Raw genomic sequence first — 115,343 nt, 5'->3', positions numbered from 1 at the left:
CACCGACTCCAGGACCGCGTCGCTCAGGCGGGCGAAGGGCGCCGCCCGGCGCACCAGCGCCGCCAGCCCGGACACCGTCCATTCGTCCATCGCCACCATCGCCACGACCTGCTGTGACAGCACGTCCAGGGGATCGCTCGGCATCTCCAGCCGTTCGATCCCGCCCGCGCGCATGCGCTCGGTCACCACGGTGGTCGCCAGCAGGTCGCCCCGGTACTGCGGCAGGAACACCCCGCGCGAGGTCTCACCCACCTGGTGCCCCGCGCGGCCGACCCGCTGGAGGCCGCTGGCCACCGACGGGGGAGCGGCCACCTGGACCACCAGGTCCACCGCGCCCATGTCCACCCCGAGTTCGAGGCTGGAGGTGGCCACCACGCACCGCAGCCGCCCCGCCTTGAGGTCGTCCTCGATGAGCTCCCGCTCGGCCTTGGACACGGACCCGTGGTGGGCGCGCGCGATCACCGGAGCGCCGCCCCGGCTCTGCTCGGACTGGCCGGTGACCTGGGCGGCGACCTCCTCGCCGGGCAGGCCGCCGTCGACGCGTTCGGCGTGGAGGTCGTTGAGCCGGGCGCACAACTTCTCGGCGGTGCGGCGGCCGTTGGTGAACACGATGGTGGAGCGGTTGGCCTCGACCAGGTCCAGGACCCGGCGCTCCATGTGCGGCCACACCGAGCCGCGGCTCATGGTGTTGCCCGCGCGCGGGTCCGGGGGAAGCCCCTCGGCGGTGGCGGGCGGGCTCCCGGGTTCGTCGAGGTCGGGGACGGACGCCTCCACCCGGAGGTCCATGCGCGGGGTGTCCGGCGGGGCCACGATCACGGCGCCCGCCTCGGCGGCACCCCCGCCGGTGCCGGTCAGGTAGGCGGCGACGGTCTCACGCGGGCGCACGGTGGCGGACAGGCCGATCCGCTGCGCCGGGCGGTCCAACAGGGCGGACAGGCGTTCCAGGCTCAGTGCCAGGTGGGCGCCGCGCTTGGTCCCGGCCAGGGCGTGCACCTCGTCCACGATGACGGTCTCCACCCCCGCCAGACCCTCGCGGGCCCGGGAGGTCAGGACCAGGAAGAGGGACTCGGGCGTGGTGATGAGGACGTCCGGCGGGTGGGTGGCCATCCGACGCCGCTCCTGGGCGGGGGTGTCGCCGGTGCGCACCCCCACGGTGACCGGGGACAGGGCCTCCCCGCCGCGCTCGGCGGCGGCCGCGATTCCGGCCAGCGGCTGGCGGAGGTTGCGCTCCACGTCCACGGCCAGCGCCTTGAGGGGCGACACGTACAGGACCCGGCAGCGCTTCGACCGGTCCGTCGGCACCGGGGCGTGGGTGAGCCGGTCCAGGGACCACAGGAAGGCCGACAGCGTCTTGCCCGACCCGGTCGGCGCCACCACCAGCGTGTCCCGGCCGGAGGCGATCGTCCGCCAGGCCTCGGTCTGGGCGGCCGTGGGACCGTTCGGGAAGGCCCCTTCGAACCAGGCCCGGGTCGCCGCTCCGAAGGGTGCCAGGGGGTCGGTCGCTCCGCTCATCGCACCAGTCTGCCCAAGGGGTCCGACAGATCGTCGGAGGACACCCGGGCGCGCGGACCGGGTGGAATCCGTCCTGTGGACGAGTCCCCGCGGCTCCCTCCGGTCACTCATACTGGGGCCGATGAGACTCACTGTTTTCTGGCACAACATGCACGCCCAGTTCGGCGAGGCCTACGCGGACAGCCTGGCCAAGGACTACGTCATCGAGAAGCTCGGTTCCCGCACGGTCAACCAGGCGCTGGCCGACGGGATCTCGGCCAAGGAGGTGTGGCGGGCCGTGTGTGACGCGTTCGACCTTCCCGCCTCCGTCCGCTGACCCGGCCTTCGCCAAGCCCGCGTAAAAACCCGGACGCCAGGGGTTCGTACCGGATTTCGAACATGAGTTCGGGTAGTCTGGGTTCTCGACGGGCGGACGCCGAGCGTCGCGATTGTCGTACCGACCGCGTAGCGTCATGCGCATCATGAAGAAAAAGGCATCAACCCAACAGGGGAATCCCGTGGCATCTGGAGACCGAGACAAGGCTCTCGAAACAGCGCTCGCGCAGATCGAGCGGCAGTTCGGCAAGGGCTCCGTCATGCGCTTGGGGGACGACGACCGTCCGCCGATCGAGGCGATCCCCACCGGCGCCATCGCGCTGGACGTCGCCCTGGGTATCGGCGGCCTGCCCAAGGGCCGGGTCGTCGAGGTCTACGGCCCCGAGTCCAGCGGTAAGACCACCGTCGCCCTGCACGCGGTGGCCAGCGCCCAGAAGATGGGCGGCATCGCCGCCTTCGTCGACGCCGAGCACGCGCTCGACCCCGAGTACGCCAAGAAGATCGGCGTCGACACCGACAACCTCCTCCTCTCCCAGCCGGACACCGGTGAGCAGGCGCTGGAGATCGTCGACATGCTCATCCGCTCCGGCGCCGTCTCGATCATCGTGATCGACTCCGTGGCGGCCCTGGTGCCCCGCGCCGAGATCGAGGGCGAGATGGGCGACAGCCACGTCGGCCTCCAGGCCCGGCTCATGTCCCAGGCGCTGCGCAAGATCGCCGGTGCCCTGCACTCCACCGGCACCACCGCGATCTTCATCAACCAGCTCCGCGAGAAGGTCGGCGTCATGTTCGGCTCGCCGGAGACCACCACCGGTGGCAAGGCGCTGAAGTTCTACGCCTCGGTCCGCCTGGACGTGCGCCGCATCGAGACGCTCAAGGACGGCACCGACGCGGTCGGCAACCGCACCCGCGTCAAGGTCGTCAAGAACAAGGTCGCGCCGCCCTTCAAGCAGGCCGAGTTCGACATCCTCTACGGTGTCGGCGTCTCCCGCGAGGGCAGCCTCATCGACCTGGGCGTGGAGCACGCCATCGTGCGCAAGTCCGGCGCCTGGTACACCTACGACGGCACCCAGCTCGGGCAGGGCAAGGAGAACGCCCGCAACTTCCTGCGCGAGAACGTGGACGTGGCCAAGGAGATCGAGAAGAAGATCAAGGAGAAGCTGGGCATCCCCGGTCAGGGTGACGACAGCGCCTCCGGCCCCGCCGAGCCCAAGGCCGCCGACCCAGTCAAGGCCGAGGAGCCCAAGGCCCCCGCCAAGCGGGCCGCCGCCAAGACCACCAAGGCCGCCGCCCCGGATGCGTGAGGGGCGCCGGTCACCTGACCGCACCGGACCGGCCGAAGCCGATCCGGTGAGCGCCGACGAGGAGGCCGCTCCGGGTGGGCAGCCCGGAGCGGACCTCGAGAACAAGGCCAGGAACCTGGTCCTGAGGATGCTCACCCACTCCCCGCGCACCCGCGCCCAGCTGGAACGCTCCCTGCACCGCAGGGAGTACCCGGACGAGGTGGTGGAGCAGGTCCTCAACGGCCTCGACGAGGCCGGGCTGATCGACGACGCCGCCTTCGCCCAGGCCTGGGTCTCCTCCCGGCAGCACGGCAGACACCTGTCCCGCCGCGCCCTGACCCAGGAGCTGCGCACCCGGGGCGTGGAGGAGGAGACCGTCCGCGAGGCGGTCTCCGAGGTCAGCGACGAGGACGAGCAGGAGGCGGCCCGCGCCCTGGCCCGCAAGAGCCTGCGCGGAAGCCGCAGCAAGGACAAGGAGGCCCGGATCCGCCGCGCCCTGGGCGTCCTGGGCCGCAAGGGATACCCGGGAGGCCTGTCCTACCGCATCGTCCGCGAGGAGATGGAGCAGGAAGGCCTGGAGGCCGACCTGGACCACCCCGACTTCTAGCCTCCCGCCGCCCGGTTCGGGACGGTCGGCCCGAGTGGCGGGGCGAGCAGAGCGCCGGGAGCCTCGTGTTCCCCGCGCGCCTCGACCAACGGTGAACACGGTGCCGGAGCACGCGTGACGGTCATGTCGCCCCTGCGCGGATGGGTGACTCCGGGCGTGATTCGACCAGGTCGTTGGCTCCGCGTGTGTTCTGGACGGGCTGTTCGGGGCGAGGAGCCGGGCTGCCTTGAGTCATGCCTTCGGAGCCGATCCGATCACCCGTGGACACCACGGAGCCGGGGAGCGCCGGTCCGGGACCACCTCGACGATGCGCGTGTACGTGCGACCGGGTGAGATCCGGCCGGACGGGTGATCACGCGGTGCCGGGTCCGCTCTCGGGTCGCGCTGGTCCGCGCGGTGCGAGTGGAGGGACACCGGAGGACCGGGGCCTGGTCCGGAGCGGATTTCGGCTGCCGTGAGCCTTCGCGGGCGTTGGCCGGTTCGACCGCCCAGGCGACGCGGGGATCCGTGCGGATGCTAGCTTCCCTTCCCATGACGGAGCACCAGGACCAGACCAGGGCGGCCTATGACGGGGTCGTCGAGTTGTACGCGTCGATGTTCGCCGGTCGGCTGGAGACACAACCGTTCTCGCGGAACATGATCGGCACCTTCGCCGAGCTGGTGCGCGGGACGGGGAACCCACGCGCGGCCGACGTCGGCTGCGGCCCCGGACATCTGACGGCCATGCTGCACGACCTGGGGCTGGACGCCTTCGGCCTGGACCTCTCCCCGGCCATGGTCGAGCACGCACGGCGGGCGCACCCGTCCCTGCGGTTCGACGAGGCGCGGATGGAGGTCCTGCCGGTCGAGGACGGCGCGCTCGGCGGCGTGCTGGCCCACTACTCGATGATCCACACCCCGCCCGAGGAGCTGCCCGCGCTGCTGGCCGAGCAGGCGCGCGTACTGGCGCCCGGGGGTCTGCTGCTGGTCTCGTTCTTCGGCACGGACGGCCCGGAGACGATCCGCTTCGACCACAAGGTGGCGCCCGCCCACAGCTGGCCCGCGGATCGATTCGCCGAACTGCTGGCCGACGCCGGGTTCACCGTGTTCGCGCGGCTGCTCCACGATCCGGCCTCCGAACGGGGCTTCCTCGACGCCCACCTCCTCGCCCGCCTCGGTTAGACGGACCGTGCCCGGTTCCGGAGGGCGGGGTGCAGGAAGGTCCGTTCCCGCTCATCGAACAGGGCCCGGTCGGCGCCCGCACTCGGCCCTGGAAGGCGGGGCGAGTTCGATTCCGGTGCAGCGCGTCGAGCAGGACTCCAGCGCCGGGTCCGCCTCGGCGAGACGCCCGCACTCGCTCCTGGAGGGCGGAGCTGGGGAAGTCCCTGTTCCCGCTCATCGAACAGGGCCCGGTCGGCGCACAGGCGCTCTCCCCACAGGCGTCGGCTGCGGCGACTCCGTGCACCCCTTCGGCGGAGGGGTGACCTTTCCGGCGCCCTCTCCGTGCGGGCCCGAACTCCGACAGGGTGACGACCCGGCTCCGCGCGCGAGGGTCAGGTCGGTTCCGTGCCTTCCCGGACCACGGGCTCGCCGGTCACGGCGGTCACACCAGCCTCCGGGGTCACCTCCGGAAGCTGCTCCACCACCGGGAGGTCGTCCTCCGGTTCCTCGCGCGGCGCGGGGGGATCGGTGGTGAGTTCCAGCGGGGCCACGTCCGGCGTGAAACCGAACACCCCCGCGTAGAAGGCCAGCTCCGCCTCCAGGGTGCGGACACGCGCGGCCTCGGACCGGAAGCCGTGCGCCTCGCCCTCGAACTCCAGTAGCGCGTGCGGCACCTGGCGCCTGCTGAGCCCCGTGGCCATGCGGGTCGCCTGGTCGGGGGTGACCACCCTGTCCTCCAGTCCCTGGAAGAGCAGCACCGGGGCCTTGATCTCACCGATCCGGTTGATCGGTGACCGCTCCCGGTAGGTCTCCACGAAGCCCGGCAGGGTCCCGACCAGCGTGTCCGTGAAGCGTGACTCGAAGTCGTGGGTGGACTTGACCAGCCCCAGCAGGTCCGTGACGCCGAAGTACGACACCCCACAGGCGAAGGTGTCACCGGTCAGGGCGAGCAGCGCGGTGAGCCCGCCCGCGCTCGGCCCCCGGATCGCCAGGCGCTCGGGGTCGGCCAGCCCCTGCTCCACCAGGGCGCGGGCGGCGGCGGTGCAGTCCTCGACGTCCACCGCGCCCCACTCCTTGTGCAGGCGCTTGCGGTAGGAGCGCCCGTAGCCCGTGGAACCGCCGTAGTCCACGTCCACGACGCCGATCCCACGGCTGGTGAAGTAGGCCTTGACCAGGTCCAGCGAGCGCGAGGCCTGCCCGACCGGGCCGCCGTGCGCCCACACCACGTAGGGGGCCGGGCCGTCCGAGGAGACCCCGGGATTGGTGGGCGGGTACACGTTGGCGTGCACCGTCGCCCCGTAGCGGCCGGGCAGCGTCTCCTTGCGGGGGACGGGCAGGTACGCGGGGTCCACCGCCGTGTCGGTGCCCACGAGGACCTCCACGGTGCGGCGGTCCGGGTCCAGCCGCACCAGGCACCCGGCGGTGTCCGCCGAGGCGGCGATGGCCACCACGCTGGTCCCGTCGGAGTCCAGGTGCGACCACGCGGTCAGGTCGGTGCTGACCGGCTCCAGCTCCAGGGTGTCGGGGTCGTACACGCTCGGCCGCATCGCGGTGTCGCCGTGCAGGGTCACGATCCGTCCGTCGTCCAGCAGGCGGAAGCAGCGTTCGCCCAGGCGCCACGGCGGGGAGTGGAACTCCTCCTCCGCCGGGTACAGGGCGATGGCCTGGCCCTTCAGACCCGCCTGGTAGAGGTTCCAGAAGCCCGGCCAGTCCGAGGCCACGTACAGCGTGGAGTCGTCCGCCCAGACGGGGGCGAGCACGGACTCGTCCACCCCGCCCTTGAGCGTGTACTCCCCGAGCAGCCCGTTCTCGGTGAGCTCGCCCACCCGCAGCTCGGTCCCGTCCCAGGGCATCCTCGGGTGGTTCCACCGAACGTAGGCCAGGTGGGTGCCGTCCGGGGAGAGCGTGGGGGAGGCGTAGAAGTGCGCGCCGGAGACCAGCTCGCGGATCGCGGACGGGTCGTGACCGCCCCGCCCCGAGAGCGGGACCGCCACGATGGAACGGCGCACGCCGCCGTCGACGTGCTGTTCCCGCACGCACAGCAGCTGCTTGCCGTCGGAGCCCAGCGCCGGGTCGGCGTAGCGCAGGGCCCCGGGCGACCCGGGCTCGGGGGTCAGCGGGACCGGATCCTTGGCCCCGCGTTCGAGCAGGTAGAGGCGCTGGTCCTCGGAGTTGGCGAAGACCACGCCCACCCGGGCGATGGCCTTGTCGTCGCGGCGGGGGACCGGCAGGTGGGAGCGGCCGCCGTACTCGTGCACCCTCGTGCCCACGCTCCACGGGGCGGGGAGCAGGTCGCGCACGGTGCCGTCCGCGTCCCGGCGCACGAGCGTGGTGCGCCCCTCCTCGTCTGGTCGGTACTCCTCCCACCAGACCTCCTCGCCCAGGACGGACGGGTACGCCATCTGGCGCACTCCTCGGGCGACGTCACCGGCACTGATGGGTGATGGCCAGGAGCCGTGGGGGCTCGACAGTTCAGACATGTCCCGCTCAGGATGGGTCGTGGGTGTGATCAGATGACATGTCGACCTTAGTGCTCCGTGGGCTTCGTGTGCAGTCCCGGTGGGGCCGCCTGTGGACAGACGGGGTCGGCCGGAGGTCGGTGACGGCGGTGTGGACCCCCGGTGACGCCGCCGAACGGAGCCGGACACCGGTGCCACCCACGACGAAGGCCCCGTGGAACGCACTCGGGGTGAGTCCACGGGGCCTTCGCGGGTGTGGCCGGGGAGCTCGGTTACGAGCTCGAACCCCCGTCGCCACCGGAGTCGGAGTCCCCGCTGGAACCGGAGTCCCCGTCAGGGTCGGAACCTCCGTCGTCCGAGGCGGGTTCGTTCCGCTCGGGACCCTCGTCGGTCTCGGTGGCGACCGAACCGGACGCCGCCGCCGCGCCACCGGACACCGGCGCGCCGCCGGGGGCGCCGGTCACGGCGGTGGGCGCGCCGCCCGCCGCCGTCGCCTTGGCGGAGGGCCTGCCCCGTCGGGCGTTGCGGCGCTCCAGCCAGATCGCGAACCGGCTGAGCGACAGGTTGATGATGATGTAGATGATCGCGCAGATGATCGCCGCGGGGATCACGTTGCTCTCCCGGGTGGCGACCAGCGTGAAACTGCGCAGGAGCTCCGGGAAGGCGATGATGTAACCCAGCGCGGAGTCCTTGAGCAGGACCACCAGCTGGGCCACGATCGCGGGCATCATCGAGGTGATGGCCTGCGGGATCAGGATGGTCCACATCGTCTGGGTCCGGCTCATACCGATGGACTGCGCGGCCTCGGCCTGACCCTTCGGCACGGCGAGGATGCCCGCGCGGAACACCTCGGCCAGCACCGAACCGTTGTACAGCGTCAGGCCCGTGACCACCGCGACCAGCGCGGTCACCTGGAAGGTGCCGGTCGGGATGTCGAAGAGCTGCCAGGCCACGATGGGCAGCGCCATCGTGAAGAAGATCAGCATCAGCAGCGGGATGCCGCGGAAGAACTCCACGACGGCCCCGGACGGGATGCGGATCCACCACCGCTCGGACAGTCGGCCGATACCGAAGACCAGGCCGAACAGCACCGCCAGCACCGACGCGGTCAGCGCTGCCGTCAGCGTGTTCTGGAGACCGGGGAGGACGTAGCCCGTCCACGTCTCCGGCCGCAGGAACGGTTCCCACTTCTCCGCGGCCCACTGACCCGACGGGTTGACCGCCCAGGTCTGCGCCGAGAACAGGGGTGACTCGCGCTCGCTCAGGGTCCGGTTGAACCCCAGGTACAGCACGGCCAGCCCGACCAGCCCGAGGGCCACGGTGAAGATCGTGTAGAGGACGTTGCGCGCCTTGGCCTTGGGCCCCGGAGCGTCGAACAGAACGGCCTGCGCGCTCATCGGACCACCGCCACTCGCTTGGCGAGCCAGCCAAAGAAGTAACCCATCGGCAGGGTCAGGATCAGGAACCCGATCGCGAATCCGACGAAGGTCGGCAGGACCGGGGCGATGCCCTGGTCGAACATGAGCTTCATCTCCCGGGACGCCTCCTGGACGCCCAGCCCCGCGACGGAGGCGACGGTGGTGTTCTTGGTCAGCGCGATCAGCACGCTGCCCAGCGGACCGACGACGGTCCGCAGCGCCTGCGGGATGACGATCAGACGCAGGTTCTGGGTGAAGGTCAGGCCCAGGGAACGGGCCGCCTCGACCTGGCCCAGCGGGATGGTGTTGATACCGGCGCGCAGCGATTCGGACACGAAGCACGCGGTGTAGGCGGACAGTCCGATGACCGCCCACCAGAACACGTCCCAGGCCACGGTGTCGGCCAGGCTCAGCCCGAGGGCGCTGTTCAGGCCCAGTCCGCAGAAGAGCAGGACCAGGGTGAGGGGTGAGTTCCGGATGCCCTCGACGTAGGCGGTGGACAGACCGCGCAGCAGCGGGACGGGGGAGACCCGCATCGCGGTGAGCAGGATGCCGAGGATGAACGAGAAGACGGCACTGAACAGGGTGAGCCGGACGGTCCATGAGAAACCGTCGACGACCCTGTCGATGTTGCTGAGAAAGGCTTCCATAGGTCCCAGCCGGTCAAGGCTCGGAAGGTGGGGCCGGGCGGTCCCGGCCCCACCTTCCGAACAAGGTCAGATGACGTTTTTAGGCGCAGGCCTCGAGCTCGGGGACGGACTCCTCGTAGGCGAAGTCGGTCGCGCCGAAGGCGTCCTCCAGGTACTCGACGGCCGAGCCGTCCTCCCACATCTTGGTGATGGCCGCGTTGATCTCCTCGCAGCGGTCCGTGGAGCCGGCGGGCAGGCCGACGCCGTACTTCTCCTCACCGAACGGGTTGTTCACCATCCGGAAGTCGTCCGGGTTCTGGGCGGCGAAGCCCGCGAGGATGGTGTTGTCGGTGGTGACGGCGTCGACGGTGCCGTTGCTGAGCAGCTCCAGGCACTCGGAGTAGTTGCCCGCCTCGCGCAGCTCGGCGTCGATCTCCATCTCCTCGGTGATGTTGTGCGCCGAGCGGGAGCCGGAGGCCGAGCACAGGATCTTGCCGCTGAGGTCCTCGGGGCTGTTGATGTCCGAGTTGTCGGCCTGGGTCAGGATGTCCTGCTTGGCGACGTAGTACGGGCCACCGAAGTCGACCACCTGGCGGCGCTCGTCGGTGATCGAGTAGGTCGCGAGGATCATGTCGACCGTGCCCTGCTGGAGGAAGGACTCACGGTTGGCGGAGGCCGCCTCGGTCCACTCGATCTGCTCCGGGGAGTAGCCGAGCTCACCCGCGATGTAGGTGGCGACGTCGACGTCGAAACCGGCGGGGGTGCCGCCCTCGCTCAGGCCCAGGCCCGGCTGGTCGTACTTGACACCGATGGTGATGGTGTCGCCGCCGCCGTCGCCGGAGCCGCCGTCACCCTCACCGCCGACCTCGGCGGTGCCACAGGCGGACAGGGCCAGGGCGAGGACGGCGGCGCCGCCCAGGATGGTGTTGAAACGACGTGCTCGCATGTGGGGTACCTCTTCCTTGAGCGTGCGAAGAACGCGAAGATCTGGGGGAGCCCGGGGCTCGGGGAACCTAGTGGGTCAGGATCTTCGACAGGAAGTCCTGGGCCCGCTCCGACTGGGGGTTGGTGAAGAACTCGTCGGGCGTGTTCTCCTCGACGATCTGGCCGTCGGCCATGAACACGACCCGGTTCGCGGCGCGTCGGGCGAAGCCCATCTCGTGCGTGACCACGACCATGGTCATGCCCTCGCTGGCGAGGTCGGTCATGACGTCGAGGACCTCCTGGACCATCTCGGGGTCCAGGGCGGAGGTCGGCTCGTCGAAGAGGATCACCTTCGGGTTCATCGCCAGGGCGCGGGCGATGGCCACGCGCTGCTGCTGCCCGCCGGAGAGCTGCGCGGGGTACTTGTGCGCCTGGTTGCCGATCCGCACCCGGTCGAGGAGCTCCATGCCGCGGGCATCGGCGTCGGCCTTGGACTGGCGGAGCACCTTCATCGGGCCGAGCGTCACGTTCTGGAGCACGGTCTTGTGCGCGAACAGGTTGAACGACTGGAACACCATGCCGACGTCGCTGCGCAGCTTGGCCAGGCCTCGGCCCTCGGCGGGCAGGGGCTGGCCGTCCAGGGAGATGACACCGGAGTCGATCGTCTCGAGCCGGTTCATGGTGCGGCAGAGCGTCGACTTGCCGGACCCGGACGGGCCGATGACGACTACCACCTCGCCGGAGTTAACCGTCAGATCGATGTCGCGGAGCACGTGCAGGTCGCCGAAGTGCTTGTTGACGTTCTCCAGCACGACGAGAGGAGTTGAAGTCATGCATCGGAACCTAATGGGTCCAAGTTGCCGTGTCATCACGAAAACGCTGCTTGACCCAGGAGTAGCTGAGTTGTTACGGCGTGATTGGTAAAACCGTTATCGGTTTCGCTGTGTAAGAAGGCTTTTGTCGCGCGGAGTATCGGAGTCGCTCTCCAGAGTTTCCGTCGGTCGCTCTCAGTGACGGAGTCGGAACTCCGGGCCTGCTCGCTGTTGGTGTCGTCCCTCCAGGTCACGCGGGAGGTTCTGGCCCGGGGGTCGGGGCGGAGATTACTGGTGTGTTACGGAGCGTCCCTTTTCTCGGAAACAGACTTTCCGCCTTAAGGAGCTCTTCAGGAAGAGGGGCGGCGGCCCAGAGCTCGCCCCGGAAACCGTGCCCCCGGTAACCGGTCACCCGACCTGTCCATAACGGTCCCCGGCGGCCGAATCCGCTCCGGTTCCGGTGGCCGTCACCGGTGGGCCGGGCGGCTCCGCCCGGCGCCCCCGGGCCGGGCGCCGCGCGAGCGTCCTGGACGCCGCCGCGAAGCGGATAGCCTGGAACGGTGAGCCAGAGTCGTACCTACCAAGTGCGGACCTACGGCTGCCAGATGAACGTCCACGACTCCGAGCGCCTCTCCGGTCTGCTGGAGGACGCTGGGTACGATCGCGCAGCTGAGGACACCACCGCAGACATCGTCGTCTTCAACACCTGTGCGGTCCGTGAGAACGCGGACAACCGCCTCTACGGCAACCTCGGTCACCTGCGCCCGGTCAAGGACGCCAACCCCGGGATGCAGATCGCCGTGGGCGGCTGCCTCGCCCAGAAGGACCGCGGAGAGATCGTGCGCCGCGCCCCCTGGGTGGACGTGGTGTTCGGGACCCACAACATCGGCTCCCTGCCCACGCTGCTGGAGCGCGCCCGCGTCCAGCGCGAGGCGCAGGTCGAGATCGCGGAGGCGTTGGAGCACTTCCCGTCCACGCTGCCGAGCCGTCGCGAGTCCGCCTACGCGGCCTGGGTCTCGATCTCGGTCGGCTGCAACAACACCTGCACCTTCTGCATCGTGCCCGCGCTGCGCGGCAAGGAGAAGGACCGGCGCCCCGGTGACGTGCTCGCCGAGGTCCGAGCCCTGGTCGACGAGGGCGTCACCGAGGTGACGCTGCTCGGCCAGAACGTCAACGCCTACGGCAGCGAGTTCGGAGACCGGCAGGCCTTCTCCAAGCTGCTGCGCGCCTGCGGCGAGATCGAGGGGTTGGAGCGGGTCCGCTTCACCTCCCCGCACCCGCGCGACTTCACCGACGACGTCATCGAGGCCATGGCCGAGACGCCCAACGTGATGCCGCAGCTGCACATGCCGCTGCAGTCCGGATCCAGCAAGGTCCTCAAGGACATGCGCCGCTCCTACCGCCAGGAGCGTTTCCTCGGCATCGTGGAGAAGGTGCGCGCGGCGATGCCCCGCGCCGCCATCACCACGGACATCATCGTGGGCTTCCCCGGTGAGACCGAGGAGGACTTCGAGCAGACCCTGCACGTGGTCCGCGAGTCCCGGTTCGCGATGGCGTTCACCTTCCAGTACTCCAAGCGCCCCGGCACCCCGGCCGCCACCATGGACGGCCAGATCCCGCCGGAGGTCGTCAAGGAGCGCTACCAGCGGCTCGTCGAGCTCCAGGACCAGATCTCCTGGGAGGAGAACCAGAAGCTGGTCGGCCGCGAGGTCGAACTGATGGTCTCCGAGGGCGAGGGCAAGAAGGACGGCGAGCACCGCCGCCTCTCCGGCCGCGCCCCCGACAACCGCCTCGTGCACTTCGCCGTGGGCGACTCCGAGGAGCCCCGCCCGGGCGACATGGTCACCGTCGAGGTCACCTACGCCGCCCCGCACCACCTGGTCGCCGACTCCGGCATCGGGAACCTGCGCCGCACCCGCGCCGGTGACGCCTGGGACGCCCGCCAGGGCAGGCCGGTCCAGGTCACCAAGCCGGACGTCCTGCTGGGTATGCCGAAGATCGGTGTTCCGGACGAGCAGCCCGCCCCCGCCGGCGGCTGCTGCGACGCCTGATCCGCACGCCACCGAGGCCCCCGGCGCACACGCGCCGGGGGCCTCGTGCCGTTCGTACGCGGCTCACGCCCCCGCGGGCCGGAGCCGGATCGGCAGTTCCCTCAGTCGCAGCATCCCGGGGACGGCGTCGGGCACCGGCGGGCGGCCGGGCACCAGGGACAGCTCCGGGTAGGTGGTGAGCAGGGCGCCGAACGCGACCTCGCCCTCCTGGCGGGCCAGGGCCGCGCCCAGGCAGTAGTGCGCGCCGTGCCCGAAGGCCACGTGCGCCTCGCCGGGCCTGCCCTGGTGCCGGGTGACGTCGAACCGGTGCGGCTCGGGGTGGGTGGCCGGGTCGTGGTTGGCTCCGGCGACCAGCGCCACCGCCCGTTCTCCGGCGGCCACCGTCCCACGGGTGAGCCGGACCTCCTCCGTCGCGTACCGGGCCTTGACCGCGACCGCGGTCCCGCCGACGCGGAGCATCTCGTGAACGGCGGACGGCAGCAGCCCGGGGTCGGAGCCGAGCCGGGCGAGCTGGTCCGGGTGTTCCAGGAGCGCGCGGGTACCGTTGCCCAGCAGGTGCGCGGTGGTCTCGTGGCCCGCGATGACCAGGGTGAAGACCAGCGTCACCAGTTCGCTCTGGGAGAGTCGGCCGCCGCCCTCGTCCCGGGCCCGCACCAGTGCGTCGAGCAGGTCCTCGCGCGGGTGCTCCCGGCGTTCGCTGATCATCGCCTGGATGTGGTCGATCATCGCGCCGAGGGTCTCGTTCATCACCTCGGGCCGGGACGGGTCGAACTGGGTGAGCTGGTGGCTCCAGACGTGCCACTGGGCGCGGTCGGCCACCGGGACCCCCACCAGGTCGCAGATGACCGTGATGGGCAGCGGGTAGGCGAAGTGCTCGATCAGGTCGACCACACCGTCCTCGTCCGCGTGCCCGGGGAGCTCCGCGAGCAGGTCGGCGGCGATCCGTTCGACCCTCGGGCGCATCTCGTTGACGCGGCGCACGGTGAACGTGCGGGAGACGAGTTTGCGCAGGCGGGCGTGGTCGGAGCCGTCCTTGTCCAGCATCGACTCGGTCAGGTAGGTGACGAGGTCGCGGCGCAGGCCCTGGGCGACCAGGGCGTCCGAACGCCGCGTCTTCTCCAACCCCTCGGGCACGTTCTCGGGATCGACGACGAACCGCCGGTCGCTGAGGATGGTGCGCACGTCGTCGTCGTCGACGAAGGCCCGTCCCGGCTGGCCGTCGAGGAAGAGGACCGGCGCGGAACCGCCCGCGGCCCGGATCCGCTCGATCACCTCCAGCGGCCGTGCGGCGAACTCCTCGTCGCGCATGTTGACGGGTTCGGGGTCGCGGGAGTGGTCGGTGACGGGTGCGGCGGTAGGCATGTGCCCCTCCTGGGGTCTACGTGCTGCGTTTGACGCGCTTCTGTTCCTCGATCTCGCCGGTCAGGATCTGGTCGAGTCCGGAGAAGAGGGTGATGGTCCCCGCCTGCACCGCCCTCATGGCGGCCTCGGTCACGTCCTGTTCCAGGAGCAGGCGGATGCTGCGTGCGGCCAGGTCGGCCCGGGCGGTGCGGTCGGGGACGGGGTAGCCCTGCCGGGCGAGCAGGGGCTCGGAGAGCATGTGTCCGATGACCGTGGAGCTGTAGGCGTACAACTGCTGTTCGGTGGGGATCAGCGGGCTCAGGACCCCGTGCGCCTCCAGCAGGTCCCAGTACTCGCTCAGGGCCTTCTGGCGGGCCTCGGAGAGGTCCCTGACCAGCTTGGGGAAGGCACGGGAGAAGGAGTTGAGGTCCTCGTTGCCGTTGTTGTAGAGCGCGTGGATGACGGGGGAGTCGAACTGGAGGAGGTAGATGTGGCGCGCGATCTCGCTGGGTCGGGCGGCCTCCGGGTCCTCGCGCATACGGTCCAGCAGGCGGCCGACGATGTCGTGCTGGGCGCGCATCACGACGGTGAGGAAGAGCCGTTCCTTGGTGGGGAAGTGCAGGTAGACGGTCCCCTTGCCGACCCCCGCCCGGCGGGCGACGTCGTCGATGGTGGTCTTGCGGTGACCCCAGGACACCATCAGCTCCTCCGTGGCGTCGAGGATGCGGTCGGCCCGTAGCTCGCGTCCGGAGGCGGGTCGGTCCTGGGTGTTGTGGTCGGCGGACGGGGACACGTACGGCTCCTTCGGTGCGGGGGCCGCCGGTGAGGGCACTCACCAGCCTTGACGCGAAGACCATATCCAGACCTCCGTTCCCGGTCCGCATCCTTCTGACTCTGTGACTGGATTTCAAATCCGGTCACACAGTCAAATCTAAGCCAGATCGCGTCCCGGGACAAGCCCCCGGGAGGGAAACCGGTGGCGCGCGCCGGAGGGGACGGGAAACCGGAGCGGACGGGAACGATAGCCTCGCCCTTGTGTTGATCGCCGCCGCCGTGTGCCCGCATCCGCCCGTGCTGTTCCCCGAGGTCGCCCGGGGGGCGGCGCCGGACCTCGACGCCCTGCGCGCGGCCTGCGACCGCGCCGTCGCCGGGCTGGTCCGCGCCGGGGCCGACCGCCTGCTCGTGGTGGGTCGGGGCCCGCGCGAGCACCTGTTCGGGCCCGAGGCGGGGGGAGACCTCGCCAGCTTCGGAGTCGCCCTGCGGGTGGGACCGGAACCCGCCGTCCTGGACCTGGCTGCCACGACCGGGCGCTGGCTGTCCGAACGCGGCGGCCTGACACCGGACGGCTACCTGGAGGTTTCCTCCGGGACCACGCCGGAGCGCGCGGCGGAGCTCGGCGCGGAACTCGCCGGTTCGGCGGACCGGGTCGCGCTGCTGGTCATGGGGGACGGAAGCGCCCGCAGGACCGAGCACTCACCGGGGTACGTGGACGAACGGGCCGTCCCCCACGACGACGCCGTCGCCGAGGCCCTGGGCAAGGCGGACACCGCCCACCTGGCCGGGCTCGACCCCGAGCTGGCCCTCGAACTCATGGTGGCCGGACGCCCCGCCTGGCAGGTCCTGGCCGGGGCGGCCCCGGAGGGCGCCCTCAGCGGGGACCTCCTCGCCTACGAGGCGCCCTACGGCGTGGGGTACTTCGTGGCCGCCTGGGTGTGAGCCCGGACGGCGCTCAGCGCTGGGAGTTCGGCAGCAGCGTGGCGATGTCCACCAGGGCCTCGCCCGGCTCCTCGGTGCGCCCCGACAGCGCCGATTCCACCTGGGTCATCGCCCGCTCCAGCAGGTTCGGGGCGTCGTAGGGGAGCCAGTGCACCCGGGGGTCACGGCGGAACCACGACTCCTGGCGGCGGGCGAACCGGCGCGTGGCCTGGGCGGTCTGCTCCTTGGCCTCGGTCTCGGTGATCTCCCCGTCCAGCTGGGCGATCGCCTGCGCGTAGCCGAGCGCCTTGGACGCGGTGCGCCCCTCGCGCAGACCCTGCTTGTCGAGGCGGCGGACCTCCTCCAGCAGGCCCTGGTCCCACATGCGCTCGACCCGCAGGTCGATGCGCTCGTCGAGTTCGGGGCGCGGGGCGGTCAGCCCGAGCTGCACACACGGGTAGAAGGAGGTGTGGTCGGGCAGGTTCGCGGTGAACGGGCGCCCGGTCAGCTCGATGACTTCCAGCGCACGCACGATCCGCCGTCCGTTGCCGGGCAGGATGGTGCGGGCGGCCTCGGGGTCGGCCTCGGCCAGGCGGGCGTGCATCAGTCCGGGGCCGACGTCGGCCAGCTCGTTCTCCAGCCGGGCCCGCACGCGGGGATTGGTGCCCGGGAACTCCATGTGGTCCAGGACGGCGCGCACGTACAGCCCGGAACCGCCCACCAGGACGGGGATGACGTCGTGGTCGGCGCAGTCGTCCACCCGCTCGCGGGCGAGCGTCTGGTAGGTGGCGACGTCGGCGGGTTCGTGCACGTCCCAGATGTCCAGCAGATGGTGCGGCACGCCCCGGCGCTCGTCCACGGGGAGCTTGGCGGTACCGATGTCCATGCCCCGGTAGAGCTGCATGGAGTCGGCGTTGATCACCTCGCCCCGACGCCCGGTGCGTTCCTCCAACCACTCCGCCAGATCGACGGCCAGGTCCGACTTTCCCACAGCGGTCGGGCCCACGACCGCGATCACCTTGATCATCCCCCCAGCGTAGCCACGTCCGGCCCGCTCCGGGGCCAGAGCGGGTGAGAGAACGGTGGGAGTTCGGTGGGACGGCGGTCCGTTCGATGACCTGGGCGCGCGCGTCTAGGATGGCCAGCATGCGATTCGCCAAGGGCCACGGAACCGAGAACGACTTCGTGATCCTCCCCGACCCGGACGGGGAGCTCCAGCTCACGGAGGAGACCGTACGTTCGCTGTGCGACCGACGGGCCGGAATCGGGGGTGACGGCGTCCTCCGGGTGGTGCGCACGAGCGCGCTGGGCGAGGCGCTCGCCCCGGCCGCCCGCACCGCCGAGCGGACCGAGTGGTTCATGGACTACCGCAACTCCGACGGCAGCGTCGCGGAGATGTGCGGCAACGGTGTGCGGGTCTTCGCCCACTACCTGCGGCACGCGGGTCTCGTCACGGACGACCGGTTCGAGGTCGGCAGCCGCGACGGTGCCAAGGGTGTCGTGATCGAGTCCGACGGTGCCGTCACCGTGGACATGGGCCGGGTGGAGCGGCTGGGCACCTCCTCGGCCAAGCTCGCCCGACAGGTCGTGCACGGCGCCCGCATCTCCGTGGGCAACCCGCACCTGGCCTGCGAGGTCGACGCCCCGGTGGCCGGGATCGACCTGACCGAGCTTCCGGTGCTCGACACCGAGGCCTTCCCCGAGGGGGCCAACGTCGAGGTGTACTCCCAGGCGGGCCCCGGCGTGCTGGAGATGCGCGTGTACGAGCGCGGTTCCGGCGAGACCCGCTCGTGCGGCACCGGCATCGTGGCGGCGGCCGCCGCCGCCACCCCCGAGGGCGAGGACGCCACGTGGCGGGTCCGCGTTCCCGGCGGTGAGTGCACGGTCCACGTGGACGCCTCGGGCGCCCGCCTGACCGGCCCCGCCGTGATCGTCGCCGAGGGCGAGACCATCCTGCTCTGACGGGACCCGGCGGTTCAGCGCGGGGAGAGCGCGTTCCGCGCCGCGACGTCGAAGGCGTCGTCGCAGGCGTCGCGGACGGTGTCGTCGTGCGGGAATCCCCCGTCTCGTCTCCGGGACATCGAAGGTTCCCCTCGGAGGAAAGGGACAGGCGGCGAGCGGTGTTCTCCCCGCCGCCGCCCGGTCCCCGCACGGTTCACCCGCCTCCGTGTGCCCCCGTGAACCGGCCCGCGTCCAGGCCGCGCAGGGACGCGTCCAGGATCTGGGCGGTGTGGGTCACCGCCACCGACGAACCCGCGCGCTCCATGGCGGAGGCGATCTGGAGGGAGCAGCCGGGGTTGCCCGACACCAGCACCCGGGCCCCGGTGGAGGCCACGTCCGCGCCCTTGCGGTCGCCCAGCTCGCTCGCGGCCTCCGGCTTGAACAGGTTGTACACGCCCGCCGAACCGCAGCAGACCTCCTTGTTGGGCAGGTCCACCACCTCCAGCCCGGGGATCTGCCGAAGCAGCTCACGCGGCTGGCCAGTGACGCCCTGACCGTGGGACAGGTGACAGGCGTCGTGGTAGGCCACGCGGAGCGGGATCGGGTGGCGTTCGGCGCGCGGGCCCAGGGCCACCAGGTACTCGGTCAGGTCCACCACCTTCGACGAGACCGCCCGCGCCCGCCCCACCCACGCCGGTCCCGCCCCCGCCTCGTCCAGGGTCCGGTCGAAGTGCTTCATGCTGGACCCGCACCCGGCGGAGTTCACCACGATCCGCTCCACCTGGCGGGCCTCGAAGACCTCGATCAGGCCCTTCGCGAACTCCGCCGCCTCGCTGAGTCGCCCCGAGTGCCCCGACAGCGCCCCGCAGCACCCCTGGGCACGCGGGATCACCACCTCACAGCCCTCCAGGGCCAGCACCCGGGCCGTGGCCGTGTTGACCTCGGGGAAGAACGCGCCCTGCACGCAGCCCACGAGCATGCCCACCCGGGCGCGCCGCTCACCGACCGCCGGAACGAGTTCGGGCAGCGGGGGAGGGGGAGCCGACAGGGGCGGGGCGATCCGCTCCATGGTGGCCAGGGTCGGTGAGATCCGGTCCAGGAACCCGGACCTGCGGACCAACGCGGAGACCCCGCTCGCCTGGTAGGCGCGCAGGGGCCCGCGCAGCGCCCTGAGCCGCCCGCGGTGGGGGAAGAGCGAGAACACGGCCCCGCGCAGCGCCCGCTCGCCCGGGGTGCGCCGGTGCTCCTCCTCCACCCGGTACCGGGTGTGCTCGATGAGGGCGTCGTAGGCCACCCCGGAGGGGCACGAGGACACGCACGCCAGACAGCCCAGGCAGTTGTCGAAGTGCCCGACCGCCGTTCCGGTGAGCACGTCCTCCTCGTGCATCTGGCCCATGAGGTGGATGCGCCCGCGCGGGGAGTCCATCTCCTGGCCCCACAGGACGTTGGTGGGGCAGGTGGGCAGACAGAACCCGCAGTGCACGCAGTCGTTCAGCAGGTCACCGAAGAGCCGTTCTCGCTCGCCGGGACCACCACTGGCCGGTTCGGTCGGTAGGTCGGTCACGCGGGCTCCCTGGGATCGAGGCGAACGGGTGGGGTCGGGTGGCTCAGATCCCCCCGGCGAACCGGCCGGGGGAGAGGCGGTGCCCGGGGTCGAGGGAGTCCTTCACCGCGCGCATCAGGCCCAGGCCCGGGACCTCGCCCCACGGGCTGATCCCGGCGGCGCGCACGTCCGGTTCGGAGCGCAGCAGGACCAGCGGGTGCTCGGTGGCCGAGCGCACGCCGTCGACCACCAGCCCGATCCTCTCCGGGTCGGTACCCGGGGGGAAGGAGACGACCAGGGACCCGGTGGACGCCGACCCGTGCGTGTGGGCGCCCGCGTCGACCGCGCCGGACACCTCCGACACCCACGCGGCGGCCGCGACGCTCTCCGCCGGCGGGGTCGTGACCAGGGCGAGGGTGCCCTCGGCGGGAAGCAGGCCCCAGCCGTCGGGCAGCTCCTCGGAGACGGTGGGCGGGCCGTCGGCACCGTACTCGGCCAGGGCCCGCACCGTCCGCTCCGCACGTGCCTCCAGCCCGGCCGGGGTGCCCTCCAACACCACGTCCAACCGCCCCGGCCCCTCGGCGGGCCAGTCCAGCTCCACGGCTGAGGGCACCACGGAGGTCGACCTCAGCGCGGCCAGGGCCTCCTCGGCCCGCGACCGGGAGGACACGCGCGCGCTCACGACCCGGAGGGACTCCGGGAGGGGGTGCAGGCGGAAGGCGACCGACGCGATCACGCCGAGCGTGCCGTACCCGCCGGTGTGCAGCTTGGCGAGGTCGTACCCGGCCACGTTCTTGACCACCCGGCCGCCGCTGCTGGCCACCACCCCGTCCGCGCGCACCACCGTCATCCCGATCACGAGGTCGCGCAGGGCACCGGAGAGCAGACGGCGCGGCCCGCTCACCCCCGTGGCCACCGCCCCGCCCACCGTGCCGCCGAGCCGGACCGGGTCGTAGGACAGCCGCTGTCCGGCGGAGGCGAGCGCGGCGTACAGCTCGGCCACCGGGGTGCCCGCGCCGACCTCCACCACCAGGTCACCGGCGATGTGGTCGATCCAGGAGAGCGCGGAGACGTCCACCACCAGGTCCAGGGAGCGGGGCGGCCCACCCCAGTCCAGGGCGGTGCCGCCACCACGCACGGTCACCGAGAGCGCGCTCCGGTGCGCCGCCGCCATCACCCCCGCGAGGGCGTCGGTGTCGGACGGCGCCGCCACGTACCGGGGCACGACCCCGCACACGGCGTCCTCAACGGTCGCCTCCCGCAGGTCACAGCCATCGACATCCAGGTTCACCCTCGGCCTCCCGGCCCTCGTCGTCTCCGCCGCGGCCCGGCGGCTCAGAACTGCTCGGCCTCTCCGGACTCCACCAGCGGGTGCACCCCGGTGCGCACCCCCGGCCTCTCACCGCACAGGCGCGGCGTGGGCAACAGCTTCTCCGGGTTGGCGATCCCGTCCGGGTCGAAGGCCCGCCGGAACAGGTCGAAGGTCTCCAGCGAGGCGTCGTCGAACATGCGGGGCATCTTGCACGCCTTGTCCACGCCCACCCCGTGCTCCCCGGTGATGGAGCCGCCGTGCTCGATGCACAGGTCCAGGATCGCGCCCGACACCCGCTCGGCGCGTTCGCCCGCGCCGGGCTCGGAGTCGTCGAACAGCACGAGCGGGTGCAGGTTGCCGTCGCCGGCGTGGAACACGTTGGCCACCCGGATCCCGGACTCCTCCGACAGCGCGGCGATCCGGCCCAGGACCTCGCCCAGGGCGGTGCGCGGCACCACCCCGTCCTGGACGATGTAGGCCGGGCTGATCCGGCCCACGGCGGCGAAGGCCGACTTGCGTCCCTTCCAGATGAGGGCGCGCTCCTCGGCGCCGCTGGCCGCCCGGGTCTCGAAGGAACCGGCGTCCGCGCACAGGGCGGTGACCCGCTCCAGCTGGGCGTCGACCTCCTCGGCGGGGCCGTCCAGCTCCACCACCAGCACGGCGGCCGCGCCCTCGGGGTAGTCGCAGGCCACGGCACGTTCGGCGGCCTCGATGGCCAGGGCGTCCATCATCTCGATGGCGGACGGCAGCACCCCGGCGGAGATGATCGCGCTCACCGCCTCGCCGCCCGCGTCCAGCGAGGTGAACGCCGACAGCAGGGTGACGGTCTTCTCGGGGGAGCGGGTCAGGGACACGGTGACGCGGGTGGCCACGCCCAGGGTGCCCTCCGAGCCGACGAACGCCCCGATGAGGTCGTAGCCGTGCGCGCCCGGTGCCTTGCCGCCGAGCTCGACGATCTCGCCCGCCGGGGTGACGATCTGGAGTCCGCGCACGTGGTTGACGGTGAACCCGTACTTGAGGCAGTGGGCGCCGCCGGAGTTCTCCGCGACGTTGCCGCCCACCGTGCACACCTGCTGGCTGGAGGGGTCGGGCGCGTAGTAGTAGCCGTGGGGGCTCGCGGCCCGGGTGATGTCGAGGTTGGCCACGCCCGGCTCGACCACCGCGCACTCGTTCTCGACGTCGATCTCGACGATGCGGCGCATCCGCGAGGTGACGAGGAGGACGCCCTCGGTGTGGGGGAGCGCGCCCGCCGACAGGCCGGTGCCCGCCCCGCGCGGGACGTAGGGGACGCGGTGCTCGGCGCAGAGGCGGATCACGGCGGCGACCTGCTCGGCGGTGGTCGGCATGACCACGACTCCGGGGGTGGCGCGGTGGTAGGTGAGGCCGTCGCTCTCGTAGACGCGCCGTTGGGAGGGGTCGGTGAGGACCCCGTCGTCACCGCAGATCTCGCGCAGCCGGGGGACCAGGGCGGTCAGCACCGTGGGCGTGTCGGGTGCGGACGTGGTCATGGGCGCCTCCCGGTTCCGTACGGAGAACACGGCTGGGGGTGGCGCTCTCCGTCTGCGGCTCGCAAGGGGACCGTACGACCGTGCCCCCTGCGGAAGCAAGGGGCACGGTGGAAACGGCATTTCGTTGTGTGAAACCGGCGCCGGGCAGGTCCGTGAGGCGAACTCCGCGGACCGGCCCGATCCGTCCAGGTTGGCCGCGCTGGACGGGGGTCCGGTCCGCTACGGCATGCGCTCGTAGGCGGGCAGGGTCAGGAAGTCGACGTAGTCGTCGTCCAGCGCGACCTCGGTGAAGAGCTCGCTGGCCTGCTTGTACAGGTCCTCGTTGAAGCCGGCGCCGAGCGCCTCGCGGATGGCGGCCAGCTCCTCACCGATGATCTGCCTGACCAGCTCGGCGGTGACCTTCTCGCCGCCGTCCAGGGTGACGTCGTTGTGCAGCCACTGCCAGATCTGGGACCGGGAGATCTCGGCGGTGGCGGCGTCCTCCATGAGGTTGTGGATCGCCACCGCGCCGTTGCCGCCCATCCACGCCGCCAGGTACTGGAGGGCGACGTTGACGTTGCCGCGCAGCCCGGCGAGCGTCACGCCGCCCGGGGTCTGGTCCACGGCGAGCAGGTCGGCGGCGGACACCTCGACCTCGGGGCGCTGCTTGTCGATCTGGTTGGGACGGTCGCCCAGGACGCCGTCGAAGATCTCGCGGGCGATCGGGACCAGGTCGGGGTGGGCGACCCAGGAGCCGTCGAAGCCGTCGCCGGACTCACGGGACTTGTCGTCGCGGACCTTCGCGAACGCGTTCCGGTTGACCTCCTCGTCCCTGCGGGACGGGATGAAGGCGGCCATGCCGCCGATCGCGTGGGCGCCGCGCTTGTGGCAGGTGCGGACCAGCAGCTCGGTGTAGGCGCGCATCATCGGGGCGGTCATGGTGACGGCGTTGCGCTCGGGCAGCAGGAACTTGCGGCCACGGGTGCGGTGGGTCTTGATGATGCTGAAGAGGTAGTCCCAGCGGCCCGCGTTGAGACCGGCGGAGTGCTCGCGCAGCTCGTAGAGGATCTCCTCCATCTCGAACGCGGCCGGGATGGTCTCGATCAGGCAGGTGGCGCGGATGGTGCCGCGGGGGATCTCCAGGCGCTCCTGGGCCAGCACGAAGATGTCGTTCCAGAGGCGGGCCTCCAGGTGGCTCTGCATCTTCGGCAGGTAGAAGTAGGGACCCTTGCCCTTGGCGATCTGGCGCCTGGCGCTGTGGAAGAAGTACAGCGCGAAGTCGACGATGCCGCCGCTGGTGCGCTGGCCGTCGACGAGGATGTGCTTCTCGTCCAGGTGCCAGCCGCGCGGGCGGACCACGATCGTGGCCAGCTCGGAGTCGTCCTTGAGGGCGTAGGTCTTGCCCTGCGGGGAGGTGAAGTCGATCTCGCGGTCCAGGGAGTCACGCAGGTTGAGCTGCCCCTGGATCATGTTCTCCCACAGCGGGGTGTTGGCGTCCTCGAAGTCGGCCAGCCACACCTTCGCGCCGGAGTTGAGCGCGTTGATGGTCATCTTGCGGTCCGTGGGCCCGGTGATCTCGACACGGCGGTCGGTGATGCCGGGGGCGGGCGGAGCGACCTTCCAGCTGTCGTCCTCGCGGATGTGCCTGGTCTCGGGGAGGAAGTCGAGGTCCTCTCCGGCGGCGATCCGCTCCTCGCGGGTCCGGCGCGCGGCCAGCAGCTCCTGGCGGCGCGACTCGAAGGTGCGGTGCAGCTCGGCGACGAGGGCGAGGGCGTCCTCGGTGAGGATCTCGTCGAACCGATCGTTGAGGGGGCCGGTGATCTCGACCCCGTGCGTGGCGCCCATGGAAAACCTTCCGCAATACGAAACAAGCTTCTGGGATGTGGAAATGAAGCTACTATCTTGATGTCGAGCGGTCAACGTCACTCACGCGCTTGATCAGTGGAGTTCTTCCTGAAGGCGGAAGGATCTCGAAAGTTCCGACGAAAGATCCGCGCTTCTTGAGTATCCGATCTACTCCAAGAGTCTCACGCGCCCGCGCGGAGGAATGGCCTGTGTCACGTTCCCTGCGATAATTCGGATGCCCTGCCCGGGCGGAAGTGCGAGCATCGTGACCACGGGCCGTCGTACCCGCTCCGGGAAGAACCATGGCGGCACATGCGTTGACCCACCTGGAGGGATATGAATACAGCTGACACCCACGGAAGCGACCACGCGGGGCACGAGGCCCACGTCGGGGACGACTTCCGTGAGGAGAGCACCGTCGGCGGCCGAGCCGCTGGCGGTGACCACTACGAGGACCAGGGCCCCGCGCCCGACCAGGGTGAGATGGAGCTGGCCGAACGGCACGCGCTCCGCCGCGTCCAGGGGCTCTCCACCGAGCTCACCGACGTCACCGAGGTCGAGTACCGGAAGCTGCGCCTGGAACGGGTCGTGCTCATCGGCGTCTGGACCAGGGGGACCCAGACCGACGCCGACAACTCACTGACCGAGCTGGCCGCGCTCGCCGAGACGGCGGGCGCCCTCGTCCTCGAAGGACTCACCCAGCGCCGCTCCAAGCCCGACCCCGCGACCTACGTCGGCAAGGGCAAGGCCGCGGAACTGCGCGACATCGTCGAGGCCACCGGCGCCGACACCGTCATCTGCGACGGCGAGCTCACCCCGGGCCAGCTGCGCCAGCTGGAGGACGTCGTCAAGGTCAAGGTGGTCGACCGGACCGCCCTGATCCTCGACATCTTCGCCCAGCACGCCAGCAGCAGCGAGGGCAAGGCCCAGGTCGAACTCGCCCAGCTCAACTACCTGCTCCCGCGACTGCGCGGCTGGGGCGACTCCCTGTCCCGACAGGCGGGCGGCTCCGGCGGTGGCGGCGCGGGCGGCGGCGTCGGCCTGCGCGGTCCCGGTGAGACCAAGATCGAGACCGACCGGCGGCGCATCAACGACAAGATGGCGAAGCTGCGCCGTCAACTCGCCCACATGCGCACCGCGCGCGAGGTCAAGAAGGACGTCCGCCGCACCCGCGAGGTGCCCTCGGTGGCGATCGCCGGGTACACCAACGCGGGCAAGTCGAGCCTGCTCAACCGGCTCACCGGCGCGGGCGTGCTGGTGGAGAACGCGCTGTTCGCCACCCTGGACCCGACCGTCCGTCAGGCCCGCACGCCCGACGGTCGCGGCTTCACCCTGAGCGACACCGTCGGCTTCGTCCGGCACCTGCCGCACCAGCTGGTCGAGGCGTTCCGCTCCACCCTGGAGGAGGTGGCCGACTCCGACCTGATCCTGCACGTGGTCGACGGCTCCCACCCCGACCCGGAGCAGCAGATCAGCGCGGTCCGCGAGGTGTTCGCGGAGATCGAGGCCGTGGACGTGCCCGAGCTCATCGTGGTGAACAAGGTCGACGCCGCCGACCCGGACACGCTCAGGACGCTGCGCACCCGCTACCCCGACCTCGTCGAGGTGTCGGCGCGCACCGGAGAAGGGGTGTCCGATCTGGTCACCGCGCTGGCCGAGGCGCTGCCGGAGCTGGCCAAGGAGGTGCGCGCCCTGGTCCCGTACTCACGGGGCGACCTCATCGCCAGGGTGCACGAGGAAGGCCGCATCATCAGCGAGGAGCACACCGGAGACGGGACGGCGCTGCACGCCTTCGTCCCCGAGCTGCTCGCGGCCAAGCTCGACGAGTACACGCCCAGCAACGCCTGAGACCGGGCGTCGGGAACCGCACGGCCGGAACGTCCACGGGACGTTCCGGCCGCGTCGTGTCGAAACCACCGTGTTCCGGGAGCCGAGTCCGGGGCCCTCACGTTTCCCCTGAACCGCGCCGAGTCATCGAACCCGAGCGGGGAATACCAGTTCAGCGAGGGTCCGGGTGGTCTTCATCACTCTGCGGGCTTGCGAGTTTCGCTCGATAACGCTCGCATTCGTCCTCTCGGGGAGGTGTACACGGGCTCCGAGGATGGACTACGGTTTTGGAGCACTGGCCGGCAGTGATCGCTGTCCCCCCGGGCCGATGCGAACCCCCACTGTCACGGCACCGCGAGGCGACTCCGGGTCGCCCACGGCCTGTCGGAATCGCATCCAGATACGAGGTCGCCATGCCCGCCCGTGCACGCCACGTCCCTGCTCCGCGCGTCCCGCGGCGGATCTGACCGGCGAGGGCGGACCACCCCATGACGGTAGTACTCCTCACCAACATCGGTCGGCTGTGGACCGGGATCGAGCTGCTCACCAAGGCCGCCATCCTGATGGACAACGACCGGATCGCCTGGGTCGGACACGCGGCGGAGCTCCCCCAGCGCATCCCCGGAGTGATGGAGGACCTCACCGAGGTCGACGAGGTCGTCAACATCGGCGGCGGACTCGTCACCCCCGGCCTGGTCGACGCGCACTGCCACCCCGTCTACGCGGGCGACCGCTACGCCGAGGTCAACATGTGGGCCAAGGGCGCCACCCGCGCGGACATCTTCGCCGCGGGCGGCGGGGTGTCCACCACCGTCACCATCACGCGGGGGACCGACCCCTGGACGCTGTGCAACGCGGTCCGGGAACGGCTCCGGCACTGGGTGCTCTCCGGCAGCACCACCGTGGAGGCCAAGACCGGCTACCACCTCACCCGGGACGGCGAGCTCGCCGACGTGCGCCTGCTGCGCTCCCTGGAGGAGGAACCCGGGATGCCCCGCCTGCACGTCACGTTCTTCCCCGCGCACGGGGTCCCGCCCGAGTTCTTCGGCCGCCCCAAGGAGTACGTGGCCACCGCCGCCTCCTGGCTCAGCGACGCCGCCATGGCCGGGGCCGACGGCGTGGACGTCTACTGCGACAACCAGCAGTTCACCACGGAGGACGCCCACATGCTCCTGGGCGTGGGTCAGTCCGTGGGCCTGCGCACCACCCTGCACGCCTGCTCGCGGCCCCGGCACGGCGCGGTCCGGATGGCCGCCGAACTGGGCTGCTCCTCGGTCGACCTCGTCCACGAGGCCGACGACGAGGACCTGCTCGCCCTGGCGTCCACACGTACGCCCGTGGTGGCCTGCCCGACCACCGCCCTGCACGAGCGCCGCACCCCGCCGGTGCGCGCCCTGCTCGACCACGGCGTCCCCGTGGGTCTGGGCACCGACCACAACCCGGGGCAGTCCGGCACCACGTCCATGCCGCTGGTCATCTCCCTGGCGGTGTCCATGTTCGAGATGACCGTCCAGGAGGCGCTCAACGCCGCCACGGCGGGCAGCGCGCACGCCCTGGGCCTCAACGACCGGGGCATGATCGCCCCGGGCATGCTGGCCGACCTGGTGCAGTGGGACGCCGACCACGAGGGTGCCTTCGCGTGGTCGATGGGCCTGCACACGCTGCGCGTGTGGCAGGGCGGCCGCACCATCCACTGAGAGCCACCCGGGTCCCCAGGGTTCGTGTTCGGGAGGTCTCCGGACACACCCAGGAAGCGGCGACCGGCGGTCTCCGAAGGCCACGGGGCCGGTTCGATCGTTCCTGGAGTGCGTGCTCGCGCCGTCTGCGGGGCCAGGAAGGGCGCAGCTTCCCGGGCCCTGCGAACCCGAGCTCGGGGCCTCGAGTTCCACCCGGGGTTGCGTGATGACCGGCGCCCCGAGATCCACTCGGTGGCTGCCCCGGGCGCGGGCGATCTCCATGGTGCCCGGAAGGTCAAGCTCTCTGGGACTCCCGGGGCTCCGCAGGGGGGAGTCTTCGTCGAACCCAGATCGGCTCGCCACGCCAGCCCGCCGCGCTCAGGGCCCGGCGGGCACCGGTTCCGCTCAGCGGGTGCCCCGGGCGCGGGCGATCTCGATCACCGCGCGCTCCAGCGCGTACTCGGGATCGCGTCCGGCACCCTTGATCAGCGCGTCGGTCTCCGCGATCACCGCCATCGCGCGGGTCACCCCGGCGGCGCTCCACCCGCGTGCCTGCTGGCGCAGGGTGCGCAGCTTCCACGGCGGAACCTTGGCCCGCTTGGCCAGCTCCGCCTCGTTCACGCCGCGCGGAGGCTGGGCGGCCACCGCGATCCCGCGCACGGCACCCGCCAGGGCGCTGTTGATGAGCACCGGGGCGGTGCCCACGGCCAGGGACCAGCGCAGCTGCTCCAGGGCCTCGGGCAGACGCCCCTCCACGGCGCGGTCCGCGACGGTGAAACCGGAGGCCTCCGCCCTGCCGGAGTGGTACTTGGCCACCGCCGCCGCGTCCACCCTGCCCTCGGTGTCCGCGATCAGCTGGGTGCAGGCCGCGGCGATCTCGCGCAGCTCGGTGCCGACCGCGTCCACCAGCGCCTGGGCGGCGTCCCCGGTGATCTGCCGTCCGGCCGAGGAGAACTCGCTCTTGACGAAGGCCACCCGCTCGGGCCCCTTGGTGGGTCCCTTGCAGTCCACCCGCTGGGCCCCGGCCTTCACCGCCGCCTGGAGCAACGCCTTGCCCTTGGCGCCGCCCGCGTGGGTGAGCACCATGAACACGTCGTCGGCGGGGGCCCTGAGGTAGTCGGTGACGGTCGCCGCCAGGTCCTTGACCAGGTCCTGGGAGGAACGGAGTACCACCACCCGGCGGTCACCGAAGAGCGAGGGGGACGTGACCTCCACGAGGGTGGTCAGGCCGACCTGGGAGGGAACGAGGTCGTGGACGTCCACCTCGGGGTCCTCCTCGCGGGCCGAGGCGACGACGGAGGCCACGGCACGGTCGACGAGGAGCTCCTCGTCGCCGACGATGAGCGTGATGAGGGCGGGTGCAGGCATACAACGAGGATGCCACGCCCCACCGACCAACCGGTGCCCGATCACCGGTCCGCGCCACGGATCACCCTGGGCCTACGGATCGGGTCCCGGGCCACGGCTGGCCACCCGCACCGGCCCGCCCAGGACGGCCACGTCCCCGTCGAGGTCGGTACGGGCGTGCACCCGGGCCATCCCCTCCAGCACACCCACCGTGAACGGGGTCGGGTGGCCGTAGGAGTTCTCCCGTCCGGCGGAGGTGACCGCCACCGTCGCCTCCGTGGCGGCGAGGAAGGCCGGGACCTGGGTGTTCGCGCCGTGGTGCGGGGTGGTCAGCACCGTCACCGACAGCAGCTCCCGCTCCGGCTCGCGCAGCAGCGCGCTCTGGGCCTCCATCTCGATGTCCCCGGTGAGCAGCACCGACATGTGCGGCCCGTCGGCGCGCACGACCACGGAGGCGTCGTTCACCGATCCCACGAACCCGGCCTTCGGCCAGAGCACCCGCAGCAGCCACGGGCCCACCCGGAACCGCTGCCCCCGCTCGGCCTCGTTCAGCTCCACCCCCTCGTCGGCCAGCAGTCGGCCCGCCGCGCCCGCACCGAAACCCGGCGGGGCCAGCGCCGCCGGTACCCTCCGGTGCCGCAGTACACCGGGCGTGCCGTCGACGTGGTCGGCGTGGTCGTGGCTGAGGACCAGCAGCGGCACCGCGCGCACCCCGAGCCGGTCCAGGCAGCCGTCCACCAGGTCCGGGTCGTCCCCGGTGTCGAAGACCACCGCCTCCCCCCGTCCCACGGACAGCACGAACGCGTCCCCCTGGCCCACGTCGCAGGCGACCACGGCCCAGCCCGGGGGCGGCCACCCTCCCGGCACACAGCGCGCGGCCAGCCCCAGGACCAGTACGGCGACCGCCACGGCGGCGAGTACGCGCCGGGTCAGACCTCGGGTCAGGAGGAACACCACCAGCACCACGGCCAACAACAGGCCGCCCACCACGTCCGACCGCCAGGGCAGCGCGCCATAGGGGACCCGTGTGCCGGTCTCGGCCACGAAGGCGATCCAGGACACCCCCAGACCGGGCAGGGGCACCAGGAACGCGGCGGCCCCGGGCCACACCGAGGCCAGGGCGGTCAGCACCGAACCCGCCACGGTCACCACCGCCACCACGGGCGCGGCCAGCACGTTGGCCGGGACCGCCACCCAGGACACCTCTCCGGAGAGCAGCACCAACACCGGCGCGACCGCCACCTGGGCGGCCACCGCGACGGCGAAGGCCTCCGCCACCGGGCGCGGCCAGCGCTCGGACCAGGCCCGTGACCATCCGGGCACGAGCACCAGGATCCCCGCCGTGGCCAGAACCGACAGCGCGAACCCGTAGGACGAGGCCAGGCCGGGGGCCACGAACAGCACCCCCACCACCGTGACGCACAGGGCTCTCATCCCCGCGTGCGCCCGCCCGGTGGCCAAGGCCAGCAGACCCAGCGAACCCATGAACGCCGCCCGCACCACACTCGGCTCCGGTCGGCACACCAGGACGAACACCCAGATCATCAGGGCGCCACCCAACACCGAGCACCAGGTGGGAGCACGGACCCACCGCGCCACCCCCAGGACGAACCCCGTGAGGATCGCGAGGTTGGCACCGCTGACGGTCAGCAGATGGGTCATCCCGGTGGCCCGGAAGTCCTCGGCCGTGCGTTCCGGCAGCGCCGACACGTCACCGACGATCAGCGCCGGGAGCAGCCCCCTCTCGGGCTGGGACAACCCCGCCGAGGCCTCGCGCAGACCGGCCCGGACCCCGTCGGCGAACTCCTGGAGCCGACCGGGCGCGCCGACCTCCTCCGGGGGACCCCGCACGAGCACCAGGGCGGCGGTCAGCTGGTCGTCGTCCGAGCCCAGGAAGGTGCCGCGCGCCTCGAAGGACTGCCCGGGGAGCAGGTCCTCCCACTCGGGCCCGGAGGCCAGTACCACCACCGGCGCGCGCGACACGCGCTCCACACCGTCCACCCGGACCCACGCGGTGCGCGCCCGCACCACCCACTCGGCCCGGCCGGGACGCGGCAGCCCCGCCCGGGAACGGGGATCGGTGGAGACCACCGCGCGGAAGGCCGTCTCACCACCGTGTTCCACGGCGGCCGAAGCGGCGCTGACGGCCGTCCGGTGCACGTGGACACCGGCCACCGCCGCCACCGTCGCGCCACAGGCCAACGTGGCGACCAGCGCCAACGCCGACGACTCCCACGCGGGATGGGTCACCAGGAGCGCCACCAGCGCGGCGCAACCCAGTACTCCAGCGAACGACCACGCCAACCACGGCGGGGCGGCCAGAGCGCCGAGGGCGGCCAACCAGGCGGAGACGGCGGGGAGGAGCAGCCTGAGGTCCGGTGGCCGGTCCAGACCGTGGGCGTCGGTCCCCAGCCAGCTGACCACGCCGCCTCACCCCACCGTCACGTGGGGTTCGAGAGTCCGGAACGTCTTCTCCGCGATGCCGTCGACACCCAGCAGGTCCTCGGTGGAGCCGAACCTGCCGCCGAGCGACTCCCGGTGCGCCAGGATCTGTTGGGCCTTCTTCTGTCCGATCCCGGGAAGCGTCTCCAACTCCGACTGCCCGGCGAGGTTGATGTCGACGAGGGGCCCGCCGCCCTCGGGTCCCTCACCCGATCCGCCGTCCGGTTGGGGGACCCCCACCAGGACACGCTCTCCGTCCGTCAACGGCCGGGCGAGGTTGACCAGGTCGAGGTCGGCCTCGGGCAGCGGACCGCCCGCCTCCTCCACCGCGTCGGCCACGCGTGATCCGCCAGGCATGGTGTACAGACCGGGCTCGACGACCTCACCGCCCACGTGCACCACCACGTCCCCGCCCGGTTCCCCGGCTGCCCCGTCACCTCCGGGCGCGGGTTCCTCGGACGCGTCCTGTCCGGCGGGGGAGGCCTGGCCCGCCAGCTCGGGCACGACCACCTCTTCGGGACGATCGCGCACGACCAGGAGGGCCCCGGCCACGGCGAGCAGTCCGAGCACCAGCAGGGCCACCACCGCACGCCGGGACAGCGACGAGCGGGAGCCCCAACTCTCGGCCACCCGCTCCAGGACCGAGTCGGGTGTCTCCGGGGTCAGCTCCGTGTACCCGGACGGCGGTCGGACCGCCGCGCCCCGTCGCTGTCGTCCGCCCGGGTCCTCGTCGCGGATGGATTCCGGCGTCCCCGCTGCCGCGACAGTCGTGTGTCCCCCGAGGCTCCTGTCGCGTTTGTCGGGATCGTTGATGCGAGGGGCGGGGCTGGGCCCGGTGACCGGGCCGTGGACGGAAGGTGTGACCCCACCGTGCTGCTGTCCTGCCGCGTTGTTCCGGGTCTTCGGTGGATCCCCGGGACCCCGGCTCGTGTGGTCGTCCGCCGGGTCACCTTGGGGGCCTTCGTCGTGCCGCTCGGAGGTGCTGTTCCAGAGGGCTGAGGAGAACGCGCCGTTCGCGCCGGTGAGCTCACGGGCCCAGGGGGACGGGCCTCCCTCCGCATCCGTCGGGGGCGGGGCCTCCCGGGCAGACAGCGGGGGAGGGGGTTCGGCCACGGGGTTCGGCGTGATCCGGACGGTGGGCGCCGTCTCCGGGTCCAGAGGGTCCCCCGGCGGCCGCTCCGTCTCGCTCGGGGGCCCGGCGGTTCCGTTCCAGAGCGGGCCGGGTGGAGACAGGGAAGTCCAGTGCCCGCTGCGTCCCGAGGGCCGCTCCTCGGGGATGTAGGGGCTCTCGGCCCCGTCCACCGCGTAGGGAGGCCGGGGGAGCACCACCGCAGGGGCGGGATCGGAGAGGCTGCCTGAGGCGTGGTCGCGTGGGGGTTGGACGGCGGGGGAGGAGTCCAGCCCGAGGCCGCGGAGACGTTCCTCGGGGGCTGACAGGGGAGGTGTGCGCCGTGACCGGCGCGAAGCGGTCATGCATCCAACGCTAGGGACGCCGGATGGCCCTGTCATCGGCCGGTTTCCACCTGTGGATAACTCCCCGGCGCGGAGTCGGAGTTGTTTCCGGGCAGGCCTGTGCGGGCGGAGAAGGAGGCTCCCCCGATATCGAGCCAACCAGGATCCGCGCCCCCAGCTCCAAGGGCACTGACGCAACCTGTGGACAACTCCCTCGCGGTTGGGTCTCACAAGGCCCCGAACCCGTGGGGCTCAGGGATGGGTACGGATCGGAGCGGTGGCTGTCGGGTGGGTTCCCGGTGCCTCAGGTGGCGCTCGCCTGACAGGGGCGGGTCTCTCGTGACCGGGTACCAGTGCCTCAGGGACGGTCGGCCGCCGGTCCGGGACACCCGGGCACGACGAAGGGCCCGGTCCTGGTGGACCGGGCCCTCGCGAAGCCTTGTGCCTTGAGCCCCTTAGGCGGACTGAAGGTCGTGCAGGCGCTTGGCGATCGCGCTCTTGCGGTTCGCGGCCTGGTTCTTGTGGATAACGCCCTTGCTGCTGGCCTTGTCCAGGGCGCGAGCGGCCTCGCGCTGCGCGACGACGGCCTGCTCGACGTTCCCGCCCTCGGCAGCTTCGCGGAACTTCCGAACGGCCGTCTTCAGGGAAGAGCGCACCGCCTGGTTGCGGACACGAGCCTTCTCGTTCTGCCGAATGCGCTTCTTCTGCGACTTGATGTTCGCCATGCGAAAACGTGCTCCAGTTACTGTGATCTTCGCGTCGGTCGAACAGGCGGCTCATCCCATGGGCAGCCGTTCCATGAGAGGCCTGCGTGGGCGCCGACGCAGGGTGTGTGTGAGTCCACAGGGCTCAAATTCGAACGTGGAAGTCCGAGACACGGACTTCTCAGTATGCCGTACCGGGCGGACCACTCGGAACCGTCACGGCTCGCCCACCGGGGACAGCCAGGCGGTCCGGTAGGCGGTCAGGTCGTCCTCGTCCGCCTCGTCCACCAGGTACAGGGACACACCCAGGGCCATGCTCTCCGGGACCTCCTCCACACGGGACATCCCCAGCCGGACGGCGGCCAGGGCCGTCAGCGCGGTCTCGTTCTCGGTGACCGGCCCCCACTGGTCGCTCTCGTAGGCGGGCACACCGAACCTCACGGTGACGTCCTCGCGGGTGCGCAGCGCCGTCACCGCCTCGGTCACCTGCCGCACCATGAATCCGCCGTACAGCCCCGCCGTGGGCATGTCCGCCCCCACCCCGGGCAGCACCACCTGGTCCGCGTGCTCCGTCACCCGGTCCAGGTACCCCTTCGACCAGTACTTCTCCTCGCCGCCCGCGACGAAGGACGGCACCCTGCCGCCCGGAGCCAGCTCCACGTGGTGGGCCTGCACCGACAGCAGCGCGTCCTCGTCCAGCTCCTCGCGCACCATCTCCATGAGGGTGGGCAGGGACGGGTCGTTCACCGTCACCGGGCGGATCTCCAGGTGCACCCCGTCGAACCCGTCCGCGCCGACCTCCGCGACGGCCGGGGCCAGGGCCTCCCGGGCCGGGGCGTCGAACCGGTCCCGGATGAGCGAGGAGCCCGACTCCACGTGCCGCAGCCAGGCCAGCGCCTCCACCTCGGGGTGGTGCGCGTCCAGCCACGACAGCAGCGCCCCGGTGTCCGGCACCCGCTCCACGGCGCCCTCCGCGTCCACCTCACCGGCGTACACGTACAGCGTGCTCACCGCGCCGGTGCCCAGCAGCGTCTCCAGCGCCCCGGTGTCCTCCCACGAGCCCACCCACGCCGCGTCAGCATTCTGCGAGGCGGCCCACTCCTCGGGCGACCCCGAGTACTGGTAGGCCAGCAGCGCACCGGCGCCCACCACCACGACCAGGACCGCCGCCACACCCGCCAGCAACCGCTTCAGAAGCCACTTCACCCGTACGCCACCCGCTCTCGTCCGGCGCCCTCGTCCCCTGGGCACCCGCATCGCCCGTTTCCGGTCCCAGGTCGCATAATCTGGACCCAGGTCCCGCGCTCGCGCCCATACTGCCGTATCCTCACCGGCCGCTTCCGGTGAGGACGGTCTCGGCGCCGTGGGATGATGGACGATGCCGTGGCCGGATGGACATTCCACCGACGAGCCCGGCGGGGCGGCGCCACCCCAGGCGCACGACGACCCACACCCAACCCTGTGAACGGAGCACGGTGGCACAGCCGAACTGGACCGATCCCGCGCTGATCCGCAACTTCTGCATCATCGCGCACATCGACCATGGCAAGTCGACGCTGGCCGACCGGATGCTCCAGATCACCGGCGTCGTCGAGGACCGTCAGATGCGCGCCCAGTACCTGGACCGCATGGACATCGAGCGCGAGCGCGGCATCACGATCAAGTCGCAGGCCGTGCGCATCCCGTTCACCGCGCTGGACGACCGGACGTACACGCTCGACCTCATCGACACCCCCGGCCACGTGGACTTCACCTACGAGGTGTCGCGCTCCCTGGCCGCCTGTGAGGGCGCGGTCCTGCTGGTCGACGCCGCGCAGGGCATCGAGGCCCAGACCCTCGCCAACCTCTACATGGCGCTGGACAACGACCTCACCATCATCCCGGTCCTGAACAAGATCGACCTCCCCGCGGCGCAGCCCGAGAAGTACGCCGAGGAACTCGCCGGAATCATCGGCTGCGAGGCCTCCGACGTGCTCAAGGTCAGCGCGAAGACCGGTGAGGGCGTCGAGGACCTGCTCAACGAGATCGTCAACCAGATCCCGCCGCCCGTCGGCCAGGCCGACGCCCCGGCCCGCGCGATGATCTTCGACTCGGTCTACGACACCTACCGCGGCGTGGTCACCTACGTGCGGGTCGTGGACGGCCACCTCAGCCCGCGCGAGCGCATCCAGATGATGTCCACCAAGGCCTCCCACGAGATCCTGGAGATCGGTGTCAGCTCGCCCGAGCCCACCAAGAGCCAGGGCCTGGGCGTGGGCGAGGTCGGCTACATCATCACCGGCGTGAAGGACGTGCGCCAGTCCAAGGTGGGTGACACCATCACCTCCCTGTCCAAGCCCGCCTCCGAGATGCTCGGCGGCTACCAGGAACCCAAGCCGATGGTGTTCTCGGGGCTGTACCCGATCGAGGGCACCGACTACCCGGTGCTGCGGGACGCCCTGGACAAGCTCCAGCTCAACGACGCGGCCCTGGCCTTCGAGCCGGAGACCTCCGCCGCCCTGGGCTTCGGCTTCCGCTGCGGCTTCCTGGGCCTGCTCCACCTGGAGATCACCCGGGCCCGGCTGGAGCGCGAGTTCAACCTCGACCTCATCTCCACCGCGCCCAACGTGATCTACCGCGTGGACATGGAGGACGGCGCCGAGCACGTGGTGACCAACCCCAGCGAGTTCCCCACGGGCAAGATCGACGGGATCTACGAGCCGATGGTCAAGGCCACGGTCCTGAGCCCCTCGGACTACATCGGTCAGATCATGGAGCTGTGCCAGGACCGCCGCGGCGAGCTCCAGGGCATGGACTACCTGTCCGAGGACCGCGTCGAGATGCGGTACACGCTGCCCATGGCGGAGATCGTCTTCGACTTCTTCGACGCCCTCAAGTCCCGCACCAAGGGGTACGCCTCCCTGGACTACGAGCCCATCGGAGAGCAGAAGGCCGACCTGGTCAAGGTCGACATCCTCCTCCAGGGCGAGCCGGTCGACGCGTTCTCCGCGATCGTCCACAAGGAGAAGTCGTACGCCTACGGCGTGGAGATGACCAAGAAGCTGCGCGAGCTCATCCCGCGGCAGCAGTTCGAGGTCCCGGTCCAGGCCGCCATCGGCGCCCGGGTCATCGCCCGTGAGAACATCCGCGCCATCCGCAAGGACGTGCTCTCCAAGTGCTACGGCGGCGACATCAGCCGTAAGCGCAAGCTGCTGGAGAAGCAGAAGGAGGGCAAGAAGCGGATGAAGATGGTCGGCCGGGTCGAGGTGCCCCAGGAGGCCTTCATCTCCGCGCTGTCCACCGACACCAGCGGCGCCGAGGACAAGAAGAAGAAGTAGTGGCCGGGCCCGCCGACCGGGCCGGTGCACAGTGAGAGGGGCGCTCCCACGCGGGGGCGCCCCTCTCGTCGTGTGCCGGGCGTTCGCTACCCCTTGACCGCCCCGGCGGTCAGGCCGTCGCTGATGTAGCGCTGGAGGAACCAGAACACGATCAGCGTGGGCAGGGACAGCATCACCGCGCCCACCGCGAACATCCCGAAGTTGGCGTTGCGCTGCGAGGCGACCAGTTGGTACAGCCCCAGGCCCAGCGTCTTGGCGTCGGTGTCCCGCAGGAACACGCTGGCCATCAGGAACTCGTTGATGGTGGAGACGAACACCAGCAGGGCGACGATCGCCAGCACCGGGGTCACCAGCGGCAGCATGATCCGGAAGAACACCTGCGCGTGGGTCGCGCCGTCGATCTGCGCCGACTCGTCCAGCTCCTTCGGCACCGTGTCGAAGAAGCCCTTCATCAGCCACGTGTTGATGCTCAGCGCACCGCCCAGGTACACCAGCAGCAGGCCCCACCGGGTGTCGAAGCCGATCGCCGGGTAGAGCTCACCGATGTTGGAGAACATCAGGTAGATGGCCACGATCGCCAGGAACTGCGGGAACATCTGGATGACGAGCAGGCCGACCAGGCCCACCCTTCGCCCCCTGAACCGCATCCGGCTGAAGGTGTACGCCGCCAGCGCCGAGAACAGCACCGTCACCGCCGCGTTGGCGGTCGCGAAGAACAGCGAGTTCGCGTACCAGGTGGTGAACGGCGTGTTCCGGAACAGGTCCCGGGCGTTGTCCAGGCTCGCCCCGGTCGGCCACAGCTGGGCGCTGCTCAGTGTGCCGAGGGGGTTGAGCGCGGCCGAGACCACGAACAGCACGGGGAAGACCGCGAAGGCCACGACCACCACCATGACCGCGTGCCGCCACCCCAGCCGCCGGGCCCACAGCGCGAACCGGGTGGCGCCGCTCCGGGTGTGGGGCGCGCGCACCGCTTCGGGAACGCCGACCGTCATCGGTCCACCTCCTTGAGGGCCTTGCTCCGGCTCAGGCTGACCACGGAGATCACGGAGACGATGAGGAAGATCATCACCGACAGCGCCGCCGCGTACCCGTACTGGGCCGTGGCCTCGTTGAACGCCAGCCGGTAGGTGTAGGTGATGAGCAGGTCCGTGCCGCCCGCCGTCGGGTTGTCCGGCGAGAACGGACCGCCCCTGGTGATCAGCCACACCGCGTTGAAGTTGTTGAAGTTGAACGCGAACGTGGCGATGAGGATCGGGGTCATGGCGACCATCAGCAGCGGCAGGGTCACGTGCCGGAAGGCCTGCCAGGGGCCCGCGCCGTCGATCTGCGCCGCCTGCCCCAGCTCGCGCGGGATGGCCTGCAGCGCCCCGGTGGCCACGAGGAACATGTACGGGTAGCCCAGCCACACGTTGGCGAGGATGACGGCGGCCCTGGCGGTCCACACGTCGCCCAGCCAGTCGACCTGGAGCCCCAGCATCCGGTTGAACAGACCGAAGTCGGTGTTGAACATGTCCCGCCACAGCAGGAACATGGCCAGCGAACTCATCGCGTAGGGCAGGATCACCAGCACTCGGTAGAGCACCTTGCCGCGCATCCTGGGCACGTGCAGGGTCAGGGCGATCGCCAGCCCCGCCACGAACACCAGGCCGGTGACGGACGCCGCGAACACCAGGTTCCACAGCAGGATCCCGAAGAACGAGCTGGCGAAGGTCGGGTTGAGCAGGAAGCGAGCGAAGTTGTCGAGGCCCACGTTCACCTGCCAGCCCTGGGCCAGCCGCTGTCCGTCCTCGTTGTAGAAGGCGCCGCTTTCGTCGTCGGCCGTGTGGACCTCGCCGGTCTCGGTGTCGGTCACGCAGTCGCAGCCCTGGTCGTAGACCCGGACGGCGCTGCCCTCGAACGCGCTGGACAGCCCGCTGGAGCGGATGCCCGAACCGTCGCCGGTGGGGACCGCGAACTCCTGGAGCTCGTCGCTGCGCGCGTTCACCTCGGCGGGGGTGAGGATCGTGTACCCGAACGCGTCGGTGACCTTTCCCGCCGGGTCGACGTCGGCGCCGCCGAGGTCGGCCAGACCGTCCGCGGTGCCCACGTACGCGTGGCCCTCGCCGTCGGTGAGCAGGAAGGCCAGCTCACCGGTGCCGGGGTCGCCGGTGGTGGCGACCGTGAGCACGTACTCGGGGGAGTCGGGGTCCCGGGTGACCGAGAACGCCTCGATGGCGGCGATGGCCTGGGCCTTGTCACCCCGGTGGCCGTCGCTGAGGTTGGTCACCGAGGTGCTCATCGTGTAGAGCACCGGCAGGATCTGGAAGGCCAGGAGGAACACCACACCCGGGACCAGGTACTTCGCCGGGACGGTGCGCTTGGACAGGTAGACGTGGTAGACCAGGCCGACCGCCGCGGCGACCAGGCCCATGCCCCACCAGTTGCCCGCCACGTACAGGGGCAGGACCGCCCACACGCCGAACGCGGTGAAGACGCTGAGCAGGGCGATCTTGACGAGTTGGCCGACGAGCGACCCGTTGGCGGCGAACCGACCCCCGGGCAGCGGGGGACGCGCGGGCGCCCCTGGGGAGGGGGCGCCCGCTCCGTCGCGGTTGGAAGCGGCCACCTCTACTGACCGATCTGCTCAGCGATGGTGTCGTGGGCGGCCTCCATGGCCTCACGGACGTCCCCGCCCGCGATGGCCTGGGCCTGCGCCTGACCCAGCGGGTCCCACGTCTCACCCATCTCGGGGATGGACGGCATCGGCATGCCGTCGGCGCCGGCCTCCGCGATCGCGGCGATGGCGGCGTCGTCGGCGGAGACGGACTCCAGGGCCTCGTTCTGCACGGGGGTGCGCGGGTCGGCCTCGTAGAGGCTGAGGATGAACTCGGTGGAGGTGACGTAGTTGGTCACGAACTCCTGGGCCAGGGCGCTGTTGGCGCTGCCCTCGGTGACGAAGAAGGCGTGGTATCCGATGTAGGGGCTGGCCGGGTCCCCGCCCTCGAAGCCGGGGATGGCGCTGATCTCGAAGTCGATGCCCGCGTCGTTGGCGTCACCGACGTTCCACGGCCCGGCGATGAAGAAGGGGGCCTCCTCCTCGTAGAAGAGGTTGGCGTCGTTCTCGACGTCGATGGAGCGGCGCAGCACGCCCTCGCCGTCCTCGCCGTACTCCGCGATCCTCTCCATGGCCGCGACGGACTCGTCCGATCCCACCCCCAGGTCCGCGGGGTCCCAGGTGCCGGTGTCGTCCTGCCCGAACAGGTACCCGCCCGCCGAGGTGAACAGGGCGTTCATCCGGAAGGGCTCGCCCTCCTGGCCGACGGCCATGGCCAGGACCTCGCTGGTGTCGCCCGCGTCCTTGAGCTCGGTGCCGACCTCGACGAGCTCCTCGAAGGTCTCGGGGGCGTCGGGGGCCAGCGCCGTGTTGCGCATCAGGAAGATGTTCTCCTGCGAGTACGGGACGCCGAAGAGCTGCCCGTCGAAGGAGAGCGCCTCGACAGCGGTCTCGTCCACACCCCCGGCCTGGTCGCCGGTGAGCTCGATCGGGGAGACCGCGCCGTTGCGGACGAGGTTGCCGGTCCAGTCGTGCGCGCCGATGAAGACGTCGGGGGCGTTGCCCGCCTGGTGGGCGTTGAGGAGGTCGCCCTGGATGTCGTCGAAGGCCAGCCCCTGGACGTCCACCTCGATGCCGTTGGCCTCCGCGAACTCGGCGGCCGCGCTCTGGATGGCGTCGGCCCGCTCGGGGTCGGACCAGATGACGAGGGTGCCCTCGGCGGCTCCGCCGTCGTCCCCTTCGGAACCGTCGCCGCTGCACGCGGTCGCCGTCAGGGCGATCGCGGCGATACCGGCGACCGCTGAAGCGCTGCGGGATCTCATGGTGTCTTCCTTCCGGGAGGACTGGAGGAGGTGGGGTGCACGCGGTTCACCGGCCGACCGGGTCCGTCGCGGGCGTGCGTGGTGATGTGACGTTAGCAATAACTTGCAGTCTTTGAAAGGCTTTGCAGACGCCCTGGATAAAGATGTGGAAACACCCCGGAAACGGAAGGGGCGCCGCGTGCGGAGAGTCGCTTCGCGCTCGCCCTGGGTGGGGGAGTCGTCCCTCGGTCGACCGGGTCAGCCGTGCGACCTCGGCCATCGTCTCCGCTCGTCCCGGCCCGCCGGCCCGCGGGGGCGGGGTCGGCCACGAGGGCGGGAGCGGTCGGGGGTGCGGTACGCGGGTGGAAGGAAGGAAGAACCCGCGTGGGGGCGGGTGCCGGACGGTGCGCGCACCGTCCGGCACCCCGGGCTCACGGCCCGATCAGACGCGCAGCCACGCCGAGGTCTCGGCGGCCAGGGTCAGGGTGCCCTCGGTCAGCAGGGCGCCGGGGCCGCTGGCCACCAGGAGCTCACCGGAGGCGGCCAGTTCGACCGCGTCACCGGTCAGGTTCACCGCCACCCGGACTCCGGGCTCACGCTCGAAGTACAGGACACCCTCGGGCGCCTCCAGCCAGCTCATCGAGCCGTCGCCCAGGGCCTCCAACTCACGCCGCAGACGGAGGGCGGCGGTGTACAGCTCCAGGGTCGAACCCCGCACGCCGCGCTGACCGGCGCGGGTCAGGCCCGCCCACGCCTCGGGGACCGGCAGCCACGGGGTGCTGCCCTCGGGGCCGAACCCGAACGGGGCGGTGTCGCCCTCCCAGGGCAGGGGCACGCGACAACCGTCGCGACCGCGCTCGGTGCGGCCCGAACGCTCCCAGGTGGGGTCCTGGAGGGACTCCTCCGGCAGGTCGGTGACCTCGGGAAGGCCCAGTTCCTCGCCCTGGTAGAGGTAGACCGAACCGGGCAGGCCCAGCATCAGCAGGGTGGCCGCGCGCGCACGCCGCAGGCCCTGCTCGCCACCGCCGAAGCGGGTCACGTGCCGGGTGACGTCGTGGTTGGACAGCACCCACGTGGTCGTCGCGCCCACGGCGCCGTTGGCGGCCAGGGAACCGTCGATCACCTCACGCAGGCGCGCGGCGTCCCACGGTGCGGTGAGGTACTCGAAGTTGAACGCCTGGTGCAGCTCGTCCGGGCGCAGGTAACGGGCCACCCGCTGGGCGTCCTCCACCCAGGCCTCCGCCACCAGCGTCCGGTCGCCCGGGTACCCCGCGGCGATGCGCGACCAGCGGCGGTAGATGTCGTGGACACCGTCCTGGTCGAAGTAGGGCAGAGAGGTGCTGCCGTCGAGCAGGTCGGCCTTGGCGTCCGGGTCGATGTCGGGCAGTGCCGGGTCCTTGACCATGCCGTGCGCGACGTCGATCCGGAACCCGTCCACCCCGCGGTCCAGCCAGAAGCGCAGGACGTCGTCGAACTCGTCGTGCACCTCCTGGTTGCTCCAGTCGAAGTCGGGCTGCTCGGAGTCGAACAGGTGCAGGTACCACTGCTCGGGGGTGCCGTCGGCGGTCTTGAGGCGGGTCCAGGCCGGGCCGCCGAAGATCGACTTCCAGTTGTTGGGCGGCTCCTCGCCGTCGGCGCCACGGCCCTCGCGGAAGACGTACCGGGAACGCGCGGCGCTGCCGGGTTCGGCGGCCACGGCCTCGCGGAACCAGCGGTGTGCTGAGGAGGAGTGGTTGGGGACCACGTCGATGATCATGCGGATGCCCAGCTCGTGGGCGGCCGACAGGAGGGCGTCGAAGTCCTCCAGGGTGCCGAACCGGGGGTCGACGTCGCGGTAGTCGGCGACGTCGTAGCCGCCGTCGGCCAGGGGTGAGACGTAGAAGGGGGTCAGCCAGATCGCGTCCACACCGAGCTCGGCCAGGTGGGGGAGTCGCTCGCGGATGCCGGTGAGGTCGCCTTCGCCGTCGCCGTTGGAGTCAGCGAAGCTGCGCACGTAGATCTGGTAGATGGCCGCCTCGCGCCACCAGTGCGACTGGTCCTTCATCTGTGGGGGTCCTTCCGGATCATGGCTGCAAGTTCTTGCGCAAGATTACCGTTTACTTTCGTCCTTGTGACGGCAATCTCGACTAGAGTTGCCCACATGGGTCCACGACTTGCCGACATCGCACGGCACGCAGGCGTCAGCGAGGCCACCGTCTCGCGGGTGCTCAACGACAAGCCCGGCGTCGGAAGTGACACACGCAAGGCCGTCCTCACCGCGCTCGACGTGCTCGGATACGAACGCCCCGCCCGGCTGCGCCAGCGCTCCGCCGGACTGGTCGGCATGGTCATCCCCGAGCTGGAGAACCCGGTCTTCCCGATGTTCGCCCAGGCGGCCGAGGGCGCCCTCGCCCAGCGCGGGTACACCCCGGTCCTGTGCACCCAGACCCCCGGCGGGATATCAGAGGACGAGTACGTGGAACTCCTCCTGGAGCGCAACGTCTCCGGCATCCTCTTCGTCTCCGGCAAGCACGCCGACACCACCGCCTCACACGAGCGCTACCAGGCCCTCGTCTCCCGGCGGCTGCCGATCGTGCTGGTCAACGGCTACACCGAGTCCATCCCGGCGGCCTTCATCTCCGCCGACGACCGCGAGGCCGGGCGCCTGGCCGTCAACCACCTGGTCGCCCTCGGCCACACCCGGATCGGCTTCACCAGCGGGCCCGAGCGCTACGTCCCGGTCCGCCGCAAGCTGGAGGGCTACCACCAGGCCCTGGCCGAGCACGGCCTGGACGGCGACGACCTCGTCCAGCTCTCACTCTTCGGCGTGGAGGGCGGCCACGCGGCCGCCGGACGCCTCATCGAACGCGGCGTCACCGCCATGGTCTGCGGCTCCGACATCATGGCCCTGGGCGCCATCCGCGCCGCCCGCCAGCACGGCCTGCGCGTCCCCCAGGACTTCTCCGTGGTCGGCTACGACGACTCCCAGCTCATCGCCTTCACCGACCCGCCGCTGACCACCGTGCGCCAGCCCGTCAACGCGATGGCCATGGCCGCGGTGCGGGCCCTGTGTGACGAGATCGCCGGCCACTCCGTCTCCCACGCCGAGTACGTCTTCGACCCCGAACTGGTCGTACGCGGCTCCACCGCGGCCGCCCCCGCCACGGTGCCCGGCCCGCCCGCGCCGCCGAGCCACCTGGACGTCCCCTCCACACTGAGCCGCGACCCCCAGGACGCCGCCCACGGGGTCTGACCCCGGGGTGTCAGGGCACGTCGTCCGGTCGGTGACACTGGAGTCATGCCATCCGTAGCCCTCGACGGCGAACCCGTGCCCCGGACCGGGGAGCTCCCCGAAGCCTCACTCAGCGAGCTCGGCGGACGCCCGCTCGGGTTCTACGTCCACGTGCCCTTCTGCGTCACCCGCTGCGGCTACTGCGACTTCAACACCTACACCGCCGACGAACTCGTCTCCCGGGACGGCACCGCCACGGCCTCCCGCGAGACCTACGCCGGGCAGGCGGCGGCCGAGGTCGCCCTCGCCGACCGGGTGCTGACCGGCGCACGGCCCCCGGTCAGCACCGTGTTCGTGGGCGGCGGCACACCCACCCTGCTCTCTCCCGAGGACCTCGGCCTCGTCCTCGGTGAGATCCGCGACCGTTTCGGGCTCACCCCCGACGCGGAGATCACCACCGAGGCCAACCCGGAGACGGTCGACCCCGACTACCTCGCCCGCCTCAGGGCGGCCGGGTTCACCCGTGTCTCCTTCGGTATGCAGAGCGCCCGCCCCCACGTGCTGCGCGTCCTGGAGCGCGGCCACACCCCCGGCCGCCCCGAACAGTGCGTGACCTGGGCGCGCGAGGCCGGGTTCGAGCACGTCAACCTCGACCTCATCTACGGCACACCGGGGGAGAGCGACGACGACTGGGCCGCCTCCCTGGAGGCCGCCATCGGCGCCGGGCCCGACCACGTCTCCGCCTACTCCCTGATCGTGGAGGACGGCACCCGGCTGGCCGCCCGCGTCCGCAGGGGTGAGCTCACCGAGCCCGACGACGACGCCATGGCAGACCGCTACCTCATGGCCGACGAGGCCCTGGCCAAGGCCGGGTACAGCCCCTACGAGGTGTCGAACTGGGCCCGCACCGTCGAGGGGCGCAGCGCGCACAACATGCTCTACTGGACCGGCGGTCACTGGTGGGGGGTCGGCCCCGGGGCACACAGCCACGTGGGCGGTACCCGCTGGTGGAACGTCAAGCACCCGGCCGCCTACGCCGCCCGCCTGGCCGCCGGGGACAGCCCGGCCCAGGCCCGCGAGGTGCTCACCGAGGCCGAGCGCAGGTTCGAGCGCGTCCTGCTGGAACTGCGCGTGGACGGCGGCTGCTCGCTGGAACTGCTGGACAGGGCGGGTCTGGCCGCAGCGGAACGCCTGGTCGGTGAAGGGCTCCTGGACCCGCGAGCGCACTCCGAGGGGCGGGCCGCGCTGACCCGGCGGGGCCGCCTGCTCGCGGACGCCGTGGTCCGCGACCTCACCTGAGGCAGACACGAAGGAGGGGCCCGGCAGGAAAGCCGGGCCCCTCCTTCACGTGTGGAACGTCGGGCTACTTCACCCAGGTGACGTCCATCGGGTAGCGGGCCCACTCGCCCCGGTCCACCGCCGACGCCGCGCGGAAACCGGAGACGATCGAGAAGATCAGCAGGCCGATCCAGGTCAGGAAGCCGATGAGCAGCCAGGCCAGGATGCCGGAGATGACGTAGCCGATCAGCATCACCAGCTGGAAGCTGAGCGCGCGGGCGGCCTGGTCGCGGACGTAGGGCGACTCGTCCTTCTTCGTGATGTACACGATGAGCGGGATCAGCCAGCAGAGGAAGCCGCCGCCGATGTGGGCGAGCTTCGCCGAGCTGCGCTCCTCCGGGGTCGGCACGTAGGCGCCATAGCCCTGGGCGCCCGGCTGCTGGTAGCCGCCGTACTGACCGCCGTGGGGAGGCGGGTAACCACCGGGCTGGTGGTAGCCGCCCTGGGGGTAGCCGCCGGGATGCTGGTAGCCGCCCTGGGGCGGCGGCGGGTAGCCACCGCTCTGCGGACCGTTGTACGGGACGGGAGGACCACCGGGGACGCCACCCTGCTGCGGGTAACCGGGAGGGGGCGGGTAGCCCCCGGACTCACCCTGACCGTAGGGGTCGTGGGGGTTCGGGTTGTTCGGATAGGACATGGTGGTTCCTTGGTGTGTGGGCGCGGGTGACTACTTCAGGAGCCGGATGCTCACGGGGTAGCGGGACCAGGCTCCCCTGTTGGCTCCGGAGGCTCCCAGAACGCCGAAGACGATGGAGATGATCCACACGAGGGCGATGAGAAGGTAGCCGATCCAGGACAGGCTGGGGAAAAAGATACCCAAGCCGAAGAATGCCACGCCAGCGATGACGTACGGGATCAGCATAGTGATCTGGAAGTTCGCCGCTTCCGACGCGTGGTGGCGGACGAACGGTGACTGCTTGCGCTTGGCGAAGTAGATCGCCAACGGCGGGATCCAGCCGAGGAAGGCGATGACGAACCCGGACAGGTGCGCGAGCATCGAGACCAGGACGTCGTTGTCGCCACCGGCGGGCTGCTGAGCCGGGGGCTGGCCGTAGGCCTGCTGCGGCTGCTGGAACTGCTGCCCGTAGCTGGCCTGCGGCTGAAACTGCGGCTGCTGGGGCTGACCGTAGGCCGGGGGCTGCTGGACGTAGCCGGGCTGACCGTGCACCTGCTCCTGGGGCTGTCCCCAGGCGGGCTGGGCGCCGCTGGTCTGCTGAGCCTCGGGGGGCTGGATCTGCGGTTGGCCGCCGGTGTGCTGTGCCCACCCCGGCTGCGCCTGTTCGGGGGCCTGACCCCATCCGGGCTGCTGGGGCGCGCCAGGTGCCTGCTCCTGGGGTTGTCCCCAGGCGGGCTGGGCCCCGCTGGCCTGCTGTACCTGGGGCTGACCGCCGGTCGACTGTTCCCAGCCGGGCTGGAACTGCGGCTGCTGCGGCGGGGCGGGCTGAGGCTGGGGCTGTCCCCAGGCGGGCTGGGCGCCGCTGGTCTGCTGAGCCTCGGGGGGCTGGATCTGCGGTTGGCCGCCGGTGTGCTGTGCCCATCCCGGCTGCGCCTGCCCCTGGCCGTGGGGGTGACCCCATCCGGGCTGCTGCGGTGGGGCGGGCTGTGCCTGCTGCTGTGGTTGTCCCCAGGCGGACTGATCGCCGTACATCGGGACCTGGGCCTGGGGCTGGCCGTACGCCGGGGGCTGCTGAGGTTGGGCGGCCTGGGCCCCGGGCTGCCCCCATCCGGGCTGCTGAGGCGCCTGCGCGGGGGCCTGCTCCCACCCGGTCTGGGCGCCGCCGGTGTGCTGTGCTCCGTGGGGCTGCGCCTGCGGTTGGCCGCCGGTGTGCTGTGCCCATCCCGGCTGCGCCTGTTCGTGGGAGTGCCCCCATCCGGGCTGCTGCGGGGCCTGGGGCTGGCCACCAGGGGCCTGACCCCAGCCGGGCTGGAACTGGGGCTGCTGGGGCGCGGCCGGTGTCTGCTCCTGGGGTTGTCCCCAGGCGGGCTGGGCGCCACTGGCCTGCTGCGCGTGGGGCTGACCGTGCGCCTCGGGCTGTCCCCATCCGGGCTGTGCCCCGCTGACCCGCACTGTCTCGGTGTCAGGACGCACCTGCGGCTGGCCGCCGGTCGTCCGCTCCCACCCGGGCTGGGCGCCGCTCTGCGGGTCGGGCTCCTGCGGCTGCTGCTGTCCCTGCGCGTCGTCCGGCGACGGACGGCTGGACGGGGTCTCGCTCATGCTCTTCCCTGACTCCGCTGTTGGGGGCGCTTGCTGTGCCCGAACGAGTCGGGCCGTACCGACGACCGCGGAGGGCCGGAGGCCGTGATGCCTGAAGGAAACGGAAAACGGGGTTCCGGGGGTCCCATCAGACCATGTGATCGGGACAATCCTAGTGTTACGGAGCGTGCGGGCCCGTGACGAAGTCGATGAGTTCCTCCACCCGCCCCAGCAGGGAGGGTTCGAGGTCACCGTAGCCACGGACCGAACCCAGGATGCGGCGCCAGGCCTCACCCGTCTCCATCCGCCAGCCCAGGGCGTCCACGACGCCCTCCTTCCAGGGCAGGCCCCGGGGGACCTCGGGCCAGGAGCCGATGCCCACCGCACCCGGACGCACGGCCTGCCACACGTCCACATAGGGATGACCGACCACGAGGACGTCCGCGCCCCGGACGCGCTCCGCGATCCGGCTCTCCTTGGACCCCGGCACCAGGTGGTCCACCAGGACCCCCAGCCGACGTCCCGGCCCCGGCGCGAACTCCGCCACCACCGAGGGAAGGTCGTCGACGCCCTCCAGGAACTCGACGGCCACCCCCTCCACGCGCAGGTCGTGGCCCCACACCTTCTCGACCAGCTCGGCGTCGTGGGCGCCCTCCACGTAGATCCGGCTCTCCCGGGCCGTGCGCGCCCGCGCGTCGGTCACCGCGATCGAACCCGAGGCGCTGCGCAGGGGAGCCCTGGGTGCCGCCGCCGGACGCACCAGCGTCACCGGCTCACCGTCCACCAGGAACGCGGCCGGTCCCAGCTCGAACACCCTGCGTCGCCCGTCCCGGTCCTCCAGGGTCACGGCGGCCTTGTCCCAGGACACCACCGCCCCGCAGAAGGTCTCGTCGGCGTCCTCCACGACCAGGTCATGGCTGAGGGGTATCTCGCGTACCGCGCCCTTCCGGGGTCGTCGCCAGTCTCCCGCCAGAACGTCGCGGCCGTAACGGCCGGTTCCCTTGGTAACCACGGTGGTGCAGTCTACTGGTGACGGACCCGGGAAACCCGTTGGCGGGTGGCGCACGTCGCCGCTCGGGTAGGGAAGAAGCACCCCCCGTCCCCGTGTTACCGCCTGCGGGTAGCCGTGTGGGTTTGCGGCCGGGCATAGAATTAGCACTGAGGACCTTGGAGTGCCAGGAGGTGGCGAGTTGCTGGATGAGCGCAAGCTCGCAGTCCTGCGTGCGGTCGTCGAGGACTTCGTCAACACCAACGAACCCGTGGGTTCGCGGGCGTTGGCGGACCGTCACCCCCTTGGTGTCTCCCCGGCGACCATTCGCAACGACATGGTCGCCCTGGAGGAGGACGGCTACATCGCCCAACCCCACACCAGTGCGGGACGGGTGCCCACCGACAAGGGGTACCGGCTCTTCGTCGACCGGCTCTCCTCCGTCAAGCCGCTCTCGGCGGCCGAACGGCGTGCCATCGAGTCGTTCCTCGGCGGTGCCGTGGACCTCGACGAGATCGTCGCCCGCACGGTGCGGCTGCTCGCGCAGCTCACCCGGCAGGTCGCGATTGTTCAGTACCCGTCGCTGACCCGCTCGTCGGTGCAGCACGTGGAACTGGTGCCGCTCGGCGGCCAGCGCATCATGATGGTCGTCATCACCGACACCGGACGGGTCGAACAGCGCGTCATCGACGGGCTGGGATCGGTCAGTGAGACCGTGGTGGACGACCTGCGCAGCATGCTCAACCGCGCCATCGCAGGCAGACACCTCGGCGACGTGCCGGACGCGGTGGAGGACCTGCCCGCCCAGGTCGCACCGGAGGACCGTCCCGTCGCGGTCGCGATCCTCTCCGTCCTGCTGGAGAGCCTCGTGGAACGTCACGAGGAGAAGATCGTGCTGGCTGGCACCGCCAACCTCGCCGCGGTCGACTTCGCGGCCAGCCTGCGCGACGTGCTTGAGGCACTGGAAGAGAACATGGTCCTCATACGACTCCTCGGTGAGGCCAAGGACCCCTCCATGCTGACGGTGCGCATCGGCGCGGAGAACTTCCACGAGGGCCTTCGATCCACTTCCATCGTGTCGGCTGACTACGGCGTGGGAAACCAGTCGCTGGCCAAGATCGGAGTGGTGGGCCCCACCCGTATGGACTACCCAGGGACGATGGGCGCCGTCCGTGCGGTGGCCCGGTATGTCGGACAGATTTTGGCAGGACAGTAACTCAGTGGCCAGAGACTATTACCAGGTTCTCGGGGTGCGTCGCGACGCGTCCAAGGACGAGATCAAGAAGGCGTACCGGCGGCTCGCGCGCGAGCTCCACCCGGACATCAACCCGGACCCCGCCACCCAGGAGCGCTTCAAGGAAGTGACCCAGGCCTACGAGGTCCTCTCCGACGAGAACAAGCGTCGGATGTTCGACATGGGTCAGGACCCCTTCGCCCCAGGTGGCGGCGGCGGTGCCGGAGGCTTCGGCAACGCGGGCGGGTTCGCCTTCGACGACATCATGAACGCCTTCTTCGGCGGTGGACAGCCCGGCGGCCGCGGCCCCCGGGAGCGGGTCCGGCGCGGGCGCAGCATCAAGATCCGTATCGAGCTCGACCTCGTCGAGACAGCGTTCGGGGTCAGCCGGGAGATCACCTTCCCGACCGCGATCCTGTGCGAGACGTGCCAGGGAGAGGGCACCGCGGCCGGTTCGCACCGGACCACCTGCGACATGTGCCACGGCCAGGGCGAGGTATCCCAGGTCACGCGCTCCTTCCTCGGTCAGGTCATGACCTCGCGTCCCTGCCCGCAGTGCTCCGGCCAGGGTTCGGTCATCACCAACCCCTGCGGCGACTGCGCGGGCGAGGGCCGGGTCCGGGAGAAGGTCACCCGTACCGTCAAGATCCCCGCCGGTGTCGACGACGGCACCCGCATCCAGCTCGCCGGCGAGGGCGAGGTCGGCCCCAACGGCGGGCCGCGCGGCGACATCATCCTGGAGATCGTCCAGAAGCCGCACCCGACCTTCGAGCGTCGCGGCGACGACCTGCACTGCACCATCACCGTCCCCATGACGGCGGCGGCGCTGGGCGCCTCGTGCGCGTTCGACACCCTCGACGGCACCGAGAACATCGACCTGCGTCCGGGCACCAACTCGGGCCACGTCATCACCCTGCCGGGCAAGGGCGTCACCCACCTCGACGGCGGCGGCCGGGGAGACCTGCGCATCCGCGTCGACGTGGAGACCCCGAGCAAGCTCGACGAGGAGCAGGAGGCCCTGCTGCGCAAGTTCGCGGAGCTGCGCGGGGAGGACCAGAACCCGGGCCGCTTCAGCCCCGGCCACGGCGGGTTCTTCTCCAAGATCCGTGACGCCTTCGGAGCCAAGTGACCCCGCCGGTCTTCCTGGTCGAAACCGCGGCGCTGGCGGGTGACCGGATCCGTCTCGAGGGTCCGGAGGGCCGCCACGCCGTGGCGGTGCGACGCGTCCGCGAGGGCGAGACCGTCGACCTGTCCGACGGTCTCGGCCTGCGTGCGCGCTGCGAGGTCGACGAGGTCGTCGGCAAGGACACTCTGGTCTGCCGTGTGGTGGAACGCCGGAGTGAACCCGAGCCGCGGCCCCGGATCACCGTGGTGCAGGCCCTGCCCAAACGGGACCGGGGCGAGCTCGCGGTCGAGATGATGACCGAGGCCGGGGTGGACGCCGTCGTGCCCTGGTCGGCCGAGCGCTGCGTCACGCAGTGGAAGGGCGACCGGGGGGCCAAGGCCCTCGCCAAGTGGCGGGTGAGCGCCCGGGAGGCGGCCAAGCAGGCCCGCCGCGCCCGGACGCCCGAGGTCACCGAGCCGATGGACCGCAAGGGGGTGTCCGCCCTGCTGGCCGGGGCGGACCTCGCCGCGGTCCTGCACGAGGAGGGGGCGGGTCGGCTGTCCGAACTGCCCCTGCCGGAGGAGCCCCACGGTGCGGGGATCGTGCTGGTGGTCGGCCCGGAGGGCGGGATCTCCGAGGCGGAACTGGCCGCCTTCGACGAGGCCGGGGCGGTCCGGGCCCTACTGGGGCCCTCGGTCCTGCGCACCTCCACCGCCGGGGTGGCCGCGCTGTCGGTCCTCCAGGCGCGTACGGGACGCTGGTGAGCGGACACGGGCCGGTGCCGCGGCGCCGCTCCTGAAGAGCACGACGAAGGGCCCGTGGGAGATCCCACGGGCCCTTCGTCACGTCCGTCCGAGTGAGGACGGGGTCAACTCACGCTGGCCCCGTCCTCCTCACCGTTGTTCCCGGTGCCGTTGCCGGGCTCCTCGGTGCCCTCACCCGGTTCGGGGTCGCCACCGCTGCCGGGGCTGGTGGGCTCGTCGGTGGGCTCTTCCCTGGGTTCGTCGGTGGGGGCGCAGGTCTCCCTGACCTCCCGCTCGTCGTCCTTGCTCTTCTTGTCCTCTTCACGGGGGCCGTCGGTCGGGACCGGCGTGAGCTCCTCACCGGGCGGGCACGAGGCGGTGGCCTCGAACCCGTCGTCCTCGGAGGAGGAGGGCGAGCTGTCCGGGCTGGGGGAGCCCTCGGGGTCCTCGTCCGTCTCCTCCGCCGGTTTGCTGGTGCCGGTGGTGGAGTCCGTCGAGGGGCCGGGGGCCGCGACGCCGCCGCTCCCGTTGCTCTCGGCCTCGGGCGGGGTGCCCTCGCGGTCGGCCCCCGCCGGGACGATCTCCAGGACCTGTTCACGGACCTGGGGGCTCGACATGATCACCGAGGCGACGATGAGCACGGCCGCCGCCACCGCTGTCGCGGGACGCAGCCACGGCAGCCCGAACCACGCCGAGCCGCGCTGACGCTCGGTGCGCTCACGGATGAGGTTGAGTCCTTCGGCCGACGGGGTCACGTCGTCGGCCTCGGCGCGGAGTATCTGACGGAGCTGGTCCTCGAACTCCGTTTCGTTCCGATCGTTGGGGCTACTCATGACGTCTGCTCCAGTACAGAGCGAAGGGAGGAGATGCCACGCGAGGTGTGGCTCTTGACCGCGCCTCGGCTGATGCCCATGGCGTCCGCGATCTGTGCCTCAGACAGATCGCCGTAGTACCGGAGCACGATGGCCTCTCGCTGACGGGTGGGTAGCTTGCGCAGCGCGGTGATGACCGCCTCGCGTTCCAGCAGGTTCATGGCCCCGTGCTCGGCACTGGGTGCGTCGGGCAGGGCCTTCGGGGCGTGCTTCTCGACGACGGCCCTGTGGCGCAGCACCGACCTGGCCTTGTTCACCACCGCCTGGCGGAGGTAGGAGAGGGCCTTGTTCGGGTCCCTGAGGCGGCGCCAGGCGCCGTGCATGGCGACGAAGGCGTCCTGGACGACCTCCTCGGCGGTCGCGTGGTCCCTCACGAGCAGGGCGGCGAGCCGAACGAGCGGACGGTAGTGCTCCCGGTAGAGCTCCGTCACCGCGTGGTCAGCGTCCCACTCGACCGAGAGTGGCGCCGTGGCGGCTTTGGCCACCAAGGTTTCTGTCGTCACATCAGTTCGACGCACACCCTTGTCGCGGGGTTTACGAAAGGGCATACCTCTTCATTTCCAGTAGACGTGCGTTCCGATCCGAACACGTCGGACGTGGCCGAACGGCGGGCGTGCCCACAGCCTGACGCGCACGGGGACAAAGACTATCGCGCCCCGCTCGGTCGCCGGAGGGGATCGTGGATCGGAACGGTTGCGGAAAGGTTGAGGGTTCATCTCCTCGCGGTTCGTGTACCTGCGGTGTTCCACGCACCTGCGGCATCATGGGCACCGGACAATTCCGATGACCCGAGAAGCGGTGCCGCCACGAAGTGCGGGCCGCGTGACGGAAGGCGAGCGATGGTCGACCCCGACTGCCTCTTCTGCAAGATCGTGAAGGGCGAGGTCCCCGCGGACATCGTCCGCGAGGGGGAGCGCACGGTGGCGTTCCGCGACATCAACCCCCAGGCGCCCACCCACATCCTGGTCGTCCCCCGCGAACACCACGCCGACGCCGCCTCCGCGGCCGCCACCGACACCGGGCTGATGGACGCCCTGGTCCGGGAGGCCCACGAGGTGGCCAAGGCCGAGGACGTGGTGGAGTCCGGCTACCGGATGGTCTTCAACACCGGGGCCGGTGCCGGGCAGACCGTCTTCCACCTGCACGCCCACGTGCTCGGCGGACGCGGCCTGAACTGGCCCCCCGGATAGCGGACGAAATAACCCATCGAGCCCGCCGGGCCCCCGTTGGTAGACTCGGGGACGGGCCCCACCGGCCACTTCGGTTGTCCCACACACCCGTGGTGACCGTGCTCGACACCGTCGGACCCGGTGTGCGGCCCGTCCGCGAGGAGCCCCGGGCGACCGAAGCCCCGGGGCCGTGACCGAAGGGTAGGACAGCGGCCGCAAGGCCACACCATGGCCGAGTCAACTCACACGCACCAGGACCCGGAGACCCAGGTCAAGGTCGTGGTGCCGGACGAACACACGATGATCAGCCTGCTGGGCTCGGGGGACGAGCTCCTCCGCGCGCTGGAGCGGTCCTTCAAGAGCGACATCCACGTCCGCGGCAACGAGTTCACGATCAGCGGGACCCCCGAGGAGACGGCCGTGGTGGTCCGCCTCGTGGAGGAACTGATCGAGCTCGCCAAGAGCGGCACCCACGTCACCCCCGACACCATCGAGCGCATGATCCACATGCTGCGCTCGCCGGGCAAGGAACGCCCCGCGGACGTGCTGACCACCAACATCCTGTCGAACCGGGGCAAGACCATCCGCCCCAAGACGCTGAACCAGAAGCGCTACGTCGACATCATCGACGAGCGCACCGTGGTGTTCGGCATCGGCCCGGCGGGCACCGGCAAGACCTACCTGGCGATGGCCAAGGCGGTGAAGGCCCTCCAGGACAAGGAGGTCAACCGGATCATCCTGACCCGGCCCGCCGTCGAGGCCGGTGAGCGCCTGGGCTTCCTGCCCGGCACGCTCTACGACAAGATCGACCCCTACCTGCGTCCGCTCTACGACGCCCTGCACGACATGCTCGACCCGGACTCCATCCCCAAACTGATGGCCGCCGGAACCATCGAGGTCGCCCCCCTGGCGTACATGCGTGGCCGCACCCTTAATGACTCCTTCATCATCCTGGACGAGGCGCAGAACACCTCGCCCGAGCAGATGAAGATGTTCCTGACACGGCTCGGCTTCGGCTCCAAGATCGTGGTCACCGGTGACGTCACCCAGGTGGACCTGCCCGGCGGGCAGACCAGCGGGCTCCGGACGATCGAGAACATCCTGCGTGATATCGACGACATCGCCTTCTGCCGACTGACCAGTGAGGACGTCGTCCGGCACCGGCTGGTGGGCCAGATCGTCGACGCCTACGGCCGCTACGACGCCGCTCAGGGCGGACCGGGCGGCGGCGGCCGGGGCCGACCGGGACCGCGCGGCGGACGCCGCCGGGGCGGCGACACCCCGAAGGACCGCGCTGACGGCGCCGAGGGCCCCGAAGACCGGGCAGACTGAGAAGAAGTACGTAGTGACACCGGCCGGTGGGCCCGCCTCGTGCGGGCCCACCGCTGTCGGTAGGGTGCCCTTCCCCGGGTACCGGGCGGAGCGACACCGCCCACCCACACCGAATCCAAGTGAGGCAGCCCCAACCGATGAGTATCGACGTCGCCAACGAGTCCGGCGTCAGCACCGTGGACGAGGAGCGACTCTCCCGTCTGGCCCGGCACGTGCTCGACGCCATGCGGGTGCACCCGTTGGCCGAGCTGTCGGTCGTGCTGGTGGACGAAGGACCCATGACCGACCTCCACGTGCGCTGGATGGACGAGCCCGGCCCCACCGACGTGCTTTCGTTCCCCATGGACGAGCTGCGCCCCGGCGGCCCCGGGCGCACCAGCGAGCCGGGTGTGCTCGGTGACGTGATCATCTGCCCGCAGGTGGCCGAGCGCCAGGGCGAGCAGGCCGGCCACGGGACCCGCGCCGAGATCGACCTGCTGTGCACGCACGGCATCCTGCACCTGCTCGGCTACGACCACGCCGAGCCCGAGGAGCACAAGGAGATGTTCGGTCTCCAGGGTGAGATCCTCGCCGCCTGGAACGAGCGCGAGGCCGCCGCCGAGGGGACGACCGAAGGGGACGAGAGCGCCCGATGAGCGCGTCGCTGGCCACGGGTGACCCCGTGGTGTGGGCGGTGGCCTTCGCGGTCGCCCTCCTCCTGACCGCGGTGGCCGGGTTCCTGGTGGCGGCGGAGGTCGCCGTCACCCGCGTGATCTCCATGGGCATGGAGGACTCCCACGCCGAGCGCTCCGCACGGGTGCGCGCCGCGTGGGAGCGGGTGCGCGTGAACCCCACCGCCCACCTGAACATGCTGCTCTTCCTGCGGGTGGTGTGCGAGGTCTGCGCCGTCCTCGCCGCCGCCGTGGGCATGCTCTTCCTGCTGGGCGCGGGCTGGCCCGCCCTGGCGCTCACCGCCGTGGCGATGGTCGTGGTGGAGTGCGTCCTGATCGCGGTCACCCCGCGCATCCTCGGCCGCCAGTTCGCCGGTCCGCTCGCCCGGGCCAGCGCCACGGTCGTCTACCCGCTCCAGGTGGTGCTGGGTCCGCTGGCCCGCCTGCTGGTGGGGGCGGGCCGCGCGCTCACCCCGCGCGGCAAGGGCGACCGGGACGGCCCCTTCAGCACCGAGGTGGAACTGCGCCAGCTCGTGGACCTGGCCGAGCAGGGGGAGGTGATCGACCCCGAGGAGCGCCAGATGATCCACTCGGTGTTCAAGCTGGACGACACCTCGGTGCGCGAGGTCATGGTGCCCCGGCCCGACATCGTGTTCACCGGCCGGGACGCCGACGCCGACGCGGTCCTCTCGCTCGCCATGGCCAGCGGCTACTCGCGTATCCCGGTCACGGGCGAGGACGAGGACGACGTGGTGGGCATCGTCTACCTCAAGGACCTGGTGGAACGGTTGCGTGACCGCTGGGCCGCGACCGCCGGGGGCGCGGACGACGTGCCGCTCACCGCTGGCGACGTGATGCGCGACGCCACCTTCGTGCCCGACACCAAGCCCATCGACGAGCTCCTGCGGGAGATGCAGAAGCGCCGCAACCACGTGGCGGTGGCGATCGACGAGTACGGCGGCACCGCCGGACTGGTCACGCTGGAGGACATCGTGGAGGAGATCGTCGGGGAGATCACCGACGAGTACGACCACGAGATCGCCCCGGTGGACCGGCTGGACGACGACCGTGTGCGGGTGACCGCGCGGCTGCCGCTGGGTGAGCTGGCCGAACTCTTCCCCGAGCGCGACCTGGAGGTCTCCGACGTGGAGACCGTGGGCGGCCTGGTGGCGTTCGTGCTGGGTCGCGTCCCGGCGGGCGGCGCCCAGGCAGAATACGCTGGACTCAGGCTCACCCTGGAGGGCAAGAGCAGCCGCCGCAACCGGATGACCACGGTGCTGGTGGAGCGTCTGCCCGCCGAGCGGGCCCAGGGCCTCGACCACGACGTAAGGAGCACGGACCAGTGACGGACACGACGGGACTCGGCCCCGAGGACACCAAGCTGATCACCCTCGCGCGGGCCTCCCGGGCACGGAACGCGGCGGCCGAGGGCGCCGCGGTGCGCGACGAGACGGGGCGCACGTACGTGGCCACCACGGTGGCGCTGCCCTCCCTGCGGTTGAGCGCGCTCCAGGCCGCCGTGGCCGCGGCCGCCTCCAGTGAGGCCGCCGCGTTGGAGGCCGCCGTGGTCGTCACCGAGGCCAAGGAGCTGACCGAGGCCGACCGCGCGGTGGCGGACGACCTGAAGACCCACCTGGTGGTGATCGCGGCCCCCGACGGGGTGCCCGCGAGCGTCACCCGGCGTTGAGAAGGACAGATGAACGACCTCGACCTTGAGAAGCTCCGCGTGCCGCTGGAGCCGCTCTCCTACCCGGAGGGCTTCCGGAGCGGTTTCGCCTGCTTCGTGGGCCGCCCCAACGTGGGCAAGTCCACCCTGATGAACGCGCTGGTCGGGCAGAAGGTGGCGATCACCAGCAACCGGCCGCAGACCACGCGGCGGACGGTGCGCGGGATCGTGCACCGGCCCGACGCGCAGCTGATCATCGTGGACACGCCCGGTCTGCACAAGCCCCGCACCCTCCTGGGGGAGCGGCTGGACTCGCTGGTGCGGTCCACGTTGGTCGAGGTGGACGTGATCGCGTTCTGTCTGCCCGCCAACGAGCCGATCGGGCGCGGTGACACCTACATCGCCAAGGAGCTCGCGGAGCAGACCAACACCCCGGTGGTGGCGCTCGTGACCAAGACCGACCTGGTGGACCGGGCGGCGGTCGGTGAGCACCTGATGGCCGTGAACGAGCTGGGTGACTGGGCCGACATCGTCCCGGTGTCCGCGCGCGGCGAGTTCCAGCTGGACACCGTCACGGACGTGCTCTGCTCGCACCTGCCGAAGGGGCCGCCGCTGTACCCGGACGGCGACCTCACCGACGAGCCGGACGAGATGCTGGTGGCGGAACTGGTCCGCGAGGCCGCCCTGGAGGGGGTCCGGGACGAGCTCCCGCACTCGATCGCGGTGGTCGTCGACGAGATGTACGAGCGGGAGAACACCAAGCCCGGCAAGGAGCTGGTGGACATCTACGCGTCGCTGTACGTGGAGCGGCCCAGCCAGAAGGCGATCGTGATCGGCTCCAAGGGCTCACGCCTGCGGGACGTGGGTTCGCGGGCCCGCAAGCAGATCGAGGGGCTGCTCGGGCAGCGGGTGTTCCTGGACCTGCGGGTACGGGTGGCCAAGGACTGGCAGCGCGACCCCAAGCAGCTGCGCAAGCTGGGCTTCGACCAGCAGACGTAGGTCGGAGCGGACGAGGGGGCGTGACCACATGTGGTCACGCCCCCTCGTCGTGTCCGCGACGGCGCTGGTCAGCTCTGGTTGTTGAGGTCGGTGGCCAGGACCCGGGCGCACCGCCGCACGATGGGGGCGGCGTGGTCCACGAAGTCCCAGCTCACGCGGGCCTCGGGGCCGGAGACCGACACGGCCATGCCGGAGGGGGCGTCCTTGACGGGTACCGCCACGCAGCGCACACCCACCTCCTGTTCGCCGTCGTCGATGGCGTACCCGGTCTCGCGGATGCGCCGGAGTTCGGCGAGGAAGGCGTCGTGGTCGGTGATGGTGCGCTCGGTGGCGGCGGGCATCCCGGTGCGGCGGACGGTGGCCAGGGCCTCCTCGTCGCTGAGCTGGGACAGCAGGGCCTTGCCGACTCCGGCGGAGTGCGGCAGGACGCGGCGGCCGACCTCGGTGAACATGCGCATGGCGTGGGGTGAGGGGACCTGGGCGACGTAGATGACCTTGTCGCCGTCGAGCATCGCGAGGTTGGCGGTCTCTCCGAGGTCCTCCACGAGCTGGGCCAGGTGGGGGCGGGCCCAGGTGCCGAGCATGCGGGCGGCCTTGTCACCGAGTCCGATCAGACGCGGGCCCAGGGCGTAGCGGCGGGAGGGGAGTTGGCGCACGTATCCGTTGCCGACGAGGGTGCGGATGATGCGGTGGATGGTCGGCAGGGGCAGTCCGGAGGAGTCGGCGAGCTGGCTCAGGGAGGCCTCGCCGCCCGCCTCCGCCATGATCTCCAACAGGGCGAAGGCGCGGTCGAGGGACTGCACGCCACCTGAGCGCCGGGCCGTCTCCTCTGGAGGGCGTGGCTGGTCCGTTTGGGGGATCTGTGAGGCTGACAAGGGTCGTGCTCCCATGCTGAGGGCCGCTGCGGTCACGCCCATCATTCTGCAATACGAAAGGTGGTTTTCGCTCTCTGTTGCGAAGGGGAACCTTCGCGCCCCGGGGCGCGAAGGCGCCAGAACCCTTGTTCTTCCGAATCGCAGAAGTTATTATCCGCATATAGAAATTAGTGACCGGACTCTCATCGACCCCCGAGAGTCGGCACCGACGACGGAGGAGGACACGACACGTGGCGAGTGACAGCCTTGCTGGCCTGACCGACCTGGTCACCGAACTCGACACCCGGCTGGCCGAGGCCGACGCCCGACTGGACCGTGAGTACCCCGGGACCAGCGGCGGCCGCCAGCCCGTCCACAGCGTCTACGTTCCCGCCGACCGCATCCAGCCCGGCCTCGCCGCCGCCTGGGGCGAGGAGGCGATCGCCTCCCTCGACGAGTACGCGCCCAAGGCGGCCGACCTGGCCGAGATCACCGGCCTGAGCGAGGCCGCCGTGGCCGACGCGATCCCGCTGGTGCGCGCCAAGCTCGCCCGCGAGCCCATCGAGGACCTGCGCGCCGACTTCGAGGACGGCTACGGGGCGCCCGGCGACGAGACCGAGGACGCCCACGTCCTCGCCACCGCGAACGCGTTCGTCTCGGACCTCGAGCAGGGGACGGCCACCCCCTACTTCGGAATCCGGATGAAGGGCATGGAGGCCGCCGGGCGCCACCGCGGCGTCCGCACGCTCACCCTGTTCCTCCAGACCCTGCTGGAGGGACACGGATCCCTCCCGGACAACCTCGTCCTCACCCTGCCCAAGATCACCTCGGTCGAGCAGGTCGAGGCGATGGTGTGGGTCAGCGAGCGGCTGGAGGAGCGCTTCGGCCTGCCCGCCGGACGCCTGCGGTTCGAGCTCCAGATCGAGACCCCCCAGTCCATCCTGCTCACCGACGGCACCGTCGCGGTCTCCCGCATGATCCAGGCGGGCCAGGGCCGCGTGACCGCCCTGCACTACGGCACCTACGACTACAGCGCGGCCTGCGGGATCACCGCCGCCCACCAGAGCCTGGCCCACCCGGCCGCCGACTACGCGAAGTCGGTCATGCAGGTCGCCGCCGCCGGAACCGGTGTGTGGCTCTCCGACGGCGGCAGCAACATCCTGCCTACGGGCACCCCCGAGGTCGTGCGCTCCGCGTGGAACCTGCACGCCGGACTGGTTCGCCGCTCCCTGGAGCGCGGCTTCTACCAGGGCTGGGACCTGCACCCCAACCAGCTGCCCATCCGGTACCTGGCCACCTACGCCTTCTACCGTGAGGCCTTCACGCCCGCCGCCGCCCGCCTCAAGGCCTACCTCGGCCAGGCCGGGGGCAACGTCATGGACGAACCCGCCACCGCCCAGGCGCTGGCCTCCGTGCTGGCCAGCGGCCTGCGCTGCGGCGCCCTGGAGGAGTCCGAGGTGGTCACCGCCGCCGGCGCGGACGCCGGTACCATCGTCGCCCTGGCCACCCGCCGTGTCGGACAGGAGCAGTGAGTTGACCGAACACGCACTCGTCGTACGCGCCCACCGCGCACTCACCCCCGAGGGTGAGCGCGCCGTCAGCGTGGTCGTCGACGACGGAAGGATCACCGAGGTCCTGGCCGGGGACGACGCCCCGGTCAGCTCCGCCCGCGAGATCCGCCTGGCCGAGGACGAGATCCTCCTGCCCGGCCTCGTGGACAGCCACGTGCACGTCAACGAGCCCGGCCGCACCGAGTGGGAGGGCTTCGCCAGCGCCACCCGCGCCGCCGCATTGGGCGGTGTGACCACCCTGGTGGACATGCCGCTCAACAGTGTGCCGCCCACCACCACGCTCGACGGCCTCAAGGCCAAGCGCGCGGTGGCCGAGGGCAAGCTCGCCGTGGACGTCGGTTTCTGGGGCGGGGCCGTCCCGGAGAACTCCGGCGCCGACTCCACCGGCACCCTCTCCGACCTCTGGTCCGAGGGAGTGTTCGGGTTCAAGGCGTTCCTGTCGCCCTCGGGCGTGGACGAGTTCGGGCACCTCTCCCCGGAACAGCTGAACACCGCCGCCACCGCCATCAAGGCGTTCGGCGGCAGGTTGATCGTGCACGCGGAGGACCCGAAGGTGCTGGACTCGGCGCCCGCCGCGTCCGGGCGCGACTACGCGGACTTCCTGGCCTCCCGCCCCGACGAGGCCGAGAACGCCGCGATCGCCCTGGTGATCGACACGGCCCGCCGCACCGGGGTGCGGGCGCACATCCTGCACCTGTCCAGCGCCTCGGCCCTGCCGCTGATCGCGCAGGCCAAGGAGGAGGGCGTCCCCCTCACGGTGGAGAGCTGCCCGCACTACCTCACGCTGGCCGCCGAGGAGATCCCGGCCGGGGGGACCAGCTACAAGTGCTGCCCGCCGATCCGTGACGGCGCCAACCGCGACCTCCTCTGGCGCGCGCTCCAGGACGGTCTGATCGACTGCGTGGTCAGCGACCACTCTCCGAGCACCCCGGATCTGAAGGACCTGGACACCGGTGACTTCGGTACCGCCTGGGGAGGCGTCGCCGGGCTCCAGGTGGGTCTGTCCGCCATGTGGACCGAGGCCCGCGGCCGGGGCGTTCCGCTCGCGGAGGTCGTCCAGTGGATGTCCGCCCGGCCCGCCCGCGTGGCCGGTGTGTCCGGCAAGGGTTCCATCGCCCCGGGCATGGACGCCGACCTGGCGGTCTTCGCCCCCGACGAGCCCTTCCACGTGGAGGCGAGCTCCCTGGCCCACCGCAACCCGGTGAGCGCCTACGACGGAGCCGACCTCCACGGCCGTGTCCGCCGCACCCTCCTGCGCGGCGCCGAGGTCACCTCGGACAGCGTGACCGGCCGGATGATCACCCGGGACTGACCCGGTCCCGTCACGGGCGCCCCGCCACCCACGGGGCGCCCGTTCGCATACGCGGAGTCGTTGGCCAGGCCGTGGGCGTGCGCAACCCCGTCACGTGCCGTACAAGCGGTACGGCCTCGCCCCCTGCACCCCTGGGGGACCCAGCCATGCGCCGTAGTAACCGGTACGGCGCCATTCCCCTCAGCCACCGGGGGTGTGGACGTGCAGGTACGCGCTTCGCGGGGTGGTGCGGGTTTGGAACCCCAGCCATCCGCTGTAGTAACCCGCATGCCACCAACCACCCCCCTCAACCACCGGGTGGGTGCGAACGTACAGGAGCGCAGCTTCCTCAGCCCCAGAGGGCTTGCTTGAACCTTCACCCCCGGTGGTTGAACGTGCACGGCGCCATTCCCCTCAGACACAGCGGGGTACAGAGGTGAGGGTGCGCGCTTTGCTGGGTGGTGCGGGTTGGCGGGAGTGCGGTGGTCGGCGCTCGGACGGCGGGGGTTTTCGCCAGTGGTGGGGACACGCATCTCTAGAACACATCGGTTGTCCTGGGGGGTGGCCCGTGTCCGTACTTGGCCTTGAACTACCAGTCGTGCCACCGATCTGCTCATCCGCCAAGTGCGGTGCGGGCAGAGCACCATCCACCCACCCCGCCCTGAATAGACCGAGAAACCCCAAGGGGTACGGTGTAAGCGGTACCTGACTGCCTTTAGCTAACGGGAGAAGCGGGTTGGCCGTAGAGGATTACCGCCTCAGTAACCCCAGCCGTAGAACCCGCGCACCCGCAGCAACCACAGACCATAGAGCGGACAACGGCGCCCAGCCCCGTCCGGTTCTCCGGTGCAGGAGACACGTTGTCCCTCCCGCCGCTTAGGAAGCTGCTGATTGCGGAACGGAGTGGCCGTGAGCGTCGGGCGGGCGGTAGAAAGAGTGGGGGAGGTTGCGAGTGGCGTGGGTGAAATGTCTGTTTCTCAACAACTTGCAGTTTTGAGGCCTTGCGGCTGACAAACACGCAGGTCAAAGAGACTGCTCCCCGCGCACGCGGGGATGGACCCATCACCCCGCGCGAGTGGGGAAAGCTGCGCGTCTGCTCCCCGCGCACGCGGGGATGGACCCTCCCGCATGCCGATTCCATACCTGTGGGCGACCCACCAGCTGCTCCCCGCGCACGCGGGGATGGACCTGCGGAGCGGGCGCGGATCGCCGCTCGCCTGCGCTGCTCTCCGCGCACGCGGGGATGGACTCGGAATTGCTGTCGGCCACCGCTACTTATCTCACGGGACATGCTCCAGAAGAACATGTCTCCAGCAAAAGCAAAACCCTAGATCCTGGGCGCAGTTGTCCGCTCTACGGTTGTGGTTGCTGTCCTGCAGCCTTTCTACGGCCAACCCGCTTCTCCCGTTAGCTAAAGGCAGTCAGGTACCGCTTACACCGTACCCCTTGGGGTTTCTCGGTCTATTCAGGGCGGGGTGGGTGGATGGTGCTCTGCCCGCACCGCACTTGGCGGATGAGCAGATCGGTGGCACGACTGGTAGTTCAAGGCCAAGTACGGACACGGGCCACCCCCCAGGACAACCGATGTGTTCTAGAGATGCGTGTCCCCACCACTGGCGAAAACCCCCGCCGTCCGAGCGCCGACCACCGCACTCCCGCCAACCCGCACCACCCAGCAAAGCGCGCACCCTCACCTCTGTACCCCGCTGTGTCTGAGGGGAATGGCGCCGTGCACGTTCAACCACCGGGGGTGAAGGTTCAAGCAAGCCCTCTGGGGCTGAGGAAGCTGCGCTCCTGTACGTTCGCACCCCCCCGGTGGTTGAGGGGGGTGGTTGGTGGCATGCGGGTACTACAGCGGATGGCTGGGGTTCCAGACCCCCTGTGGTTGAGGGGTCTGCGCACCGGGCGTGTGGAAGGGCGGGCACGCTGACGCGTGCCCGCCCTGGTCTCTGTGTGGCGACTAGCCCCGGGTGGCTTCCCAGCGGGTGCGGAGGTCGGCGGAGCCGGTCTCGGTGAGGGAGCCGTACACGTTCAGGCGGGCCATGCCGCCGTCGGGGAACACGTCGGTGCGCACGTGGGTCGCGGTGACCGGGGCGTCCAGCACGAAGCGGTGGGCGCTGTCGGGCTGGAGCTTCGTGCGGCCGACGATCTCGAACCACTCGTCCGGGGTGTCCGAGTGCGTGTCGCGGCCCAGGATGGTCACCCACCCGGCCGAGTTGCCCTTGAGGTAGGCGGTGTCCAGCTCGATGGCGCGGACGGAGGCCTGGGCGGTGAGGCGGAAGCGCACCCAGTCGTTGCCGGTGTCGCGGCGGCGGCGGTTCTCCCAGCCGTCGTCCATCTTGTGCGAGCGGCCCGGCAGGATGATGTTCTCCGGCGAGGAGTAGAAGCGGTCCGACGCGTCCTCGACCGTGCCGCCGTTGACCAGCGCGGCCAGGTCGAAGCCGCCGAGGGCGGACAGCCAGGCCGGGTCGGCGATGGGCTCGCCGTACACGCGCAGGCGGGCGACACCGCCGTCGGGGAACTGCTTGAGGCGCAGGTGGGTCCAGCGGCGCTCGACGTCGATCCTGTAGCCGTTCTCGGCGTGGCCGTAGACCGGCGTGCGCGCCACGATCTCGGTCCAGTCGGCGGCCAGGAGCTCCTCGGTGGTGGGGGTCCCGTCGAGGTGCGTCACCTCGACGCTGATCTCCGTGGGGTGGTTGCCGCGGAAGTGCGCGGTGTCCACGACGATGCCGCGGATGACGCCGGGCAGAGCGAGACGGACCAGGGCCCAGTCGTGGTCGTCGGCGGTGGGGTGCGGCTGCTCGGCGCTCACACCACGGCGACGGCGGGTCTCCCACCCGTCCATGACCTTGCCCTTGTGCCCGAAGTGGTGCGGGTCGAACAGCGCGGGCTCGGTCCGCAGCATGTTCTCGCGGTGGGCGAAGAACTCGTCGTTGGCGGCGACGACACCGGCGCCCAGACGACGGTCGGCGAGGTCCACCAGCCCGGCGAAGTCCAGTTCGGTCTTCTTGAAGTCGGCGTAGGGGTCGCCGCCGGGGTACGGCTGGGCGTTGTAGGCACGGGGGTCGAAGGACGGGTCCTGGCTCACGTTGCTCCTGTCGGTCGGGGTCTTCCTTCAGACTCGCAGGAGAAACCGGTTAATTCCAGCGAAAGTTTTTGATCATTATGTTCGCTTTGGCTGAACATTGGTCAGGCGTGCTGCGGCGTCGGCCAGAGCCCCCAGGGCGAGGGCGATCTGGGGACGTTCGCCGGAACCGGACCGCACGGCGGTGACGACGTGGCGGCGGGGCTGCTCCGAGTGGGGCACGCGCAGGGTGACCCCCGGTGTGTCGCGGGCGGCGGCCAGCCGGGGGATCAGCGCGATCCCCATCCCGGCGGCGACCATGTCGAGGATGGCCCGCCAGTCGGAGGCCACGTGCGCCTGCTCGGGCACGAACCCCGCCTGGGCGCAGGCCGCGAGGGTGATGTCCCGCCACGGTCCGGAGGCGCCGTAGATCCAGGGCTCCTCGGCGAGGTCCCTCATGCGCAGCGCCGGAGCGGTGGCCAGCCGGTGCTGTGCGGGCAGGGCCACGTCGAGGGGATCGGTCAGCAGCTCGGTGCGGTCGTAACGGCCGTCGTTGCGGGTGGGGGCCTGGGCGGCCAGGGAGAGGCCGATGTCGATCTCCCCGGCGGAGAGGAGGTCGTAGACCTCCGCTGCCTCGGCCTGGTGCACCCGTGTGCGCAGCCCCGGGTGGTCGGCGCGCAGCGCGTTCAGGGCGGGGACCACCAGCCCGGGGATCGCGGTGGCGAAGGTGCCCACGCGCACCCGTCCGGCCTCGCCCCGGACGAACCCGTCCAGTTCGGCCTCGGCCCTTTCCAACTGGGCCAGCACCACGTCGGTGTGCCGCAGCAGCACGTGCGCGGCGTCGGTGAGGCGGACGCGGCGCCCGTGCGCCTCCAGGAGCGCCACCCCCACCTGCTGGGAGAGCGACGAGAGCTGCTGGGAGACGGCCGAGGGGGTCATGGACAGGGCCTCGGCGGTCGCCCGGACGGTGCCGAGCTCTTCGAGGGTGCGGAGTACGCGCAGCTTGCGCAGGTCCCAGTCGGTCACCCTCACAGGCATACCATTCACCGTCACTTAACAGAAGTGGGGCGGGCGCGTGGTCACGGCGCTCCGCCCCCGGGGAAAGGGACCCGGGTCAGGTCCGGTCGGCGTCCGAGCTCCGGTAGGTGGCGCCCGCCTGGTCCGTGTACTTGGCCTCACCGGGCCCCGCGCTGCCGATGTCGGCCCGGTCGATGTCGGCGGGGTCGGCGGAGGGGCCGCGGCCGATCACGTTGAAGCAGATGTTCAGCAGGATCGAGACGATGGCCGCGCCGATGATGCCCGAGTGGGCGATCAGCTCGACGGACTCCGGCAGGAACGCGTAGAAGGTCGGGTAGGCCAGCGGGATGATGGCCACGCCGATGGAGGCGGCGACCAGGATGAGGTTGAGGTTGTTGGTGAAGTCCACCTTGGCGAGCGTCTTGATGCCGCTGGCCGCGACGCTGCCGAACAGCACGAGGCCCGCGCCGCCCAGGACCGGGGTGGGGATGGCGGCCATGACCCCGCCGAGCACCGGGAACATGCCCAGGACCAGCAGGATGCCCGCGCCGGTGGCCACCACGTAGCGGCTGCGGATGCCGGTGAGGGCGAGCAGCCCGATGTTCTGCGCGAACGAGCTGGTGGGGGTGGCGCTGAAGATCGGACCGATGATCGAGCCGCTCACGTCGGCGCGCAGACCGGCCGAGATGCGCTTGGCGTCCACCTTGGAACCGGTGATCTCACCGACCGCGATGATGTGCGAGGCGCCCTCGGTCAGGACCACGAGCATGATGATGCACATGGTGATGATCGCGGCGACCTCGAACTGCGGGGCGCCGAAGTAGAACACCGAGGTGGGGTTGAAGACGATGTCGGCCTCGCCCACCCGGCTGAAGTCGGCCATGCCGAGCGGGACCGCCACGAGCGTGCCCACCACCAGGCCGAGCAGGATGGACAGACGGCCCCAGATCCCCGGGAACAGGCGGGAACCGACGAGGATGACGATCAGGGTCAGCGCTGCCAGGCCGAGGTTGGCCACGGGGGCGGCCGGGACCTCGGCGCCGTCCTCCATGACGCGCACGGAGCCGTCCATGATCCAGCGCGCGGCCACCGGCATCAGGCTGACACCGATCACCGTGATGATCGTGCCAGTGACGATCGGGGGGAAGAAGCGGATGAGCTGCCCGAAGAAGGGGGTCAGGAACAGCGCGAACACACCGGCGGCCATGGACGCGCCGAAGGCGATGGGGAGGTTCTCCCCGTCCTGGCCGGCCGCGAGGGCGGTGATCGCGCTGACGGGCACGAAGGAACAGGCCACCACGATCGGCATCTGCGCGCCGATCCGCTTGTGGCCGACGGTCTGCATGAGGGTGGCGATACCCGCCACCAGGAGCGCGCCGCTGACGAGGATTCCCATGGCGGCGGGGTCGTTCGCGAGCCCAGCGGCGGCGCCGATGACGAGGGCCGGTGCCACCGCACCGGCGTACATGGTGAGGATGTGCTGGAGCCCGTAGACGAGCATGAGCCGCACGGGCAGCTTCTCGTCCTCGGGGCGGGAGGGGGTAGTGGCGGTTGTTGTGGCCGAGTCCTTCGCGGACGGACTGTTCGACATGGCCAGTTTCCAGCCTTTGCGATCGGCGGTCACCGAGAGAGGGGGGTGACCGGGTTCTCCGGGGCGGGTGCCCGGTGGTGTCGCGCCGGCCTCGAACGCCCTGTTTTCGGGCATGACGAAGGCCGGTGTGGCCCTGGGGACGGGCAGGCGAGGAAGACCTCGGATGGGGAGGGTCCGGGGCCCGGCCGCACGCACGGGCCCCGGCGTTCAGGAAGCTCCGAAGAGCACCGGGGGCGACCCGGGGGAGCACGCGGCACGCCCCGGGGTCGTCACCGGACGGGGGTTAGATGAAGCCCGGGACGGCCTTCCAGGCGTCTCCGGCGTCGGGGGCGTCGTCGCGCTCGACCGTGGCCTCGATCTTGCCGTAGGGCCGGTCGGCGGCGAAGAAGACCTCGTTGGGGTTGTCCAGGCCGAACGCGGAGAGGTCCACCAGGAAGTGGTGGTTGTTCGGCATGGAGAAGCGGATCTCGGCGATCTCGGGGTGGGCCTCGAGGACGGCCGTGCCCATCGCGTACAGCGTCTGCTGGAGGGCGAGGCTGTGCGTCTCCGCGAAGAGCTCCAGGCAGAGGGCCCGGACGGAGTCGTAGGCCTTGTCGAAGTCGTGGTCGACGCCGACGTAGCGCCAGCGGGCCGTCACATCGGTGGCCAGGAGGCGGTCGTTGGTCTCGGCGAGGGTCGTGTACCGGGTCCGGGGGTATCCGTGGAACTCCGAGCCGGTGGACTTGAGGACGGTCAGGCCCTCGAATCCGGAGACCACCCACTCCTTGTCGCCGTCCTTGTTGACGACGGTGGTGCGGGTCTCGGCGCCTCTGCGGGAGAACGCGTGGTCGTGCGGGCCCTTCGAGGTGGCGATCCGGTCCCAGGAGTACTCCTCGATCTCCTGGCGGGCGCCGTACACGTACTCGTGCTCGTCCACGAAGTGGCGGGCCAGCCGCAGGGCGAAGTCCTCGATCGCGCCGACGCCGCCCCACTCGCGGGCCTTGGCGTAGACGGTGTTCTTCTGTGTGTCCGTCGGCAGACACTTGGAGTTGTCGCCCACGGTGTGGACTTCCTCCAGGTCCCCGCGGAGCTGGGAGGTGACGTTGACGTCCTTGATCTGGTGGACGTCGGTGTCGCGCTGGACGTGGACGAGGCGGACCTCCGCCTTGCCGTACTGGTTGTCTCCGAGCCTGATGCCCATCAGGGTGAACTCCATCCGTGTGGATTCGGTTTCATCGCTTGCGCCGCGCGTCGTTCCCGCGTCGGTGCGCCGTGCGTATGAGGGAGGACCGCTGTGGTCATGCGGAAGGACCTGTCACGCACTCGAAGAGGTTGAGTGTGCTACGTGGTGGGTGCCGCCAGGCGGGGCTCCTTCGTTCGTGGGGAGGGGACCGGGAACGTGGTCTCGCGGGCGGGACGGCCCGGTCTACGAGCCCCGGTAGGTCGAGTAGGCGAACGGGCTCAGGAGCAGCGGCACGTGGTAGTGCTGGTCCTCCTCAGCGAGGTCGAACACGATGCTGACCTCGGGGTAGAAGCCCTTCTGGCCCGTCGCGGCGAAGTAGGCCCCGGTGTCGAAGACGACCCGGTAGTACCCGGCGGAGAGCTGGTCGGGTCCGAGGTCGGGCACGCGGCCGTCGCTGTTGGTGCGGCCCTCCGCGACGGTGGTCCACGAGGTGCGGCCCGGGTCGGCGGCGGCCTCCAGGCGCACCGGGACGTCGCGGGCGGGAGAGCCCAGGGCGGCGTCCAGGATGTGGGTGGTCACGTGGCTCATGCTGCCTCCAGGAGTTTGACCAGGCGGAGTCCGGAGATCCTGCGGAGCTCCTCACCGACCACGGTCAGCTCGGTCTCGGGGTCGTTGTCCAGCCGGGCGACCAGGTCCGCGAGGAGTTCGCGTCCGCTGCGGCCGCTGGCGCAGACGAGGTAGATCTGTCCGAATCTTCCCTCGTACTCACCCTGGGCGAACGTGAAGATCCGCTGGACCCTGGCGGAGGCGTCGTCGGTGTCGGCCGCGAACGCCGCCTGTTCCCCGCGGGACCAGGCCGACTCGGTGTCCTGTCCCTTGGCCTTCTCCCCGATCCGGGGGTGGCGGGCCAGCGCGGTGGCCACCTCCTCGGAGGTGATGCCGCGCGCGTGGGTGTCGGCCACCGAGAGCAGGCTCCGGCGGTCGGTGTAGGGCGCCTCGGACGCCACTGCCTCGACCCAGCGGTCCACGTTCAGGCACTGGGCGAGTTCGGTGCGCAGGTCCTGCGGGGGCAGGGCGTTCAGACGCGCCAGACCCGGCTCGGGGGTGTCCCCCGACGGGGCCGGGGTGGTCTCGGGCATGTGTTCTCCCGTGGCTCGGCCGGTACCCGTCCTCACGCCGTGTGAGGCGCTGGGTCGTCGTACCGGCCTGGGCTTTCGTAGTGCAGATACCTGATTCCGTATTACGGATTGCAGGGACTCTAGTTGATGGCAGTGTGACCTTGTCAACACTCGCAAGGGGAGAAATCGGAAAAACAGTCGAATCTGTGGCCTGGTGCGAAGAAAACAGGAAGTTCCTGTTCCCTCGTGGGGCCTCCGGGGTGGGTGGGGTCGTGACCTCGGGGTTCGTCGGCGGCGGGGGAGGGGGTTCGCGCGGGCGGGGTTCGGGGGTGGGTCCGGCAGGGTGGTTGACAAGTGGCGGTGGTCCGGCCCACACTCAGATCATTCCTTAAAGTGAAAACTACTTTCCGCAATACGGAAGTGGATCTCGGAGGCAACGCATGAGCCACACGCTCGGGTACACGGTGAACTGCTCCCTGCTGTTCACCGAGCTCCCCGTCAACGAGCGCCCCCGGGCCGCACGCGACGCGGGCTTCCACGCCGTCGAGTTCTGGTGGCCCTTCGAGAGCGCCACCCCGGCGCAGGCGGAGATCGACGCCTTCGTCGCCGCCCTCGACGACGCGGACGTGCGTCTGAGCGGCCTCAACTTCTTCGCCGGGCAGCTCCCCGGCCCCGACCGCGGCGTCCTCTCCCACCCCTCCCGCACCGACGAGTTCCTCGCCAACGCCGAAGTGGTCGCCCAGATCGCGGAGCGCACCGGCACCACCGGCTTCAACGCCCTCTACGGCCTGCGCCAGGACGGCGTGGACCCGGCCGAGCAGGACCGGCTCGCCGTACGCAACGCGGTGGCCGCGGCCGACGCGGTGGCCAAGGTCGGCGGCACCGTCCTCGTCGAGCCCATCAGCGGCTCCGAGGACTACCCGCTCAAGACCGCCGCCGACGGCCTCGCCTTCGTCGCTAAGGTCAAGGAGGCCGGGGCCGAGAACGTCGCCCTCCTCGCGGACCTCTTCCACCTGGCCGTCAACGGCGAGGACGTCGCCGCGGTCGTCCGCGACCACGCGGCCGAGTTCGGGCACATCCAGATCGCGGACGCCCCCGGACGCGGCGAGCCCGGCACCGGCGACCTGCCCATCGACGAACTCCTCTCCGCCGCCCAGGCGGGCGGCTACCGGGGGCTGGTCGGCCTGGAGTACAAGCCGACCGTGCCCAGCGCCGAGAGCTTCGGCTGGCGCGACTGACCCCCACCGGTCACGGCGGCCCTGGCCGCCGCACCAGCCCACCGCACGAACAGCCACACCACAGCCTGAAAGGGGCCGTCATGGCCGCCAAGAAGATCGCCTTCATCGGCCTGGGCATCATGGGCCTGCCCATGGCCGTCAACCTCGTCCGCGCGGGCCACACCGTCACCGGCGTCAACCGCAGCAGCGCCAGGGTGGACGCCCTGGTCGCCGAGGGCGGCCTGCGCGGCGGAAGCGTCGCCGAGGCCGTCTCCGATGCCGACGCGGTCATCACGATGGTTCCGGACTCCCCGGACGTCGACCAGGTCCTGCGCGGTGAGGGCGGCGTCTACGACCACGCCAAGCCCGGCACCCTGGTCATCGACATGAGCACCATCCGCCCCGACGTCGCCCGCGAGCTCGCGGAGGCCGGCGCCGAACGCGGCCTGCGCGTCCTGGACGCCCCGGTCAGCGGCGGCGAGGCCGGTGCGATCGAGGCCAAGCTGTCCATCATGGTCGGCGGCGCCGCCGAGGACTTCGAGGCGGCGCGTCCCCTCTTCGACGTCCTGGGCACCACCCCGGTCCTGGTCGGCCCCAGCGGCTCCGGGCAGACCGTCAAGGCCGCCAACCAGCTCATCGTGGCGGGCAACATCCAGCTCCTCGCCGAGGCCCTCGTCTTCCTGGAGGCCCACGGCGTGGACACCGAGTCCGGCCTGGAGGTCCTGGGCGGCGGGCTCGCGGGCAGCACCGTGCTCCAGCGCAAGGGCCGGGGCATGCGCGAGCGCGACTTCGCTCCCGGCTTCCGGATCGCCCTGCACGACAAGGACATGCGCATCATCACCGACTCCGCGAGCGCCGCCGGTGTGGCGATCCCGCTGGGCTCCCAGGTGGCGCAGTACGTGGCCGCGCTCAAGAACCAGGGCCACGGCGGCCTCGACCACTCCGCCCTGCTCAAGATCGTCGAGCAGCTCTCCGGCCGCGACGGCGAGTAGGGCCCGGACCGCCCCCGGCGGTTCCGCGAACACGCGTCACCTCCGGACACGGAACTCCGTATGACCGGGGCTGTGCGCCGCCCCCGGGTGTTGGCCCACCCGGGAGGCAGGCGGTCGCACCGCCCCACCCCTGGCACTCACCCCCGGCGTCCGGGGCGTCCACCACCCCGGACGCCCCGGCACTCCAACCACCCCAGCACTGAAGGGTTCGCTCCCATGGCGAAAATGCCCGCGATGAACGCCGTCGTGGAGGTTCTCAAGGACGAGGGCGTCGACACCGCCTTCGGCTGCCCCGGCGCGGCGATCCTCCCCCTCTACAAGGCGATGGAGGAGGTGGGCGGCATCGAGCACCTGACCGTCCGCCACGAGGAGGGCGCCACCCACATGGCCGACGGCTGGTCGCGCACGACCGGCAGGGTCGGCGTGGCCATCGGCACCTCCGGCCCCGCCGGAACCAACATGATCACCGGCCTGTACACCGCCATCGCCGACTCCGTCCCGATCGTGTGCATCACCGGCCAGCAGCGCACCGACCTGCTGGACAAGGAGGGCTTCCAGGCGGTCGACATCGTCGAGATCGCCAAGCCCGTCACCAAGTGGGCCGTCCAGATCAAGGAGGCGGCCACCGCCCCGTGGATCTTCCGTGAGGCCTTCCGGATCGCGCAGGAGGGCCGCCCGGGCCCCGTGCTCGTCGACATCCCGGTGGACGTCGCCCAGGAGCTCATCGAGTACGACCCCGAGCTGGACGCCGCGCTCAAGATCAACACGGTCGAGCCGCACCTGCCCCGGGTCGAGCGCGCCCTGGACCTGCTGCTCGCGGCCGAGCGCCCGCTCATCCTCGCCGGTGGCGGCGTGATCCTGGCCGAGGCCTCCGACGACCTGCGCGCGCTGGCCGAACACCTCCAGGTCCCGGTCCAGGTCACCCTCATGGGCAAGGGCTCCTTCGACGAGGACTCGCCCCTGTACTCCGGCATGACCGGCGTGCAGACCTCCCAGCGCTACGGCAACGCCTCCTTCCTGGAGTCGGACCTGGTCCTGGCCGTGGGCGCGCGCTTCGCTGACCGCCACACCGGCCAGATCGACGTCTACCGGGGCGAGCGCACGTTCATCCACGTGGACATCGAGGCCACCCAGATCGGCCGTGTCTTCGAGCCCGACCTCGGCGTGGTCTCCGACGCCCGACTGTTCCTCCGGGAACTCCTGGCCGCGGCCAGGCGCCGTGACGCCAGGGCGAAGGTGGGCGCGTGGATCGAACGGGTCAACGAGCTCAAGTCGACCCTGACCCGCCGCGAGGACTTCGACACCGTCCCCGTGAAGGCGCCCCGCGTCTACAAGGAGATCAACGAGGTCTTCGACGAGGACACCTACTTCGTCACCGCCATCGGCCTCTACCAGATCTGGGGCGGCCAGCACCAGAAGGCGTACAAGCCGCGCCACTACCAGATCTGCGGTCAGGCGGGCCCGCTCGGCTGGGAGATCCCGGCGGCCATCGGCGTCAAGAAGGCCCTCAAGCACACCGAGCCGGACGCCGAGGTGGTCGGCATCGTCGGTGACTACGGCTTCCAGTACATGGTCGAGGAGCTCGCGGTCGCGGCCCAGTACAACGTGCCGTACGTGATCATCATGCTCAACAACGAGTACCTGGGCCTGATCCGCCAGGCGTCGATCCCGTTCGACATGAACTACCAGGTGGACATCCACTACGACGAGTACGGCACCGACAGCGTGAAGCTGATGGAGGCCTACGGCTGCTCCGGCCGCCGCGTCTGGGAGCCGGGGGAGATCCGGGAGTCCCTGGAGTGGGCCCGCAAGGAGGCGCAGTCCACCTCCCGCCCGGTGCTGGTGGAGATCATGATCGAGCGCGAGGCCAACACCCCGCACGGCCCGGCCATCGACGCCGTCAAGGAGTTCGAGCCGCTGCCCGGCGAGTAGCTCCGTGGTCCGGGTGCGACTGCACCCGGACCCCACAGACCGCCACGGGGTCGGACCTGCACCCCGACCCCGTGGCACGGGCCCCCTCCGCGACCGGCAGGAGGGGGCCCCACCGGCCCCGGGGGGTGGTGACGTTCTTCGCTGGCTCAGCGCCACCCCCCGGTTCCCCGTACCGGACCCGGGCACCGTCCCGGGGCCGGACACGGTCGAACCCCCTCGCACGTGCGGACCTTATCTCGGCACGTGCGAGGGGGCGTTCTGTTCGCCCGGGCCCCGACCGCGGGGTCAGGAGCAGTAGGCCTCCTCCTCGCCGATGATGCGGTACGGGCAGTCCGCGTAGTCGAGCAGGCGCAGCACGGCCTCCTCGTTGCGGGCGGTCTCGCGTTCGATCACCGAGGAGGGCGGGTAGAAGCCGCCGTCCTGGGGCGACTTCGGGTACATCTCGTACGTGTAGTTCACGATGCCCTGGTCGGCCCAGAGCCAGTCGTTGATGGAGCCGTCAGTGACGTAGAGGTCGCTGGACTGCTGGGGCGTGTAGCCGTTGGCCTCGGCCATGTACTCGCCCAGGGCGCGGTGGGTGTCGTACTCCTCGCGGTTCATGCCGTCGGTGACCTCGTCGTACGTGTATCCGTACGGCCACAGGATGAGCTCGCTGTAGGTGTGGAAGTCGATGGCGCTGGTGATCTGCTGTTCGCCGTCCACCACGCGTCCGCGCACGAAGTCCGCGACGGCCTGGACCTCGGGGGCCGACTCCGCGGAGTCACCTCGGTAGGTGATGCTGCTCGGGTCGCCGGACGAGCCGTTGCAGCAGCCCCAGTTGTGGGCCCAGTTGCGGTTCAGGTCGGTGCCGATCGCGGAGGAGCCCTCGTTGGGGGAGCGGTTCTTGCGCCAGTTCCGCCAGGTGTCGCCCGCCATGTCGTACTCGCTGCCGTCCGGGTTGACGTTCGGCAGGATCCAGATCTCCCGGCTGTCCACCAGCCCGGTCACCCGCTCGTCCTCGCCGTACCCGTCCGTGAGCAGGCGCATCAGGTAGATCGCCATCTCCACGGTCAGGTGCTCGCGGGCGTGCTGGGAGTGGGTGAACAGCACCTCGGGCTGGTCCTCGTCCACGGACACGTTGTCGCTGATCTTCACCGCGACGAGGTCCTGGCCCTCGTAGGACTGCCCGTACACCTCCTTGGCGGCGAGGTCGGGGTTGGCGGCGACGAGGTCGTCGATGATCTCCAGCAGCTCCGGGTAGGTCGTGTAGCCCGGATCGGGGTTGGCGAAGGCCTCGGGCAGCGCGTGGGGCTCGGCGGAGTAGCCGAGGTCGCTGAGCTCCGCCATGTCGTGCACCGAGCCGGTGACCAGGACGGAGTCCTCTCCGACGTGGTCGATGGCCACACCGGACGCGGCGATCCGGGACCGCTCCTCGGCGGTGCTCACACCGGTGATCTCGTACAGGTCGTAGGAGGGTTCGGCGGTCGCGCCGCCGGGGGTCAGCAGCCCGAGCAGGAGGGCGCTCGCGGCGACCGGGACCAGTGTTCTTCGGACGGGGGTGAGGGACACGATGCCTCCGTTGAGCGGGGGTGAGGCTTCGGATATGTGGCGATATTGGAGATCGGGGCGCCGTGGACTGTCAATGTGGCAGGCCCCGTGCCGCAGGGGTGCGGAATCGTCTGGTTTGACGGCATTGCCACGTGAAGCCCGCTTTTCCTGTCACCACTCACTCGCTCTCCGTGTCCGGATGTGGCCACGGCGGAACTCCGTTCCCCGACGGTGGGGGAGGGGGAGGAGTGAACGTGAGTCGTCCCGTGGCCGACGGGCCACGGGACGCGCTGCGGGTGGAGTGAGGAGAGCGGTCCGCTCCGACGGGAGAAGGGGCGGGTGCGTGCCCGGATCGGAGTCGCCGGTGGGCGGCGCGGTGGGCGGCGCGGGGGGTGTCCGCCGCACCGGTGCGCACACGTCGGTGTGCCGCCGGATGTCCCGGGCGGCCCGCCCTCGGCGTCCGGGTCCGGGACGGCGCGGTGGCGGGTCCGGGCCAGTCGTCCCAGCCCGGTGGGAACCGCCCCCGAACCGCTCCGTCACCTCCGCGCCGAGGCCCGGTTCCGTGGTGGCGACGACCACGGCGTCGGCCCCTTCCGTGGGCTGGCGGACGGAGGGCGGGGCGGGGGTCCCGGCCCCCGGGGCTTCGCGACCCGTGCGCAGGGTTCGAGCCTCCCCGGAGAGTTTCGGGAAAACGCGGACACGGGCGGGTCCCGGGGGTTAGGTTGTGGATGAGGCCGTGGGAACTCCCACGGCTCGATCGCGGCCGTGCCTTTCAGAGGCGTGGCCAGGCTGAACAGAGTTCTCGGTGTCCGCGTCGGAGACTCCTCGGTGGGCCGTGGGGGAGGGGTGAGGGGTGAGCCACGCAGGTGGTCCTCAGCCGCGTCGCACGCCGTCCGGCCAGATGACCTCGACCGGAAGACCCCGCAGACGGGCGGTCTCCACAGCGTCCCCGGTTCCGCCGTGGCCGTCGGCCGGTTGGCCGTCCCACACGGCGAAGAGCCGGTCCGCCTGGGAGATCAGGGTCTGGTTCGCGGCCTCGTACGCCGCCCGGCCCGCACTGCGGTGCGGCATGTAGCGGACCGAGTCGGCGCGGATGAGCAGCTCGTCGAAGGAGTCCCGCTCGTGCGGCTTGACCTTGTTCTCACGGTAGTCAGCCGACGGCAGGACGACCTCGACGCGACCGCCCACCTCCAGGACGGCCGAGGCGAAGAGCTGGTCCGCGCCGCGTGCCAGGCAGGAGATCCCGACCAGGTCCGCGTCCCGGTACGGGGCGAGCGCGTCGGCCAGAGCCCCCCTCACCACCCGGGCGCTGTTCCCTGTCAGGTTCGAATGTCCGGTGATTCCTATCCGTGTCACAGCATCCCTTTCATCTGCGGGGCAGTGGAAGCAGGGTAAAGGAGAGCTCCTCGCGGAGCTGCGCCACGGCCGGGTCCCGGTGCATGGCTGCGGCTTCGGAGTGCCAGTCCTCGAGCCTCCTGCGCACGCGCCCCGACCCGATGGCCGAGCGGGAGCGCAGCACACTGCGAACGGCCGCCGCGGAGGAGGTGGGATCGCCGAGCACGAGATAGGTCCGGCCCAGCCCGACGTGGTCGAACGCGCGCCCCTTCTCCTGGCCCTCGGGCCGTGTCTCCAGGGCCCGCAGGATGTACTCCGCCGACAGCTCCGCGTAGCGTCGCCTCTCCGCGGGTTCGTGCTGACGACGGCCCAGGTCCCGGTAGCGGGCGCCGACCACCCCCGAGAGTTCGGCGTGGTCGAAGCTCCTCGCCCACAGGGGCAGGTCGTCCCCACCCTGTTCGAACAGGTCCTCGGCCTGGTGGACGGAGCGGCGGAAGGCCTCGGCCCGGCCCATGTGCGCGTACGACCAGGCCTCCCGCGTGCGTAACAGTGACCGGGCGACGGGCGGCAGTCCGAGGGAGTCGGACTTGTCCAGGGCCAGCCGGATGATGTCGAGCGCGTCTTCAGGACGGTGCAGGTCGAGCATCTGGCGTGCCATGTCGGCCAGGACGCCGATGCCGTAGGCCCGGTGCTCGGGTCCGGCCTGTTGCAGGGCCCGGAGCGAGATTCCGTAGTAGCGCTGCGCGGTGGCGTGGTCCCCGGAGTCGAAGGACATCGACGCCACGATCTTGGCGAGTTCGGCCATGACGGCGAAGAGCCTCGACTGGACCTGTGCCCCCTGAGGGTTCTCCACGAGTTCGGAGACCTCCGAGAGCTGCCCGATCACCGCCTTCCTCCGAGTCCCCATCCGCCACCGCTCGCTCCAGTGCCTCAGACAGACCGTGGCCGCCTCGATCCTTTCGAGTTCCAGTTCCCCGATCGAATTCCTTCCGTTCACCAGCCCTCCGGCGCGCGGCGCCAACCAGTGTTCGACCAGCTCCGTCAGGGCGGCGCCAGCGATCAATCCTCCGCCGACCGCGAAAGCGTCTCTGCGTTTCATGAGGTCCCTCAACGTGATCTCGGCGATGTCCCCCGCCGTTGTGGTGGAGGGAGAGAATTCGCCATGCCGTAGAGACAGTTCTGTCCCGGGATCCACATGATCATGCTTTTCCGGGCCATCGGCGAGTCCCAGAGCACGTCTGGCCTGGGTGGGCATCTCCAGGCCGTCCGCCACACGCAGCCACGTGTTGAGCGCGGTGACGGATCTGCGCCCGGACATGATCGCGCTCACGTGGGGTTGTGCCATGTCCACGGCGGATCCGATGACCTGTTGGCTCGCACCGGTGTGCTGCCGGAGAAGACCGAAGAGCCTCCCCGCGTCCCGTTCCGTGAGGGATCGGCGGACGTCCAGGCGGCTCCAGAAAGGAAGTGGTGGCCTCAGTGGCGCGTGGGCCAGGTGTTTTGGCATTCATACCACCGGTGTATATCCGTTCGGGATTCCGCGAGGAAGGGTGATCGGGTTCCCATGTCCCTGTTCATCCTTACCCAGAACGAACGGCCGTGTAATGGACTCAAGACCCTGATTGGGTCCGGATCGCGGCGGATGGAGTCCGTCCACCTTGAAAACCGAGACACGGTGTCGAACGCGTCAGCGCATCAGCCCCTCGCGAGAAACGGCCCTCCACCTGTCAGGGCTGGTGAACGGGGGGCGTCCGTGACCTCCCACGGGAAGGACCTCGTCGGGCGGCTCCTGACGCGGGGCCGGTTACCGATGGAGTGGCAGCCCTCGTTCGAGTCGGTGCCACGTCACCTCTTCGTCCCCGAGCGGTTCGAGGACTCCGAGGGAGTACGGCTCGACCGGTACGAGGACGAGGACGGGTGGCTTCGTGGGGCCTACGCCGACTCCCAGATCCTGGAACCGCCGGGGCCGGGGGAGGAACTGACGCGGCGGGTCCGTGTCTCGGTGTGCTCCCCCTCACTGGCGGCCGAGGTCCTGGAAGCCTCCCGGGCCACGCCGGGGATGCAGGTCCTGGAGATCGGCTCCGGAAGCGGCTACTGCGCCGGACTCCTCACGATGCGGCTGGGCGACGACAGCGTCACCACTGTGGAATCCGGTTTCGCGCGATCCGAACACGTCCGGGTCCGTCTGGCCTCCGCGGGCCTCGAACCGCGGGTGGTCAGCGTCGACACGGTGGAGGGTTGGTCGGATCAGAGCCCCTGCGACCGGGTGCTGAGCTTCGCTCCGGTCGACCGGGTTCCCTACGGCTGGATACGCCGGTGCCAGCCCGGCGGACGGGTTCTCGTGCCCTGGGGGGACGCGTCCCGTCAGCTGGCCCTGGCCGACCTCCGTGTGGGCGGGGACGGCCTGGCGCGGGGCCGGTTCTCGCCGTTGCGGGGGAGCGGTGGCCAGCAGTGCGGGCTCGCTCTCTGGCGTCGTCTCTCACGGAGTCTGCGTCCCGAGGCGGACCGCGCCGTCCGCGGATCGGAGCTGGGCCGCGGCGATCTCCTCGACGACTCCGCCGTGTTCGCGGCGGGGATCCTTCTCCCCGGGGTGGGATGGGCCGTGCGCCACGGAGCCGGCCGCTCCGTCTCCCTGTGCCTCGTGGACCCGGCCACGGGTTCCTGGGCGCTCCTGCGCACGCCGGCCGAACCAGGGGTCGGAAGGTCCGAGGTCCGTCAGAAGGGTCCCCGGTTCCTGGCCGACGAACTCGAACGGGTTCACGGTCTCTGGCGGGAGGCCGGTCGCCCGGCCCCGGACCGGTTCGGTCTGACGGTGACGCCCGACTGGCAGAGCGTGTGGATCGATGACGAGTCGTCGGTCCTGAGTGTTTCCCCATCATCCTGAGGAGTGAAGCCGTGAACCGAACCCGCGTCCACCCGAACGAACCCCGCACCGAGCAGCGCTGGAAGTCCCGTTGGTATCCGGGTGACCCCCGCCGGATCGGCGCGGCCCGCGGCGACCTGGTGCAGGACCTCTCCCGCCTCCCCGGTGTGGGTGAGGAGGCCGTGGACGCCCTGCGCCTCTGCCTGAGCGAGATGTTCACCGGGGCCCTGACCCGGGCCTCCTGGGCCGGTCGGGGGGTCATCGTGTTCCGGAGCCTGTCCCTGCGCCAGAGAGGCCCCTCCCAGCGTGTCTTACGCCTGTCCGTCGGGGAGTGGGAGTCCGTCGACGCGGCACGGGTTCCACCGTTGTGGGGAAGCGTCGAGCAGGCGGAGGGAACCGGGCTCACGCTCATCGCGCACTTCGCCAGCCGTTGGGGAAGCAGGCGGATCGGCACCGAGGAGGAGTGGGCGTATCTCATGTGGGTCGAGTTCGACCTCGACGACCACTGACGCCGGGAGGATGTCCGTCGGCGGTACCGGCCCTGCGGTGGCTGGGCTTACCTGCCTGTCGGGGGCCTCGGGTGTTGGCCGCACCCTGGGTCCCGCCGACGGACTCCGTATGACCCCCCTAGCACTGAAGGGTTCGCCTCCAGGGTAACTGCTCGCGGCTGTATCTTGAAGTCGAGGTACCTGATTTCGAGGATCGGTTGATATCCATGGAAACCGGTCAGTGCGTCCCAGTTCAGGCGGGGCGTGTCCCACCATGTGGACGTCGGGTACCAGAATTCTTGCCCCGTCTGCTAGCGTGACGATCGTTATGCTGCGCGAGCTTCTCCTTCTTAGTGGCCGCGGCGGGGATCGTTAGAAGGTCGGCCCCTCGCCGCGGGACTTCGGCTTGCCGTGTCGACCACGACATCACGCGCCACACTTTTCCGAGGAGCCACACCGTTATGGTGCCGCAGCAGCAGACCAGCCCCATGCCGTTCCACCGCTACCAGCCGTTCCAGTCGGTGGACCTGCCCGACCGCACCTGGCCCGCCAAGAGCATCACCGAGGCGCCGCGCTGGCTGTCCACCGACCTGCGTGACGGCAACCAGGCGCTGATCGAGCCCATGGACGCCACCCGCAAGCACGAGATCTTCCAGCTGCTGGTCAAGATGGGCTACAAGGAGATCGAGGTCGGCTTCCCCTCCGCCAGCCAGACCGACTTCGACTTCGTCCGGTCGCTGATCGAGGACGACCTGATCCCCGACGACGTGCAGATCTCCGTCCTGACCCAGGCCCGCGAGGACCTGATCGAGCGCACCGTGCAGAGCCTGGTCGGCGCCAAGCGCTCCACCGTGCACCTGTACAACGCCACCGCTCCCACGTTCCGCCGCGTGGTCTTCCGGGTCGACCGCGAGGCCTGCAAGAACATCGCCGTCGAGGGCACCCGCCACGTGGTGCGCTACGCCGAGCAGTACCTGGGCGAGACCGAGTACTTCGGCTACCAGTACTCCCCGGAGATCTTCGTCGACACCGAGCTGGACTTCGCCCTGGAGGTCTGCGAGGCCGTCATGGACGTGTGGCGGCCCGGCCCCGGGCGCGAGATCATCCTGAACCTGCCCGCCACGGTGGAGCGCTCCACCCCCAACGTCTACGCCGACCAGATCGAGTGGATGAGCCGCAACCTGTCGCGGCGCGAGCACGTGGTCCTGTCCGTCCACCCGCACAACGACCGCGGTACCGGCGTGGCCTCCGCCGAACTGGCCGTCATGGCCGGGGCCGACCGCGTCGAGGGCTGCCTGTTCGGCCACGGCGAGCGCACCGGCAACGTCTGCCTGGTCACCCTGGGCATGAACCTGTTCAGCCAGGGCGTCGACCCGAAGATCGACTTCTCCGACATCGACGAGATCCGCCGCACGGTCGAGCACTGCACCCAGCTGCCGGTCGCGCCCCGTCACCCCTACGGCGGCGACCTGGTGTACACGGCCTTCTCCGGCTCCCACCAGGACGCCATCAAGAAGGGCTTCACCGACCTGGAGGCCCGCGCCGAGGAGGTCGGGAAGGCGGTCGAGGAGTACCCGTGGGACGTCCCGTACCTGCCCATCGACCCCAAGGACGTGGGCCGCAACTACGAGGCGGTCATCCGGGTCAACAGCCAGTCCGGCAAGGGCGGCGTCTCCTACATCATGCAGCGTGACCACTCTCTGGACCTGCCGCGCCGCCTGCAGATCGAGTTCTCGCAGGTCATCCAGCAGTTCACCGACGCTGAGGGCGGCGAGTTCCCGGCCGACCGGATCTGGGACATCTTCTCGCAGACCTACCTGGCCGAGACCGGCCCGGTGGCGGTCCTGGCCCACCGCTCCAGCACCGCCGAGGACGGCACCTACTCGATCCACGCCGACGCCCGCGTCAACGGAGAGATCCGCGAGCTGAAGGGCACCGGCAACGGCCCCATCTCCGCGTTCGGGGACGCGCTGGCCGACGTGGACGTGAAGGTCCGGGTCATCGACTACGTCGAGCACTCCATGGGTGAGGACGGCAACGCCCGGGCCGCCGCCTACGTGGAGGCCGAGATCGACGGCCGGGTCGTGTGGGGCGTCGGTATCCACAGCAGCATCACCACGGCCTCGCTGAAGGCCATGTGCAGCGCCATCAGCCGCGCCTGATCCACCACCGCCGGCGCTCCAGGCACAGGGCGCCCGGCACCTCCCCGGCACTGGGAGAACGGGGCCCGCGACACGCGTCGCGGGCCCCGTTCCGCGTGAGAACGCCGTGGCGGCACCAAGGGCGCCATGTACCGAGAGATCATCCAGCGCGGCCTGCGCGTTCCGCCGCCGGACGGGACACCCGGGGAGGGCACGGCCCATGTGGTGGTGCCGCTGGTGTTCAGCCGTACGGAGGAGGGGTGGGTGGCACGCTGGACGCACCTGTTCCTGCGGGGCGCGGACTTCGGCAACCGGGTGGAGGGGCACGGCGGTGTCCGCGAGGGAACAGGCCCGTGCGGTGGTCGAGCGGCGTCACCTCACCGTAGGGGACCTCGTGGACACGGCGTACTCTCCTCGCCCGGTGGGCACCGTTCCGGCTTCCTTCTTCTCCTCAATGAAATCAGCCGGAACACTCTCCCACCACACACGACGACGGCGGGCCGCGTCCCCGCTGGGAACGCGGCCCGCCGTGTCGGTCGGCCGGGTCACTGGTAGCCGAACTTCTGGGTCCAGGCGTTGCCGGACTCACCGACCCCGATGGCCACCAGGTCGCAGTTGAGGATGTTGTCCCGGTGCCCGGGGCTGTTCATCCAGGCGTCCATGACCTGTTCGGCGCTGGTCTGACCCTTGGCGACGTTCTCCGCGCCCCAGGAGCCGTAGCCGTGCCGCTCCGCCCGGTCACCCGGACCCTCGCCCTCGGGGTTGTCGTGGGACATGTAGTCGCGGGCGTCCATGTCCTCGCTGTGCTCCTGCGCGGCGGAGGTCAGCTGGGAGTCCACACGCAGGGCACCGCATCCGTTGGCGGCCCGCTCGCTGTTGACCAGGGTCACCACGGCGGCGGTCCGGGGCCCTCCGGTGGACTGCCCACCGCCGCCGCTTCCGCCGCTGCTCCCGCCACCACCGGCGTTGCCCGAGCCGCCGCCGCTTCCGCCGCTGCCGCCCCCGTCGTCGGGAGCCGACTCCTCGGCCTCCTCGGCGGAGGAGGAGGCGGTGACCGTGGAGGTCCGCGGACCGCCGTCCCCCTGGGGGTCGGCGGCGCTCGGCGTCGCTGTCGGCTCGTCGAAGAAGTCGTCCTCCGCGTCCGTGCCGGGGGCGTTGGCGTCGTCGCTCACCGCGCTCCCGACCCCGCCCGCGTCAGCGGCGGCCGTGCCGTCCGCCGGGTCCGCCGGGTCTCCGGCACCGGAGAGCACCAGTGCGCCGGCCAGGGTCAGCCCCACCGGGACCGCCACCATGGCGGCCACGACCGGCACCCTCCCGCGTCGCGCCTCGCGGTCCGAGCGCTGTTCGCGGGCGCTCGTCCTGCGTCTGCCTCGACGACCTCGCGCCATATCGGTCTGCCTTCCGGGTTGGGGAATTCTTCGGGCACCCACCTGGGGTTACGGTCACGGTCGTCAGTGCCGCAGGGGAAGGGCGGCGGGACCGAAACCGTCAGGCCCTAGCGCGTGAGAGTAGAGCAAATGCCGAGAAAAGGGAATCCAAACCGTAATAAACCAGTTCAGGGTCGTGCGCGTCGCGGGGCCCCGGGGAGGCGGAGGCGGTGGATCCGGTCCGGTCGGTGCCATCCGCGACAATGGGAGGGTGAGTCTCTACCGCGACGAGGGCGTCGTCCTGCGCAACCAGAAGCTGGGCGAGGCCGACCGCATCGTCACCCTCCTGACCCGGCGCACCGGTCTGGTCCGCGCGGTCGGCAAGGGCGTGCGCCGGACCAGGTCGCGCTTCGGCGCCCGACTGGAACCGTGCACCCACGTCGACCTCCAGCTGCACACCGGCCGGACCCTCGACGTCATCACCCAGGCCGAGACCGTGCGCTCCTACGGTGCCGCCGTGGTCTCCGACTACTCCCGCTACACCGCCGCCACCGCCATGCTGGAGACCGCCGAGAAGGTCGTGGCGGTGGAGAAGGACCCGGCCCTGCGCCAGTTCCTCCTGCTCATCGGCGCCCTGCGTACCCTGGGGGAGGGGAGCCACGACTCCCGTCTGGTCCTGGACGCCTACCTCCTGCGCTCCCTGGCCGTGGCCGGGTACGCGCCCGCCCTCACCGAGTGCGCCCGCTGCGGCAGCCGGGGGGAGCACCGTGCGTTCGCGGTGCACGCCGGGGGTATGGTCTGCTCGGTGTGCCGTCCCCACGGTTCCACGCATCCCGCGCCCGACACGCTCCGGCTGATGTCGGCGCTGCTCGGGGGCGACTGGGACAGCGCGGACGCCAGCGACGGCAGGCAGCGCTCCGAGTGCAGCGGGCTGGTCGCGGCCTACCTACAGTGGCACCTGGAAAACGGAATCCGATCACTGCGCCATGTGGAGCGTTCTTGAGTCTGTTCAGCTTCGACAACGGTAGGCGGCGCGAGCCGGACTACGCCCCGCCCGTCCCGCACCCCAGCGGGGCCCGGCCCCCGGAGGTACCGGCCGACCTGGTGCCACGGCACGTGGCCGTGGTCATGGACGGCAACGGTCGTTGGGCGAAGGAACGCGGTCTGGCGCGTACCGAGGGGCACAAGGCTGGTGAGTCCTCGCTCTTCGACGTGATCGAGGGCGCCCTGGAGATGGGCATCCCCAACCTCTCCGCCTACGCCTTCTCCACCGAGAACTGGAAGCGCTCGCCCGACGAGGTGCGGTTCCTCCTCGGCTTCAACCGCGACACCATCCGCAACCGCCGTGACGAGCTCCACGCCCGAGGTGTGCGCGTCAAGTGGGCCGGACGCCCCGGGATGCTCTGGAAGAGCGTCATCAAGGAGCTCAAGGACGCGGAGGAGATGACCCGGGACAACACCCGGCTCACCCTCCAGTTCTGCGTGAACTACGGCGGCCAGGCCGAGATCGTGGACGCTGCCCGCGAGCTGGCCCGCCAGGCCGCCGAGGGGCGGATCTCCCCGGAGAAGATCACCGAGGACACCCTCGCGCAGCACCTGTACGCCCCGGACGTGCCTCCGGTGGACCTGTTCGTGCGCTCCTCCGGCGAGCAGCGCCTGTCCAACTTCCTCCTGTGGCAGTCCGCCTACGCCGAGTTCGTCTTCCTGGAGACGCTCTGGCCCGACTTCGACCGCCGCGACCTGTGGCGGGCCTGCGAGATCTACGCGAGCCGGGACCGCCGGTACGGCGGTGCCGTGCCCAACCCGGTGACGGGGGAGGAGAAGTGATGGAGGAGACCGACGGCGCGCTGGTCAGGCCGGGGATGTCTCTCGTCTCGGTCGGTGACAGCTTCACCGAGGGGGTGGGCGACCCCCGTCCGGACGGCAGCGGTGTGTTCCGCGGCTGGGCGGACCGGCTGGCCGAGCACCTGGCCGACCACGTGGGCGAGATCGAGTACGCCAACCTGGCCGTGCGCGGCAAACTCATCCGCCAGATCGTCACCGACCAGGTCCCGCCCACCCTGGAGATGGCGCCGGACCTGGTCACCCTGTGCGCGGGCGGCAACGACCTCCTGCGCCCCGCCGGTGACCCCGAGCGCCTGGCGAAGATCCTCGACCACACGGTGTCCCGCCTGCGCGCCCAGGGCAGCAGGGTGGTCCTGTTCACCGGTGTGAACGTCTCCTCCGGGTACATGCGCGGCACCATCGGGCTGTTCGCGCGCTACTACATGAACGTGCGCGCGATCGCGGACAGGTACGACTGCTTCCTGGTCGACCAGTGGTCCATGGACGTCCTCACCGACTCCCGCGCCTGGGACGAGGACCGGCTGCACATGTCGCCGGAGGGCCACCGCCGCCTGGCGCTGCGCGTGGCCGAGGTCCTGGGCGTGCCCACCGGGGAGCGCTGGGACGAGCCGTGGCCGGAGGCGGAGCCGGTCAGCTGGACCGACGCGCGCCGGGACGACCTGCACTGGGTCAAGGACTCCCTGGGGCCGTGGATCGGCCGCCGCCTCGCGGGGAAGTCCTCGGGGGACACGGTGACCGCCAAGCGTCCCGAGCTCACCCCGCTCACCAAGGACCGCTGACTCCTCCTCCGACACCGTTCCGGGCACACCGCGCATGGTGTGAGCTCTGCCCCAAAACGCGACGAAACCGCAACCTACTGTCGCGTAACCGTGGCTTCGAGTTGCATCATCGAACACCATGAGCGGTGTGCCGACCGGATCTCCCGGTGACCTGAAAAGCAAGGACATCCTGTCCTACGTCGCCCTCGGGGACAGCTTCACCGAGGGCATGAGCGACCCCTACCCGGACAGCGACAGCGTGCCCAACGGCCGCTACCGGGGCTGGGCCGACCGTGTGGCCGAACACCTCGCGGACCACGTGCCCGAGGTCCGCTACGCCAACCTCGCCATCCGGGGGCGCCTCATCGCGCAGATCCGCGACGAGCAGGTGCCGCGCGCGGTCGAGATGAAGCCCGACCTGATCACCCTGTGCGCGGGCGGCAACGACATCATCCGCCCCGGCAGCGACCCGGACCAGGTCGTGGAGATCTTCGAGTCGATGGTGGCCGACCTGCGCGCCACCGGCGCCCGGGTGGTCATCTTCACCGGCTTCGACACCAACTGGCAGCCGGTCATGCGCCACCTGCGCGGCAAGATCGCCACCTACAACATGCACATGCGCGCCGTCGCCGACCGGTACGGGTGCGACGTCGTCGACGTGTGGAGCATGAAGGTGTTCTCCGAGGCCCAGTCCTGGAACTGGGACCGCCTCCACCTGTCCTCCGAGGGACACCGCAGGCTCGCCCTGCGGGTGTGCGAGGTCCTGGGCCTGCCGGTGGACTCCGACTGGAACGCGCCCTTCCCGCCGCTGGAGCCGCGCGACTGGCGTACGGCGCGCCAGGAGGACCTGCACTGGGCCCGCGAGTTCCTCGTGCCGTGGATCCACCGGCGCCTGACCGGCCGTTCCTCGGGTGACGGGGTCGACGCCAAGCGGCCCACGCTGGAACGCTGCGACCGGTCCCAGGACGGTCGCTGACCCCGGGCCGCGCTGACGACGAGGCCCCCGCCGCACGTCGCGGCGGGGGCCTCTCCGCCACGTTCAGGAGGCTGTGACCAGGTCCTGTGTGGCGGCCATGTTCACCCGGCTCGGCTGGTCGTCGACCGGCCAGTTCGGGGTGGCGCCGCCCGCCGCGTGGATCGCGGTGCGGATGAGGTCCAGGGCCCGGCGCAGCACCCGCGGGGGGTCGCCCTCGTCCAGGACCAGGATCTCCACGGTGACGGTCCGCTCCAGGGCGTCGGTGCTCACGGTGGAGTCGGTGAAGTCGGGGTTGTGCCGCTCCAGCTCGAGCAGCTCCCGCATCACGGTCTCCCCGTGCGCGTGGACCATCTCCGGGGTGCTCGCGGGGTCGGTGCCCAACCGGAACTGAAGGGACAACTGGGTGGCGGTCCGCACGCTCACACGTCCTCCTGCTGTTCGGGCGGGCACACTCGTCTCACGAAGCGTACGGTCTGGGTCCAGTAGTTCGGGTTGGAGGGCGACAGGTGGACCTGTCGCTGGTGGGCTCCGCAGGGGCACTTGATCGTGTAGTAGGTGGGCGGGTCCTCGATCCGCCACCCGAGCTCCGCGATCAGCCGGAGCGCCTCCTCACCCTCCTTCTTCGGATGCTTGGTCCAGTCGCCCAACGGCGTTCCTTCCCAGGTTCCCCCATGGTCCGGGGGTCTGTCGAGGGTGCTTCCCCGCCGGGGGTCAGGGGCGCGGGGTGGATCCGAACACCGGGTAGTGGTCCGAGTAGTCGTCGTAGGTGTAGGAACGGCCCCAGGAGCGTACAGTCCAGGGTTCGCTCTTCACCGCACGGGTCTCGTTGACGTAGGACGTCGGGGCGGCGCCGTTGCGGATCGGCAGGACGTGGTCCAGCTGCTGGGCGTCCCAGTCGGAGTAGTCGTGGGTGGCGATCGAGTTGCCCGAGGGGTCCCAGGAGGGCGCGTCCCCGGTGTAGGCGGGCGCCACGGCGTCCAGCCGCTCGACGGCCCGCTCCCACTCGGCGCCGCCGCCGACGATGTTCAGGTCGCCGGCGAGGTAGATCCGCTCGTCGTCGGGGACGGCCTTGGCGTCCAGCAGCGCGACGATCTGGTCGAGCTGGTCCTCCCGGACGCGCGCGTCCTCGCCGGACCCGCACGCGCCGTCCTCGGACTGCATGTGGGTGCCCACCACGTGCAGGCGGCCGTCGGGGGTGTCCAGCTCGACGTAGGCGAAGCCCTTGTTGGAGAACCAGTCGGCCCCGCAGGAGCGGGAGAAGACGTGCTGTTCGGCCCGGACGATCGGCCAGACGCTGTGCACGCTGACGCCGCCGTTGGTGGTGGTGCCGTTCCGGAAGCCGGAGGTGTGGTCCCACCCGGCCTTGGAGCGGCCCACGACGGGCGTGCCGTGCGGGTACTCCCCGGCCAGCCCCGCGCGGAGGCGGTCGGCGCTGGAGTTCTCGAAGAGCTCCTGGAGCACCACCACGTCCTGCCCGGAGAGGAGGCCGTCCTCGACGGTCAGGTCGGCGCGGACGTCCTGCCCCCAGTTGGGGTAGAGGGCCTTGGGCAGGAGGAAGGCGTTGTGGGTGACGATGCGGGGATCGGCCCGGCCCTCCTGGGCCGAGGCGGGGCTGACGGACAGGAGCGGGGAGATCAGCAGCGCGGTGAGCAGCGCGGCCGTGGTTCGTCTGTACACGAAGGCACAGCCTGGCCGAGTCATGACACGACACGGCTACCAGCCGGTAACCACCGGGTGGAGACCGCGTGCACTCTGCCGCTCCCCGAGCCTCCCGGCGCCTACGGGGCCCTCCCCAGCGGGCCGACACGCGACGAGGGCCCCGCGCGATCGCGCGGGGCCCTCGGGCGTCGTCGGTCAGACCTGCTGTGCGCTGCCCTGTTGGGCCAGACGCAGCGAGCAGGCGCCGCAGGTACCGAACACCTCGACCGTGTGCGTCACGCCGGTGAAGCCGTGCTTGGCCCCCACCTCGGCGGCCCACCGCTCCACGGTGGGACCCTCGATCTCCACGGCGGTGGAGCAGGTACGGCACACCAGGTGGTGGTGGTGGCTCTCGGTGTCGCACGCACGGTAGACGGCCTCGCCGTCGTCGGTGCGCAGGACGTCGACCTCACCCGAGTCGCTCAGGGCCTGAAGGGCCCGGTACACGGTGGTCAGACCGATCTTGGAGCCGTCGGCTCGCAGGTCCGCGTACAGGTCCTGCGCGCTGCGGAAACCGGAGGACTCGGTCAGTGCCTGACGGACGGCCTCGCGACGTGTACTCATGGTGTCACCCTCCCCCGATCTGTCTGGGGCATCGTATCCGCCGGACCCTCCGCTACGGGATGCAGGGGTGCCGGTGTCCGCCGCTTGGTCACGCGGCGCAGGACCCCGCCGACCAACACGGCGAGGCAGAAGACGGCCAGGGCGAGCAGCACGATCGTGGCCCCCGGCGCGAGGTCGGAGTAGAAGGCCGTGGTCAGCCCGCCGAGCGAGGAGACCAGACCGATCAGCACCGCCAGACCCATCGTCACCCTGAAGCTGCGGCTCAGCTGCTGCGCGGCGGCGACCGGGACGATCATCAGCGCGCTCACCATGAGCACACCCACCACACGCATCGCGATCACCACCGTCAGCGCGGCGGTCACCGCCAGCAGGATGCTCAGGAAGCGCACCGGCAGCCCGTGGGCCCTGGCCACCTCCTCGTCCTGACACAGGACGAACAGCTCCCGGCCGAAGACTGCCAGCACCGCGACCACGCCCACCGCGAGCACGCCCACGATCCAGATGTCCTGCTCGCCCACGGTGCTGACCGAACCGAACAGGTACGAGGTGAGGGTGGCGTTGCTCGCCCCCGGCGTCATCCCGATGAGCAGCACACCGCCCGCGATGCCGCCGTAGAACAGCAGCGCCAGCGCCACGTCGCCGCTGGTGCGCGTGCGCACCCGGACCATCTCCATGAGGATGGCGCCCAGGGTGGCCACGACCGCGGCCGTGAGCACCGGTGAGGTGCTCGTGAGCAGGCCCAGGGCCACCCCGGTCAGGGCGATGTGGCCGATGCCGTCGCCCAGCAGGGCGAGCCGCCGCTGGACCAGGAAGGTGCCGATGATCGGGGTGACCAGGCCGACCAGCACCGCGGCGAGCAGCGCGCGCCGCATGAACTCGTACTGGAGCAGCTCAGTCACGGCGGGGAACCTCCAGGCGGACCATCTCCGTCGGCGCGGTGGCGTGCGCGGAGCCGTGGTCGGGGTCGTTGGGGTCGGGGTGCGGATGCTGGTGCTCGTGCCCGGGGCGCGCGCACTCACCGGTGGCCTCGGGAGGCGGCCCGTCGTGCACGATCCGGCCGTGCTCCAGCACGACCGCGCGTTCGATGACCTCTTCCAGAGGGCCGAGCTCGTGCAGTACCAGGACCACGGTGCTCCCCTGGTCGCGCAGACGGGCGATGGCCCGGGCCAGGGCGCGCTGGTTCTCCGCGTCCACTCCGGCCATGGGCTCGTCCATCACGAACGTGTCCGGGCGTCCGGCCAGCGCGCGGGCGATCAGCACCCGCTGCTGCTGGCCGCCCGAGAGCTCCCGCACGGCGTCCCCGGCGCGGTCGGACAGGTCCACGGCGGCGAGCGCGTCGTCGACGGCGGCGCGGTCGGCCCGCGTGGGCAGGGAGAGACGGCGGCGCCGGGCGACCTGCCCGGAGGCGACGATCTCGCGCACGGTGGCGGGCACGGCGCCCCCGGCGGTGAGCCGCTGGGGCACGTAGCCGATCCGCCGCCAGTCCCGGAACCGGCGCAGGGGAGTCCCGTGGAGGAGGATCCGGCCGGAGGTGAGGGGCACGATGCCGAGCATCGCGCGCATCAGCGTGGACTTGCCCGAACCGTTGGGTCCGAGAACGGCCATGGTCTGACCCACGGGGACGTCGAGGCTCACGCCGTCGAGGACGGTGACGCCGTCGTAGGCGGCGTGCGCGTCGACGGCCTGGAAGGCGGGCGGGGTGTCGGGGCCCGGGGCCCCGTCCTCCGTGAACTGGGCAGACACTGCTTCATTATCACGAAAACGAAAATGATTGTCAAAACTGGCAAGGGTGACGAGAGTCCCCCCGCCTCAGAAGCCCAGCATCCTCGCCACGGCCAACACCAGCACCACCACGATCATCAGGACCCGGGGCACCCGCTGCTGACGCTGGAGCGAGGGCCAGGTGAGGAAGGCCAACCACCCGAAGACCGCCGCCACCAACAGCAGACACGGTGCGCCCAGCCAGCCCGGGGCCATCAGCCCCGCGAGGAACAGTGCCCCCAACACCACCGGCGGAAGCCACCCCGGGCGCTGGTGCAGCCACACCAGGGGCACCGCGCTGCGCCGCTCCACCTCGCCGCGCAACCTTCCCGCGCCCGGGGTGAACAGGGAGTCACCCGGGGGGAGGGGCCGCCCGGAGGCGGGCCGCCGCTGTTCGTCCTCGTGCTCGGGAGAGGCCATCGCCGCCTGTTCCTCTTCGCTGTGTCCCGGTTCCCGCGACGTCCTCGCGACCCCGACCGGACGTCTCGGGGGCGGTCGGTGTGCGCACCGTGTCCCGGGGCCTGTGATAATCCTGGATCAGACCCTAGTGCAGGGCCCTGGCACAGCGCCGGGCACAGGCGCGGCGAACACCGCGCATCTCCCCTCGTACCCGCACCCCCGACTGTTCCGGGTTCGACACGAGACGGGTCGAACCGTCTACATTCAGTTACTGACCGTCTGTTCCATGCGGACCGTCCGCACCACGGTGCCCGCACGTCGTGTAGAGACGAACCCTCCGGAGGGTGTCAACTTCCGTGCCCGAACCCACAGTCATCGTGACGTTCGACGTCACCGAACCACACTTGCAGAACTGCCTCGACTCGCTGGCCCGTCAACGCGACGAGAGCCAGACCGGGGCGGCGGCGCGCGAGGGCGCCGCACGACCGGACGTCGAGGTCGTCCTCGCGCCGGTCCGAACCACCAACGGCGGCCCCGGGCCGACACCCGCCGACCCGGCGACCGCCGACCCGGACACGAACGGGGACGACGAGGCGGCCGCCTCCGGTACCTCCGACGAGTCCCTCCCGGAGGAGAACGACCAGGGGGACGAGGCCGTCGCGTCCGCGCGCGAGGACGGGCTGGCCACCGCCACCGCCTTCGCGGCGACACCTCCCGCCGGGCTGCGCGTCACCCTCCTGCCCGGAGAGCCGGCCCCGGACCACGCCGGGGCGCGCTCGCTGGGGGCCGCCGCCGCCACCGGCAGCCACCTGCTCTTCCTCACGGGCTCCGACGCGCTCACCGCCTACGCGCTCGCCCACCTGGCCCAGAGCGCCGCCGACACCCGCTCCGACCTGGTCATCGGCAACGTCCACCAGTTCAACGAGCTCGGAGCCGCGCCCTCCAAGGCCCACCGCAAGTTCGGCCGCCAACGGCTCGCGGAGGACCCCAGGTCGGTCCCCGGCCTGATCGCGGACGCCACCCTGGGCAACCGTCTCTGGCGCCGGGAGTTCTGGGACTCCCTGCCCGAGCACGACGTCGCCAAGGAGGACACCGACCTCGCCATCGGCCGGGCGACCCTGCTCGCCCAGGCCGTCGACGTCCTGCCCGCGCCCGTGCTGCTGATGCGCGAACGCGAGAAGGTCGGCACACCCCTGGAGAGCGCGGCCCTCACACGCCGCGTCACGGCCATGCGCGAACTCGGCGCGGACCTCACCACCGCGGACCGCGAGCTGTGGGACCGCATCCGCCTCCAGGGCGAACTCCACCGTCTCCTCCTGCGGCTCGACGACGCGGACCAGGAGGTCCGCGAGACCGTCCTCGACCTGCTCAACGCCTACCTCGACCACGTCCCGGACAGCCTCCTACGCGGCCTCAACGTGCTGGACCGCCTCCTGTACCACCTGGTGCGCAAGCGGCGGCTGGACGACGTGCTGGAGGTCGCCACCTTCGCCAAGAGCGTCGAGATCAAGAAGGCCACGGTCGTCCGGCAGGGGCTCGGCTACTACGTCCGCTACCCCTTCTTCGACGTGAAGGACCCGGCCAAGGCGGTCCCCAAGGAGATCTACCGCCTCGAGGACGAGATCAAGGTCCGGCAGAAGACCGAGGACATCCACTGGGAGGACGGCCGCCTGCACGTCAGCGGCCGGATCGGCATCCGGAACCTGCGGGCCCGCAAGCGCTGGCAGCAGCACGTGGTCGCCTTCGTGGTCAACACCGCCACCAAGCGCCGCGTCCGCGTCCCCGTACGGACCCGCCTGGCCGCCGAGTACCGGCTGCCCGACCTGCCCGACTCCGCCCGCCACGACTACGGCGGCTTCACGGTCGTCGTGGACCCGCGCCGCCTGCGCGGCTCCGGCGGCTGGGAGCCCGGTGAGTGGAAGATCGAGCTGGTGGTGTTCAACCGCAGCCTCGCCCGCCGCCGCATCGTCTCCAGCCCCGTTCCCGGACCGCCCGAGCGGCCCGGGTACCAGAGCGTCGGCGACGACGTCTGGGTGCGACCGCACTGGAACCGCGACCGGCACCTGGTCATCGCCGTCGAACCCGCGCGTGCCCAGGTCACCGAGCACCACTTCGACGTCCGCACCGCCGAACTCACCGTGGGCGGAGAACTGCTGTCCGCGCCCGCCGCCGAGGCCACCGAGCTCCGGCTGGTGCGGCGCCCCGGCACAGCACGGCTCAGCTACCCGGTCACCATCCAGAGCGGCCGCTTCGAGGCCAGGGTGCGGGCCGAGGAGCTCTTCGCCCGCAGTCTCAGCGAGTGCGGCGGCGTGATCCGGCAGGAGGAGTGGGACGCCCACCTGGTCACCCCCGACCAGCGCACCGTCCCCCTGGTCCTGCCCGACGAGGTCCGCACCACCGCCTACGACTCCGAGGGCGCGCAGCAGCAGCTCGCGGTGCAGCGCACCTTCACCGGACACCTCAAACTGCGTGCGGGTCGGGCCCACCCCTGGGTGGACCGCGCGGAGTGGCAGGAGCGCGTCCTGGTCCTCGGGGGCGAGTTCTCCCCGGCCAACGAGCTGAGCGTGGTGGCCAAGGCACGCGGCCGCGACGAGGAGCACGAGCTCACCGTGGAGCGGTCCGGGAACCGGTTCACCGCCCGGTTCGACCCCTCCCGCATCGCCACCCTGTCCGGCGAACTGTCCCTTTCCACCGGGTCCTACCAGCTGTGGGCGCGGGTCAGCGAGGAGTCCGCGGGAGAGGGCGACGAGTCCACCAGCGTGGACGTGGGCGTGGAGTTCACCGACTCGCTCATCCACGACCTGCCCATCGAGACCGAGAGCCCCGAACGCTCCTACACGCTCTCCTACCAGGGCCGCGGCATCCCGGTGCTCCAGGTCGGCACCGACCTGCACCCCGCCGAACGCGGCGCCTTCGCCCAGCGCGAGCTCCGTGAGACGTTCTACCCGGCCCAGCGCGCCGAACCGGTCACCGAGGGCATCCTCTTCGACACCTACACCGGGCGCCAGTACTCGGACAGCCCGCAGAGCCTCTACGCCGAGCTGCGCAAACGCGCCAAGTGGGCCGACTACCCGATGTCCTGGCTGGTGGCGGACGGACAGGTCCGCCTGCCCGACGACCTCACCCCGGTCCGGCACAAGGGCGAGGAGTACTTCCGGGAACTGGCCCGCAGCCGGTACCTGGTCAGCAACTCCCGGCAGCCCGCCTGGTTCCACCGCCACCCGGACCAGGTGGTCGTGCAGACCTGGCACGGATCCATGCTCAAGCGCATCGGCTTCGACGTGGAGAACATCCGGGGCAAGTCCCGCGACTACTTCGACAAGCTCGCGTGGGAGACCCGGCAGTGGGACTACCTGGTCTCCCCGAGCCCCTGGGCCACCCCGATCCTGCGCAGCGCCTTCCGCTTCGAGGGTGAGGTCCTGGAGACCGGATACCCGCGCAACGACATCTTCTTCTCACCGGAGCGCGAGGCCATCGCGGACCGCACCCGGCGCCTGCTCGGCCTGCCCGAGGGCAAGAAGGTGGTCCTCTACGCGCCCACCTGGCGGGACGACAAGTACTACACGCGCGGCAAGCACAAGCTGGACCTGCACCTGGACCTGCGCCGCATGTACGAGAAGCTCGGGGACGACCACGTGCTGCTGGTGCGCCGCCACCCCCGCGTGGTGGACAGCGTGCCGATCGTGGGGGAGGACTTCGTCTACGACGTGTCCCTGTACCCGGAGATCATGGAGCTCTTCCTGATCACCGACGTGCTGATCACGGACTACTCGTCGATGATGTTCGACTTCGCCAACACCGGCCGCCCGATGCTCTTCTTCACCTACGACCTGGAGAGCTACCGGGACAACCTGCGCGGGTTCTACTTCGACTTCGAGGAGACCGCGCCCGGACCGCTGCTGACCCGCTCCGACGACGTCATCGAGTCCCTGCTGGACATCGACGGGGTCGCCGAGCGCAGCGGCGCCTCCTACCGGTCGTTCGTGGACCAGTTCTGCCCCCTGGACGACGGGCACGCGTCCGCCAGGGTCGTGGACCGCGTCTTCGGCAAGGAGTAGCGAGCGGTGGGTGGGCCGCCTCCGAGCACCTTCGGGGCGGCCCACTCCCGTGTCTGCGCCACAATGGGCGGGTGATCGTCATCACCCGATACTCCGTGCCCGAGGCCGACACCGAGGCCTTCCGAACCGACGCCGACGCCGCCGTGGCGGTCCTGGCCCAGCGTCCGGGGTTCCGGTGCCACCGCATCGGCCGCGCCGCCGACGAACCCACGCTGTGGACCGTGGTCACCGAGTGGGACGGCGCCGGGTTCTACCGGCGGGCCCTGTCCGACTTCGACGTCAAGGTCACCGCCGTCCCGCTGCTCTCCCGGGCCATCGACGAACCCACCGCGTTCGAGATCCTCGGTCGCGGCGAGGGGCCGTCCTGACCCCCGGGGCCCTCCGCTCCGAGGGGAGCGGGCGGGCCCCGCACAAAGAGTGCGCGCCCGCCTCCGGATTGCTCTAGCCTGGTGGGAAGCGGTCTCCCGGAGCGCCACACCCGTGGCTCCGCGCGCGGACCGCCCCCCAACAGAACCGACGATGTATCGCGAACAGCGATCCACCGACCGCCAGCCGGATGGAGAGTCACCCCATGGCCGCCAAGTCAGAGGCAATGGACGCACTGGTCAACCTCGCCAAGCGCCGAGGTCTGGTCTACCCCTCCAGCGAGATCTACGGAGGTCTGCGCGCCGCCTGGGACTACGGCCCCCTGGGCGTGGAGTTGAAGAACAACGTCAAGCGCCAGTGGTGGCGTTCGATGGTGCAGGAGCGGGACGACATCGTCGGCCTCGACTCCAGCGTGATCCTGGCCCGTGAGGTCTGGGAGGCCTCCGGCCACGTGACGGCCTTCGTGGACCCGCTCACCGAGTGCCAGTCCTGCCACAAGCGCTTCCGGGCCGACCACCTCATCGAGGCCTACGAGGAGAAGCACGGCAAGGAGCCCGCCGAGGGCCTGGCCGCGATCGCCTGCCCCAACTGCGGCGCCAAGGCCTCCTTCACCGAGCCGCGCATGTTCAACGGTCTCCTGCGCACCTACCTGGGCCCGGTCCAGGACGAGAAGGGCCTGGCCTACCTGCGTCCGGAGACGGCGCAGGGCATCTTCATCAACTACAAGAACGTCGAGCAGAGCGCCCGCCGCAAGGTCCCCTTCGGCATCGGCCAGATCGGCAAGTCCTTCCGCAACGAGATCACCCCCGGAAACTTCATCTTCCGGACCCGTGAGTTCGAGCAGATGGAGATGGAGTTCTTCGTCAAGCCGGGCAGCGACGAGGAGTGGCACCAGTACTGGATCGACCAGCGCCACCAGTGGTACCTGGACCTGGGCATCGCCAAGGACAACCTGCGGCTGTACGAGCACCCCCAGGACAAGCTCTCCCACTACTCCAAGCGGACCGTGGACATCGAGTACCGGTTCAACTTCCAGGGCAGTGAGTGGGGCGAGCTGGAGGGCGTCGCCAACCGGACCGACTACGACCTCAAGACGCACGCCGAGGCCTCCGGTGTCGACCTGTCGTACTTCGACCAGGAGAACAACGAGCGCTACATCCCCTACGTCATCGAGCCCGCGGCCGGTGTCGACCGGGCGGTGCTCACGTTCATGCTGGACGCGTACAACGTCGACGAGGCGCCCAACGCCAAGGGCAAGCTGGAGAAGCGCGCCGTGATGCGTCTGGACCCGCGCCTGTCGCCGGTCAAGGCCGCCGTGCTGCCGCTCTCGCGCAACGCCGACCTCTCGCCCAAGGCCCGCGACCTCGCCGCACTGCTCCGCAAGCGCTGGAACGTGGAGTTCGACGACGCCGGCGCGATCGGCCGCCGCTACCGCCGCCAGGACGAGATCGGTACCCCGTTCTGCGTGACGGTGGACTTCGACACCCTTGAGGACAACGCGGTGACCGTGCGCGAGCGCGACACCATGTCGCAGGAGCGCGTGTCCCTGGACCGCGTGGAGATGTACCTGCTGGAGCGCCTGCCCGGCTGCTAGCTCCGGAACCCGCGACACCCGCGGCCGTCCCTCCCGACCAGGGGAGGGGCGGCCGTTCGGCGTTCTCCGGGCTTCGGGTGGAACAGCAGAGACGGCCGGACCCGGGGGGATGTGGTTTCCGACCGTCTCTTCGGCGCCCCGGCCGCACACGGCCGGAGCACCGGCTCTCAACCTAACGTCAGCACCCGGGGCCGGTGGGGCGGTTTCGGCCCGGTTGTCCCATCGCGTGAGTAAATCGTGACGACCGGAAGCGGCCGGGTCTTCGTGCCCGCGACATCATGCCTAGAACAGCTATGCCTAGAGCTGCTAGGGTACCTCGCGTCGGAACACCGAGGTACGAGGACACGCATGCACATAGACAAGGACCTGGTGGCCGCTTCGGCCACCCCGATGGTCCTGGGAATCCTGTCCGAGGGCGAGTCCTACGGCTACGCGATCGTCAAACGGGTCAACGAGCTCTCCGACGGGCGGATGAACTGGACGGACGGGATGCTGTACCCGCTGCTGCACCGGTTGGAGCGCAACGGCCTCGTCCGGGCGTCCTGGGGCAGGTCGGAGGCGGGCAGACGCCGCAAGCACTACGCGATCACCGAAGCGGGGCTGGAGGCGCTGGCCGAGCGGCGCGAACAGTGGAGCGTGGTCGAGGAGGCGCTCCGGCGGGTCTGGTCGGCGGTGCCGCGGCCCGAGTACCCGGGTCCGGCTCCGGCGGGAGGGTTCGCGTGACGGGCGAGAACGCGCGCGGTGACGTGCTCGAGGAACAGATCGACCAGTGGCGCGGCTTCGTGACCCGCCGTCGGGCCATCTCCGCCCCGGACGTGGAGGAGATGGAGGACCACCTGCGCGAGCAGATCACCGAGCTGGAGTCGGGCGGTCTGGACAGCGAGGAGGCCTTCCTCGTCGCGGTCAAGCGCATGGGCGGCCTGGACGCGGTCTCGCGCGAGTTCGCGCGGGAACACTCCCACCGGCTCTGGAAGCAGCTGGTCCTGGTCCCCGACGCCGAGGAGGAGTCCGGTGCGTCGCGCTGGCGCGAGCTCGGGGTGACGCTGCTCTTCGCGCTCGGCGCGGGGGCGGCGGTCAAGCTGCTGGAGACCTCGGTCGAGGGCCTGCTGGTGACCCGCAACCTCCCCTTCGTGGTCCTGCCCTTCCTGGCGGGGTGGTTCGCCTGGAAGCGCCGTGCCCCCTGGCAGGTGGGCGCTCTGACGGCGGCCCTCGCGGCGGTTCCGGCCCTGGCGGTCAACCTCTACCCGTTCCAGGAGACCCCCAGCCCCTACCCGGTGCCCGGGATGACCTTCGTCCTCGCCCTGACGCACGCGCCGATCCTCCTGTGGCTGCTCGTGGGGGTGCTGCACACGGGCGGCCGGTGGCGCTCCCACGAGCGGCGGATGGACTTCGTGCGGTTCACCGGCGAGCTCGTGATGTACCTCGTGCTGATCGCCCTGGGCTCCCTGGTCCTGGTGGGCCTGACCGCCGCGGTGCTCGGCCTGGCCGAGGTCGACATCGGACCGTTCTTCGCCGACTGGCTCGTGCCGTTCGGCGTGCCGGGGTCCCTGCTGGTGGCCGCGTGGCTGGTGGAGGCCAAGAAGAGCGTGGTGGAGAACATCACGCCGGTCCTGACCAAGGTCTTCACCCCGTTGGCGCTGCTGATGCTGGTCGCCGACCTCGTGGCGATGCTGGTGAACGGACCCCTGGCCAGCGTCGACCGCGAGCTGCTGATCGTGATGGACGCGGTCCTCGTGCTGGTCCTGTTCCTCCTGCTCTACTCGATCTCGGCGCGCGACCCGCTGCTCCGGCCGGGGGCCTTCGACTGGCTCCAGCTGGCCCTGGTGGGCACGGCGCTGGCGGTGAACGCCGTCGCGCTGACGGCCATGCTCACCCGGATCGCGGAGTTCGGCTTCACCGCCAACAAGACGGCGGCGCTCGGCCTGAACCTCGTGCTGTTGGTGCACCTGGCGTGGTCGGCGTGGCTGCTGCTGGGCTTCGTGCGGGGCACGCGACCGTTCGCGGCCGTCGAGCGGTGGCAGACCACCTACCTGCCGGTCTACGCGGTGTGGGCCGCCGTGGTGGTGCTGGTGTTCCCGCCGCTGTTCGCCTTCGCCTGACATCCGTCGGCGGCCGGGCCCCGTGGGGGACCGGCCGCCGACCGGGGGCGTCCGCGTCGGTCAGGTGGCCGTGTAGACGACGAACGAGACCGCGATGTAGTGGCAGACGAAGGCCGCGATGGTCAGCGAGTGGAAGATCTCGTGGAACCCGAACCACCGGGGCGCGGGGTCGGGCCGCTTGAGCCCGTAGACCACGGCGCCGACGCTGTAGAGCACGCCGCCGACGAGGATGAGGATCCAGGTGGCCGGGTGGGTGCCGTTGACCAGGTCCGGGATGAACAGCACCGCGACCCAGCCGATGGCCAGGTAGAGGGCGGTGGACAGCCAGCGCGGAGCGTTCAGCCACAGGAGCTTGAACGTGACCCCGGCGATCGCCCCGCCCCAGACCAGCGCGAGCATGGCCGTGCGCAGGGTGCCCTCCAGCACGAGCATGATGAACGGCGTGTAGGTGCCCGCGATGATCAGGTAGATGTTCGAGTGGTCCATGCGGCGCAGGACCTGCTGGGCGCGCGGTGACCAGCGGCCCACGTGGTAGATGGCCGAGGTGCTGAACAGCAGCACCGAGCTGAGCGCGTACACCGCGCTGGCCGCCATGGCGGGTGCGGTGGGGGAGAGTGCCACCAGGACGATGCCCGCCGCCAGGGCGAGCGGGGCGGTCCCCAGATGAAGCCATCCCCGGAGCCGGGGCTTGACCGCCTCCAGCAGGTCCCCGGCGGCCGCAGCGGCTCGCACGCTCCCTGTCTCCCGCGCCTTCGACACCGTTCGCACCCCTCAGATCCAGCGACCCCGCTCCATGGCGGGCCACACCGAGAAGCCTAACTTACGGATGCGTAGGTTACTTGATGGTAATGCTGTGTCGCGCGGCACAGTGCGCTCCCGGGGGAGGGGTGGGGTAGGGGATTGGTCGTGTTCCGGTTCCGGCCCGTTCGAGCCCGGTCGGCGCCGTGGGCCGGGTGTGGTCGAGCGGCCGTGACCAGCGAAGTCACGGTCGGAGTCGCCTCGGTGTACTCGTTCTCGCGGGTGGGGGACGTGTTCTGGTCCTGGACCATTGGTATAGACCTCTTTAACCTCCATGAACAGGCACTATGTCGAAACAGGGTGGTTCATGGAGGGGCGCTTGTGCGGACTGTGGATAGGGTCGCGCCCAACAGGGGCCGACCCCACGCCGAACGGCCGCGAGAGAACGAGGGAGCACCCCCGTGACCAAGTACGTCTACAAGTTCACCGAGGGCAACAAGGACCTGAAGGACCTGCTCGGCGGCAAGGGGGCCAACCTCGCCGAGATGACCAACATCGGTCTCCCGGTTCCCCCCGGTTTCACCATCACCACGCAGGCGTGCCGTCACTACCTGGAGAACGGTGCCCTTCCCGACGGGCTCGACGCCGAGATCGAGGCCGACCTCAAGGACCTGGAGAAGGCCATGGGGCGCCGCCTCGGCCAACCCGACGACCCCCTCCTGGTGAGCGTGCGGTCCGGAGCCCGCTTCTCCATGCCCGGCATGATGGAGACCGTCCTCAACATCGGCCTCAACGACGAGTCCGTGGTCGGCCTGGCCGCGCAGGGCGGCGACGAGCGCTTCGCCTGGGACTCCTACCGGCGCCTCATCCAGATGTTCGGCCGGACCGTCCAGGACATCGACGGCGACCTGTTCGAGGAGGCCATCGACGAGCTCAAGGCCGCCAAGGGAATCACCGACGACCTCGACCTGGACGCCGCCGACTTCCGCCAGCTGGTGGAACGGTTCAAGGAGATCGTCACCGAGCAGACCGGACGCCCCTTCCCGGCCGACCCCCGCGAACAGATGAACCTCGCGGTCAGGGCCGTCTTCGACTCCTGGAACGCCCCCCGCGCCGTGCTGTACCGCCGCCAGGAGCGCATCCCCGCCGACCTCGGCACCGCCGTCAACATCTGCTCCATGGTCTTCGGCAACCTCGGCATGGACTCCGGCACCGGCGTGGCCTTCACCCGCGACCCCGCCACCGGGCAGACCGGCGTCTACGGCGACTACCTCCAGAACGCCCAGGGCGAGGACGTGGTGGCGGGCATCCGCAACACCGTCCCCCTCACCGAGCTGGAGCGGATCGACCCCCGCAGCCACGAGGAACTCCTGGGGATCATGGACACCCTGGAGAACCACTACCGCGACCTGTGCGACATCGAGTTCACCATCGAGCGCGGCAGGCTGTGGATGCTCCAGACCCGCGTGGGCAAGCGCACAGCGGCGGCCGCCTTCCGCATCGCGGACCAGCTCGTGGACCAGGGCATGATCGGCCTGGACGAGGCGGTCCAGCGCGTCACCGGCGACCAGCTCGCCCAGCTGATGTTCCCCCGCTTCGACGACGAGGCCACGGCAGGGGAGGACGTCCACCACCTCGGGCGCGGCATGAACGCCTCACCCGGGGCCGCCGTCGGCAAGGCCGTCTTCGACTCCTACACCGCCGTGAAGTGGTCGCGCAGCGGGGAGAGGGTCATCCTCTGCCGCCGCGAGACCAACCCCGACGACCTCGAGGGCATGATCGCGGCCGAGGGCATCCTCACCAGCCGGGGAGGCAAGACCTCGCACGCCGCCGTGGTCGCCCGGGGGATGGGCAAGACCTGCGTGTGCGGGGCCGAGGAACTCGACGTCGACACCAAGAACCGGCGCATGACAGCCCCGGGCGGCGAGGTGGTCGAGGAGGGCGACGTCATCTCCATCGACGGCACCAGCGGCCGGGTCTACCTCGGTGAGGTACCGGTTGTCGACTCCCCGGTGGTCCGCTACTTCGAGGGGGAGATCGACCCCGCCTCCGACCAGGCCGACGACCTCGTGCGCTCCGTGCACCGCCTCATGCACTACGTCGACGCGGCCCGCCGCCTGTACGTGCGCGCCAACGCCGACACCCCCGAGGACGCCGCCCGCGCCCGCCGCATGGGCGCCCAGGGCATCGGCCTGTGCCGCACCGAGCACATGTTCCTCGGTGACCGCCGCCAGCTGGTCGAGCGCCTCATCCTGGCCGACACCCCCGACGAACAGCAGGACTCGCTGGACGCCCTGCTGCCCCTCCAGCGGGAGGACTTCGGGGGGATCCTGGAGGCCATGGACGGGCTGCCCGTCACGGTCCGCCTCCTCGACCCGCCGCTGCACGAGTTCCTGCCCGACATCACGGAACTCTCGGTGCGCGTGGCGGTGGCCGAGGCCCGGGGCGAGAGCCACGAGAACGACCTGCGCGTCCTCCAGGCCGTACACAGGCTCCACGAGCAGAACCCGATGCTGGGGCTGCGCGGGGTACGCCTCGGGCTGGTCGTCCCGGGGCTGTTCACCATGCAGGTGCGGGCCGTCGCCCAGGCCGCCGTGGACCGGATCAGGGCGGGCGGCAGCCCCCGGCCGGAGATCATGATCCCGCTGGTGGGCACGGTGCAGGAACTTGAGATCATCCGGGACGACGCGCTGCGGGTCCTGCGTGAGGTGGGGGAGGAGAACGGCATGGAGCTGGACTTCCCGGTCGGCACCATGATCGAACTGCCCCGCGCCGCGCTCACCGCGGGGCAGATCGCCGAGCACGCCGAGTTCTTCTCCTTCGGCACCAACGACCTCACCCAGACCGTGTGGGGCTTCTCCCGTGACGACGTGGAGGCCTCCTTCTTCTCCGCCTACCTGGAGAAGGGCGTCTTCGGGGTGTCGCCGTTCGAGTCCCTGGACGTGGACGGGGTGGGCCGCCTGGTCCGCATCGCAGCCGAGGAGGGACGCGCCGCGCGGCCCGGCATCAAGCTCGGTGTGTGCGGTGAGCACGGCGGCGACCCGGCCTCGGTGCACTTCTTCCACCAGGTGGGGCTGGACTACGTCTCGTGCTCCCCGTTCCGGGTGCCGGTGGCCCGTCTGGAGGCCGGGCGGGCCGCCGGGCGCGCCGTGTAGCGGCCCACCGAACGCCCGTGGCGGCGCCCGTGTGCCAAGGGCGCCGCCACGGGCGTTCCACGGGGTCGGGGACACTAGAATCGGGCGTCACGGCCGAGGTCGACGGAAAAGTCAACCGTGACCTTTTCGTGATATATTTTCGACGTCGGTACGCTCCCGAGCACGACGCCCCGATCCCCCTCCACTCAGTCGGGGCTCCGGGTATCCACCGGCCACCCGTTCCACGTCGGCTCCCCCTTCCCGGTGTCCCCGCTCACATGGGGAGACCACGAACCCGCGGTGGGTGCCGGGCGTCCCAGTGGGGGTACCGCGTCATGATCCAAACCAAGCGGAGGTGGGCCGGTGCGAACGGCGAGTGACGGTCGCGGCGACGAGCCGTGGGACGACCCGGCCACGGCCCCCGCTGACCACGAGGCCACACAGGTCTTCTCCCGGGACGGACTGGCCGGTGCCGTCCCGGCCGCCGAGAGCACCCGGCGGTTCACCCGACCCGAACCCGCACCCACCGGCCCGGACGAGAGCACCCAGGAGTTCGGCCGCGCCGACCCGGCCGACACCGGTGACCAGGGCGCCGCCTTCACACGCAGGTTCGTCCGCGACCGGCCCCCGGCGCGCCGTGGTCGGGACCTCCCCGTGTACCCGGACACCGCCGACGGCCACGGCCACGACGTCCCGGGGGACGGGTACGAGGACCCCCTCGACCCGCCCTTCGAGGAACCGTACGAGGAGCCGCCCGCGCGTGAGCGCGGCGGCCGACGCACCCCGCCGCCCCGGGGCCCCCGCACCCACACACCCAGGCGTCGCAGGCGCCGCCGTTTCCGCGTGCGCTGGATCCTCGCCCTCATCCTGGTCGCCGCGCTGGCGATCCCGCCCGGCACCTGGGGGTGGGTCTGGTACACCGCGCGCCAGGACGACCGCACGCCCTCCGACGCGATTGTGGTCCTGGGCGCCAGCCAGTACAACGGCGTGCCCTCGCCCGTCTTCGAGGCCCGACTGCGCCAGGCCCAGGTCCTGTTCCTGGACGGAGTGGCACCCCACATCGTCACGGTCGGCGGAAAACAGCCCGACGACGCCTTCACCGAGGCGGCGGCGGGCCGGAACTGGCTCATCGAGGTGGGCGTCCCGGCCGACCGGGTCACCGCGGTCGAGGAGGGCAGCGACACCCTCCAGAGCTTCCAGGCCATGGAGGGGGTCTTCGAGTCCAACGGCTGGGAGACCGCCATCCTGGTCTCCGACCCCTGGCACAGCCTGCGCACCAAGGTGATGGCCGCGGACCACGGCATCGAGGCGGGCACCTCGCCCGCGCGCTCCGGACCCGCCGTCATCGAGCGCCGTACCCAGCTCTGGTACATCACGAGGGAAACCGCCTCCCTCTGGTACTACTGGATCTTCAACGACAGCAGCGACATCCGTGTCAACGCGGCCTGACCAGGGCCAATGACATGATTCGTCGTTGCCGGGAAGTAGGCTCGGGGCCATGACGACCATCCCCGGAGAGACCGTGACCCCGGAGAGCGGCACCCACGGGTACACCGCACGCGACACCGAGCGCTATTCCCAGGAGTCACGTAAGAGCAGGCGACGCGGCCCCTTCGAGAGGGACCGCGCCCGTGTCCTGCACAGCTCCGCGCTGCGTCGGCTCTCCGCCAAGACCCAGGTCGTCCAGCCCGGGGTGAGCGACTTCCCGCGCACCCGGCTGACCCACTCCCTGGAGTGCGCCCAGATCGGCCGGGAACTCGGCCAGGCTCTGGGCTGCGACCCCGACCTCGTCGAGGCCGCCTGTCTCTCCCACGACCTCGGCCACCCTCCCTTCGGCCACAACGGGGAACGCGCCCTGGACGAGGCCGCCGCCGCGTGCGGCGGTTTCGAGGGCAACGCCCAGAGCCTGCGCCTGCTCATCCGCCTGGAGGGCAAGGTCATCGACCCCGACGGCCGCAGCGCCGGGCTCAACCTCACCCGCGCCACCCTGGACGCCACCGTCAAGTACCCCTGGAGACGCGGCGAGGGCGGCGACACCCACAAGTTCAACTGCTATCCCGACGACTCCGAGGCCTTCGCCTGGCTGCGCGAGGGAGCCCCCGTCGGACGCACCTGCTTCGAGGCGCAGGTCATGGACTGGGCCGACGACGTCGCCTACTCCGTGCACGACGTCGAGGACGCCCTGCACGCCGGGCTGGTCAGCATGGCCGCCCTGCGCGACCCCGTCCAGCGCGCCGAGGTCTGCCGGATCGCCGCCGCCTTCTACTGCGACGCCGAACCGGCCGAACTCGACGAGGTGCTCGGTGACCTGCTCGCCGAACCCGTCTGGCCCACCGAGTTCACCGGGGACCTCGCCTCCCTCGCCGCCCTCAAGAACCTCACCAGCGAACTCATCGGCCGGTTCTGCCGCGCCGCCGAGGGCGCCACCCGCCGCGCCCACGGCCCCGGTCGGCTCACGCGCTACCGTGCCGACCTCGTCCTGCCGCGCCGCGCCCTCCTGGAGTGCGCCCTGCTCAAGGCGGTGGCGGCGCACTTCGTCATGTCCCGCGAGGAGGCCCGGGCCTACCAGGCCGAGGAGCGCCGCACCATCACCGAACTGGTCGCCGCCCTGTGGGGGTCGCCCGGATCCCTGGACCCCCAGTTCCGCGCCGTTTACGAGAGCGCCGCCGACGACACGGCGGCCCTGCGCGTGGTCGTGGACCAGGTCGCCTCCCTCACGGACACCTCCGCCACCGCCCTGCACGCGCGCCTCGTCCGCTGACACGCCCCTCACCAGGGGCGGACGAATTCATCGCGTTCACCGGTCTTGACGCGCCCCACGGGAGCGCACACACTGCTCAGTGCGCCCGGCGCCCGCGTGGCGGGCGCCCAGGAGCGCACCGGTACGAGCGAGGGACCAGGGCATGCCCCCACGGCCTGGACGCGGCCCCGTCATGAACGACGTCGCCAGGCTGGCCGGTGTCTCGCACCAGACCGTCTCCCGCGTCCTCAACGCCCACCCCGGAGTGCTCCCCGAGACCGAGGCCCGCGTACGCGCGGCCATCTCCGAACTCGGCTACCGCCGCAACTCCTCCGCGCGCGCCCTGGTCACCCGCCGCTCCGCGCTGGTCGGCGTCCTCACCACCGTCCCCGACCACCCGGACACCGTCCGCGCGGTGGTCGGGATCGAACGCGCTCTGGGCGCCACCGGCCGCACCCTGCTGTACGCCGGAGCCGCGCCCGAGGACCTGTCGGCCGTGGCCGAACGCCTGCTGGAACACGCTCCCGAGGGCTGTGTGGCCCTCGTCCCCGGCCAGGAGGGGGAGCTGGCCGCCCTCCACCACCCGCCCCCGACCGTCGTGATCGACCCCGGTGGCACCCCGCACCACCCCCTGGCGGCGGTGGGGACCGACCACCTCGGCGGCGCCCGCGCCCTCACCCGCCATCTGCTCGGGCTCGGACACCGCACCGTGCACCACGTCGCGGACGGCTCACCGGGGCACGCGGCACGGACCAGGGGATGGCGCGCCGCCCTGGCGGAGGCCGGGGCACCGGTCCCCGTGCCCGAGCTCTCCGCCCGGACCGGCCCCGACGCCGGTCACGCCGCCGGACTCGCACTCGCGACCCGGCGCGCGGAGGGGGAGGAGGTCACCGCGGTGCTCGCCGCCGACGACCTCGTCGCCCTCGGCGTTCTGCGCGCCCTCGCGGAGTCCGGCCTGCGCGTTCCCGGGCAGGTCAGCGTCGCCGGGTTCGGTGACCGCCCGGAGGCGGCCCACCTCGTCCCCGCGTTGACCACCGCCACCGGCGACCCCGCCGAGGTGGGCGAGGCCGCCGTGGGTCTGCTCCTGGACCTGCTCGACGGTCGCGGAACCGCCGCGCCACTGCGGGTCCCGGCCCGCCTGCGCGTGCGCCACAGCACCGGACCGCCACCCCTGCGCCGACGCTGAAGCCCGGCGCCGGGCCCCGCGATGATCACCGTCACTCCGAACGGCCGGACCACCCGCGAACGGGTGACTTGGGAGACCCGCCCTGTGGACGGTGGTCGGAACGTCCCGGGGGAGAACTACCCTGAAAACCGTGGCAGGCCGGATCAAAGACGAAGACATCGCCCTCGTACGCGAGCGCACACCCATCGCTGACGTGATCGGTGAGTACCTCCAGCTGCGCAATGCCGGAGGTGGCTCGCTCAAGGGGCTCTGCCCCTTCCACGACGAGAAGTCCCCCTCCTTCAACGTCACCCCCGCCAAGAACCTCTTCTACTGTCTGGCGGGGGAGACCCGGGTGCTGACCCGGGACGGGGTCAGGCCCATCCGGGAGCTGGCCGGGGGCAGACACACGATCCTCACCAGGAGTGCCACCTGGGTGGAGGCTCCCTTCTACTCCTTCGGTGAGCAGCGGCTGATGCGGCTCACCCTCAGCAGGAACGGCCAGCACAAGGAGATCCACGCCACCCCCGAGCACCGGTGGTTCGTGCAGTCCGGCAAGGACCGGTCGGAGGTGCGTGAGGTCACCACCGAGGAACTGCGCCCCGAGCACCGGCTCGCCCACGTCTTCCCGCCGAACAAGGTCACCCGGACCACGCCCTCGCCGTTCGGTATCGCGCACGGGATCACCTTCGGTGACGGCACCCGCCACGGGCGCGGCAGCATGGCCCAACTGGACGTGGAGAAGGACCCCGCGCTGCTCAAGTGGTTCCCCAACAGTGAGACGTCGCAGAGCGGTCGCCAGATCCTTGTCCACCACCTGCCCGGGCACTTCAAGGACCTGCCGTCATTGGAGGAGTCCCACAGCTACCTCTACGGGTGGCTCGCCGGGTACCTTGCCGCCGACGGTCACGTCGCCAAGGACGGAACGGTCCTGCTCAACTGCGCGGACCGCTCCGTGCTGGAGCACGTCCGCGCGGTCGCGACCAGGCTCGGGATCGGCACCTACGGCATCACCGAGCAGGTACGCGAGGGATTTCCCGGCCGGGAGCCCTCCTCGATCTTCCGGGTGCACCTCGTCAACGAGGACCTGACCGAGGAGTTCCTCCTTCACGAGGAGCACCGTCTGCGCTTCACGAGTGCGGAGAAGAAGTTCGCCCGCAGGGGCTGGACCGTGCGCTCGGTGGAGGACACCGACCGGTTCGAGGAGGTCTTCTGCGCTGTTGTGGACAACGGTCACGCCTTCGTCCTGGAAGACAACATCCTCACCGGAAACTGCTTCGGTTGCGGGGAGGGCGGGGACGTCATCTCCTTCGTGCAGCGGATCGACAGCCTCAGCTTCGCGGAGGCGGTCGAGTCCCTGGCGCGACAGACCGGGATCGTCCTGCGGTACGAGGAGGGCGGGCGCAGCACCCCGCGCAGGGACGAGGGCAAGCGGCAGCGCATGCTGGACGCGCACCGGGCGGCGGCCCAGTTCTACTCCGAACAGCTCCTGTCACCCGGGGCGGTCGCCGCGCGGCGGTTCCTGGGGGAGCGCGGGTTCAACCGGGTGCACGCCGAGCAGTTCGGGCTGGGGTTCGCTCCCGGAGGCTGGCAGAACCTCACCGACCATTTGCGGCAGAAGGGGTTCACCGACGCCGAGATCATCGAGGGCGGCCTGGCCAGCCAGGGGCGGCGCGGGGCCTACGACCGGTTCCGCAACCGCCTGCTCTGGCCGGTACGGGAGGTGACCGGCGAGGTCGTCGGGTTCGGGGCGCGCAAGCTCGACCCCGAGGAGGACGGCCCCAAGTACCTCAACTCCCCGGAGAGCCCCATCTTCCACAAGGGGCGTCTCCTCTACGGCCTGGACCTCGCCAAGCGGGAGATCTCCCGGCAGGGCAAGGCGGTCATCGTCGAGGGCTACACCGACGTCATGGCCTGCCACGAGGCCGGTGTGACGACGGCGGTCGCCACCTGCGGCACCTCCTTCGGTGAGGACCACCTCAAGATCCTGCGCCGGATGCTGCACGGGCGGCCCAACCACGAGACCCGGGTCGTGTTCACCTTCGACGGCGACAAGGCCGGGCAGAAGGCGGCCGTGCGGGCCTTCGCGGAGGAGCACGGGTTCTCCTCCGAGACCTTCGTGGCCGTCCAGCCCGACGGGCTCGACCCCTGCGACCTGCGTCTCCAGAACGGACCCCAGGCGGTGGTCGACCTCGTGGAGGACGCCACCCCGCTGTACGAGTTCATGGTCCGCAAGACCTTCGAGAACTACGACCTGTCCACGGTGGAGGGCCGGATCGCCGCCCTGGACGCCGCCGCGCCGGTGGTGGCCAGCATCCGCAACGCGGGCACCCGGGAGGCCTACGCCAAGAACCTGGACCGCTGGCTCGGGTTCCTGGACGAGGCCTTCGTGGTGCGCCGCGTCCGCCAGCACATGCGCCAGGGCGGGGCCCGGCCCGCGCCCCGGGCGCCGGTGCCCACCCCCGACGCCCAGAGCGCCCCCTACGACCTGCGCGACCCGTCGGTGCAGCGGGAGCGGGAGGCCCTCAAGATCGCAGTCAAGCTCCCCAACCTGGCCCGGGGCTTCGACACCCTCACGGACGAGGACTTCACCGTTCCCCAGCACCGCGCGGTGCTCCAGCTCATCCGGCAGCAGGGCGGCATCGCCGCGGTGGGCGATCCCGAGACGTGGGCGCTGACTCTGCGGGACGCCGCTCCCAATGACGCACAACGCGATTTCGTCACGCGCCTGGGTGTAGAGGAGATCAAGTTCTATGGAGAACTCGACGAGCATTTCGCCCAGCAAATCCTGAGCACAATCAGGACTCATTCCATCAACCGGAGGGAGTCAAACCTCAAATCCGAGCTGCACCGGATTGACCAGGTCGCCCAGCCGGAGGAATACAACCGGGTCTTCGTCGAACTCATGCAGCTCGGCCAGCAGAAACGCGCTCTCCAGTAGTCGGTTCACAGCGGTATGTAGCACCGGGGTGACAATAGTAGTTCTCCTATTGCGGTAGGTGTCCGGGCACAATGAAGTGGTGCCTCCCACAGTTGTGACCAACGAAATTCCGCCCGTCCGCCAGGTCGTTCCGCTCCTCCCCGACTCCGGCCGGGGAACGGTGAGTCGTGGGGAGGTCGCGTCGGCGTTGGAACGCCTCGACGCGCCGCCCGACTCCCTGGACCAGACCATCAGCGAGCTCGCGCACGCCGGGGTCGACGTGGCCGAGCCGCCCGAGGAGGCGGTCCTGGTCACCGACCCGGGTCGCCGCTCCGGTTCGGACCTGGTCCGCATGTACCTGCGCGAGATCGGCCGGGTCCCGCTCCTGACCGCGCAGGAGGAGGTGGACCTGGCCAAGGCCGTCGAGGCGGGCCTGTACGCGCAGCGCCACGAGCCGGCGCCGGGACACTGCGCGACCGACGAGCTCGCCGTCCTGGTGGAGGAGGGCCGACGGGCCAAGCGGCGGCTGATCGAGTCCAACCTGCGCCTGGTCGTCTCCATCGCCAAGCGCTACATGGGGCGCGGGCTCCTGTTCCTGGACCTCATCCAGGAGGGCAACCTCGGCCTCATCCGGGCGGTGGAGAAGTTCGACTACGCCAAGGGCTTCAAGTTCTCCACCTACGCCACCTGGTGGATCCGCCAGGCCATCACCCGGGCCATCGCGGACCAGGCCCGCACCATCCGTATCCCGGTGCACATGGTCGAGACCATCAACAAACTCGTCCGGGTCCAGCACCAGCTGCACCAACAGCTGGGGCGCGAGCCCAGCGTCGCCGAGATCTCCGCCGCCGCCGGGTTCGTCGGAGAGCGCGTCCTGGAGATCCAGCGGATCGCCCGCGAACCCGTCTCCCTCCAGGCGCCCATCGGTGAGGAGGAGTCCGACTTCGGTGACTTCATCGAGGACTCCGACGCGGTCACGCCGGTCGAGGCGGCCGCGTTCACCCTGCTCCAGGAACAACTGCGGGTCCTGCTGGGCGACCTCTCCGATCGCGAGAGGCGGATCATCCGGCTGCGCTTCGGTCTGGCCGACGGCCAGCCGCGCACCCTGGAGGAGGTCGGCCGCGAGTTCGGGGTCACCCGGGAGCGCATCCGCCAGATCGAGGCCAAGACCCTCGCCAAGCTCCGCCACCCCTCGCGCGCGGGCACCCTGAAGGACTTCCTGCACAGCGGCTGAGCCACCTTCAACGTCCGGGACCCACCGTGGGTTCCCCCGGACCGTGGAACGGCCTCATCTGGCCGACATGGGACGAACACCCCGCCCGCGCCCCTCCGTGCCCCTACGGTCGAGGTGTGAACGCCTCGCCGCCCCCGTCCGAGTCCCGGTCGCCCCTCGGACGGCGTCCGCTGCTGGTGCTGGGCGCGGCCGCCACCGCCGTCGTCCTGCTCGCGGGGGCCGCCGTCGTCCTCAGGAACCAACGCGAACCCGAGCGGATCGGGTACTTCGCGGACTGGAACGTGGCCAACCGGGGCTACACGGTCAACGAACTCCGCAGGAGCGGGGCCCCGGCCGACCTCACCCGGATCATGTGGGCCTTCGGCAGCATCGACGACGACGGCCTGTGCCACATCCCCGAGGGCCGCCACGACCAGCCCTGGGAGCTCTACCAACGGCGCTACGCGGCCGACGAGAGCGTGAACGGGCGGGCCGACGAGTACGAGCAGGAGCTCGCGGGCGGCCTCAACCAGCTGCGCCAGCTCCGGGGGGAGCACCAGGACCTGGGCGCCAGCCTGTCCCTGGGCGGCTGGAACTGGTCGGTGAACTTCTCCACCGCCGCGCGCACCGAGGAGTCCCGGGAGGCCTTCGTCACCTCCTGCCTCGACCTGTGGCTGCGCGGGAACCTTCCGGTGCGCGGTGACGAGCCCCAGGGCGGCGAGGGCGTCGGCGCGGGTGTCTTCGACGGCATCGACCTGGACTGGGAGTGGCCGGGCGGGCAGGGCAACGCCGACAACGTGGTGCACGCCGACGACCCCGCCAACTTCACGCTGCTGGCCGCCGAGTTCCGTCGCCAGATGGACGCCCTCTCCCGGGAGACCGGGGAGGACTACGTGCTGTCCGCCTCCCTGCCCGGAGGGCCGGAGCACGCCGAGGTCTACGAACCCGAGCTGTTCGACCACGTCGACTTCGCCACGGTGCAGGGGTACGACTTCTCCGGTCCCTGGAGCGCGTACACCGCCCACCACTCCAACCTGTACACCCCCGACCACGACGAACAGGCCAACAGCGTGGACCAGGCGGTCCGGCGCTACCTGGACCTGGGCGCCGACCCCGGGCAGATCGTGATGGGCGTCCCGGCCTTCGGCCGCGGTTGGCAGGGGGTCCCGGCGCAGGACGACGGCCGCGGCCAGTTGGCCGAACGGGCGGCCGACGACGACTACGACGGCCCCACCCGCCCCTTCGACCAGCTGGAGGAGATGGACGGGCGCCGCTTCCTGGACGAGGAGTCCGGCGCCTACTGGGTCTACGACGGCGACGAGTGGTGGACCTACGACAACCCCGAGGTGATCGGGCTCAAGGGCGACTACGTCCGCGAGCACGGCCTCGCCGGGATGATGGTGTGGAACCTCGACATGGATCCCGACGGCACGCTGGTCCGCGCCATGCGCGAGTCCCTGGACTGAGCGCACCGCGCCGCGCGCCGAGGTTGCCACCCCACACCGCCCGCGCCACGCTGAGGGCATGGCCGATCCGCACAGCACCACCCCACACCCGGACCTTCCCGCACTCCGCCGCGACCTGGAGGAGGGAGTCCGGGGCACCGTCGCCCTGGACGCGGGCACGCTCGCCCTCTACACCTCCGACGCCTCGAACTACCGGCGCGTCCCACTCGCCGTGGTCATCCCCGAGACCGTCGACGACTGCGTGGCCGCCGTCCGCGCGTGCGCCGCGCACCGGGTGCCGATCATCCCGCGCGGCGGCGGCACCTCCATCGCCGGGAACGCCATCGGCACCGGCGTGGTCATCGACACCTCACGCCACCTGCGCGGCATCCTCGACATCGACCCGGAGGCACGCACCGCCACGGTCCAGCCCGGGGTCATCCTCGACGACCTGCGCGCCGCCACCGCCGAACACGGGCTCACCTTCGCGCCGGACCCCTCCACCCACAGCCGCTGCACCATCGGCGGCATGATCGGCAACAACGCCTGCGGCTCCCACTCGGTGGCCTGGGGCACGACCGCCGACAACGTGGTCTCCCTCGACCTGCTGCTCTCCGACGGCACCCGGATCACCGTCGGCTCCGAGCACACCGAAGCGGAGTTCGAGGAACTGGCCGCCCGCCCCGGACGCGAGGGGGAGATCCACGCGGCGCTGGCCCGCCTCGTCGAGGCGCACCGCGCGGAGATGCGCACCGCCATGCCCGAGTTCCGGCGCCGCGTCTCCGGCTACGCCATCGACCGCCTGCTGCCGGAGAAGGGCCGCGACGTCGCCGCCTCCCTGGTGGGCACCGAGGGCACCTGCGCCCTGGTCGTGGGCGCCACCGTGCGCCTGGTCGAGTCGCCCCCGGCCCGCGCCCTGGCGGTCCTGGGCTACGACGACGCCCCCTCGGCCGCCGACGCCGTGCCCGGGCTGCTGGAGCACTCGCCCCTCACGGTCGAGGGCATCAACGACCGCATCGTGGCGGCCCTGGACCGCCACGGGTCGAAGTCACGGGTGCCGCTGCCGCTCGGCCACGCCTGGCTGCTGGTGGAGATCGCGGGCGCGACACCGGACGAGGCGGCCGCCGCCGCGCGGACGATGATCGACTCCCTGGGCGAGGGCACCCGCCCGCGCGACTCCGCCGTGGTCACCGACACCGCCCACCAGAAGGCGCTCTGGCGCATCCGCGAGGAGGGCGCCGGACTCACCTCGCGCACCCCCACCGGGGCCGAGGCGTGGTCGGGCTGGGAGGACGCCGCGGTCCCGCCGGAGAACCTCGGTGACTACCTGCGCGACTTCGAGGCACTGATGGCCCGCCACGACCGCTACGGGGTCGTCTACGGGCACTTCGGTGACGGCTGCCTGCACGTGCGCATCGACTTCGAGCTCACGCACGAGCGCGGACGCCGCGAGTACCGGGCCTTCATGGAGGAGGCCGCCGGGATCGTGGTGCGGCACGGGGGATCGCTCTCCGGCGAGCACGGTGACGGCCAGGCGCGCTCGGAGCTCCTCTCCCGCATGTACCCGAAGGGCCTCATCCGCGCCTTCGGTGAGTTCAAGCGGGCCTGGGACCCCGACAACCTGATGAACCCGGGCATCATCGTCGACCCGCTCCCACTGGACGCCGACATCCGGGTCGCCACCGACGTCCGCCCGGAACTTCCGCTGCTGTCCCAGACCACCCTGGCCTACGGGGAGGACGACGGGGACTTCGCCAAGGCGCTGCGCCGCTGCTCGGGGGTGGGCAAGTGCCGCCGCCAGAGCGGTCCGGGGGTGATGTGCCCCAGCTACCAGGTGACCCAGGAGGAGAAGCACTCCACGCGCGGCCGCGCCCACCTGCTGTTCGAGATGGCCAACGGCGAGGTGATCACGGACGGGTGGCGCTC

At 70.9% G+C, this 115,343-nt stretch carries 93 protein-coding genes and 1 pseudogene (2 of these 94 cut by a window edge); 47 read left to right on the top strand and 47 right to left on the bottom strand.

The features are described from left to right. On the bottom strand, positions 1-1,512 hold the 5' end (the start) of the coding sequence (locus tag AC0VYL_RS19845) for an ATP-dependent helicase (protein WP_475481102.1). The gene continues 3,051 nt to the left of window position 1, outside the view; the window shows 1,512 of its 4,563 coding nt (coding positions 1-1,512); it begins with the start codon at positions 1,510-1,512; the stop codon falls past the left edge of the window. A gap of 121 nt (positions 1,513-1,633) precedes the next feature. Between AC0VYL_RS19845 and AC0VYL_RS19840 the strand changes: the two genes are divergently transcribed. From AC0VYL_RS19840 to AC0VYL_RS19825, 4 genes are all read left to right on the top strand, one after another. Beyond that, positions 1,634-1,828 (top strand): DUF3046 domain-containing protein, encoded by a 195-nt coding sequence (locus AC0VYL_RS19840; protein ID WP_378737050.1) that lies wholly within the window; start codon positions 1,634-1,636, stop codon positions 1,826-1,828. 181 nt (positions 1,829-2,009) lie between these two features. Continuing rightward, complete coding sequence (gene recA, locus AC0VYL_RS19835) at positions 2,010-3,131, top strand: recombinase RecA (RefSeq protein WP_475454916.1); 1,122 nt, start codon at positions 2,010-2,012, stop codon at positions 3,129-3,131. Then, entirely contained in the window at positions 3,124-3,717 is a 594-nt protein-coding gene (locus AC0VYL_RS19830; RefSeq protein ID WP_475454914.1) for a regulatory protein RecX, read from the top strand. Before recA ends, AC0VYL_RS19830 begins: the two co-directional genes overlap by 8 nt. 531 nt (positions 3,718-4,248) lie before the next feature. Continuing rightward, positions 4,249-4,878, top strand: coding sequence for a class I SAM-dependent methyltransferase (locus AC0VYL_RS19825; RefSeq protein ID WP_475454912.1), 630 nt, complete (start codon positions 4,249-4,251; stop codon positions 4,876-4,878). A 371-nt stretch (positions 4,879-5,249) separates the two neighbouring features. Here the strand turns inward: AC0VYL_RS19825 and AC0VYL_RS19820 are convergent, their stop codons facing one another. From AC0VYL_RS19820 to AC0VYL_RS19800, 5 genes are all read right to left on the bottom strand, one after another. Next, positions 5,250-7,259 (bottom strand): S9 family peptidase, encoded by a 2,010-nt coding sequence (locus AC0VYL_RS19820; RefSeq protein ID WP_475481101.1) that lies wholly within the window; start codon positions 7,257-7,259, stop codon positions 5,250-5,252. Positions 7,260-7,588: 329 nt separating this feature from the next. After that, positions 7,589-8,713, bottom strand: coding sequence for an amino acid ABC transporter permease (locus AC0VYL_RS19815; RefSeq protein WP_475454908.1), 1,125 nt, complete (start codon positions 8,711-8,713; stop codon positions 7,589-7,591). After that, a complete protein-coding gene (locus tag AC0VYL_RS19810; RefSeq protein WP_475454906.1) occupies positions 8,710-9,384 on the bottom strand; it encodes an amino acid ABC transporter permease in 675 nt (224 codons plus the stop codon). Before AC0VYL_RS19810 ends, AC0VYL_RS19815 begins: the two co-directional genes overlap by 4 nt. 79 nt (positions 9,385-9,463) lie before the next feature. Next, on the bottom strand, positions 9,464-10,309 hold the full coding sequence (locus tag AC0VYL_RS19805; RefSeq protein ID WP_475454904.1) for a glutamate ABC transporter substrate-binding protein: 846 nt from the start codon (positions 10,307-10,309) through the stop codon (positions 9,464-9,466). Between the two features lie 67 nt (positions 10,310-10,376). Continuing rightward, the gene (locus AC0VYL_RS19800; protein WP_475454902.1) at positions 10,377-11,120 is read right to left on the bottom strand and encodes an amino acid ABC transporter ATP-binding protein; all 744 of its coding nucleotides are present in this window, start codon (positions 11,118-11,120) and stop codon (positions 10,377-10,379) included. A gap of 563 nt (positions 11,121-11,683) precedes the next feature. Between AC0VYL_RS19800 and miaB the strand changes: the two genes are divergently transcribed. Beyond that, entirely contained in the window at positions 11,684-13,150 is a 1,467-nt protein-coding gene (miaB, locus tag AC0VYL_RS19795) for a tRNA (N6-isopentenyl adenosine(37)-C2)-methylthiotransferase MiaB (protein WP_475463155.1), read from the top strand. 63 nt (positions 13,151-13,213) lie between these two features. Here the strand turns inward: miaB and AC0VYL_RS19790 are convergent, their stop codons facing one another. Beyond that, complete coding sequence (locus tag AC0VYL_RS19790) at positions 13,214-14,512, bottom strand: cytochrome P450 family protein (protein ID WP_475454900.1); 1,299 nt, start codon at positions 14,510-14,512, stop codon at positions 13,214-13,216. A 16-nt stretch (positions 14,513-14,528) separates the two neighbouring features. Further along, positions 14,529-15,284, bottom strand: coding sequence for a TetR/AcrR family transcriptional regulator (locus AC0VYL_RS19785; RefSeq protein WP_475454898.1), 756 nt, complete (start codon positions 15,282-15,284; stop codon positions 14,529-14,531). A gap of 242 nt (positions 15,285-15,526) precedes the next feature. Between AC0VYL_RS19785 and AC0VYL_RS19780 the strand changes: the two genes are divergently transcribed. Beyond that, a complete protein-coding gene (locus AC0VYL_RS19780; protein WP_475481100.1) occupies positions 15,527-16,207 on the top strand; it encodes a class III extradiol dioxygenase subunit B-like domain-containing protein in 681 nt (226 codons plus the stop codon). 13 nt (positions 16,208-16,220) lie between these two features. Here the strand turns inward: AC0VYL_RS19780 and miaA are convergent, their stop codons facing one another. After that, positions 16,221-17,213 (bottom strand): tRNA (adenosine(37)-N6)-dimethylallyltransferase MiaA, encoded by a 993-nt coding sequence (gene miaA, locus AC0VYL_RS19775; protein ID WP_475481099.1) that lies wholly within the window; start codon positions 17,211-17,213, stop codon positions 16,221-16,223. A gap of 119 nt (positions 17,214-17,332) precedes the next feature. Here miaA and dapF point away from each other — a divergent pair, with 119 nt between their 5' ends. Continuing rightward, positions 17,333-18,148: a diaminopimelate epimerase gene (gene dapF / locus AC0VYL_RS19770; RefSeq protein WP_475454893.1), complete on the top strand. Its 816-nt coding sequence runs from the start codon at positions 17,333-17,335 to the stop codon at positions 18,146-18,148. 193 nt (positions 18,149-18,341) lie between these two features. On the opposite strand, the gene AC0VYL_RS19765 is transcribed toward dapF, so the two are convergent. The 4 genes from AC0VYL_RS19765 to aceB form a co-directional block, all read right to left on the bottom strand. Beyond that, the gene (locus tag AC0VYL_RS19765) at positions 18,342-19,691 is read right to left on the bottom strand and encodes a (Fe-S)-binding protein (RefSeq protein WP_475481098.1); all 1,350 of its coding nucleotides are present in this window, start codon (positions 19,689-19,691) and stop codon (positions 18,342-18,344) included. Positions 19,692-19,734: 43 nt separating this feature from the next. Further along, on the bottom strand, positions 19,735-20,961 hold the full coding sequence (locus AC0VYL_RS19760) for an FAD-binding oxidoreductase (RefSeq protein WP_475454887.1): 1,227 nt from the start codon (positions 20,959-20,961) through the stop codon (positions 19,735-19,737). Positions 20,962-21,005: 44 nt separating this feature from the next. Further along, positions 21,006-22,490 (bottom strand): FAD-linked oxidase C-terminal domain-containing protein, encoded by a 1,485-nt coding sequence (locus AC0VYL_RS19755; RefSeq protein ID WP_475481097.1) that lies wholly within the window; start codon positions 22,488-22,490, stop codon positions 21,006-21,008. 219 nt (positions 22,491-22,709) lie between these two features. Beyond that, positions 22,710-24,314, bottom strand: coding sequence for a malate synthase A (aceB, locus tag AC0VYL_RS19750; protein ID WP_475481096.1), 1,605 nt, complete (start codon positions 24,312-24,314; stop codon positions 22,710-22,712). 336 nt (positions 24,315-24,650) lie between these two features. Between aceB and hflX the strand changes: the two genes are divergently transcribed. Both hflX and AC0VYL_RS19740 read left to right on the top strand, forming a co-directional pair. Further along, the gene (hflX, locus tag AC0VYL_RS19745; RefSeq protein ID WP_475454881.1) at positions 24,651-26,162 is read left to right on the top strand and encodes a GTPase HflX; all 1,512 of its coding nucleotides are present in this window, start codon (positions 24,651-24,653) and stop codon (positions 26,160-26,162) included. Positions 26,163-26,629: 467 nt separating this feature from the next. Beyond that, on the top strand, positions 26,630-27,838 hold the full coding sequence (locus tag AC0VYL_RS19740; protein ID WP_475454879.1) for an amidohydrolase family protein: 1,209 nt from the start codon (positions 26,630-26,632) through the stop codon (positions 27,836-27,838). A gap of 384 nt (positions 27,839-28,222) precedes the next feature. Here the strand turns inward: AC0VYL_RS19740 and holA are convergent, their stop codons facing one another. The 5 genes from holA to AC0VYL_RS19715 form a co-directional block, all read right to left on the bottom strand. Continuing rightward, a complete protein-coding gene (gene holA / locus AC0VYL_RS19735; RefSeq protein WP_475481095.1) occupies positions 28,223-29,185 on the bottom strand; it encodes a DNA polymerase III subunit delta in 963 nt (320 codons plus the stop codon). 72 nt (positions 29,186-29,257) lie between these two features. Beyond that, positions 29,258-31,588, bottom strand: a complete 2,331-nt coding sequence (locus tag AC0VYL_RS19730) for a ComEC/Rec2 family competence protein (RefSeq protein ID WP_475481094.1) — start codon at positions 31,586-31,588, stop codon at positions 29,258-29,260. 6 nt (positions 31,589-31,594) lie between these two features. After that, on the bottom strand, positions 31,595-33,079 hold the full coding sequence (locus AC0VYL_RS19725; RefSeq protein ID WP_475481093.1) for a helix-hairpin-helix domain-containing protein: 1,485 nt from the start codon (positions 33,077-33,079) through the stop codon (positions 31,595-31,597). Between the two features lie 434 nt (positions 33,080-33,513). Next, positions 33,514-33,783: a 30S ribosomal protein S20 gene (rpsT, locus tag AC0VYL_RS19720; RefSeq protein WP_475454872.1), complete on the bottom strand. Its 270-nt coding sequence runs from the start codon at positions 33,781-33,783 to the stop codon at positions 33,514-33,516. Between the two features lie 195 nt (positions 33,784-33,978). Further along, positions 33,979-34,968 (bottom strand): hypothetical protein, encoded by a 990-nt coding sequence (locus AC0VYL_RS19715; RefSeq protein WP_475481092.1) that lies wholly within the window; start codon positions 34,966-34,968, stop codon positions 33,979-33,981. A 269-nt stretch (positions 34,969-35,237) separates the two neighbouring features. Between AC0VYL_RS19715 and lepA the strand changes: the two genes are divergently transcribed. Next, positions 35,238-37,079, top strand: coding sequence for a translation elongation factor 4 (gene lepA / locus AC0VYL_RS19710; RefSeq protein ID WP_475454868.1), 1,842 nt, complete (start codon positions 35,238-35,240; stop codon positions 37,077-37,079). Between the two features lie 86 nt (positions 37,080-37,165). Here lepA and AC0VYL_RS19705 read toward each other — a convergent pair whose 3' ends face one another. The 4 genes from AC0VYL_RS19705 to AC0VYL_RS19690 form a co-directional block, all read right to left on the bottom strand. Beyond that, positions 37,166-38,071, bottom strand: a complete 906-nt coding sequence (locus AC0VYL_RS19705; RefSeq protein WP_475454867.1) for a sugar ABC transporter permease — start codon at positions 38,069-38,071, stop codon at positions 37,166-37,168. Continuing rightward, complete coding sequence (locus tag AC0VYL_RS19700; protein WP_475481091.1) at positions 38,068-39,684, bottom strand: ABC transporter permease subunit; 1,617 nt, start codon at positions 39,682-39,684, stop codon at positions 38,068-38,070. Before AC0VYL_RS19700 ends, AC0VYL_RS19705 begins: the two co-directional genes overlap by 4 nt. A 2-nt stretch (positions 39,685-39,686) precedes the next feature. Continuing rightward, a complete protein-coding gene (locus AC0VYL_RS19695; protein WP_475481090.1) occupies positions 39,687-40,934 on the bottom strand; it encodes a sugar ABC transporter substrate-binding protein in 1,248 nt (415 codons plus the stop codon). Between the two features lie 421 nt (positions 40,935-41,355). After that, positions 41,356-42,957 (bottom strand): glycoside hydrolase family 13 protein, encoded by a 1,602-nt coding sequence (locus AC0VYL_RS19690; protein WP_475481089.1) that lies wholly within the window; start codon positions 42,955-42,957, stop codon positions 41,356-41,358. Positions 42,958-43,053: 96 nt separating this feature from the next. Here AC0VYL_RS19690 and AC0VYL_RS19685 point away from each other — a divergent pair, with 96 nt between their 5' ends. Both AC0VYL_RS19685 and hemW read left to right on the top strand, forming a co-directional pair. After that, entirely contained in the window at positions 43,054-44,145 is a 1,092-nt protein-coding gene (locus tag AC0VYL_RS19685; RefSeq protein ID WP_475454859.1) for a LacI family DNA-binding transcriptional regulator, read from the top strand. 45 nt (positions 44,146-44,190) lie between these two features. Continuing rightward, entirely contained in the window at positions 44,191-45,423 is a 1,233-nt protein-coding gene (gene hemW, locus AC0VYL_RS19680) for a radical SAM family heme chaperone HemW (protein WP_475481088.1), read from the top strand. Between the two features lie 64 nt (positions 45,424-45,487). On the opposite strand, the gene AC0VYL_RS19675 is transcribed toward hemW, so the two are convergent. Both AC0VYL_RS19675 and AC0VYL_RS19670 read right to left on the bottom strand, forming a co-directional pair. Next, positions 45,488-46,099, bottom strand: a complete 612-nt coding sequence (locus AC0VYL_RS19675) for a DUF4870 domain-containing protein (RefSeq protein WP_475481087.1) — start codon at positions 46,097-46,099, stop codon at positions 45,488-45,490. Between the two features lie 30 nt (positions 46,100-46,129). Beyond that, positions 46,130-46,459, bottom strand: a complete 330-nt coding sequence (locus tag AC0VYL_RS19670) for a DUF4870 domain-containing protein (protein WP_475481086.1) — start codon at positions 46,457-46,459, stop codon at positions 46,130-46,132. On the opposite strand from AC0VYL_RS19670, the gene AC0VYL_RS19665 reads away from it, so the two are divergent. Then, positions 46,448-47,689, top strand: coding sequence for a hypothetical protein (locus tag AC0VYL_RS19665; protein WP_475481085.1), 1,242 nt, complete (start codon positions 46,448-46,450; stop codon positions 47,687-47,689). The genes AC0VYL_RS19670 and AC0VYL_RS19665 overlap by 12 nt on opposite strands. A gap of 145 nt (positions 47,690-47,834) precedes the next feature. Here AC0VYL_RS19665 and AC0VYL_RS19660 read toward each other — a convergent pair whose 3' ends face one another. Further along, on the bottom strand, positions 47,835-48,668 hold the full coding sequence (locus tag AC0VYL_RS19660; RefSeq protein ID WP_475454850.1) for a DUF3097 domain-containing protein: 834 nt from the start codon (positions 48,666-48,668) through the stop codon (positions 47,835-47,837). 178 nt (positions 48,669-48,846) lie between these two features. On the opposite strand from AC0VYL_RS19660, the gene hrcA reads away from it, so the two are divergent. The 3 genes from hrcA to AC0VYL_RS19645 are packed head-to-tail and all read left to right on the top strand — an operon-like array spanning position 48,847 to position 51,747. Beyond that, the gene (gene hrcA, locus AC0VYL_RS19655; RefSeq protein ID WP_475454848.1) at positions 48,847-49,860 is read left to right on the top strand and encodes a heat-inducible transcriptional repressor HrcA; all 1,014 of its coding nucleotides are present in this window, start codon (positions 48,847-48,849) and stop codon (positions 49,858-49,860) included. A gap of 4 nt (positions 49,861-49,864) precedes the next feature. Continuing rightward, the gene (gene dnaJ / locus AC0VYL_RS19650) at positions 49,865-51,007 is read left to right on the top strand and encodes a molecular chaperone DnaJ (RefSeq protein ID WP_475454846.1); all 1,143 of its coding nucleotides are present in this window, start codon (positions 49,865-49,867) and stop codon (positions 51,005-51,007) included. Continuing rightward, the gene (locus AC0VYL_RS19645) at positions 51,004-51,747 is read left to right on the top strand and encodes a 16S rRNA (uracil(1498)-N(3))-methyltransferase (RefSeq protein ID WP_475481084.1); all 744 of its coding nucleotides are present in this window, start codon (positions 51,004-51,006) and stop codon (positions 51,745-51,747) included. The genes dnaJ and AC0VYL_RS19645 overlap by 4 nt, the downstream gene beginning before the upstream one ends. Before the next feature lie 104 nt (positions 51,748-51,851). On the opposite strand, the gene AC0VYL_RS19640 is transcribed toward AC0VYL_RS19645, so the two are convergent. Both AC0VYL_RS19640 and AC0VYL_RS19635 read right to left on the bottom strand, forming a co-directional pair. Continuing rightward, positions 51,852-52,559 carry a hypothetical protein gene (locus AC0VYL_RS19640; protein WP_475454843.1) on the bottom strand — a complete coding sequence of 236 codons (708 nt, stop codon included), beginning with the start codon at positions 52,557-52,559 and terminating at the stop codon, positions 51,852-51,854. After that, positions 52,556-53,146, bottom strand: a complete 591-nt coding sequence (locus AC0VYL_RS19635; protein ID WP_475454841.1) for a SigE family RNA polymerase sigma factor — start codon at positions 53,144-53,146, stop codon at positions 52,556-52,558. The genes AC0VYL_RS19640 and AC0VYL_RS19635 overlap by 4 nt, the downstream gene beginning before the upstream one ends. A gap of 291 nt (positions 53,147-53,437) precedes the next feature. On the opposite strand from AC0VYL_RS19635, the gene AC0VYL_RS19630 reads away from it, so the two are divergent. The 6 genes from AC0VYL_RS19630 to era all read left to right on the top strand — a co-directional run bounded on the left by AC0VYL_RS19630 (position 53,438) and on the right by era (position 58,414). After that, positions 53,438-53,788, top strand: coding sequence for a histidine triad nucleotide-binding protein (locus AC0VYL_RS19630; protein WP_475454839.1), 351 nt, complete (start codon positions 53,438-53,440; stop codon positions 53,786-53,788). Between the two features lie 207 nt (positions 53,789-53,995). Next, positions 53,996-55,099 carry a PhoH family protein gene (locus AC0VYL_RS19625; RefSeq protein ID WP_475481083.1) on the top strand — a complete coding sequence of 368 codons (1,104 nt, stop codon included), beginning with the start codon at positions 53,996-53,998 and terminating at the stop codon, positions 55,097-55,099. Between the two features lie 137 nt (positions 55,100-55,236). Then, positions 55,237-55,734, top strand: a complete 498-nt coding sequence (gene ybeY, locus AC0VYL_RS19620; protein WP_475454835.1) for an rRNA maturation RNase YbeY — start codon at positions 55,237-55,239, stop codon at positions 55,732-55,734. Next, the gene (locus AC0VYL_RS19615; RefSeq protein ID WP_475454833.1) at positions 55,731-57,095 is read left to right on the top strand and encodes a hemolysin family protein; all 1,365 of its coding nucleotides are present in this window, start codon (positions 55,731-55,733) and stop codon (positions 57,093-57,095) included. Before ybeY ends, AC0VYL_RS19615 begins: the two co-directional genes overlap by 4 nt. Then, positions 57,092-57,436, top strand: a complete 345-nt coding sequence (locus AC0VYL_RS19610) for a cytidine deaminase (RefSeq protein ID WP_475454831.1) — start codon at positions 57,092-57,094, stop codon at positions 57,434-57,436. The genes AC0VYL_RS19615 and AC0VYL_RS19610 overlap by 4 nt, the downstream gene beginning before the upstream one ends. A gap of 9 nt (positions 57,437-57,445) precedes the next feature. Next, entirely contained in the window at positions 57,446-58,414 is a 969-nt protein-coding gene (era, locus tag AC0VYL_RS19605; RefSeq protein WP_475454829.1) for a GTPase Era, read from the top strand. Between the two features lie 68 nt (positions 58,415-58,482). Here era and AC0VYL_RS19600 read toward each other — a convergent pair whose 3' ends face one another. Beyond that, entirely contained in the window at positions 58,483-59,217 is a 735-nt protein-coding gene (locus tag AC0VYL_RS19600) for an IclR family transcriptional regulator (RefSeq protein ID WP_475454827.1), read from the bottom strand. Positions 59,218-59,519: 302 nt separating this feature from the next. Here AC0VYL_RS19600 and AC0VYL_RS19595 point away from each other — a divergent pair, with 302 nt between their 5' ends. Both AC0VYL_RS19595 and allB read left to right on the top strand, forming a co-directional pair. Next, a complete protein-coding gene (locus tag AC0VYL_RS19595) occupies positions 59,520-60,800 on the top strand; it encodes a DUF6986 family protein (RefSeq protein WP_475481082.1) in 1,281 nt (426 codons plus the stop codon). 1 nt (position 60,801) lies between these two features. Next, a complete protein-coding gene (gene allB, locus AC0VYL_RS19590; RefSeq protein WP_475481081.1) occupies positions 60,802-62,151 on the top strand; it encodes an allantoinase AllB in 1,350 nt (449 codons plus the stop codon). A gap of 1,939 nt (positions 62,152-64,090) precedes the next feature. Here the strand turns inward: allB and alc are convergent. From alc to uraD, 6 genes are all read right to left on the bottom strand, one after another. Beyond that, positions 64,091-65,218: an allantoicase gene (gene alc / locus AC0VYL_RS19585; protein ID WP_475481080.1), complete on the bottom strand. Its 1,128-nt coding sequence runs from the start codon at positions 65,216-65,218 to the stop codon at positions 64,091-64,093. A 75-nt stretch (positions 65,219-65,293) separates the two neighbouring features. Next, on the bottom strand, positions 65,294-66,232 hold the full coding sequence (locus AC0VYL_RS19580; RefSeq protein WP_475481079.1) for a LysR family transcriptional regulator: 939 nt from the start codon (positions 66,230-66,232) through the stop codon (positions 65,294-65,296). 76 nt (positions 66,233-66,308) lie between these two features. After that, positions 66,309-67,802: a nucleobase:cation symporter-2 family protein gene (locus AC0VYL_RS19575; RefSeq protein WP_475481078.1), complete on the bottom strand. Its 1,494-nt coding sequence runs from the start codon at positions 67,800-67,802 to the stop codon at positions 66,309-66,311. A gap of 283 nt (positions 67,803-68,085) precedes the next feature. Further along, positions 68,086-68,982 carry a factor-independent urate hydroxylase gene (pucL, locus tag AC0VYL_RS19570; RefSeq protein ID WP_475483545.1) on the bottom strand — a complete coding sequence of 299 codons (897 nt, stop codon included), beginning with the start codon at positions 68,980-68,982 and terminating at the stop codon, positions 68,086-68,088. A gap of 225 nt (positions 68,983-69,207) precedes the next feature. Further along, positions 69,208-69,552 carry a hydroxyisourate hydrolase gene (uraH, locus tag AC0VYL_RS19565; RefSeq protein WP_475454815.1) on the bottom strand — a complete coding sequence of 115 codons (345 nt, stop codon included), beginning with the start codon at positions 69,550-69,552 and terminating at the stop codon, positions 69,208-69,210. Then, entirely contained in the window at positions 69,549-70,103 is a 555-nt protein-coding gene (gene uraD / locus AC0VYL_RS19560; RefSeq protein ID WP_475481077.1) for a 2-oxo-4-hydroxy-4-carboxy-5-ureidoimidazoline decarboxylase, read from the bottom strand. The genes uraH and uraD overlap by 4 nt, the downstream gene beginning before the upstream one ends. A 419-nt stretch (positions 70,104-70,522) precedes the next feature. Between uraD and AC0VYL_RS19555 the strand changes: the two genes are divergently transcribed. From AC0VYL_RS19555 to gcl, 3 genes are all read left to right on the top strand, one after another. Next, positions 70,523-71,320: a hydroxypyruvate isomerase family protein gene (locus AC0VYL_RS19555; RefSeq protein WP_475481076.1), complete on the top strand. Its 798-nt coding sequence runs from the start codon at positions 70,523-70,525 to the stop codon at positions 71,318-71,320. Positions 71,321-71,400: 80 nt separating this feature from the next. After that, on the top strand, positions 71,401-72,291 hold the full coding sequence (locus tag AC0VYL_RS19550) for a 2-hydroxy-3-oxopropionate reductase (protein WP_475454809.1): 891 nt from the start codon (positions 71,401-71,403) through the stop codon (positions 72,289-72,291). A gap of 216 nt (positions 72,292-72,507) precedes the next feature. Continuing rightward, positions 72,508-74,223, top strand: a complete 1,716-nt coding sequence (gcl, locus tag AC0VYL_RS19545; RefSeq protein WP_475454807.1) for a glyoxylate carboligase — start codon at positions 72,508-72,510, stop codon at positions 74,221-74,223. Between the two features lie 285 nt (positions 74,224-74,508). Here gcl and AC0VYL_RS19540 read toward each other — a convergent pair whose 3' ends face one another. From AC0VYL_RS19540 to AC0VYL_RS19525, 4 genes and pseudogenes are all read right to left on the bottom strand, one after another. Then, on the bottom strand, positions 74,509-75,771 hold the full coding sequence (locus AC0VYL_RS19540) for a M14 family metallopeptidase (protein WP_475454805.1): 1,263 nt from the start codon (positions 75,769-75,771) through the stop codon (positions 74,509-74,511). Positions 75,772-76,623: 852 nt separating this feature from the next. Then, positions 76,624-77,106, bottom strand: coding sequence for a hypothetical protein (locus tag AC0VYL_RS19535; protein ID WP_475481075.1), 483 nt, complete (start codon positions 77,104-77,106; stop codon positions 76,624-76,626). A gap of 10 nt (positions 77,107-77,116) precedes the next feature. Continuing rightward, positions 77,117-78,184 carry a hypothetical protein gene (locus AC0VYL_RS19530; protein WP_475483544.1) on the bottom strand — a complete coding sequence of 356 codons (1,068 nt, stop codon included), beginning with the start codon at positions 78,182-78,184 and terminating at the stop codon, positions 77,117-77,119. A gap of 141 nt (positions 78,185-78,325) precedes the next feature. Then, a pseudogene (locus AC0VYL_RS19525) lies at positions 78,326-78,592 on the bottom strand (helix-turn-helix domain-containing protein); the annotation flags it as partial. Positions 78,593-78,838: 246 nt separating this feature from the next. Here AC0VYL_RS19525 and AC0VYL_RS19520 point away from each other — a divergent pair. The 3 genes from AC0VYL_RS19520 to leuA all read left to right on the top strand — a co-directional run bounded on the left by AC0VYL_RS19520 (position 78,839) and on the right by leuA (position 82,598). Further along, a complete protein-coding gene (locus AC0VYL_RS19520; protein ID WP_475481074.1) occupies positions 78,839-79,969 on the top strand; it encodes a methyltransferase domain-containing protein in 1,131 nt (376 codons plus the stop codon). A gap of 11 nt (positions 79,970-79,980) precedes the next feature. After that, positions 79,981-80,457: an ATP-binding protein gene (locus AC0VYL_RS19515; protein ID WP_475481073.1), complete on the top strand. Its 477-nt coding sequence runs from the start codon at positions 79,981-79,983 to the stop codon at positions 80,455-80,457. Positions 80,458-80,897: 440 nt separating this feature from the next. Continuing rightward, positions 80,898-82,598, top strand: coding sequence for a 2-isopropylmalate synthase (gene leuA, locus AC0VYL_RS19510; protein WP_475454799.1), 1,701 nt, complete (start codon positions 80,898-80,900; stop codon positions 82,596-82,598). 524 nt (positions 82,599-83,122) lie between these two features. Here the strand turns inward: leuA and AC0VYL_RS19505 are convergent. Next, positions 83,123-83,965 (bottom strand): CAP domain-containing protein, encoded by an 843-nt coding sequence (locus tag AC0VYL_RS19505; protein ID WP_475481072.1) that lies wholly within the window; start codon positions 83,963-83,965, stop codon positions 83,123-83,125. Between the two features lie 250 nt (positions 83,966-84,215). On the opposite strand from AC0VYL_RS19505, the gene recO reads away from it, so the two are divergent. From recO to AC0VYL_RS19485, 4 genes are all read left to right on the top strand, one after another. Then, positions 84,216-84,947, top strand: coding sequence for a DNA repair protein RecO (gene recO / locus AC0VYL_RS19500; RefSeq protein WP_475454795.1), 732 nt, complete (start codon positions 84,216-84,218; stop codon positions 84,945-84,947). Further along, entirely contained in the window at positions 84,944-85,771 is an 828-nt protein-coding gene (locus AC0VYL_RS19495; RefSeq protein WP_475454793.1) for an isoprenyl transferase, read from the top strand. Before recO ends, AC0VYL_RS19495 begins: the two co-directional genes overlap by 4 nt. Beyond that, positions 85,771-86,568 carry an SGNH/GDSL hydrolase family protein gene (locus AC0VYL_RS19490; protein WP_475481071.1) on the top strand — a complete coding sequence of 266 codons (798 nt, stop codon included), beginning with the start codon at positions 85,771-85,773 and terminating at the stop codon, positions 86,566-86,568. The genes AC0VYL_RS19495 and AC0VYL_RS19490 overlap by 1 nt, the downstream gene beginning before the upstream one ends. 118 nt (positions 86,569-86,686) lie before the next feature. Then, positions 86,687-87,523, top strand: a complete 837-nt coding sequence (locus tag AC0VYL_RS19485) for an SGNH/GDSL hydrolase family protein (protein ID WP_475481070.1) — start codon at positions 86,687-86,689, stop codon at positions 87,521-87,523. A 63-nt stretch (positions 87,524-87,586) separates the two neighbouring features. Here AC0VYL_RS19485 and AC0VYL_RS19480 read toward each other — a convergent pair whose 3' ends face one another. From AC0VYL_RS19480 to AC0VYL_RS19450, 7 genes are all read right to left on the bottom strand, one after another. Beyond that, on the bottom strand, positions 87,587-87,946 hold the full coding sequence (locus AC0VYL_RS19480) for a hypothetical protein (RefSeq protein WP_475481069.1): 360 nt from the start codon (positions 87,944-87,946) through the stop codon (positions 87,587-87,589). After that, positions 87,943-88,170 carry a hypothetical protein gene (locus AC0VYL_RS19475; protein WP_475481068.1) on the bottom strand — a complete coding sequence of 76 codons (228 nt, stop codon included), beginning with the start codon at positions 88,168-88,170 and terminating at the stop codon, positions 87,943-87,945. Before AC0VYL_RS19475 ends, AC0VYL_RS19480 begins: the two co-directional genes overlap by 4 nt. Positions 88,171-88,234: 64 nt before the next feature. Further along, a complete protein-coding gene (sph, locus tag AC0VYL_RS19470; RefSeq protein WP_475481067.1) occupies positions 88,235-89,200 on the bottom strand; it encodes a sphingomyelin phosphodiesterase in 966 nt (321 codons plus the stop codon). A 177-nt stretch (positions 89,201-89,377) separates the two neighbouring features. After that, positions 89,378-89,785 (bottom strand): Fur family transcriptional regulator, encoded by a 408-nt coding sequence (locus AC0VYL_RS19465; RefSeq protein WP_475454781.1) that lies wholly within the window; start codon positions 89,783-89,785, stop codon positions 89,378-89,380. Then, positions 89,782-90,684 carry a metal ABC transporter permease gene (locus AC0VYL_RS19460; RefSeq protein WP_475454779.1) on the bottom strand — a complete coding sequence of 301 codons (903 nt, stop codon included), beginning with the start codon at positions 90,682-90,684 and terminating at the stop codon, positions 89,782-89,784. The genes AC0VYL_RS19465 and AC0VYL_RS19460 overlap by 4 nt, the downstream gene beginning before the upstream one ends. Continuing rightward, on the bottom strand, positions 90,677-91,528 hold the full coding sequence (locus AC0VYL_RS19455; protein WP_475454777.1) for a metal ABC transporter ATP-binding protein: 852 nt from the start codon (positions 91,526-91,528) through the stop codon (positions 90,677-90,679). The genes AC0VYL_RS19460 and AC0VYL_RS19455 overlap by 8 nt, the downstream gene beginning before the upstream one ends. A gap of 66 nt (positions 91,529-91,594) precedes the next feature. Further along, complete coding sequence (locus AC0VYL_RS19450; protein WP_475454775.1) at positions 91,595-91,966, bottom strand: DUF6703 family protein; 372 nt, start codon at positions 91,964-91,966, stop codon at positions 91,595-91,597. A gap of 335 nt (positions 91,967-92,301) precedes the next feature. On the opposite strand from AC0VYL_RS19450, the gene AC0VYL_RS19445 reads away from it, so the two are divergent. The 5 genes from AC0VYL_RS19445 to AC0VYL_RS19425 all read left to right on the top strand — a co-directional run bounded on the left by AC0VYL_RS19445 (position 92,302) and on the right by AC0VYL_RS19425 (position 100,062). After that, positions 92,302-96,003 (top strand): bifunctional glycosyltransferase/CDP-glycerol:glycerophosphate glycerophosphotransferase, encoded by a 3,702-nt coding sequence (locus AC0VYL_RS19445; protein WP_475481066.1) that lies wholly within the window; start codon positions 92,302-92,304, stop codon positions 96,001-96,003. Positions 96,004-96,074: 71 nt separating this feature from the next. After that, positions 96,075-96,371 (top strand): antibiotic biosynthesis monooxygenase, encoded by a 297-nt coding sequence (locus tag AC0VYL_RS19440; protein ID WP_475454771.1) that lies wholly within the window; start codon positions 96,075-96,077, stop codon positions 96,369-96,371. Between the two features lie 203 nt (positions 96,372-96,574). Continuing rightward, positions 96,575-97,963 carry a glycine--tRNA ligase gene (locus AC0VYL_RS19435; RefSeq protein ID WP_475454769.1) on the top strand — a complete coding sequence of 463 codons (1,389 nt, stop codon included), beginning with the start codon at positions 96,575-96,577 and terminating at the stop codon, positions 97,961-97,963. 348 nt (positions 97,964-98,311) lie between these two features. Next, on the top strand, positions 98,312-98,686 hold the full coding sequence (locus tag AC0VYL_RS19430) for a PadR family transcriptional regulator (RefSeq protein WP_475481065.1): 375 nt from the start codon (positions 98,312-98,314) through the stop codon (positions 98,684-98,686). Next, positions 98,683-100,062 carry a permease prefix domain 1-containing protein gene (locus tag AC0VYL_RS19425; protein WP_475481064.1) on the top strand — a complete coding sequence of 460 codons (1,380 nt, stop codon included), beginning with the start codon at positions 98,683-98,685 and terminating at the stop codon, positions 100,060-100,062. Before AC0VYL_RS19430 ends, AC0VYL_RS19425 begins: the two co-directional genes overlap by 4 nt. A 60-nt stretch (positions 100,063-100,122) precedes the next feature. Here the strand turns inward: AC0VYL_RS19425 and trhA are convergent, their stop codons facing one another. After that, entirely contained in the window at positions 100,123-100,794 is a 672-nt protein-coding gene (trhA, locus tag AC0VYL_RS19420; RefSeq protein WP_475481063.1) for a PAQR family membrane homeostasis protein TrhA, read from the bottom strand. Positions 100,795-101,261: 467 nt separating this feature from the next. Between trhA and ppdK the strand changes: the two genes are divergently transcribed. The 8 genes from ppdK to AC0VYL_RS19380 form a co-directional block, all read left to right on the top strand. Beyond that, entirely contained in the window at positions 101,262-103,955 is a 2,694-nt protein-coding gene (ppdK, locus tag AC0VYL_RS19415; RefSeq protein WP_475454761.1) for a pyruvate, phosphate dikinase, read from the top strand. A 342-nt stretch (positions 103,956-104,297) separates the two neighbouring features. Beyond that, positions 104,298-105,383: a YdcF family protein gene (locus AC0VYL_RS19410; RefSeq protein WP_475481062.1), complete on the top strand. Its 1,086-nt coding sequence runs from the start codon at positions 104,298-104,300 to the stop codon at positions 105,381-105,383. 49 nt (positions 105,384-105,432) lie between these two features. After that, positions 105,433-106,695 (top strand): deoxyguanosinetriphosphate triphosphohydrolase, encoded by a 1,263-nt coding sequence (locus tag AC0VYL_RS19405; RefSeq protein WP_475481061.1) that lies wholly within the window; start codon positions 105,433-105,435, stop codon positions 106,693-106,695. A gap of 172 nt (positions 106,696-106,867) precedes the next feature. Next, positions 106,868-107,860, top strand: a complete 993-nt coding sequence (locus AC0VYL_RS19400) for a LacI family DNA-binding transcriptional regulator (protein ID WP_475481060.1) — start codon at positions 106,868-106,870, stop codon at positions 107,858-107,860. A 130-nt stretch (positions 107,861-107,990) separates the two neighbouring features. Beyond that, positions 107,991-110,780 (top strand): DNA primase, encoded by a 2,790-nt coding sequence (gene dnaG, locus AC0VYL_RS19395; protein ID WP_475454753.1) that lies wholly within the window; start codon positions 107,991-107,993, stop codon positions 110,778-110,780. A gap of 79 nt (positions 110,781-110,859) precedes the next feature. Beyond that, entirely contained in the window at positions 110,860-111,993 is a 1,134-nt protein-coding gene (rpoD, locus tag AC0VYL_RS19390; protein WP_475454751.1) for an RNA polymerase sigma factor RpoD, read from the top strand. 116 nt (positions 111,994-112,109) lie between these two features. Then, positions 112,110-113,438: a glycoside hydrolase family 18 protein gene (locus AC0VYL_RS19385; protein ID WP_475481059.1), complete on the top strand. Its 1,329-nt coding sequence runs from the start codon at positions 112,110-112,112 to the stop codon at positions 113,436-113,438. Positions 113,439-113,496: 58 nt separating this feature from the next. Beyond that, positions 113,497-115,343, top strand: partial view of an FAD-binding and (Fe-S)-binding domain-containing protein gene (locus AC0VYL_RS19380; RefSeq protein WP_475481058.1) — the 5' portion only. The gene runs 1,081 nt beyond the window's last position; 1,847 of the gene's 2,928 nt are visible here — the first part of the coding sequence; it begins with the start codon at positions 113,497-113,499; the stop codon falls past the right edge of the window.

The sequence above is a fragment of the Nocardiopsis sp. iso_238 genome (assembly GCF_056173325.1).
The sequence above is the reverse complement of the archived record's forward strand: the minus strand, read 5'-3'. Positions and strand labels throughout refer to the sequence as shown.

Coding starts and splice junctions, on each gene's coding strand:
- AC0VYL_RS19840 (WP_378737050.1), top strand. CDS start 1,634: ATGAGACTCACTGTTTTCTGGCACAACATGCACGCCCAGTTCGGCGAG.
- AC0VYL_RS19830 (WP_475454914.1), top strand. CDS start 3,124: ATGCGTGAGGGGCGCCGGTCACCTGACCGCACCGGACCGGCCGAAGCC.
- AC0VYL_RS19825 (WP_475454912.1), top strand. CDS start 4,249: ATGACGGAGCACCAGGACCAGACCAGGGCGGCCTATGACGGGGTCGTC.
- AC0VYL_RS19820 (WP_475481101.1), bottom strand. CDS start 7,259: ATGGCGTACCCGTCCGTCCTGGGCGAGGAGGTCTGGTGGGAGGAGTAC.
- AC0VYL_RS19815 (WP_475454908.1), bottom strand. CDS start 8,713: ATGAGCGCGCAGGCCGTTCTGTTCGACGCTCCGGGGCCCAAGGCCAAG.
- AC0VYL_RS19810 (WP_475454906.1), bottom strand. CDS start 9,384: ATGGAAGCCTTTCTCAGCAACATCGACAGGGTCGTCGACGGTTTCTCA.
- AC0VYL_RS19805 (WP_475454904.1), bottom strand. CDS start 10,309: ATGCGAGCACGTCGTTTCAACACCATCCTGGGCGGCGCCGCCGTCCTC.
- AC0VYL_RS19800 (WP_475454902.1), bottom strand. CDS start 11,120: ATGACTTCAACTCCTCTCGTCGTGCTGGAGAACGTCAACAAGCACTTC.
- AC0VYL_RS19790 (WP_475454900.1), bottom strand. CDS start 14,512: ATGCCTACCGCCGCACCCGTCACCGACCACTCCCGCGACCCCGAACCC.
- miaA (WP_475481099.1), bottom strand. CDS start 17,213: ATGATCAAGGTGATCGCGGTCGTGGGCCCGACCGCTGTGGGAAAGTCG.
- dapF (WP_475454893.1), top strand. CDS start 17,333: ATGCGATTCGCCAAGGGCCACGGAACCGAGAACGACTTCGTGATCCTC.
- AC0VYL_RS19755 (WP_475481097.1), bottom strand. CDS start 22,490: ATGACCACGTCCGCACCCGACACGCCCACGGTGCTGACCGCCCTGGTC.
- aceB (WP_475481096.1), bottom strand. CDS start 24,314: ATGGGCGCCACGCACGGGGTCGAGATCACCGGCCCCCTCAACGATCGG.
- hflX (WP_475454881.1), top strand. CDS start 24,651: ATGAATACAGCTGACACCCACGGAAGCGACCACGCGGGGCACGAGGCC.
- AC0VYL_RS19740 (WP_475454879.1), top strand. CDS start 26,630: ATGACGGTAGTACTCCTCACCAACATCGGTCGGCTGTGGACCGGGATC.
- holA (WP_475481095.1), bottom strand. CDS start 29,185: ATGCCTGCACCCGCCCTCATCACGCTCATCGTCGGCGACGAGGAGCTC.
- AC0VYL_RS19725 (WP_475481093.1), bottom strand. CDS start 33,079: ATGACCGCTTCGCGCCGGTCACGGCGCACACCTCCCCTGTCAGCCCCC.
- rpsT (WP_475454872.1), bottom strand. CDS start 33,783: ATGGCGAACATCAAGTCGCAGAAGAAGCGCATTCGGCAGAACGAGAAG.
- AC0VYL_RS19705 (WP_475454867.1), bottom strand. CDS start 38,071: ATGACGGTCGGCGTTCCCGAAGCGGTGCGCGCGCCCCACACCCGGAGC.
- AC0VYL_RS19695 (WP_475481090.1), bottom strand. CDS start 40,934: ATGAGATCCCGCAGCGCTTCAGCGGTCGCCGGTATCGCCGCGATCGCC.
- AC0VYL_RS19690 (WP_475481089.1), bottom strand. CDS start 42,957: ATGAAGGACCAGTCGCACTGGTGGCGCGAGGCGGCCATCTACCAGATC.
- AC0VYL_RS19685 (WP_475454859.1), top strand. CDS start 43,054: ATGGGTCCACGACTTGCCGACATCGCACGGCACGCAGGCGTCAGCGAG.
- hemW (WP_475481088.1), top strand. CDS start 44,191: ATGCCATCCGTAGCCCTCGACGGCGAACCCGTGCCCCGGACCGGGGAG.
- AC0VYL_RS19675 (WP_475481087.1), bottom strand. CDS start 46,099: ATGTCCTATCCGAACAACCCGAACCCCCACGACCCCTACGGTCAGGGT.
- AC0VYL_RS19670 (WP_475481086.1), bottom strand. CDS start 46,459: ATGCTCGCGCACCTGTCCGGGTTCGTCATCGCCTTCCTCGGCTGGATC.
- AC0VYL_RS19640 (WP_475454843.1), bottom strand. CDS start 52,559: ATGAGTAGCCCCAACGATCGGAACGAAACGGAGTTCGAGGACCAGCTC.
- AC0VYL_RS19635 (WP_475454841.1), bottom strand. CDS start 53,146: ATGCCCTTTCGTAAACCCCGCGACAAGGGTGTGCGTCGAACTGATGTG.
- AC0VYL_RS19630 (WP_475454839.1), top strand. CDS start 53,438: ATGGTCGACCCCGACTGCCTCTTCTGCAAGATCGTGAAGGGCGAGGTC.
- AC0VYL_RS19625 (WP_475481083.1), top strand. CDS start 53,996: ATGGCCGAGTCAACTCACACGCACCAGGACCCGGAGACCCAGGTCAAG.
- ybeY (WP_475454835.1), top strand. CDS start 55,237: ATGAGTATCGACGTCGCCAACGAGTCCGGCGTCAGCACCGTGGACGAG.
- AC0VYL_RS19615 (WP_475454833.1), top strand. CDS start 55,731: ATGAGCGCGTCGCTGGCCACGGGTGACCCCGTGGTGTGGGCGGTGGCC.
- era (WP_475454829.1), top strand. CDS start 57,446: ATGAACGACCTCGACCTTGAGAAGCTCCGCGTGCCGCTGGAGCCGCTC.
- AC0VYL_RS19580 (WP_475481079.1), bottom strand. CDS start 66,232: ATGCCTGTGAGGGTGACCGACTGGGACCTGCGCAAGCTGCGCGTACTC.
- AC0VYL_RS19575 (WP_475481078.1), bottom strand. CDS start 67,802: ATGTCGAACAGTCCGTCCGCGAAGGACTCGGCCACAACAACCGCCACT.
- pucL (WP_475483545.1), bottom strand. CDS start 68,982: ATGGGCATCAGGCTCGGAGACAACCAGTACGGCAAGGCGGAGGTCCGC.
- uraH (WP_475454815.1), bottom strand. CDS start 69,552: ATGAGCCACGTGACCACCCACATCCTGGACGCCGCCCTGGGCTCTCCC.
- uraD (WP_475481077.1), bottom strand. CDS start 70,103: ATGCCCGAGACCACCCCGGCCCCGTCGGGGGACACCCCCGAGCCGGGT.
- AC0VYL_RS19555 (WP_475481076.1), top strand. CDS start 70,523: ATGAGCCACACGCTCGGGTACACGGTGAACTGCTCCCTGCTGTTCACC.
- AC0VYL_RS19550 (WP_475454809.1), top strand. CDS start 71,401: ATGGCCGCCAAGAAGATCGCCTTCATCGGCCTGGGCATCATGGGCCTG.
- gcl (WP_475454807.1), top strand. CDS start 72,508: ATGGCGAAAATGCCCGCGATGAACGCCGTCGTGGAGGTTCTCAAGGAC.
- AC0VYL_RS19530 (WP_475483544.1), bottom strand. CDS start 78,184: ATGAAACGCAGAGACGCTTTCGCGGTCGGCGGAGGATTGATCGCTGGC.
- leuA (WP_475454799.1), top strand. CDS start 80,898: ATGGTGCCGCAGCAGCAGACCAGCCCCATGCCGTTCCACCGCTACCAG.
- AC0VYL_RS19505 (WP_475481072.1), bottom strand. CDS start 83,965: ATGGCGCGAGGTCGTCGAGGCAGACGCAGGACGAGCGCCCGCGAACAG.
- AC0VYL_RS19490 (WP_475481071.1), top strand. CDS start 85,771: ATGGAGGAGACCGACGGCGCGCTGGTCAGGCCGGGGATGTCTCTCGTC.
- AC0VYL_RS19485 (WP_475481070.1), top strand. CDS start 86,687: ATGAGCGGTGTGCCGACCGGATCTCCCGGTGACCTGAAAAGCAAGGAC.
- AC0VYL_RS19465 (WP_475454781.1), bottom strand. CDS start 89,785: ATGAGTACACGTCGCGAGGCCGTCCGTCAGGCACTGACCGAGTCCTCC.
- AC0VYL_RS19450 (WP_475454775.1), bottom strand. CDS start 91,966: ATGGCCTCTCCCGAGCACGAGGACGAACAGCGGCGGCCCGCCTCCGGG.
- AC0VYL_RS19435 (WP_475454769.1), top strand. CDS start 96,575: ATGGCCGCCAAGTCAGAGGCAATGGACGCACTGGTCAACCTCGCCAAG.
- AC0VYL_RS19430 (WP_475481065.1), top strand. CDS start 98,312: ATGCACATAGACAAGGACCTGGTGGCCGCTTCGGCCACCCCGATGGTC.
- AC0VYL_RS19405 (WP_475481061.1), top strand. CDS start 105,433: ATGACGACCATCCCCGGAGAGACCGTGACCCCGGAGAGCGGCACCCAC.
- AC0VYL_RS19400 (WP_475481060.1), top strand. CDS start 106,868: ATGAACGACGTCGCCAGGCTGGCCGGTGTCTCGCACCAGACCGTCTCC.